We start from the raw sequence: 115,343 nt of genomic DNA, 5'->3' as shown, positions 1-115,343 counted from the left end.
ATTTAGCAAGTTAAGTTAGATAAAAGATTTTCGGTGATTAGCGCAGCCCGGTAGCGCATCTGGTTTGGGACCAGAGGGTCAGAGGTTCGAATCCTCTATCACCGACCACTTTTACATGAAGCCTCTCGAGAAATCGAGAGGCTTTTTTGTTTTAAAAAAAGGTCCTAGGAATAGCTAAGAAAGGTACTAGGTCCAAGGAAACCTAAAGCTAAGACGAACGCTTCGCTGACGGATAACGCAACGTTCGCAAGCTCACTGACGGAAAGGCAGAACCTAGAGCCTCTCATTCCCGCTGTTGTTTTTCCGGCTTTCTCCGGCTTCTCTCGTCTATGCTTCTAAGTTTTTCCGGCAGTTTCGGCTTTTATCGTCTTAGCCTTTCCTTGAACCTAAAATCAAAAAAGGCCTCCTGAGAGACCTTTATCTATTTGCCACTATTCGACTGTGACGGGGGGCGAGATATAGCCCATGTAGGCGTTAGTCTTTAACGGCATGAAACGTTTAAGTTGCGCCTCTTTCTCTATCCCGGTAGCGATCACTTCGATATCTAACCCTTTCGCTACGTTGATGAGTGCTCGGCATAGCTCACTGCTGTGCTCGCTCTCGTCGTAATAAGCAAAAGACTGATCGAGTTTGACGTAACTTGGGCGTAAGTTTTGTAAGTATGACATTGAGCCAAATTGGCGGCCAAAGTGGTCAATACCAAAGTGAGCACCATTGTCTCTAATTATAGCGCAGAGTGCCTGACAGGCTTCAGAGTCGCTATAAACGGCCGCTTCGGGTATATCGAAACAGATCCGTTCTCGTTGTTTTGACGTGCGTAGGAACTTATTGAGCCATTGATGGAACTCTGGGTCGCCTATGCTCTGGAAGGTTAAGTTAATTGCAATTGGCTCGAAGTTTCTCTCGAGTAACTTCTTGCTATGAACAGTTTCAATTAAACACTTATCCAGCAGGCTACCCAGTGAGAGTAGTTCGACGTAGGGCATAAATTGACCCGCATGCACCATCTTTCCGTGGATCTCTAGCTGGCAGTATAGTTCTCTTTGTAGCGTGGATTCTGTTTGATTGAACAAAATGGGCTGCCACTTCAACTTGAATTTCCCTTCGGTGATGGCGTTACTTAAATGCTCACGCCATTGCTCGCGAGTGAATAATTGTTTTTCATTGGTCTCAAACCAATGAAACACTTTATTTTCCTGTAAGGACTTCTGCTGTGCATTATCAGCTTGAGCTAAGATATCGGTAACCGACATCTGGCCGATTCGCTCGGCAATACCAATAGTAAAGTTTTCGTTTGGCTTACAGCCCGCCTTGGAGATCTCCTGATTAATCGTGCGGATCAGGGTTTGTAGGTATTTGCTGGTTTGCTCATGTTCAGAACTTGTGATTAGAAAGGCAAATTCATAAGCGGCAATTCGTGCGATCACAGAAGGTGTTACACCGTCTAAATGTTGCTTCATTTTGTCTGATAGCAACTTGATGGTTTCGTCACGGACTTGATAACCGTATTTACTATGAACTTCTTCTAACCAGTCAAACTTGGCCATCATCAGCGCGCCACTTTTAGGCTCGCTTAGCCAACTGTTTAAACGCCCCATCATGTATTGGCGATTAGGTAGGCCTGATACTTGATCGACGAGATTTTTCTTTCTCAATTCCCCCACTTCTTCATCGAGTGAGTTAAAGATCTGTTTGAGCTGTTCAGACATGCTATTAAAGGCTTGCACTACTGATTTAAGCTCTACAGTTTTAGGCACTTTCATATCGGGGCCAAATTTGCGATTAGCGATCTCTTTGGCGTGTTCGGCGATGTCATGTAGTGGCTTTAAGATCCAAGTGAGGCCGACGCGGGCAAAGATAATCGCAATCAGAAATAGGATAGAAAAGACGATGATTGCGTTGGTCATGGTGCGCCAAAGCTCGTGATAACCAAAGCCAGGGTGAGCGGTTATCTCAAGACGGGCTAACTGGATCCAGCCTGAGGTGATGGTACTCTCGCGCTTAATTGTCTTAAACAGTTCTAGATCGATAAACCACTGTGGAACCCCCTCAATTGTCATCGGGTTTTCCCATACCTGTTGTTTACCATCGACGAGCCAGGTGAGTTTGACTTGTTGATAGTAACCGCCCTCGAAAATAACATTGATCAGTGTTTCAGCACCGACTATGTCGCCTGCTTCGAGATCGGGGACCAGCATAATACCGAGCGAATGGCTGGTATTATTGAGATCGGATTCCATCTGTTTCGTGAGGAAGCTTTGAGTTTCGCTAAACTGCACATAGCTGAAGCTCGCTACAACCAATAAAAACAGCACAAATAGTAGTGTGTATATCTGTCGAAACAGTGTCATCTTGTTTACTACTCCAGTTTTATCTTGGGTTGGTTAAGTCGCTCTACACCCAAGCGATGTTTTAGGTCGTTCCATTTCGCAAGTTTAGATGAGGAACCTGCTAGAACACCTCGTCCTTTTTCTTTGTTTAGCCATAGCTGCCGACCGTTAAAACTATAGACAGGCAACAGATCTTTTCTTTGAGTCGCGGGTTTAATTTGTTTATCAAGATTGTCTAAAACGAGGGGGATTGAAGAGGGCGTTTCATAATAGGCCAGTACCATATGATACTGATTTACGCTGGTTGCTTTAACCATAGTAATGCGTAACTTATCTTCAGAAACACCGAGCTGAAGCAGGGTAAAATACTTGGCGATTGAGAAATCCTCACAGTCACCACCGCTGACTCCAATAAACTCCATGGGCGTTGCCCAATAATTCTTATTTCCCCAAAGTTTCATATCGTCGACAAAATGAAAGAGGTTGAAAAAGTTATTCACCTTCAATATTTTATCGCTATCTTGCAAATCCTTTGCTTCATCTAAAATCTTAAACCAGGCCCTAATCCTTTTACCCGCACGTTCGCCATATTGCGATTCAATGGTTTGGGTTATATGGACAGCATCTAACTTTTGAACTGGTGCAGCATAAAGGCAAGAGACGGACAGGGCCAATACCGTCAACTTGAATTGGCAGACTTTTCGTATTCTTTTAAATTGATAAAGCCTGCCAACCATGGTGCTCCGTTATTACTGCTAGTTAACTTCTTCGTCTACCGTATAGATGTGCCATTTCATGTCAGCTGTGGTGTCATCACCCGTAAGTTCGGCGATAACTCGACGGTTTACCTTGTGCGCTGCTCTGGTATGAGTCGGATCGACTGGACGATCAAAGCTATAACCTACTGCACTAAGCCTATCAGAATCAATACCAAAGCGTTCGGCAAGTAAAGAACTCACTGCATTAGCACGGTTTTGAGATAACACTTGGTTATGCTCATGGCTACCAGTCTTACTACAATGGCCCTCAATCACGGCTTGGGTGTTTGGGTAATCGCGCATAAAGGTTGCGATAACTTCTACCTGCGGATAATACTGAGGATCGATATAGTAAGAGTCGTTGGCAAATAGGACTTTAAGCTCCTGACGCTCATTGATCGGCTTGATCTTACCGCAACCATAATTATCAATCGTTGCACCTAGTGTCGTTTCTGTGCAGCGCTCTCTGGCAACGATAACACCATCATGATCGATATCACTAAGGTCGTTAACTTGCGTAGTAGGTTGATCCATAGTGGTAATGTCACGCATTGAGCAGCCACCAAGAATAGCGAGACTTAATAGAAATATCATGGTCTTCATTGTGGGACTCCTCCTTCGTAGTCTCTTTCACCTTGCCAGACATCGGGTCTGGTCACGCGCAATGAGTTGAGTAACTGACCGGTGGCATTTAACACGCGGTATTGGGCAATGATTTCATCATACTCAGATGCTAAATAGTCTTTTCTGGCTTCAAAAAGCTCATTCTCTGTATCGAGCAGATCCAATAAGCTACGCTGACCTAAGTTAAATTGCTGGCTATAGGCCACTTGGGTGTCTTTGGCTGCAATAACATGTTCTCGGATATACATCTTTTGTGGAGTGAGTAGCTCGTAGGCATTCCAAGCTAAGTTGACACCTTCAACCACCTGCCTGTGAGCGCGTTGGCGGATCTCTTTAGCTTCACCCACTTTATAGGCAGCTTCTTTTTCGCGCGCGAGATCGCGGCCACCGGCGAATAGGTTGTACTTCAAACGCACCATAGCGACGAGGTCATTGTTATGGCCGCCTACGCTATTGCTGGGCAAGATTGAATAACCGTCTTCACCGTCCATATTGTTATTCCAATTACCCTCTAGATCGAGTGAGAGCTTAGGATAGTAGTTTGATTGGGCAGAGTCTTTTTCATTCTCTGCGGCGTTAATATCGCTAGCGGCAGATTTCAGAATGGGATGGTTATCTTGGGCCATCATAATGCTGGTGCTAAGATCTGCTGGTAGCATATCGGCATCAGGTACTGGCACTATCATGTCTTCAGGTTGCTGCTCAACGATACGAACAAACTGAGATTTAGCATCGTAAAAATTGTTACGTGCAGAGATAACGTTAGCGTTAGCGCGCGCTAAGCGACCAGTAACTTGAGATAGGTCGGCTGTAGAGCCTAAGCCTGAATCGGTACGTTGCTTAATTTGTTCATAGATATCTTTATGGCTTTGCAGATTTTTCTCTGCCAAAGTCAGCACTTGCTCGCTACGAATATAGTTGATATAGACTTTTGCAACATCTAAGGCCATATCTTCGGCGGCGGCGAATAGCGCCCATTGCTCGGCGCTAGCTTCGAAGCTATATCTATCGACTTCACTGCTAGTGTAGAAACCATCGAATAACATCTGCTTGATGCTAAAGCCCGCTTCACCGCGTTCAAGCTCAATAACGCCGTCATTGTTTACATCACCTTGGCCAGCGCGCCGACGAGTCGAGGTGCTGTTGGTTTGTTCCCAACCGTAACCAGCACTAATATCAAGCGTTGGCATGTAACCTGCGACCGCTTGATTGACCTGCTCTTCACGCGCTTTAAAGCGGTTAAATGCAATCTTTATCTCTGGATTTGTGTCCAGTGTATGTGCTACTGCCTGTTCAAGCGTTTGGCTGTAAGCCGATGCTGGTATTATCAGCGCGCTGACAGCAAGTGCGAGTGCACTGCGCTTTAGCTGCCGTACTGTGCTGTTATCCATGTATAACCCCTCCTGGTCGTTTTTATATCGGGCTTAACGCTCCCTGAGCGCCGTGTCTTTAGCCCGTAATATTGGATTAAGTATGTACTCTAAAACGGATCTTTGCCCAGTAATCACATCTACTGATGTAAGCATCCCGGGGATGATGGGCATTTCTGTACCGTCGTCTTTTGTTAAGCTGGAGAACTCGGTTCTAACTTTTACAATGTAGAAGCTGTTCCCTTCTTCATCTTGGGTGGTATCTGCACTGATGTGCTCCACTACGCCATTTAAACCACCATAGCGAGTAAAATCATAGGCGGTGACTTTGACTACCGCAGGTAAACCTGGGTGCAAAAAAGCGATGTCTTTTGGAACAATTTTGGTTTCAATCAATAGTTTGTCTTCAGATGGCACGATTTCGATAATGTCGACACCGGGCTGTACCACGCCTCCAAGAGTATTGATATGGACGGTTTTGACTGTGCCGTTAACCGGAGACACAATTTCAGCCTTGCTGACTTTATCTTGGGCGCCGACTTGCGCCTCATTCATGCGTGAAAGTTTAGTTTGCATCTCGTTAAGCTGGGCACGGGTATCGGCCGCATAAATAAGCACTGACTCGCGCCTTTTAAGGATGGCTTCATCCATGGTGGACTTAACTTTTGGGCGCAATAAGCGCAGCGAAGCTAGCTCGCCTTGAATATCGTTGACCACGCGCTGCAGCTTGAGTAACTCGACCTCGGGGACGATGCCTTTATCTGCTAATGGTCGAGTAAGTTCAAGTTCTCGTGATACCAGTTGGAAGCTGGTTGTGAGTGTTCTGATTTTTGAGGCAAGTTCTTGGATCTCTTGGTTACGTTGTTGAATTTGCCTTGCTTGGATTTCGAGTTGATTGCTCAGGTTGTCGAGACGACCAACATACTCCTCACGCTGACGACTGGTCAGTTCAGGTTCGCTGTCTTCTAAGCTTGATGGAAATATCAATGCCTGAGGAGAGATTTTCACCTGCTCGCGCCAGTCGTTAGTGATGGCAGAGATTGTGATACTGTTGAGCTCTGCATTTAAGCGGATCACATTTGCCGATAGACTATTAACCTCTTGCTCTTGCTGAGCAAAGTCTGATTGGAAGCGGGTTGCATCGATGCGAACCAGAGGCTGCCCCTTAGTGACAATTAATCCTTCTTGGACGTACATCTCTTGTAAGACTCCGCCATCTAAACTCTGGATGACTTGCACTTGAGAGGAGGGGATGACCTTGCCCATGCCTGTGGTAACTTGATCTAACTCTGCGAAATAGGCCCAAAGCAAAAAGGTTATGATGAGTGCCGTTAATGCCCAAATGGTTAATCGATGGCTGGCAGGGGCATCGGTCATCATTGCGCCGTAGACGTCATCGACCATCTCTAATTCATGCGTGGTTAAGTGTTTACTCATTTTTTAGCTGCTCCCGCTAATAAACCATCATTTAGCTTCTTGAGTACTTCAGCTTTCGGGCCATCGGCAACAATATGACCACGATCAAGGACAATGATACGATCGACAAGATTGAGTAGGTGCATCTTATGAGTGATGAGCAGTAGGGTTCTGTCTTTACTGACATTATGCATAGCATGGATAAACTGCTTTTCTGCGCGCGCATCGAGACTTGCAGTAGGCTCGTCCATTAATAATACTGGAGGATCATTTAGTGTCGCACGGGCGAGAGCGATGGTTTGTCGTTGACCGCGGGAAAGCTCGCGTCCGCCTTCACCAACCTGCTGATCTAAGCCTTCGGCTTCTAAATTGGTAAATAAATTCACACCGGAGAGTTGCACCGCACGGATCAGTTGATGCTCGGTAACTTGACGAGTGCCAAACAAAATATTGTCGCGTATCGTACCGTGAAACAGGGTGATATCTTGCGGTAGATAACCGAAGTTTCGCCTTAAATCACTTGGGTGGATCTGAGCCGAATCGATACCATCGTAGGTTAAACTGCCTTTGGTGGGCTGAAATAGGCCAACTAAAAGTTTTGCTAGGGTACTCTTACCTGAGCCATTGCGACCGATAATGGCCACTCGCTCACCGGGAGCGATGTTCAGTGACAGAGGGTGCAGCACGGGACGCTCAGATCCTGGATAGTTAAAGCCAATATGATGGGCGGTGATCTGGCCTAATAAGCGTTGACGGCTAACGAGATGGCCCTTGTTTTCAAACTCATCTTCTTGGGTCATCAGCTCATCGAGTTGACGCAGGGCGCTCGCAGTTTGATTACCACGGGTCATCAAGCCTGCAAGTTGCGCCATAGGAGAAATCGCTCGGCTAGATAAAATCACCGCGGCAATAATGCCACCCATAGAAATTTCATTCTCAGATACGCGGTAAACACCCAAAATAACCACAAAAATGACTGACGTTTGCACTACAAATGTCGCCACATTGGTGACGGATGTGGTGATTTTTTTGCACTTCAGTTGCCAGTTGGCGGTATGGCCAATCATCTGTTGCCAGCTCTTTTGCACTAGACCTTCGGCGCCACTGGACTTGATTGATTCAATAGACGCTAACGATTCGATTAAGTGGCCGTGTTTAAGGCCTGAAAACTTATTACTCTCGTCAATTGCGGCCTTGAGCTTTGGCTGCATGATCAAGGTGTAACCTATAATGATGAAGCTACCGATAAGCGGGATAACCGCGAGGTCGCCAGCGACAATATAGATAATCGTTAGGAAGAAGAGGGCGAAGGGCAGATCAACTAACGTGGTTATGGTTGCAGAGGTGAGAATATCGCGAATGCTATCAAACTCACCAAGTTGCTTAGCCATGCCGCCCACGCTAGGAGAACGTTTTTCTAGTGGAATGCCGATGGCCTTAGCAAATAGCCGAGATGAGACAATGATGTCGACCTTCTTGCCTGCCACATCGATAAGGTAGCTTCGAAGCTGGCGCATTATTAGGTCGAATATGTAGGCGATACCAGCACCTATGGCAAGTACCCATAAAGAATCAAATGCCAGATTGGGTACGACTTTATCGTATACGTTCATGATAAAGAGTGGAGAAACCAAGGCAAATAAGTTTACTAGCACCGAGGCTATAAGGGCGTCTCGGTAGATTGGCGCCGAGTCTTTAATGGTCTGCAGTAGCCAGTGGGACTTATTCTCGTGAAGGTGGATATCTAAGCCCATGTCACCACGATATTCTTGCTTAACTAAGAATAGGTAGCCCACATAGAGTGCTTCGAGCTCTTCAATCGAAAGGGTTTCTTCGCCGCCAGTTTCAGGTAGTTGAATAACGGCTTTATCTTGCTCAATATCAAGTTCACGCAGCAGGCAGGCTTTTTTATCTTTTAAAAGCAGAATACAGGGGAGCAGAATTGGAGATATTTCGTTTAATCCCTTGCGTGACAACTTAGCCGCAAGTCCGGCGCGACTAGCAGCTTGAGGCAATAATTCTGGTGTTAATACGTGCCCTTGCATAGGCAAGCCTGCCGCTAGCGAGTCGCTGGAGCATGGGCTACCGAAGTGCTCGGTGAGTAACACTAAACTGTCTAGCAGAGGATCGACCATCACCCGTTGAGAGGCTGAAATCGTCCACTGCTCAGCATTCCTAGAATCTGAAGCAGACACCTTTTCGACTTATCCTTAAGATTTAATTATTTTAATTATTATTTATATTTATTATTAGAAGTATCGAACATAGTGACCTGTTTTGCCACAGGTCACTATGGTGCTTCTCTTGCTATAGCATCACAAACCCATTTGGACTTAATTGTTCCTCCAACGGATCAGGGCCATTAACCGCCTGAGTTACAGGATCTCCTGTTGAGGTACTGACGATGAGTGGTCCCTCTCCGTTACTACCTAATAGACCTGATATAATATCGGCCTCATCACTACCGAATTGACCGATTAGATCGACACCATCGAGTACAATATGTTGGTCAAAACTGCCATTGCCGTCTGTATCAATATTGATGCTGGTTGAACCATTTTCATCAGTAAAGCTTAGATGTTGAGCGAGTTCAGATACTGTATCGCCTTGCAAGATATCGCTTAAATCTAGCTTATCTTCTGCCATGTTAAAGTCGGTAATATGGTCTGTATTGCGGTCAGTGGGATCTGAATTATCGATAGAGTTTCTGTCCCATACGAATGTATCTGCTCCCTCATTACCTGTAAGTTTATCGTCACCTAGGCCACCAATTAAAGTATCGGCGCCCAGACCACCGATTAACTCATCGTTACCACCTTGGCCAAATAGGATGTCGTTACCTTCACCGCCCTCTAAGGTATCGGCTCCATCATCAGTATTACTCTCGCCAAATAGGTGAGTGTTACTGGAGATGAACTCATGTATATCTTGCACAGTGACATTTGTCGGCTGTTGATTTGTCTCTTGTGCTACAAAGGCTTGTAGCGCGCTAAAGCCTTGGCCATCAATACCATCAAATGAAACTAGGTCGCCAAAGATAATATCGTTACCTTCTCCAGCATTGACCTTGTCATCACCTTGAATAAGTTGTTGCTCGGAGCCGAGGATGACGCTGGCTAAATTGCCTACGCTGACTTTTGCCTTAACGACACCATCAGTGTCATAAGGGATTATGTCATCAACATCGATGCTGGTTTTAATACCCACTGCTTCGACGTCAGACAAACCAGCCAACACATCAAATGCTGCATTGGTATCGCCACCTTCGTTGTGTTTACCATCGGTGATGAAGTAGGTGAGGTTATTACCAGCATTGTTTGTCACTAAACTACTATTAAACCAGTCTGCTGCGGCATCAAATGCGTCAATATAATCGGTACGGCCACCACTAGTTATTGCTTTCCAAGCATCATTGCTGTTGTTAATTAGTGCATCAATATCTAGGTCTTGAATATTGACAGAGATACTCGTAATCGCTGATGTGCTAAAGTCAATGACAGCAATATTCACGGTTCCAGAGTGCATGCCAGAGGTGGCAGCTTGTAGAGATTTAAAGACTTCTATCAATTGACTCTTTGCTGTATTAACCGCGCCATTACCCATACTGCCTGAAGAGTCGAGAATAAAGGCGAAATTGTAGTTTTCACCTTGAACGATCTGAATGCCTGTGGTGTCACTGACAATGACATCATGATCTTCAGTGCCTTGTAGAGTGTTATCACCGTCGGTGCCACCCACAAAACCATAGTCTCGAGTTGGCGTGACATCGAAGTAAACTGTAGCTGTGTCGGTTAACCCATCCTCATCTTGTACCGTGTAGTCATAGCTCGCGGAGCCGCTGTAGCCAGTATCAGGGGTGAATACCACATTACCGTCTACATCTAGCTCTACGGTACCATTCTCAGCATTGCCAACGCTGATGATTGACAGTATGTCACCATCTGGGTCGGTATCATTGGCAAGAATTGAATCAGCCGTGAAGGTGAACGGGGTATCTTCAAGAACAACAACACCGTTAGCAATGATCTGATCGCCTAGTGGTGTGTAATCACCAATTTGTTGATTGTTTTGATCGAACACCCCTAGTTCAATATTAAGCTGATATGCCCCGCCTTGATCCCAATAGATAACTTCAATTGAGTGAGCGCCGGGGTCGGTAATATCAAAATAGATGTGTCCGTCATCACCGGGAACGCGGGTGCTTGAAGATTGGTTTCGAGATACTTCAGCCACAACGACACCATCAATAAGCACTGAATATCCATCATCGGCGGTGACTTTTAAGCCATAGGTTCCAGCATCCAATTGTACTGAGCCTTGCATATGCAAAATGGCGTCAGAGCTGTTTCCTGGATCATTACTTAAGCTTGCAGCGTCATCCCCTAGGAAGCTTTGTAGGCTTGTGCCTGTTCCTAAGTTGCCACCACCTTTGGCGTAGTTCAGTGTGGTTGCAGTGAATGTGGCGTCAGCTTCATTGCTATTAATGAAGTCTCTCACTTGTGAAACTGATGATAGGTTTCCGCCATCAGTACTATCATTGTAGCTGTAGTAATGGCTGTTTAATCCAACACCAAAGTAATCGTCGGTCGCTAATGGAGGTTCATTTACGTTAGTGAGATCTATAGCCACAGTTGCAGTATCGGTTAATCCCGTAGAGTCAGTCACTACCACATCTAGAGAGAATGAACCTAAATCGGCATCGTCGATGTCTTGATTTAGGGTTATTTCACCAGAATTGGCATCGATAGTGAATACACCATTGGTAAGCGACCCACCCTCAAAGCTATAGGTTAGGTTATCGTTTTTATCAGGATCGTCCGCAATGACAGTGCCAACAAGCGTGCCATTATTTGAGTCTTCAGGTTTAAAACCAAAGTCATAGGCATCTATATTAGCGGCATCGCCCTCAACATCTGTTCCAGATCTAAACTCTGGCGCTGAATCAACGGGGGTGACATTAATAGTCAGTGTTGCTTCAGCTCCTGTATTAGTGGTGTAAGTGATAACAGGGACTTCACCGTTCCAGTGCTTATTAGGTGTGAAAGTGTACTCACCGTCACTATCTAGGGTCAGCTTACCACCTTTGATATTTATAACGTTTTTACCTGCACTATGCTGTCCAGATTGGCCTGCAACTTTAAAGCTAGTTACAGCTAGAGAAGAGTCAATGTAAGAATCATTGCTGAGAACGTTGCCAAACGTAGTTATACCTTCTTCAGTTACTTTAAAGTCATTAATTGCAGTGGTTGTTGTATCGGGAGTGCCATTAAGATCGAGTGTTGCGGAGTCAGATACACTGCCGTCATTATCGATAACCGTATAATTAAAGCTTTCATCGACAGCACCTATTGCCGGGGTATAACTAATAGAGTCAACGACGAAACCATTATTACTATCGGTATAACTAAGTACTACATATTGGAATGCTGTGTCTGTAGAAATGTTTAGTGTTTGTAGGGCGCCACTATTTGAGTCAGAGGAGAAGACCCCGCTAGCAACAAGGTTTCCGTTTTCATCATATACAGACCATGCTAAATCGCCTTGATTTGCATTTAATTCGTTGACCCCAAACTGCATAGAGGTTGAGCTTGTTTCTAACGATACAAGTAAAGACTCACTACCACTAATATCGTCCTTGCCATTTCCTGAGACGCCAATTCCAGGCTTTGCTTGTCCGCCACTGGCGCGAATGTTAATAAGGGCTTGAGCAGTAGAATCGAGTGCACCTAGATCTAAATTATCACCATTAAATAATCGGTTATCGGTAAAGCCATAAAGATCAAAGACCTCTAAGATTGCATCGGCACCTTCAGAGGCTTGGGCCGATGTATCTAAGGTTGATTCATAGCTATAACTACCATCGGAATTTACGGTTAACTTGCCATATAAACCGTCAACAGTGGCACTGCCATTAACTAAGTTAACCCAAGATCCGTCAGCTCCTTGTATTTGATAAACGGTAGCAGGATCTTCGGATGAGTGATCGACAATGGTGTCATTATCAAGTAGGCCTACAGTTCCTTGAGTCACGACATTAAGGCCTATTTCAAAGGTACCTGTATCATTAATCGCTACGGGACTTGTATCGGTAATATCTATCGTGAATGTTGAAAGAGTACCGTCAGCATTAATGATGCTAAAGCTATCTTGGTCCGATTCATTGTCACCATGGTCTCTAACTGGAGCGGTATAAACATAGTTACCATTAACGATAGAAATTGAACCACCGAGGGCAGTTGTTCCCTCAAAAGTAATTCCGTCAGGTAAGGTTAACAAGTTACTAACTGTACCTTCAGTTACTTGCCCTAAAGCTGTTTCGGTATCATATCGAACAGTCGCAAGATCTTGACTAGAGCCGGACTCATTTCCTGCTTCATCTGTTTGACTGGCTGTTACTTTAATCATTTTTCCATCAGCAGGTGTCGTTTCTGTCCAGCTGATGATGCCGTTAATCGCGTCGTAGCTAAAACCATTAACGGCTAGTCCATCACCGTCTAGGGCTATAATATCAATTCCATTTAGCGCCAAACTTAAGGTTAGCGTAGTAACTGACATCCCATTATTGATGGTTAGCTGTACCGTTCCATTAGATGTGAAGTCTGTTTTATCTATCTGTACTTGAACCTGCACATCGTTATCACCAATCTCTGACTCCGATAACACTTCATTGTCAGGATTGTTATCGTCGATAATTTTAACGACTGGGGCGTTAGCTACAGATATATCAACAGTATGTGTTGATTCGGTGCTAGCACTAAATGGATTGTTGGCGTCATCACTACCCGTGACAGTGGCGGTAAAGCTGGTGTCTAGTGCTAAGTCGCTACCAGCAACCTCGAGACTAAAACCGAGTACGCCATTGCCTAAGTCGATCACCTTGGTGCTGTAGTCAGTACCGTTAATCGTCATCGTGACGCTGTCACCGATGGCAGCATCGCCACCGACAGTCCCCGTTACCGTTACGTCACCTGCAGCTTCTGCAGCATTTAAGATGTCATCGGCAGTGATATTGTCTACCGAAATGGTGGCACTCGCACCGCTATCAACAGTATGTGTTGATTCGGTGGTGGCACTAAATGGATTGTTGGCGTCATCACTACCCGTGACAGTGGCGGTAAAGCTGGTGTCTATTGCTAAGTCGCTACCAGCAACCTCGAGACTAAAACCGAGTACGCCATTGCCTAAGTCGATCACCTTGGTGCTGTAGTCAGTACCGTTAATCGTCATCGTGACGCTGTCACCGATGGCGGCATCGCCACCGACAGTCCCCGTTACCGTTACGTCACCTGCAGCTTCTGCGGCATTTAAGATGTCATCGGCAGTGATATTGTCTACCGAAATGGTGGCACTCGCACCGCTATCAACAGTATGTGTTGATTCGGTGGTGGCACTAAATGGATTGTTGGCGTCATCACTACCCGTGACAGTGGCGGTAAAGCTGGTGTCTATTGCTAAGTCGCTACCAGCAACCTCGAGACTAAAACCGAGTACGCCATTGCCTAAGTCGATCACCTTGGTGCTGTAGTCAGTACCGTTAATCGTCATCGTGACGCTGTCACCGATGGCGGCATCGCCACCGACAGTCCCCGTTACCGTTACGTCACCTGCAGCTTCTGCGGCATTTAAGATGTCATCGGCAGTGATATTGTCTACCGAAATGGTGGCACTCGCACCGCTATCAACAGTATGTGTTGATTCGGTGGTGGCACTAAATGGATTGTTGGCGTCATCACTACCCGTGACAGTGGCGGTAAAGCTGGTGTCTAGTGCTAAGTCGCTACCAGCAACCTCGAGACTAAAACCGAGTACGCCATTGCCTAAGTCGATCACCTTGGTGCTGTAGTCAGTACCGTTAATCGTCATCGTGACGCTGTCACCGATGGCGGCATCGCCACCGACAGTCCCCGTTACCGTTACGTCACCTGCAGCTTCTGCGGCATTTAAGATGTCATCGGCAGTGATATTGTCTACCGAAATGGTGGCACTCGCACCGCTATCAACAGTATGTGTTGATTCGGTGGTGGCACTAAATGGATTGTTGGCGTCATCACTACCCGTGACAGTGGCGGTAAAGCTGGTGTCTAGTGCTAAGTCGCTACCAGCAACCTCGAGACTAAAACCGAGTACGCCATTGCCTAAGTCGATCACCTTGGTGCTGTAGTCAGTACCGTTAATCGTCATCGTGACGCTGTCACCGATGGCGGCATCGCCACCGACAGTCCCCGTTACCGTTACGTCACCTGCAGCTTCTGCGGCATTTAAGATGTCATCGGCAGTGATATTGTCTACCGAAATGGTGGCACTCGCACCGCTATCAACAGTATGTGTTGATTCGGTGGTGGCACTAAATGGATTGTTGGCGTCATCACTACCCGTGACAGTGGCGGTAAAGCTGGTGTCTAGTGCTAAGTCGCTACCAGCAACCTCGAGACTAAAACCGAGTACGCCATTGCCTAAGTCGATCACCTTGGTGCTGTAGTCAGTACCGTTAATCGTCATCGTGACGCTGTCACCGATGGCGGCATCGCCACCGACAGTCCCCGTTACCGTTACGTCACCTGCAGCTTCTGCAGCATTTAAGATGTCATCGGCAGTGATATTGTCTACCGAAATGGTGGCACTCGCACCGCTATCAACAGTATGTGTTGATTCGGTGGTGGCACTAAATGGATTGTTGGCGTCATCACTACCCGTGACAGTGGCGGTAAAGCTGGTGTCTAGTGCTAAGTCGCTACCAGCAACCTCGAGACTAAAACCGAGTACGCCATTGCCTAAGTCGATCACCTTGGTGCTGTAGTCAGTACCGTTAATCGTCATCGTGACGCTGTCACCGATGGCGGCATCGCCACCGACAGTCCCCGTTACCGTTACGTCACCTGCAGCTTCTGCGGCATTTAAGATGTCATCGGCAGTGATATTGTCTACCGAAATGGTGGCACTAGCACCACTATCAACAGTATGTGTTGATTCGGTGGTGGCACTAAATGGATTGTTGGCGTCATCACTACCCGTGACAGTGGCGGTAAAGCTGGTGTCTAGTGCTAAGTCGCTACCAGCAACCTCGAGACTAAAACCGAGTACGCCATTGCCTAAGTCGATCACCTTGGTGCTGTAGTCAGTACCGTTAATCGTCATCGTGACGCTGTCACCGATGGCGGCATCGCCACCGACAGTCCCCGTTACCGTTACGTCACCTGCAGCTTCTGCGGCATTTAAGATGTCATCGGCAGTGATATTGTCTACCGAAATGGTGGCACTCGCACCGCTATCAACAGTATGTGTTGATTCGGTGGTGGCACTAAATGGATTGTTGGCGTCATCACTACCCGTGACAGTGGCGGTAAAGCTGGTGTCTAGTGCTAAGTCGCTACCAGCAACCTCGAGACTAAAACCGAGTACGCCATTGCCTAAGTCGATCACCTTGGTGCTGTAGTCAGTACCGTTAATCGTCATCGTGACGCTGTCACCGATGGCGGCATCGCCACCGACAGTCCCCGTTACCGTTACGTCACCTGCAGCTTCTGCAGCATTTAAGATGTCATCGGCAGTGATATTGTCTACCGAAATGGTGGCACTCGCACCGCTATCAACAGTATGTGTTGATTCGGTGGTGGCACTAAATGGATTGTTGGCGTCATCACTACCCGTGACAGTGGCGGTAAAGCTGGTGTCTAGTGCTAAGTCGCTACCAGCAACCTCGAGACTAAAACCGAGTACGCCATTGCCTAAGTCGATCACCTTGGTGCTGTAGTCAGTACCGTTAATCGTCATCGTGACGCTGTCACCGATGGCGGCATCGCCACCGACAGTCCCCGTTACCGTTACGTCACCTGCAGCTTCTGCGGCATTTAATATGTCATCGGCAGTGATATTGTCTACCGAAATGGTGGCACTCGCACCGCTATCAACAGTATGTGTTGATTCGGTGGTGGCACTAAATGGATTGTTGGCGTCATCACTACCCGTGACAGTGGCGGTAAAGCTGGTGTCTAGTGCTAAGTCGCTACCAGCAACCTCGAGACTAAAACCGAGTACGCCATTGCCTAAGTCGATCACCTTGGTGCTGTAGTCAGTACCGTTAATCGTCATCGTGACGCTGTCACCGATGGCGGCATCGCCACCGACAGTCCCCGTTACCGTTACGTCACCTGCAGCTTCTGCGGCATTTAAGATGTCATCGGCAGTGATATTGTCTACCGAAATGGTGGCACTCGCACCGCTATCAACAGTATGTGTTGATTCGGTGGTGGCACTAAATGGATTGTTGGCGTCATCACTACCCGTGACAGTGGCGGTAAAGCTGGTGTCTAGTGCTAAGTCGCTACCAGCAACCTCGAGACTAAAACCGAGTACGCCATTGCCTAAGTCGATCACCTTGGTGCTGTAGTCAGTACCGTTAATCGTCATCGTGACGCTGTCACCGATGGCGGCATCGCCACCGACAGTCCCCGTTACCGTTACGTCACCTGCAGCTTCTGCGGCATTTAATATGTCATCGGCAGTGATATTGTCTACCGAAATGGTGGCACTCGCACCGCTATCAACAGTATGTGTTGATTCGGTGGTGGCACTAAATGGATTGTTGGCGTCATCACTACCCGTGACAGTGGCGGTAAAGCTGGTGTCTATTGCTAAGTCGCTACCAGCAACCTCGAGACTAAAACCGAGTACGCCATTGCCTAAGTCGATCACCTTGGTGCTGTAGTCAGTACCGTTAATCGTCATCGTGACGCTGTCACCGATGGCGGCATCGCCACCGACAGTCCCCGTTACCGTTACGTCACCTGCAGCTTCTGCGGCATTTAAGATGTCATCGGCAGTGATATTGTCTACCGAAATGGTGGCACTCGCACCGCTATCAACAGTATGTGTTGATTCGGTGGTGGCACTAAATGGATTGTTGGCGTCATCACTACCCGTGACAGTGGCGGTAAAGCTGGTGTCTATTGCTAAGTCGCTACCAGCAACCTCGAGACTAAAACCGAGTACGCCATTGCCTAAGTCGATCACCTTGGTGCTGTAGTCAGTACCGTTAATCGTCATCGTGACGCTGTCACCGATGGCGGCATCGCCACCGACAGTCCCCGTTACCGTTACGTCACCTGCAGCTTCTGCGGCATTTAAGATGTCATCGGCAGTGATATTGTCTACCGAAATGGTGGCACTCGCACCGCTATCAACAGTATGTGTTGATTCGGTGGTGGCACTAAATGGATTGTTGGCGTCATCACTACCCGTGACAGTGGCGGTAAAGCTGGTGTCTAGTGCTAAGTCGCTACCAGCAACCTCGAGACTAAAACCGAGTACGCCATTGCCTAAGTCGATCACCTTGGTGCTGTAGTCAGTACCGTTAATCGTCATCGTGACGCTGTCACCGATGGCAGCATCGCCACCGACAGTCCCCGTTACCGTTACGTCACCTGCAGCTTCTGCAGCATTTAAGATGTCATCGGCAGTGATATTGTCTACCGAAATGGTGGCACTCGCACCGCTATCAACAGTATGTGTTGATTCGGTGGTGGCACTAAATGGATTGTTGGCGTCATCACTACCCGTGACAGTGGCGGTAAAGCTGGTGTCTATTGCTAAGTCGCTACCAGCAACCTCGAGACTAAAACCGAGTACGCCATTGCCTAAGTCGATCACCTTGGTGCTGTAGTCAGTACCGTTAATCGTCATCGTGACGCTGTCACCGATGGCGGCATCGCCACCGACAGTCCCCGTTACCGTTACGTCACCTGCAGCTTCTGCGGCATTTAAGATGTCATCGGCAGTGATATTGTCTACCGAAATGGTGGCACTCGCACCGCTATCAACAGTATGTGTTGATTCGGTGGTGGCACTAAATGGATTGTTGGCGTCATCACTACCCGTGACAGTGGCGGTAAAGCTGGTGTCTATTGCTAAGTCGCTACCAGCAACCTCGAGACTAAAACCGAGTACGCCATTGCCTAAGTCGATCACCTTGGTGCTGTAGTCAGTACCGTTAATCGTCATCGTGACGCTGTCACCGATGGCGGCATCGCCACCGACAGTCCCCGTTACCGTTACGTCACCTGCAGCTTCTGCGGCATTTAAGATGTCATCGGCAGTGATATTGTCTACCGAAATGGTGGCACTCGCACCGCTATCAACAGTATGTGTTGATTCGGTGGTGGCACTAAATGGATTGTTGGCGTCATCACTACCCGTGACAGTGGCGGTAAAGCTGGTGTCTATTGCTAAGTCGCTACCAGCAACCTCGAGACTAAAACCGAGTACGCCATTGCCTAAGTCGATCACCTTGGTGCTGTAGTCAGTACCGTTAATCGTCATCGTGACGCTGTCACCGATGGCGGCATCGCCACCGACAGTCCCCGTTACCGTTACGTCACCTGCAGCTTCTGCGGCATTTAAGATGTCATCGGCAGTGATATTGTCTACCGAAATGCTGGCTTCAGTTTGTGTATCTAGAATCGCAGAATCACTACCTTCTGGTGAAGTGTTCCCGGCTTGATCTGTAACTGTAGCTGTGACAATTATTTCATTCCCTTCCCCAGGGGAAGGTAGAGTCAGATCTACCAAATTTGCATCAATATGATCTTGGCTAAGAATAATATCGACACCATTAACAGTGAGTGTGTCTCCGGCAATAGCGCCTGTGGTGGTTAAGTCGATAGTGATATCTATAGTTGATGTTTCACCAAGTTCATCAAAACTGATTAACGCATCGTTATTCTCATCTGTAGTGATCGTTACTTGCGGTGCTCCATCAATGGCAGGCGTGACTTCAAGTGTTAGTGTGGCACTTTCACCCGTATTAGTGGTGTAGGTGATCACTGGTACCGAGCCGTTCCAGTTGTCATTTGGCGTGAAGGTGTATGAGCCATCTTCATTGATGACTAGGGAGCCGCCCTCTAGCTCGACAGTGGTGCCCGCAGTATAAGTCTCACCATTCACTTCAAAGTTTGCAACGGTAAGGTGGCTGTCGATATCTGAGTCGTTATCAAGCACATTACCAGTTGCTACAGTGTCTTCATCAATAGTGTTGCTGTCGTTAGTTAAGATGCTTGGGTCATCAACCGGGGTGACTTCCAGTGTGAGTGTCGCACTGGAGCCAGTGTCGGTGATGTAGGTGATCACCGGTACGGTGCCATTCCAGTTTTCATTTGGAGTGAAGGTGTATGAGCCATCATCATTGATGCCTAGTGAACCACCCTCTAGCTCGACAGTGGTGCCCGCAGTATAAGTCTCACCATTCACTTCAAAGTTTGCAACGGTAAGGTCGCTGTCGATATCTGAATCATTATCAAGCACATTACCAGTTGCAACAGTGTCTTCATCAACGGTATTGCTGTCATTAGCCAAGATGCTTGGATCATCAACAGGCGTGACTTCAAGTGTTAGTGTGGCACTTTCACCCGTATTAGTGGTGTAGGTGATCACTGGTACCGAGCCGTTCCAGTTGTCATTTGGAGTGAAGGTGTATGAGCCATCTTCATTGATGACTAGGGAGCCGCCCTCTAGCTCGACAGTGCTGCCCGCAGTATAAGTCTCACCATTGACTTCAAAGCTTACAACGCTAAGTGCGTCATCAGCATCCATATCGTTATCAAGCACATTACCAGTTGCTACAGTGTCTTCATCAATAGTGTTGCTGTCGTTAGCTAAGATGCTTGGATCATCAACAGGCGTGACTTCAAGTGTTAGTGTGGCACTTTCACCAGTATTGGTGGTGTAGGTGATCACCGGTACGGTGCCGTTCCAGTTGTCATTTGGCGTGAAGGTGTATGAGCCATCTTCAGTGATGACTAGGGAGCCGCCCTCTAGCTCGACAGTGGTGCCAGCAGTATAAGTCTCACCATTCACTTCAAAGTTTGCAACGGTAAGGTCGCTGTCGATATCTGAATCGTTATCTAAAACATTACCAGTAGCGGTACCATCTTCATCAATCGTGTTGGTGTCATTGATGGTATTCGTTGGGCTATCAAGAGTATTAGTTTCTTCAGTGTCACTAGAGCCTGCTGCTTGGGTGAGTGTTTGTCCTGAAGTGTTAAAACCTGCATCCGCAATGGTTTCAGAACCACTGCGAGCAATTGAAACGTGACTTGAGCCCCCCTGATTACCTGCTTGCTCGCCAGCAGCAGTATCCGGACCTTGAGTTGGGTCTTCACCTGAGGCGATTAATGCTTGGATCTCTTCGATTTCAGTTAGGGTTTCGTCTTCATTAGGGAGAGAGTCTGAAGTCGAGTTTAATGAGGTATTTGAAATTTGATCTGATGTAATTGCACTGCCATCATCCATCATAATTTCGACAAAACTATCCTCTGCTATCGATATGTTAGTTCCTGCAGGAACTAACTCACCTTCACTAAGCTGCTGAACACTACCGTTAATTGTTGCGGTAACAATGCCATTGAGGTTTTGGATATGTCCAGCTTGTGTTGTGATTATCGATTTCATTGTCCTGCTCCCTGCAAAAACAAGTTTGTTAAAACTCAGTCTTAAAAAGTAACCCTTAATCGATCAATGTTATACATATGGGTGCTTTAGGTCAATTTTTTGACGTTTTAAGTTTGTGTTTTGTAGGAGCTGCAGAAAAGTGAAATAGTATAAAATAAGACAAAGGCCACAAGATGTAGTGGCCTTTGTTAATGTGTTAATGATCAAATCGATAAATTAAGACTTTTGATTGATTATTATGGCAGGTTTAATCCGTCGTCGACTTGCTCGTAAGGCGGGATAAACGGTGTGGTATTTGGATCGGTAATTAAAGCTTCATCGGCAATAAGCTCGGCAATGATAATGCTCGCATCTGCTGAGCCATAAATACTCGATAGATCGATACCGTCGAGAATGATCATCACGCTATCAGTACCAACTCCAAGCCCGTCGGCATCGATAGTGATTGTGGTATTGCCTCCGCTGAAGCTGAAAGAGAGGAAGTCTTCTAGATTGCCACTTTCTTCACCTATTAATAGATCCGACAGATCCAAAACATCAATGTCTAGATTGAAGTTGAGTACTGTATCTGTACTACCGTCAGCACTGTCTGACTCCCAAACAAAGAAGTCTCGCTCACCATCGTCACTACCGTTGAGCGCTCCACCATCTAGGCTGTCATTACCTTGTCCGCCAGACAAGTAATCTCTACCGATCCCACCATTTAGGGTATCATCTCCAATTCCCCCTATGACAAAGTCGTTACCTTCACCACCTTGTACATTGTCATTACCCGAGCCTCCAATAAGTTCATCATTACCCGATAGGCCTATTAAGATGTCATTGTCCTCTCTACCGAAAATACGATCATCCAAATTTGCACCCGTTAGCGAGTCGCTATTTGTACTGCCAAAAATAAGGTTATTGATGTTGTCGGTGCCGACGATGGTAATAGAGTCATCTGCTATTTGCTCATGTGTAAACACCGCTTCGACGAATCTTGCCTGAAAGTTACCTCCATTGTTATCAAGGTAGGTTATTTGCCAAGTATCATTAGCCGCGACGGGATTGGCAATAATGTAATCGGCCAAAGAGGTCGTGGTTGGGTCACCGTTACCGTCAAGTAGGAAGATGGCTGAGTAGTCGACTTCAGCCTTCATTAGGCCTGAATCAGCATCATAGCTCCAAGTGATTATTCCGTCCCCATCATTGTCGGGGATCACCTCAAAGATTGCACTGCCAATAGTTAGCCTTGCAGAGACTTCCATTTCTCTTGCAGCACCAGCAGCAGTATTTGCAGCTCGCTCATTTACAGGAACAGGAATAACAATAGGGTTTTGTTGGAAGTCGGTGAATAGTTGCAATGAACCGCTGGCAGGATCGGAGTTAAGAGCGTTAGCAAACAACTCTGTTATGACTAAATCTGCTTCCTGATCATTACCCGAGGTTAGTGGGCTTGAACCATCACCAATTTGTACAGTTTGGTCGGCTAAACCATTAGCTGGTACCGCGTGGATAATAAATTCACCATCGACAGAGTCCATACCCGAATTGATTTGGAATGTGAGGCCTAGGTCTATTTGATAATCCACGTCACCATTGTCGCCCGGAACGTATACCAAGCTCTCTAACTCGGTTGCGCTAAGTACTGGTGGAGCGTTAAAGTCAATCAGCGAGAGCGTATTATCACCATCGGCCATATAATAGACACTACCTAACTCTACATCAGGATCTAAGCCTTGTGTCAGTAAAGTGATCTCTAGATTTGAAACGGTAATAGCGTCATTGATGTCAATATCAGTTGGTTGAGAGATGAGTAATGGGTAGCCACTTAGATACGGATCGGTTATCTCATTGAGAGAGGCTGGTACCCATACCTCTTTGGCAAACTCTCCTTCGATAGTATCGTTCACTCCGCTGATTGTAAGTGTGATCGTTTCGGTATCGGTGGCTCCATAATTGTCTGTCACCGTTACGTCAAAGCTTAAGGTGATAGATTCTGTTGCAGCAAGAAATTGAATTAAGCTATTGGCAACACTGAAGTCCCAATTATTTTGACTTACGCTGAACCCGCTGATTATTTCATCTATTTGTGCCTGAGTTAAAACGGTATTTAAGTCCCCTGCAGACCAGCTTATATCGGTATTATAAAGTGATGACATTGTTCCTGTGCTGTTGTTATCTACATCGGTAAAGCTTAATACTCCCGTATCACTAATCATGTCATTGTTTACGTTTAGATCTTCTGTTACACCACCTAAAGTATCGGCTGTGAGTTCGGGAATGTCGTTAGTGCCGTGAACCGTTACCGTCACCTCTTGAGTGGCGGTCGCACCAAACTCATCGGTCACGGTGACCGTGAAGCTCTCCTCATGCTGCTCACCTGATGCGAGTGCATTGACCAGCGCGCTGTCATTGAGGTTGTAGATCCATTCCCCCGTATCGGTATCGATAGTAAACTCACCATAAGTCCCGGATGCATCACCACTCCAAGTCCAGCTGGCATTGTTATCCAGATCGTCGGCGGTTAAGGTGCCGCCCGTTTGTAAGACGGCCACGGCAGGAGTGTTATTGTTATCGGGATTGTTGTCGAAGTCATCGATCACACCAGCCTCTTTAACGCTTCCGAGTGCATCTTGGGCATTGGAGGTGATAAACGGAATATCGTTAGTGCCGTGAACTGTCACCGTAACCTCTTGAGTGGCGGTCGCACCAAACTCATCGGTCACGGTGACCGTGAAGCTCTCCTCATGCTGTTCACCTGAGGCCAGAGCATTGACCAGCGCACTGTCATTGAGGTTGTAGATCCATTCCCCCGTATCGGTATCGATAGTAAACTCACCATAAGTCCCGGATGCATCACCACTCCAAGTCCAGCTGGCATTGTTATCCAGATCGTCGGCGGTTAAGGTGCCCCCAGTTTGTAAGACGGCCACGGCAGGAGTGTTATTGTTATCGGGATTGTTGTCGGGATAGTTGTCGAAGTCATCGATCACACCAGCTTCTTTAACGCTTCCGAGTGCATCTTGAGCATTGGAGGTGATAAATGGAATATCGTTAGTGCCGTTAACCGTCACTGTGACCTCTTGAGTGGCGGTCGCACCAAACTCATCGGTCACGGTGACCGTGAAGCTCTCCTCATGCTGCTCACCTGATGCGAGTGCATTGACCAGCGCGCTGTCATTGAGGTTGTAGATCCATTCCCCCGTATCGGTATCGATAGTAAACTCACCATAAGTCCCGGATGCATCACCACTCCAAGTCCAGCTGGCATTGTTATCCAGATCGTCGGCGGTTAAGGTGCCGCCAGTTTGTAAGACGGCCACGGCAGGAGTGTTATTGTTATCGGGATTGTTGTCGGGATAGTTGTCGAAGTCATCGATCACACCAGCCTCTTTAACGCTTCCGAGTGCATCTTGGGCATTGGAGGTGATAAACGGAATATCGTTAGTGCCGTGAACCGTCACTGTGACCTCTTGAGTGGCGGTTGCACCAAACTCATCGGTCACGGTGACCGTGAAGCTCTCCTCATGCTGCTCACCTGAGGCCAGAGCATTGACCAGCGCACTGTCATTGAGGTTGTAGATCCATTCCCCCGTATCGGGATCGACAGTAAACTCACCATAAGTCCCGGATGCATTACCACTCCAAGTCCAGCTGGCATTGTTATCCAAGTCGTCGGCGCTTAAGGTGCCGCCCGTTTGTAAGACTGCCACGGCTGGGGTGTTATTGTTATCGGGATTGTTGTCGGGATAGTTGTCGAAGTCATCGAACACACCAGCTTCTTTAACACTTCCGAGTGCATCTTGAGCATTGGAGGTGATAAATGGAATATCGTTAGTGCCGTGAACCGTCACTGTGACCTCTTGAGTGGCGGTTGCACCAAACTCATCGGTCACGGTGACCGTGAAGCTCTCCTCATGCTGCTCACCTGATGCGAGTGCATTGACCAGCGCGCTGTCATTGAGGTTGTAGATCCATTCCCCCGTATCGGTATCGATAGTAAACTCACCATAAGTCCCGGATGCATCGCCGCTCCAAGTCCAGCTGGCATTGTTATCCAGATCGTCGGCGCTTAAGGTGCCGCCAGTTTGTAAGACGGCCACGGCAGGGGTGTTATTGTTATCGGGGTTGTTGTCGGGATTGTTGTCGAAGTCATCGATCACACCAGCCTCTTTAACGCTTCCGAGTGCATCTTGGGCATTGGAGGTGATAAACGGAATATCGTTAGTGCCGTGAACTGTCACCGTAACCTCTTGAGTGGCGGTCGCACCAAACTCATCGGTCACGGTGACCGTGAAGCTCTCCTCATGCTGTTCACCTGAGGCCAGAGCATTGACCAGCGCACTGTCATTGAGGTTGTAGATCCATTCCCCCGTATCGGTATCGATAGTAAACTCACCATAAGTCCCGGATGCATCACCACTCCAAGTCCAGCTGGCATTGTTATCCAGATCGTCGGCGCTTAAGGTGCCCCCAGTTTGTAAGACGGCCACGGCAGGAGTGTTATTGTTATCGGGATTGTTGTCGGGATAGTTGTCGAAGTCATCGATCACACCAGCTTCTTTAACGCTTCCGAGTGCATCTTGAGCATTGGAGGTGATAAATGGAATATCGTTAGTGCCGTTAACCGTCACTGTGACCTCTTGAGTGGCGGTCGCACCAAACTCATCGGTCACGGTGACCGTGAAGCTCTCCTCATGCTGCTCACCTGATGCGAGTGCATTGACCAGCGCGCTGTCATTGAGGTTGTAGATCCATTCCCCCGTATCGGTATCGATAGTAAACTCACCATAAGTCCCGGATGCATCACCACTCCAAGTCCAGCTGGCATTGTTATCCAGATCGTCGGCGGTTAAGGTGCCGCCAGTTTGTAAGACGGCCACGGCAGGAGTGTTATTGTTGTCGGGATAGTTGTCGAAGTCATCGAGCACTCCGGCCTCTTTGACGCTACCGAGCGCATCTTGGGCATTGGAGGTGATAAACGGAATATCGTTAGTGCCGTTAATTGTGATAGTGATCACTTGGGTATCAGATAACCCATACTCATCGGTGACTGTGATGGTAAAGCTTTCAGTTAATTGCTCGCCATAAGCCAAGCTATTCGCTAGCTCATTATCTAAGATGAATGACCACTCACCAGTCGACTCATTAAGGCTGAAAACGCCGTAGGGAGTAACAGGGTTGTCATCTAGTTGCCAGTTGAGTATGGCGCCATTATCTACATCATCGGCCGTTAGCGTACCTGATGCTTGTGCAATACCCGCTGCCTCGATATTGCCACCGATAAGAACACCCGCTTCGATAACATTACCCAAGGCATCTTCAAAGGATGAAGTGATCTCTGGGGCGTCGTTTTCTCCGGTAATCGTGATACTGAGAACTTGAGACACAAAGTCGCCATCACTATCGGTTAGTTGATAGTTGAATGTCTCGATGAGTTGCTCACCGAGAGCGAGTGCTTGTATCTCAGATAGTTGGTTGTTTAATTGGTAACTATAGCTACCGTCTGCAGCAATAATTAATGAGCCATAAACACCCGATATGGCCGTATTGCCTACAATGTCAGCACTCGAGTTAACACTATTACTTATTTGGGTGACAGCGGCCGAGTCGGCACCGAAAGTATCGTTTTGCAGTACATTACCTAGCACACCGTCTAGATTATTCTGACTAATTTCATTGCTGTCATCTAAGCCGCTTGGCGCATCATCAACAATATTTGCAGTGACTAAGGTTGTGGTCTGAACGCCTTGATTATCAGTGAGCTGCAACAAGAAAATCTCGGATAACGTATCTGAGTCTGAATGGTCTAGCGTAGCGACTAAGGTATAGCTGTAGGTTAATACCGAATTGACAGCGTCATAACTACTAATCGTTAAGACACCATATTGGGTGGTGATTGATACAGGTCCTACAAAGTCACCACTAGTAAAAACAGCTATGCCGTTAATGCTAAGAGATTGGATACCCGCTTGAACATTAACGGATACGCTTTCTGCCTGAGACAACGATGTGACTTGAGGTTCTGAGCCTTGCTCTAGATGTTTCTCATGCAAGGTTACAGCTCGTGCAGAGAGTCGAGGGAGGGCAAACTCCGTTAAGAAAACAGGCAACTCATCCACCCGAGTTAGTTCTACTTGCTTAAAGCCTGCGGTGTCATGCCCTGCATTAGCAAGGGTTTCGTCACCTATTCGGCTAACGGCAATATAGCCACCGCCTTCGTTTGCTGTTTGAGCTGTTTCACCTGCAGCGGTATCGGGGAGGCTCTCAGTTGGATCTTCGCCACTTAGGATCTGTTCCTGTAAGGCTGCAATTTCAGGATCGAGCTCCGTTTCTGTTGGCTCGTTCGCCTGAGCAGCATCATTGGTCGCTGGGCTGATGACAACGTTATCCTGAGTGACGGTGCTGCCGTCACTGTATTGCAAGGTAAATGTTACGTCAGCAGAAACTTCATAGCTTTTATTCTGCTCTAGGCTATCACCTTGAACGAGTGTAATAACTTCGCCTTGGCTATTTTTAGTCGTTATATATCCAGAAAGCTCAACAATTGTGGCATTCTGTTTTAGGGTAAAAGTATCCATCATAAAGCACTCTCACTGTCTCATCCGTGAGTGAAATGAAGGATTATCGATGCTTAGTTAATTATTATTTTTGCTCGAGTTAGTATGAATTCTGTACAACGCTAAGCTGTTGTCAAATCGACGTAAGTCAAGTTGATAGCGATGATTTAGTTAGCACTTTAGTTGTACGGGACGAATATATATATTATCAACTGCTTAGAGTATTTCTGAATGGTTGGACGGCATTGCTAAATAAAAAAAGGCCGCGGAAATAGCAGCCTTTAGTAAAAAAAGGTATAAGCGTTATATGAGTTTGGCCGCATTACGTCTGGTTTGCAGCGCTCTATTGAGTTCACCCAAGTGCTCTTGTGCATCGGCTAGAGCATGTAAGCTATTGATGTCATCTTGCAAGTAACAGGCTTTTTGCCACCAGATTTTAGCTTGATGATAGTCGTGATTTTGCTGGTAAAGCTTTGCTAGGCAAATTTGATAATCGACGCTATTTTCATATTGAGGCTCTAACGCCAACAACTGTTTTTTAGCTTCAACATCGGCAGGGGTTAGCACTTGCGATAATGCATTCAACACAGGTGCAGATGGCGATGCTTTTACCTGTTTGAGCAGCATCTTAACGGCTTCGTCTTTACGCTCGAAACGACTCAAACCTATAGCGTATAGTGCTATATATTCAGCTTGCTTTCTCTCGCCGCGGGTTAACCAATGCCAGCACTTTTCTAATTCTTGCTCATTGGCTTTGGCTGCTTGGCTGAGTAAAGCGGTATTGGTTTTGAGTGATAAAGCACTAAAAGCATCATCGTCTAATACGTGTTTCTTATTAACAATTGGGAGTAGTAACTTTAGTGATTGCCAATCCTGTTGTGCCTGATACAGATCTATGGCCAATTTGAGTATTGGTAATTTACTCTTGCTGGTCGGATTGAGTTTATCTAACTCCTCTCTCGCCGCGACTAAGTCGCCTTGCTGCAATAGATAGCGAGTACGTGTGGTGCGTGCCGCTTTTTCGGCTTGCGGTTCGAGTTGCGCCTTAGCCAAGTATTCATCGCGGGCTTGGATGTTGTTCTGATGATGCGCGGCACGAGCGGCGGCGAATAAATTCAGAGCCGGAATTTCACCTTTTTCAGCCCCTTTGGCCATGGCTTTTTCGGCTGCAGGCCAATCTTCTTCTGCTAACGCGAGTGCGCCAAGCAGGGTGTGTTTTCTCGCCGCTTTTTTACGCCACCTTTCAGGAAGATAGCGGCTGCTGAGCACCATATTTAAAAACCAGACGACAACAAACTCAACCAGCTGTAGCAAACTATAGAAGATGATTAGCGCAATAATGGCGAACACGATACTGGTTTCGATCTGATAATCACCGATAGCCAGATATAGATAGCCTTTACTGCCGACAAGAAAGGGGCTGATACAAAGCCCTAATAAAATAATAATAAGGTAGACGAGAGCGCGAACCATTACTGCGCCTCCTCTGTCATTAGGTTGCCATAGGTGACTAACTGATTAAGTAGGTTAGAGGCTTCAAAACGTTCTATATTCGTCGTTTGGATCTTCAATGTTTCTAGTGCATCTAACGTCGCTAACGTATCAATGGTTTGTTGATCTTTAAGATCAAAGTATTGATAGATCCATTTTCTAGCTAGCTTGATGGAGTTACGATAATTAACCTGATCTTGACGATATAGGGCCAGCTGCGCTTGCAGTAGCTTATTCTTGATATTCTCTACTAAATACCACTGTTGATCAGGCTCAAGCAGAGGTGCGGCATCTGTGGTGCGTTTTCTGACGATAACGAAATCATCAATTAATGCCTGCCATGACTTGGCTAAGTTAGACTGCCAATCATCTAGTGAGCCACTGACTTGGGTATCGGCGAGCTCATCAGCTGAGAAATGTGTCTCGGCGCGATTCAAAGGCAGTTTATCTAGACCGTCTATGATGTTATCTAAGGTCAAAACAGTACCCGAGATATCGGTATTCTTAATCGCAGCAACCGCCGCAATATCTTTGGCGAGTGCTTTTCTTAGTGGCATCAGTGAAGGGTCACGCATTGACTTAATACGCTCATCAGCTGCTTTTAACAGACTGGTTGCCGTACTAGGATCTTTTTCTAGCCAGAGTTTTTGCCCCGCAAGTCTAACCAGATATTTGGCTTCTTCGGCGCGCCAATGGTTTGGATTTCGCTGAGCAATGATCGACACGCGCTCTTCAAGCTGAGTTTGCTGGTCAACTGTCTTTTTCAGGGTTGAGTCAACACTAGACTTGAATTGGTTTTGTTGCTGCTCTAAAGAGGTAATCCGCTGATTAGGCGCGACAAGTACGGTTTGTAGCTCCTGCTTGAGTTCTTGCTGTAGTGCTGCTGTTTCAGCTTGCTGAGCTTGAAGCTGTTGGTACAGGTAGTAACCGCCAGCGCTAGAAGCGAAAGTGAGTAGCAATAGTAAAAATAGGGTAAAGATAACGCCCCAAGGTGCAGGCTTGCTTGGAGAAGGTTGCGTTTGCACAGTACTTCCATTAGAGCTGGGGCTTTCATTAGAGCGAGTGCTTTCATTTGCATTAGTTTGCGGTTCTGACTGCGCTTTGATAACAGGCTGTGTTGCAACAGTTGGCTCTGAAGTGTTGGCGTCAGTGTTCTTGGTTTCCATTTTACAGTCCTTGAAAGCTATGATGCTGCAGAAATAGCGAGTATGAACTTAAAATAAGCTGCGAATTACTTTAGAGATAACGTAGCTAGCATAGCATTAGTGTTTGCGGCGGTGGCATTACTAATCTGCACTAGGCCGTACGCTTTTGCTTTTTCATATACTCGAGAGCTTGGCACTATAATATGACAAGTTTGCAGCCAAGCAAATAGCTCTTTTGGTACTGTTTTAACGAGGTTATCGAGTATTTCGCCACTGGTAATGATGATAGTGTCTATACCAAAGCTTTGCCATTGTTGGCAAAGGCATGCTGCATCAAGCGCAGGGCAACCACGTTTATAGACTTCCCAGTAATTCAGTCGTGCTTGGCGTTTAGTCAGCTCGGTTGCCAGGTCTTCTCGTCCGCCTTGACCTCTAACTATCAGAATATTTTTACCATTAACCTGAGTCAGCGTGGGTAAGGTGAGTAGGCCTTCCGTTTGTTGGCAGTCTTCAGGAGCTTTCTCTGCATCAAGGCCTATGTCGCTAAGCGCCGCGTGAGTGGCATCGCCAACCGCAAGATAATGGGCAGATGTAGGCCATTGATTATTGATCGCTTTAGAAGCAAAGCTAACCGCATTGGTGCTGATAAAAATGATGATATCGGCTTGTTTAAGCGTCATATCAATTTGCTGGGCGTCGAGGTTAGAGGTGGGCTGAACATTAAGTAGGGGCGTGATGAAGTAAGAGACGTTGCGCTTTGTCAACGCCTCTGCCATCAACTGATTGCGCCCTTCAGGACGCGTCAGTAAGACTTTCATTTTTGAGGATTACGCGTTCGCGTAAACAGCGTCAAGAATGGTTTTAGCACCCTTGGCGAGTAACTCTTCTGCTAGAGCAACACCTAGCTTTTCGGCATCGGCCTTATTACCAGAAGACGCAGCAGTGATGATTTGGCTACCATCTGGGTTACCCACTAGGCCGCGTAGGCTTAATGTGTCGCCGTCGATTTCGGCGTATGCGCCGATAGGTACCTGACAACCACCTTCAAGACGGGTGTTCATAGCACGTTCTGCTGTAACGCGCATACGAGTTTCAGCGTGCTCAAGTGGAGCCAGTAGCGCTTTAACACGAGCGTCATCAGTACGACATTCAATACCGACAGCGCCTTGGCCGTTTGCAGGTAGTGATTGCTCTGCAGAGATAAAGCTAGCGATTCTTTCTTCTAGTTTTAGACGCTTAAGGCCTGCAGCTGCAAGAATAATGGCATCGTAGTTGCCCGCATCTAGTTTTGCTAGACGAGTCCCCACGTTACCGCGCAGATCCTTGATGACGAGATCTGGGCGAGCAGCACGAATTTGGCACTGACGACGTAGACTAGAGGTGCCAACTACTGCGCCTTGTGGCAGATCTTCAATAGTTTTATAGGTGTTTGATACGAATGCGTCGCGTGGATCTTCACGCTCACAAATCACCTCAAGGCCTAGACCCTCTGGGAATTCAACGGGTACGTCTTTCATTGAGTGAACAGCGATATCGGCTTTGCCTTCTAGCATAGCGACTTCTAACTCTTTAACGAACAAGCCTTTACCACCGACTTTAGCCAGTGGGGTGTCTAAGATGATGTCACCTTTGGTACTCATTGGTAGCAATTCTACTGTGAGGCCTTCATGGATTTTTTCCAGTTCAGCTTTCACAAATTCGGCTTGCCACATGGCAAGAGGGCTCTTACGAGTTGCGATTCGGATCAGATTTTGAGACATGAACGATATTCCATCTTAGAACTTATTTACGTCAATGCTAACATTGCCTGAATATAGATGTAACAATCTGCTGTTGATTCTTTGAAGTCCACCCTGTTCTAAATCGCCTAGAAGCGTGATGTTGATCACATTTGCTTGCTGGTTATGTGTTTGCCATATACATTGGGGATAGTTATTTATTTTCAGTGGGCCAAATGATTTGCAGGACGAGTTTGATAAATTCGAGCGTGCAGCTCAACGGTTAGATGTCATCAGGTACGCTAGAGCGATTGCGCTGCTGTCGCCACTCAAGCGGCACTTACTTCGGCTTATTCCTATTTTTTTGCATTACCACGCCCCTAAACTGCCTGGTTATAACGGCCCTTTAACGCCGTCTGGTATTGTAGATTATCAGTTTTTGGCAGAAACCACGGAAGCCTGTGAAACCCTCGAAATTGATCTATCGAATGCAAAAACTGCAGCTCGCCCCTTAATTGAGGGGATTTACAGCATGGGCAGTACTGCGAGCTTTGGTCAAAATCCGCAGAGCGACATCGATGTATGGTTAATACATAGTGATTTATTGAGTAAGAATGAGTGTGAATTACTCGCTAGCAAAGCTGTATTACTGACCCAGTGGTTCGCAAAGTTTGATTTGGAAGTGAACTTCTACTTGGTGCACCCAGAGCAATTTATTAGAGAGCAGGGCGAACAGGCTGATTTATACAACTGCATGGGGCATGAGCACAGTGGTAGTGCTCAGCATTGGTTACTGCTCGAGGAGTTTTATCGTAGTCAATTTCGTTTGGCGGGTAGGCCTATAGCATGGTGGCCGAATGCTAAAAAGTCTCCAAAGTTACTCACTTTAGGCGATGCTAATACTTTGCCAGCTAGTGAGTATTTTGGCGCTTCGCTTTGGCAGCTCTACAAGGGGGTTGAGAAGCCTCATAAAGCCTTGTTAAAAGTGCTTCTACTAGAAGCGTATGCCAGTGATTACCCCAATACTCAGTTAGTGAGTGAGCGGATTTGGCAACATACATTAAAAGGGGATTTCTCAGCGGCTAATGATGCTTATTATCTGCTGTATGAGTCGATAGAGTCCTATTTAAAGAAGCATGGTGATAATCGGCGTCTAGAGATCACCCGCCGTTGTTTTTACTTAAAGTGTGGCGTCAAATTGAGTCGGCATGATCAGGCGGTCGATTGGCGATACTTTAAGATGCAGAAATTAGTTGCCGATTGGAACTGGTCAGAAAGTTTACTGAAAACTCTAGATCACTGTGAAAATTGGCACTGTGGCCAGTTGCAGTGGTTTAACGAACAGCTCAATGAACTGATGTTGGGCAGTTATCGGACCCTATTGCAGTTTGCTTCAACCCATAGATTAAGTGAGAGCTTACGGATCTCTGAGTTAGGTCTATTAACCCGAAAGCTGCATACTTATTTTAGTGAAGATGCCCACCAGATCATGCGCCTTAATCCGCTGTGGAGTCGTTCGATTCTAGAGCCCCATTTATCTGTCATTTATAGCGAACAAGATAAGTCTTATTATTTGTATCGTTGCTCACCTAACCCGAAAAACTTCCTTGAATATAGTGCGGTGTTCCATTCAAAAAGTAAGGCTAAGTTGTTGGTATGGGCCAGCTTGAATGGTGTTGCTGATAGTAAAACCCATTGGCATGAAGTGAGACAAAGTAAGCGCAAATCGACTTACTTAACTCATGCGGGCAATCGACTCGACGGGCTTATCGTACATCAATCGACGAAAGTATCTAAGATGGCACTCTATCAGCCTTGGCATTTTAGCAAGCTAGTATTTTTATTGAATTTCAATAGCGATCCTACTGAGAGTTGGCAAGGACAAGACATCATGGTCGACTATATGAACAGCAATGTGTTCTCGATTGGTCGACGTCATTTGAATATGGTGGACTCGATTGATGTGATTAGTCTTAACAGCTGGGGAGAGTGGCATTGTCATCATTTTGAGGGCGAGAAAAGTATCTTGGATGCCCTATCGTTTGTAACGCCTGGTATGAAACGAGCCAGCGCTACCGTCTCGGTTGAGGTGATTAGTTGTTCAAGCAAGTTACGATCGCAAACTGAACGTACAGTGCAGAACCTGCTTTACAGAGCGGTACGGCTTAGTCGTCAGGCACAAAGTTCAACAACGTTAGGTTATGCCTTGCAGGTAGGTCGGCTGCGCTATGGTTTGTTTTTTAATAATCGTGGCATGCATTACGAGAATTTAAGTGATGCTAAATCTTTCTATCAACAGTTGTCTCAGCGCAAATTACTTGAGCTTCCCAGACCAACCTTAGGCGATGAACCATTTGCTAAAGTGCCAGCAGTGATCCAAGACTATGCCGCTAAAGGCGCGATTCAGTATTTCTTGCGTCAGAGGGAAGAGGGGTTAGACGTGTTTATTTTAGATGAGAAGAATGAGCTAAACCACTATGTGCAAGAGGGAACCGACGTGGATGCGTTAGTGAACAAGTTAAGCCATTATCACACATTTGAAGACCCTCAACTTGAAAGAGATAATTTCAATCTGCCACAGTTTTTTAAATTAGATCGAGTCAAAGGCGAGCTGGTTGCGCTGCCTTTTGGGGTGACGCAGGAGTCTTCAGAAGTCGACTTTTAATGGTGGAACCTGAAGCTGATGCGGTTGAAAATAAAAGAATGAGAAGCAGGGCTTCTCATTCTTTTATTATATAGAACAAAACTAGATATCCAGTTTTAAACCACTTTGCTTGAAGATAGACTCAACCACGAAAGGCAAAAATTCATTGCCATTGCGCTCATCCATCCACTTTCCGTCAACATAAGCGAAATGGTAACCGCCAAACTGCGTTGCTAACCAAATCTCATGCAGCGGTTCTTGTTTGTTGATAACAATCTTAGATGTGCCATTAAACTCTAATTGCAGCACATTACCTGAGCCATCGACATCTACATCCGCATCTTGCTCATCAATCAGTACTTCTATCGCGTTATCAATTGTTTGAAATATTTCATCAACCAACTGATGAAATTCGAAATCTGTTATAGCCATGCTAATTATTCCTCAGATTTAGTTAGTGCCATCATATTAGCAATCGATAGCCTGATTACCAATCACATTAATTTTGTGGTTAATCAATGTCTAAATAATCCTAGTGGATTCTACTTGTAGTTAATAGTTTGTTTTTCAACGCATTAGTTGTCTTTATGACGATTAAGATTAGAAGCTAGTGGTTTGGGATAAGTTGAATTATTTTATATTGGAAGCGCTTTCTGTGACCAAGTTGTGATTTTTGCTAATTAGCCTAGTCAATATATGGCTAACTGTGCGAGGGAATTATGCAAGAAAGGCCTGATATAAATGCGTTATAGGGTTGACGCATAGCGGGCTGTCTGCAAACATCAGGATTAACAATTTTTGCCGTATAGCAAGCCGTAGTGTTATTGCTACAAGGGTCACCTGATGTTGAAAAAAATGAGACTGTTTTTGCTAGTAGGGCTTGGTAGCCTAGTACTTTTAGGCTGTGGACAAAAAAGCGCGTTATTTAGAGCGCCTCCGCAAGAAGTTAATCAGCAGGCAACTGATAAGCCGGTGCCTGACGCAGAGCATGAGCAAAGCGAGCAAAGTAAAAAGGACTAAAGACATTGGATCATTTTTTATATCAAGCAGATGAGCTTTATGCGGAGCAATGTCAAGTTGCCGAGCTCGCCAAGCAGCATGGAACGCCGCTATATATCTATTCCCGTGCAACCTTAGAACGCCATTGGCACGCCTTTGATAATGCTGTGAGCGATCATCCACACCTTATCTGTTATGCGGTAAAGGCAAACTCAAACATTGCGGTACTTAACGTATTGGCACGTTTAGGTAGTGGCTTTGATATTGTCTCTGGTGGCGAGCTGTCTCGAGTGATTGAGGCGGGCGGCGACCCAGCTAAGGTGGTTTTCTCCGGCGTGGGTAAAACGGTCGAAGAGATGGAGATGGCGCTTAATCTTGGTATTTATTGTTTTAATGTCGAGTCTGCAGCCGAACTTGAACAGCTCAACTTGGTTGCTTTGCGCTTAGGAAAAGTGGCCCCAGTGTCGCTACGAGTGAATCCCGATGTCGATGCGGGCACCCACCCTTATATCTCAACGGGTCTAAAAGAGAATAAATTTGGTATTGCGATGGAAGGGGCTGAGGCTATCTTTACCCGTGCCAATGAATTACCAGGCCTTGAAGTTAAGGGCGTTGATTGCCATATCGGCTCTCAACTTACCGAAATTAAGCCCTTCTTAGATGCGATGGATCGTATGCTCGCGCTAATCGATCGCTTAGCAGAACAAGGCATCGAAATTAAGCATTTTGATGTGGGCGGTGGGCTCGGTGTGACTTATGATGAAGAAGTGCCGCCACAGCCGGACGTCTATGCCGCGGCATTACTTGAGCGATTAGATGGCCGAGATCTTAAATTAATATTTGAGCCTGGCCGCGCTATTGCTGCCAACGCCGGCATTTTCGTTACCCAAGTGCTTTACCTTAAAGAAAACAGCGATAAGCGTTTTGCCTTGGTCGATGGTGCCATGAATGATTTGATCCGCCCATCGCTTTATAGCGCCTGGCAGAAGATTATTCCTGTGATTGAGCGTGCGGGCGAGATGCAAACCTATGACGTTGTTGGACCCGTGTGTGAAACCGGTGATTTCCTAGGTAAAGATCGCGAGCTTAATATACTCGCAGGTGATTATCTTGCCATTCGTTCATCGGGAGCCTACGGCTTTACTATGTCATCTAATTACAATTCTCGTCCACGTGCAGCAGAGCTGATGGTGGATGGTGATAAAGCCTATGTCATTCGAGAGCGAGAAAAATTAGCTCAATTATGGCAAGGTGAGCAGATCCTGCCGTAAACTAGAATAATACTAAGTAGCGGATGCCAACAAAGCATGCGCTACAGATACTTTTTAAGGATGTCCACCTTGATCCAATTCACTAAGATGCATGGGTTAGGCAATGATTTTATGGTCGTCGATGGAGTGACACAGAATGTGTTTTTCTCTCCAGATCAAATTAAGCGCCTAGCCGATCGGAATTTTGGCGTTGGTTTCGATCAGTTATTACTGGTAGAGCCTCCGTACGATCCCGATTTAGATTTTCATTATCGCATCTTTAATGCTGACGGCAGCGAAGTTGAACAGTGTGGCAACGGTGCCCGTTGTTTTGCACGCTTTGTGCGTAATAAAGGTCTGACCCATAAACATAAAATTCGCGTGAGCACCTCTTCTGGTAAAATCACTTTGCGTCTTGAGCGTGACGGTAAAGTCACGGTTAATATGGGCATACCCGTACTCGAGCCGAGCAAAATCCCTTTTACCGCTAAGAAAGTTGAGAAAACCTACCTGCTTTTGGCATCGAGCGGCACCTATCTTTGTGGCGCAGTTTCTATGGGTAATCCTCATTGCGTGATTGAGGTTGACGACGTGGCAGCAGCCGATGTTGATACTATTGGCGCCGAGCTGACCAATCATGAACGCTTTCCAAAAGGTGTGAATGTTGGCTTTATGCAGGTAGTGAATTCAGGGCATATTAAACTCAGAGTTTATGAGCGCGGCGCAGCTGAAACATTAGCTTGTGGTACAGGCGCCTGTGCGGCGGTGGTTGTTGGTATACAGCAAGGTAAACTTGATCGAAATGTGTGTGTGGACTTACCCGGTGGCAGTTTAATGATTAACTGGGACGGCGAGGGTAAGCCTTTGTGGATGACAGGGCCTGCCGAGCATGTTTACGATGGGCAGATCGCACAATGATAGATAACTCGAACAAGACTCCCCCCTTCGATGAAATTCTGATCCGCGAATACTTGCTGGATAATCCAGAATTTTTTAGCCGTTACCCAGAGCTATTGTTAGCCATGCGTATTCCGCATGCGGAGCGCGGCGCGGTGTCATTAGTTGAACGTAAACAAGAGATGTTACGCCAACGAGTGGCTCAGTTAGAAGAGGAGATCACCGCGTTGCTAGCGATGGCATCGCGTAATGAGCAGATCTACATGTTTAACAGTGCATTATCTATGCAGCTACTAAAATGTGAAGATATGGGCGAACTACGCCAAGTCTTGTCTAATGGCCTAAAAGAGCAGTTTCAGTTCAGTCATGTAAGGCTGATCACCGTACATGACATCGATAGTGAGCTATCACAGATCTGGAGTAAACGACTCAGCTCTGGTTACTATTTTGGCCGTCTGACTAATGAAGAGTCGAAGCGTCTATTTGGGGGCGAAGTGGGCTCGGTAGCACTGTCTCGATTGTCTAAGGAATGCGGTCAGGTCATTTTTGCGATTGCCAGCCAAGATCCTATGCACTTTCATCCAGAGATGGATCATCTTCTTCTATCACAGCTTAAACAGTTACTTGATCACCAGCTGACCAAAATCTAATAGCGAGGCTCTATGGCTGACGAAGCGTTATCGGATAATTCAGTTTGGTTGAGCAGTTTTGAGCGTTACCTGCGCACTGAGCGTCAAGTTTCAGCTTATACGGTGCGTAACTACCTGTTTGAGCTAAAGCGAGTCGAAAAGCTATTTAGCGAGACTGAGTCATGGTTGTCACAGCAACATGACTCCCTGCAGGCTATTTTAGCTAAATTGCACCGCAAGGGCTTAAGCCCACGCTCCTTGTCATTAACTCTCTCCTCTTTAAAGCAGTTCTATGAGTTTTTACTTAGAGAGCAACAGTTAAAAATTAATCCGGCTATCAGCCTTACCGCACCCAAGCAGGGCAAGCCTTTGCCTAAGAATATGGATGTCGACTCTGTATCACATCTACTTGATATCGACGCTAACGATCCACTAAGTTTTCGAGATAAAGCCATCATGGAGCTGTTTTACTCCTCGGGGCTGCGTCTTGGAGAACTCGCTGCGCTTAATGCTGCCGATATTCAGTTTTCAGAGGCGCAAGTTAAAGTGCTGGGTAAGGGCAGCAAAGAGCGGATCGTGCCCATTGGTAAGTTGGCATTAGCCGCTATTACCCAGTGGCTAGAGATTAAGCGAGATATCGCCTGTGAAGGCGATGCGTTATTTGTCACAGCAAAGGGTAAGCGTTTGGCGCATAGAAGTATTCAAGCGCGTTTAGCCAAGTGGGGACAAGAGCAAGCCATAGGCATGAAGGTGCACCCGCATAAATTACGCCACTCTTTTGCGACGCATATGCTCGAGTCCAGTGCCGATCTACGTGCGGTGCAGGAGCTGTTAGGTCACGCCAACTTGTCGACTACCCAAGTTTATACCAGTCTAGACTTTCAACATCTTGCCAAGGTATACGACGGTGCACATCCAAGAGCGAGAAAAAGAGGCAACAGCTGATGAAGATCTTTATTCGCCCACAGCCCTTTGAAGCCATTAGCTTCGACTTAGATGATACCCTCTATGATAATCGGCCAATCATTCGAAACGCCGAAGCCGCGCTACAGAAGTTTTTACATCAAGCCTATCCTAAGTCTGCCAAGTGGCAGTTTGCCGATTGGCGCAGGCTTAAATTCGCTCTGTTTAGTGACTCTCCTGAGCTGCGTAATGATACGACCGCCGCGCGATTGGCAATGTTAGAACGTGGTCTACTGCAATTGGGTTATGACGCTCAAACCGCGCAAACAGGCGCACAGGCAGGTCTTGATCACTTCGTGAAGCATCGTAGTCACTTCAAAGTATCGACTGAGGTTATTGAGCTGCTGGCTCAGCTTAAGCAGAAGTATCGCTTAGTTGGGATCACCAATGGTAATGTCGACCATCAAAGGATCGGTTTAGAGGGGGTATTCGAGTTCGTACTGCACCCCGGGCACGGCTATAAGCAAAAGCCATCACCAGAGATGTTTGTATTGGCCGCTGAAAAACTGGGGCTACCTTTGGCAAATATTCTTCATGTTGGTGACAGCGCATCGAGCGATGTCGATGGTGCAAGGGTGGCTGGTTGTCAGACCGTGTGGCTTAACCCGAGCTTTGGGGGAACTGAGAAGTCGAGCGCCAACGGGCTATTACCTCATATTGAGATATCGTCTGTGCAGCAGCTGAGGCAGCTTCTCTAGCTTATGAAAGCGCCATTTAATAAAAAAGCTCACAATCGTGAGCCTTTGTACTTTTTAAAGCCTAGCTTTAAAGCTCTTGTTTAAAAGCAGGCTTTAAGCGGTTAGTGCTAGCGCTTTGGGGAACAAGATATTGTTCTCGATATAAATATGCTGTTTTAGATCCGCTTCAAACTCAGCCAAACTGGCGTAGCAAACGCGCCATGTGGTGCAGGCATGGGCGGGTGGCACAAAGCCGTTCGTGAGCTCACTTATTTTCTCGAAGATCTGCAATGCATCGTCATGCTCATATTGCATGGCATTGATAGGGTTGCCGATATGGCCAAAGCAGTTTTGCATTTCAACTTGGTTGTGCAGGCCTAGAATCGCCGGGAACAATATTCGCTCCTCTTTCATCAGGTGCGGCATTAAGTCTTCGACTAGTGCGTGGATCCAGCCTGCTAATGGTTTTATCTCTGCATGATTCTCACCGTGGGCACGGACCATTTTCTGGCTGTACTCCACTAGTAACGGGGCTTTCTCTCTCACAAAGGTGTGATGAGTCGCTTCGATATAGTTAAGTAAGTCGGGTAAAGGCAGTTGATCTAAACCTTGCTCTTTAGTGCCTTGAGTATCAAGCGCGAGTAGTGCGTCGATGACATTAGCTTCATCGGCATCGAAGCGTTTTATCGCGCGCTCTAATGAAATGCCACCCCCACAGCAAAAATCAATTCCGAACTGACTGAACAGGTGCGCAGTGCGAAAATCGTTAGCGACTAATTCGCCAACGCGAGAGGCAAGTAGACTTTCTTTCGAGTGAGGGGCTTTTGATTGATGCATGGCTGGGCTCCAAATACGATATTACTTTAAATAAATATTTTAAATGCATCTTATAGGTATGTTTCGTTTGGCACAATGATTACCTGAGTAAAATGCTCAAGTAAACACGTTTTCTGTCTTAAACTAACCCTAGCTAGGTAGAAGCTTGGTGGCTAAAGCCAGCAGCAATTGGTGTGGGCTCGTCGTGGTTTCTGAAACTTTTTCCTACAGAGCACTTGCTAAGTTAGGTAAACACATAGTGTTTTCATTTTGATTAATTTAGACTAGCGAACATAAAAGAGTTATTTTGAGTTCAACAAAGTCAGGTATGACCATTAACAGAGTCAAAGGTAGTACGAAGGCATAATGTTTAGCCTAGGTCGTTTTATTCGCGCATTCACCACCTCTCCAGCGACGTTGGGGCGGGTTTTGTTGATCGTGATTTTAACGATGCAATCAATGGTTGCTATGGCTGACGATTGTTCACTGGCTCATGACGACTGTGGCAGCGAGTTAAGCTATTTTGTTGAACATGAAGTTGAGTTGCCTAATGGTGTATCACAATGTGATGAGCCTGCCACGGCAAATCATGTGGAAGATGACTGCACTGAATGCAGCAATAATTGCTGTTCATGCTGCCTGACACTAATGCATCCTGTGACGGTAATGCAAACCTCGACAGTCGCTCCAGACTCTTTCGTCTTTACCTTTAACTCTACCTCTGTAGAAGCGCCTTATTACGCTTTTCTGCGCCCCCCTAAAGCCTTAATCGTTTAATCAAAAGTTTATTTTATTAGCGAGTTCTGCTGTCAGAGCTTGCTTAAGATCTGTTGAGTTTATTTAAAACTATAACTTTTATCAGGTCTTGTATTTTTGTATTAAATCGAGGCTTACACTCAGATGTTTTACAATACTTATGTCGCCAGAATAGGCATTGCTTGCCTATGGCGAGGGCTTTATAGCACGTTCGTTATCGTCGCTCTGCTATTGGCAGGTTCGTTTGTTGCCGAGGCTGCAACACAAAATAATACTCTTTCTTTGACCACGGTTATCCAGCGGGTACAGCAACAGCATCCTGCTCTTAAGGTCTTTGAATTTAGACGGCAGGCACTGGACGGTGCGGCGCATACTCAAGCTCTGACCCCAGGTTATGATCTCGGTTTTGATCTCGATAACGTCGCAGGCTCAGGTGAGTACCAAGGGATTGATAGTGCGGAGTTCAGTATCTCACTGTCGTCAGTAATTGAAATGGGAGATAAGCTCGACGCTCGCTCAGGTGTGGTGAGTGAGCAGCGTGCCTACCTTGAAGCTGAGCACAAAATTGCCGCCCTTAATCTACTTGCCGAAGCCACTCGACGTTATATCGATGTATTGGCTGCGCAATCACAGTTGCAGCTTGCATCAGACTCTTTAAAACTTGCGGAGCAAACGCTTGAGGTGGTGAGTGAGCGAGCCAAGGCTGGAGTCACGCCCGATGCCGAAGTTAAGCGCGCCCGCGCTGCGGTGTTTAGCGCTAGATTGGTAGCAGAAACTCAGCTGCACCAGCTCGATTATGCCAAGCTTGCGCTCAGCATGATGTGGGGCGAGTCACAGGTGAGCTTTGACACGCTTGCTGGCAGTCTATTTGCGTTTTCTGACGATGTGGCATTGGCACCACTATTTGAAAAGGTGAAATACAGTCCTGCCATCGCGGCTTACTTAACCCAAGCACAACTGAAAGAAGCTGAGCTGCGCTTTGCTAAAACCCAATCGACTACCGATATCAAATGGTCTGTAGGGGTAAAGCAGTTACAGCAAACCAATGATATGGCACTGACAGCAGGTTTTAATGTGCCGCTGTTTAACGGTGAACGTAATACCGGTGCTGTTATGTCAGCTCAAGCGGCTAAACAAGAAGTGCTAGCCAACAGAGAGGTTGCGCTACTAGAGCTTTACGGTCAGTTATACCGTGCGTATACCAGTCGTAAACAAGCCATTGTGACCGTAAATCGTTTACAAGCCAGTGTGATTCCTACCTTAACCTTAGCCCTAGAAGATACCAAAATCGCTTATGAGCAAGGGTTATACAGTTACCTCGATTATTTAACCGCTAGAGAAGAGCTGCTTTTTGCACGCCGAGCGTTAATTGATGCGGCGGCCTCTGCGCTGCGTTATGGCGTCGATATCGAGCAACTGATTGCTGAACCTTTGCCTGCTTCTCAACACTCCTTCTTTAATGATTTTCAAGGACAGCCAAAATGAACACTAACGTATTAAACAAACTTTCTCTGGTTCATATTGCTGTTGCTGCAGCATTGATATTTAGCAGCGCTGTTAACGCCTCACCAGAGCACAGCCATGAGCTGGTAAATAGCCATGAGACTGAACACAGCCATGAGCCTAAGCACAGTCACGAAGATGCGCATCAAGTTGAGCAAGCTGCACATTCAGATAAGCACTTGGATGCGGCTCGTAAGGATGAGCACGAAGATGAACACGGTCATGATGATTCTCATAATGGCGGCCATGAAGATGGTCATAACGATTCTCATGACGACGGTCATGAAGATGAACACGGTGATGAGCATGGTCATGACGAACATGAAGAGGGCCAGGTTCACATTAGCGCCGAGCAAATAGTGGCGTCAGGCATAGTGACGGGGCAGGTTCAAGCTGGCGATATTGAGCTAACACTAACCGTTTATGGCCGCGCAATAGTTCCAGAGACTGCAAGCAGTGAGATTCGGGCGCGCTTTGCAGGCCTGATCACCGCGGTAAAGTTTAATGTTGGCGATCGCGTTGAAGCTGGACAAGTTGTTGCTGAAGTGGAATCAAACTCCAGTTTAAAGCGTTACTCAATTAAAGCACCTATCTCGGGTGTGGTGGTGAGTCGCAGCGCCAATGTTGGCCAGCTAGCCAGCGATAATGTGCTGCTTAGCATCATCGATGACAGCCTGCTGTGGGCGCAGTATCAGATCTTCCCCGGTCAACTGAGTAGCGTTGCCGTGGGGCAGCCATTAACTATAGGTTCTGAGCAGCTGCAAACAGCATCAACAATTCAGCGCCTTCTCAACGCGCCAAACGGCGAAGTTTATAAGTTAGCGCGTGCGCCACTGGACAATAAAGAGGGTCAATGGGCGGTTGGGTCATTGCTTTCAGGCAAGGTGACACTGAGTACACAAGCGGTAGCGCTAGTGATTGATAACCGAGCTCTGCAGGTATCTGAAGGTCAACAAGTGGTATTTATTCGTAATGGTGAAGGCTTTGAAAAGCGCGCCGTAAAGTTAGGTCGAAGCGATAGCCAAATGAGTGAAGTGCTGTCGGGTCTAGAAGCGGGTGAAGAATACGCGGTGAATAATAGTTTTCTACTGAAAGCCGATCTTGAGAAATCAAGCGCCGCGCACGTCCACTAAAGGAGACACAGATGATTGAATCAGTTTTGCGTCTCGCGATAAATAGACGCTGGATGATGATGTTCTTAGCCATGCTGCTAGTGGCAGTCGGGCTATGGAGTTATCAAAAGTTACCCATTGATGCCGTACCTGATATTACCAATGTGCAGGTGCAAATTAGCACGCGCGCCGAGGGGTATTCGCCGCAGGAAACCGAGCAAAGAATTACCTACCCGATTGAAAATGCACTGATGGGGATCCCGCAGCTCTCCTATACGCGCTCATTGTCGCGTTATGGATTATCGCAAGTGACGGTCGTGTTTGATGAAGGTACCGACCTTTACTTTGCGCGTAACCTTATTAGCGAGCGCTTAAACGGTATTAAAGGCAAGTTACCCGCTGAGATTGAGCCCGAAATGGGGCCTATATCAACGGGACTTGGTGAGATCTTCATGTACACCATCGAAGCGCTACCAGATGCGAAACAAGCAGATGGGCGTGAGTTTGATGCCACCGCACTGAGAGAGATCCAAGATTGGATTATTAAGCCTCAGTTAGCTCAGGTACCGGGTGTAACTGAAATCAATACCATAGGCGGTTATGATAAGGAGTATCACATAACCCCATTGCCTGAACAGATGTTGGCCTATGGTGTCTCCTTTGCCGATATCAAAGTTGCACTGCTAAACAGCAACAGCAATCGTGGTGCCGGTTACATCGAGCGAGAGGGACAGCAACTGACGGTGCGTTCAGCCGCGCAGTTAAAGACCATGAGCGACATTGAGCAGGTGGTGGTTAAGCATATCGACAATGCGCCTATTTTTATTACCGATATTGCCGAGGTTGGCATAGGTAAGGCGTTAAGAACGGGCGCAGCGACTCGTGATGGCAAAGAAACGGTACTCGGTAGTGCCATGATGCTAGTAGGTGAAAACTCACGTCAGGTGTCGTTAGCGGTTGCAGCCAAGCTTGAAGATGTTAAGGCCTCTTTGCCCGATGGCATTAAAGTGGAAGCCGTGTACGACAGAACCACCTTGGTCGATAAAGCCGTATACACGGTGCAGAAAAACCTCGTGGAAGGCGCGCTACTGGTGATTGTGGTGCTGTTTATTTTGCTGGGTAATGCTAGAGCGGCGCTGATCACCGCCGCGGTTATTCCGCTGGCGATGTTGGCAACAATGACAGGCATGGTGCAAGCGGGCGTTTCGGCTAACTTGATGAGCCTTGGCGCATTAGATTTTGGTCTGATCGTCGACGGTGCGGTGATTATTGTCGAAAACGCCATTCGCAGGTTAGGTCAGGCACAAGTGCAAAATGGCGGTCATGTGCTCGGGCGTAAGCAGCGTCTGCAACTGGTATTTGAAGCCACTAACGAGGTGATCCGCCCCAGCTTATTTGGCGTGCTGATCATCACCGTGGTGTATATCCCGCTGTTTAGCCTCACAGGCGTGGAAGGCAAGATGTTCCACCCAATGGCAGCCACTGTTGTGATGGCACTGCTAGCTGCTTTGGTGTTGTCGTTAACATTGGTTCCTGCTGCGGTTGCGTTGTTTATGACAGGCAAAATCAGCGACAAAGAGAGCCGTGTTATTACAGCGACTAAGTCACTGTATAAGCCGCTATTAATCGCTGCAATGAAACTGCGTTGGCTAGTGCTAAGCGCTGCCGTTGCCTTGGTGGCGTTTTCTATTTGGCTGGCAACGACGCTGGGCTCAGAGTTTATTCCACAGCTCAATGAAGAAGATATCTTGCTGCAAGCTATCCGAATTCCGGGGACAGGTTTAGAGCAGTCAGTTGATATGCAGGTCTTGTTAGAAGAGCGCATTAAACACTTCCCACAAGTGCTGAACGTATTCTCTAAGATTGGCACCCCTGAGGTGGCGAACGATCCTATGCCGCCAAATATTGCCGATACCTTTATTATGCTTAAGCCGCGCAGTGAGTGGCCCAACCCTAAGATGAGCCACGATGCGTTAGCGGCCGATATTGTTACTGCGGTTTCAGGTCAGCCGGGTAATAACTTTGAGCTCACTCAACCGATTGAGATGCGTTTTAATGAGCTTATATCGGGTGTGCGTGCCGATCTGGGGATTAAGGTTGTTGGTGATGACTTGCAGCAGTTATTAACCTCGGCTAATGCTATTCACGAAGTGTTAGAGCAAATCGATGGCGTCGCGGATCTACAAGTTGAGCAGGTGACAGGCTTGCCTATGTTATCAATTCAGCCAGATCGTATGGCGTTAGCACGTTATGGTTTAACCGTTAACGAGCTACAAGACTTTGTGGCTACCGCGATTGGCGGCGAAGAGGCTGGATTGATTTTTGAAGGTGACCGCCGCTTTAAGATGGTGATCCGTTTACCTGAAACCATCCGTAAAGATGTTGAGCACTTGCAAGAACTGCCCATTGTGTTGCCCTCTGGTGAGTATGTGCCTTTGTCTGAGGTCGCGAGTCTAGACATTGCACCGTCACCGAATCAGATCAGCCGAGAAAACGGTAAGCGCCGTATTGTGGTGACTGCAAACGTACGTGGCCGTGACTTAGGCTCGTTCGTCAGTGAGGCTAAGCTGAGGATCAACCAGCAGGTCGATATCCCTGCTGGTTACTGGTTGGAATATGGTGGTACTTTTGAGCAACTTGAGTCGGCTAGTCAACGTCTATCAATCGTGGTTCCGCTAACCCTTGCATTGATTTTAGGCTTGCTCGTCATGGCCTTTAGCTCGGTAAAAGATGCGCTAATTATCTTTACTGGTATTCCGCTGGCATTAACGGGTGGAGTGATCTCTCTTTGGCTTAGAGATATGCCGTTATCTATCTCTGCGGGTGTGGGCTTTATTGCACTCTCTGGCGTGGCGGTGTTGAACGGTTTAGTGTTGCTGAGCTTTATTCGTCAGCTCTATCAAGAGAAAGGCGAGTTAATGTCAGCCATTATTGATGGCGCGCTAATTAGACTGCGCCCAGTACTGATGACGGCATTAGTGGCAGGCCTTGGCTTTGTGCCGATGGCGCTTAATATTGGCACTGGTGCAGAGGTACAGCGACCCATCGCTACCGTGGTGATTGGCGGCATTATTTCGTCCACACTACTGACGCTATTTGTGCTACCGATCCTTTATCGCATGGCGCACCAACGTAGTGAGAATAAGCGTCGTGAGAATAAGCAAGCGAATGCAACTAATACATTAAAAGTTGAGGGTTGAGCAAAACCCGGTTTAATCAGTTGAGCTTTATTGTTTTATAGAAAAAGCCCTGCATTGCAGGGCTTTTTGTTAACGTTCTTTTTTATAAGAAGTTCTTAATAGAAGTTTGATAAGAAGCTTTATATGTAATTGAAGCGGAGTTACTGGCTTTGAGTCATGATCCAGTGACTCAACAGGCGGACGCCGTGGCCAGTGCCACCTATTGGTGTTATACCAACATCTTTGGAAGTGAGTGCGCTACCAGCAATATCGAGGTGTGCCCATTTAGTATCGCCACTAAATTGCTTTAAGAATACTGCCGCGGTGCTGGCACCTGGTCCACCGTAACCCGCATTTTTAAGGTCGGCTATGGGGCTTTTGAGTAGATCTTCATAGGCTAGCGGTAAGCGCCACAGCTTCTCATCGACGGCTTGACCAGAAAAGGTCAGTTCATCGACTAAAGTATCGTCGTCACTAAATACTGCCGTATAGCGATTACCTACGGCGCGCACCTTTGAACCCGTCAGTGTGGCGACATCGACCATCACCTGTGGCTGATAAAACTCTCTGGCATACCACATGGCATCCGCTAGGATTAATCGGCCTTCAGCGTCGGTATTGAGCACCTCAACGCTTAATCCTTCAGCTGTCATCAGTACATCGCCAGGTGCCAGCGCAGTTTCTGATACCATGTTGGCGGCCATTGGCATGACTGCGACTAGGTTTACATCGGCTTTTTGTAGTGCCATCGCTTTAACTGCGCCAAGTACCGCAGCAGCGCCTGCCATATCGGACTTCATGCGTGAGATAGAGTCGCCAGAGGCTTTGATGTTATAGCCGCCAGAATCGAAGGTAACGCCTTTGCCAACCAGTGCGATAGGGGCGTCATCATTACCCTGCCAATGCGCAATCACTAAGCGTGCGCCCTCTATAGAGCCGCGGCCAACAGCGTGGAGCGCGCCCATACCGAGTTTTTCAATCTGCTTCGGCTCTAGCACGGTCACTTTTACACCCAGTTTCTTAAGCTCTTTGGTGGCGTTAGCAAAATCGACAGGTGTCATCTCTGATGGTGTTTCAGAGACGAGATCGCGCGCTAAGAATACCCCTTGTTCAATGGCTGCCAATTGTTGGTACTGCTTATTGGTCGCTTCTGAGTTGCTAACCGTTATCGTGTAGTTCTTCTCGGCTGGTTTCTTCTGTGATAGGTACTTATCAAACTTGTAGGCACGTAGGTTGATGCCATGAGCCAGCTGCGCGGCAAAGCTAACGTTGCTGGTGGCATCAGTGATCCCTGATGTCAGCAGTTGAATATTGTTTGCTGGGCTACCATTTAAATGCGCAGTGATACTTGCCCCGAGCTTGTTCACTTCGCCTGCAGTGAGTTCAGACGCCTCACCGACTCCAACAATGACTAATCGTTTGGTGTCGATCCCTGTGGGCATCAGGATCTCAACGATTTGTTTCTTTTCGCCAGTGAACTCTTGCAGTGCTAATGCATTGCTAATTTGCTGCTTTGATTGTTTATCTAGTTTGCTAAGGGCGCTTGAGGTTTCTCCGCCTGCTTGGAAGACGACTAAAGTATCGATATTGTTAGCTGGCTTTTCAACAAAAGAAAAAGTTTCAGCATGCGCTGAGTAGCTGGTAAGTAAGCCTAAGCTTAATGCAGTGTTTAGCAGGGTTTTCTTGGTTAGCATAATGTCCTCTATCGGGATTTAGTTCTACGATCAGGTTTTGCCAAACGATTCGCAGTTTTTATTGTTGTATTTGTCGTTATTGTTTTAGTCGCACTTTTTGCGTTATTCGCGCAGGGCTGTGCAATTTATCACTTTTTGAATTAACAACTAAGTTAAAACTTGTTATGAATTGTCACAAGATTTGCGAGTCTACAAGGTGAAAATTAGCCGAAGCTGAAAGAGAGTAAAGTGTTGAGAGTTATTTCGATTATATTTACAGGCAAGCTGATTAATGATTGGTTATAAGAAGAGTAGGGGAAGCGAGAGATCGCGGGTACATATGGGGGTACATATAAGCAAAAACGGGTTTTTTGTCGCCAAAAAACCCGTTTTTATACAACATGTTAAGACGTTAGTCTTAGTTCATGCCGTACTTCTTTAATTTCTTACGCAGAGTACCACGGTTGATACCTAGCATGTTGGCAGCGCGAGTCTGGTTGCCACGAGTGTGTTGCATGATGATATCTAGCAGAGGTGCTTCAACTTCGCTTAACACCATTTCATATACTTCTTCAGCTTCTTGCCCATCCATTTGAGCGAAGAAGTTAGTGACAGCACGTTTTACCGCATCACGTAATAATTGTGGCTTAATTGCGCCACTAGCGGTTTCGATTTTGCCAACAGTAAGTTGGTGAACTTCAGTGTGAGTAGTCTGATCAAACATTCGTATTCTGCTCTTTATTAATATGCAACAAATTCATCAAAATAGCGTTCCACCATGGAACATTGTTCTTCAACGGTTTCGAGTCGATTAAACTCGCTTCGAAAAGCGCGTTGTGATTCTTGGTCTAAGTACCAGCCAACATGCTTTCTTGCGAAGCGGATGCCCTTATAATCGCCATACAAGTTGTATAGCAGTTTAAGGTGTTCAAGCATCACTTGACGCTTTTCATCCATCTCAACGGGCGCTAGCTTATTACCTGTATCCAGGTAATGTTGGATTTCCCTAAATATCCAAGGTCGTCCTTGAGCTCCTCGTCCAATCATCAGGGCATCCACACCAGTATAATCCAGCACAAAACGTGCTTTCTCTGGGGTTAAAATGTCTCCATTAGCGACAACGGGTATCGAGATCTGTTTTTTAATTGCTTTAATTGTGTCGTACTCGGCATCGCCTTTGTACATGCACTGCCTTGTTCTGCCGTGAACGGCTAACGAGGCTATACCGCAATCTTCTGCAATCTGGGCGATATGAACACCATTCCTGTGCTCTGGAGCCCATCCCGTTCGAATTTTTAGCGTCACAGGCACATCAACTGCTGCCACCACCGCACGTAGAATCGCTTCTACCTGAGCTGGATCTTGCAATAAAGCCGACCCTGCGAGCTTCTTATTCACTTTCTTTGCTGGACAGCCCATATTGATATCAATGATCTGTGCCCCTTGCTGTACATTGACAACAGCGGCATTGGCCATTAACTCTGGATCTGCACCCGCAATCTGAACCGAACGTATTCCGTCTTCACCTGCGTGTGTCATACGCAAGCGGCTTTTATCGGTATCCCAAACATCAGGATTCGATGAAAGCATCTCCGACACGGCTAAGGCTGCGCCATAACGTAAGCAGAGATTTCTAAAGGGTTGGTCTGTGACACCTGCCATTGGGGCCACGATCAACTGATTTTTCAGGCGATAGGGTCCAATCTGCATTTATCAAAACACCTTGCTCGTCAAAGGGGCGCTATAGTACGCCTTTTTCAAGCCTGTGAAAAGGTCAATAAATGACCTGAGGGCAACTTTTTTGCTTGACTTTTGTTTAGTGAGAAGTCAGTGGCGGCGCAGAAAGCGCCGCGCATTACTGCTATTTACGCACACCTGTCAAGCGGCTCCAATCGTCTTTGTGAGCGGGCTCGTCCATATCAAACCACTGGCTATAAAAGGCTGAAACTTCTTCAGCTTGTTCTTGCAGTAGGCCTGAAAGTGCCAATAGTCCACCAGGTTTAACTTTTTCAGCAATTAATGGTGCAAGCTCGCGAAGTGGGCCTGCAAGAATGTTTGCCACTAGGATATCGGCAAGTAGATCTGCTGGTTGATCTTCAGGTAAGTACAGCTCAAGCTTATCTTGCACGCCATTACGCTCAGCATTTGCTTTTGAGGCTTCGATGGCTTGATAGTCGATATCGATACCGGTTACGCGTTCTGCGCCAAGTTTTAGTGCTGCTACGGCTAAAATGCCTGAACCACAGCCGAAATCGATCACATCTTTATTGCTGTAATCTAGGCCGTCTAACCATTCTAGGCACAGTGCTGTGGTTGGATGGGTACCCGTACCAAAGGCCAGGCCCGGATCTAAGATAACGTTAACAGCGGTTGGATCGGGGATTTCACGCCAGCTTGGGCAGATCCAAAGGCGATCACCAAACTTAATCGGATGGAAGTTATCCATCCATTCACGTTCCCAATCTTTATCTTCGACTTGTTCAATCTTATAACTGAAGTTTTCGCCTAGGCAAGGAAGTTGCTTTAAACGCTCAACCACAGGGGATAAATCAAAGTTGGCTTCAAACAACGCGATGATAACCGTGTGATTCCACAGTGGGGTCTCGCCCAGAGTCGGTTCATAAATCGGGCTGTCTTTACCATCTTCGAAGGTAATAGAGAGTGAACCTTCTTCCATCAGTTGATCGCTAATCGCGTCGGCATGTGGGCCGTCAGTGTCAATTCTAAGTTGGATCCAAGGCATGAATATTCTCGTTAACTAGATATATGCGCCTATTGTAAACCATGGCAGGTTTGAGTGTGAATGTTAGATGTTAAATCATCGAATTAATGTATAACTATGGCATTTGCTGTCGCTTTTATATTCGATAGAGTATTTCGTGTTTGCGATTGTTTTGTTTGAATTGTTTTTGCAAGATACTGAAATTTATTGGGTAAATGGTATTACCAGTGTTCTTTTTGGTGGTGGCTGTTTGTGATCTACGTCTAATAGTGAGTCTAAATGTAGTGACACTGATCACGAAAGAAATCCCTGTATCATTTTGCTGACATAGATCTTGTTAGAGTGTAAATCCCACTATTAGGCATAAGACAAACAAGACAAGAATAATGTTAGCATCCTACGTAAGCGGTACCGGACATCCTGCATCGGCAAAAGCAGATAAAATACAAAGCATTACAGGAGTGATGATGGGCTGCTTCCTACTGGCTCACCTGCACTTCGAATCGAGTATCCTACTCGGAAAAGATGCTTTTTATACGGTCGTGCAATTTTTAGAAGGTGGTATGTTTAGCCCAACAGGTCACGGTTTTCCGATTGTGACTAAAGTCTTCTCGGTGTTTATGTTAGCCGTAGTGATGCTGCATGCTGCCGTTGCTTTACGTCGTTTTCCCGCTCAGCTTGGCCAATGGCGTGCGTTAAGACGTCATATGACAGTGATTAATCACAAAGATAGTCATGCTTGGTTTTGGCAATTATCGACCGGTTTTGTACTGTTCTTTTTAGTGCCTGTTCACCTTTTTACCATGATCGCCAACCCTGAAATTGGTCCAAATCTATCGGCTGAGCGTGTTTATCATCAAAATGCTTGGTTGTTATACGTACTATTGCTACCCGCTGTAGTTATTCACGCCATGATTGGTCTTTACCGCGCTGCGGTTAAGTGGGGCTTCACCCATAAGCGCACAGGTCTGCGTAAATTGGCTAAGGTGCTGATCATTTATCTTATTGTTATCGGTTTGCTTAGCCTGGGTTCTTACATTTTGATCGGTAGTGAGCTCACTCTCCCTGTAGAGGCTTATCGACCAAGTTAAGCGCTGCCTATTAGTGGGGGAGCAAACTGAATTCGTTGATTAATCTTCACTTACCTAATCGAATTTTTGTTGATCTATCTCACGGTTAAATACCTATTATTGCGCGACATTGTAACCAAATGGTTAACGGGCTGGGTATTTATCAAGGATGGGCAGCGAATGAAAAAAATAACAGATCGCGGTAATTGGAGTGGAAGGTTGGACTTGAGCCAGAGTATCTCTGGTGGCGTGTTGGCAATATTTTTATGGACACACTTAATTTTGGTCTCCTCTATCCTCTTGGGAGAAGAGGCCATGACTTGGGTGGCTAAAACCATGGAGCTGAGCTTCTTGAGCGCAGATGGACATGGATACCCCTGGGTCGTGTCGATTATAGTCCTATTGATTGCGGCCATTGTATTGGTGCATGTCTTGGTGGCTATCCATAAGTTACCGTTTAGTCTGCGTCAGCAAAAGGCGTTAAGACAGCAGCTTAGCCTAGTTAATCACGGTGATACACGTTTATGGGTATGGCAGGCGATAACGGGCGTGGTGATTTTACTATTACTACCCGTGCATTTATGGCTGATAGGGTCAGCGCCCGAGACGATTGGCCCCCATGGCAGTGCTGATAGAATTTGGCAGCAGGGGGCGTGGCTGTTGTATCTGCCGTTGTTACTCTGTGTTGAGCTTCATGCCGCGATTGGTGTTTACCGCCTAGCGGTGAAATGGGGCGTAGCGAGAGACATAAATACCCGCGAAAGACTGAAAAAAATAAAAACTATCATCAGTGTGGTTTTCATTGTTGTGGGCCTGGCGTCACTACTGGCGTTCTTGCCTTACGCCAATGTGTAAACTGCTGATAATAAAAAAACATAAACTGACTCTGCACCCTACTTTAAGGAGCACGTGTGAAACTGATATATACCGATTCATTAGTGATCGGCGCCGGACTTGCTGGATTACGAGTAGCTATCGCATCTAAAGAGCGTGGCCTAGATACTGTTGTATTGTCATTAATTCCTGCTAAACGCTCGCACTCTGCGGCGGCGCAAGGTGGTATGCAAGCGAGTTTGGGCAATACCGTAAAAGGCATGGGAGATGATGAGGATGTCCATTTCCAAGATACGGTAAAAGGTTCTGACTGGGGCTGCGATCAAGATGTGGCGCGTATGTTTGCTCATTGTGCGCCGAAAGCCGTGCGTGAACTAGCGAACTGGGGCGTACCTTGGACGCGTGTAACCGCTGGCCCACGTCAAGTAGTCGTGAATGCAGAGAAGGTCACCATTGAGGAAGCCGAGAGTGCTCATGGTCTTATCAACGCCCGAGACTTTGGTGGCACTAAGAAGTGGCGTACTTGCTACACGGCAGATGGTACCGGTCACTCGTTACTTTACGCGGTAGATAACAAAGCCATTTCGATGGATATTCCTGTGCATGAGCGCATGGAAGCGTTATCACTTATTCATGACGGTACACGCTGTCACGGTGTGGTGGCTCGTTGCCTGATCACTGGCGAGCTGCATGCCTATGTGGCTAAGTCGACCACCATAGCAACCGGCGGCTATGGTCGTATTTATGAAGTGTCTACCAATGCGATTATTTGTGAAGGCGTTGGTCAAGCGTTGGCACTCGAAACTGGCGTTGCTAAGCTCGGTAACATGGAAGCGGTGCAGTTCCACCCAACGGCGATTGTTCCAGTCGGTATTTTGACGACCGAGGGTTGTCGTGGTGATGGTGGTTTATTGCGTGACAAAGACGGTCACCGTTTTATGCCAGATTACGAGCCAGAGAAGAAAGAGCTGGCCTCACGTGATGTGGTATCACGCCGTATGACCGAACATATGCGTAAAGGCAAAGGTGTCGATAGCCCCTATGGTCCACACTTATGGCTGGATATCACCTTGCTTGGACGTAAGCATGTTGAAACTAACCTACGAGAAGTGAAAGAGATCTGTGAGAACTTCTTAGGTATCGATCCGGCTAAAGATTGGATCCCGGTAAGACCGACTCAGCATTACTCTATGGGTGGTATTCGTACCGATAAGACAGGACAAAGCCCACAACTTAAAGGTCTGTTCAGTGTTGGTGAGGCCGCCTGTTGGGATATGCATGGCTTTAACCGTCTTGGTGGTAACTCGCTAGCCGAAACGGTTGTTGGTGGCATGATTATCGGTAAGTATGTGGCCGATTTCTGTCAGGACAATACCTTAGAGATCAACACTGGGCTTGTTGAGACGTTTGTCGACAAGGTGCGCAGTGAAATTGATGAACTAGTCGAAGGTCAAGGCACTGAGAGTCCATTTGTTATCCGTAAAGAGATGGAGCGGATCATGATGGATTACGTCGGTATTTTCCGTAACGGTCCAGAGCTAGAAAAAGCGGTGGCTGAGCTGCAAGAGTTACTTAAGCGCTCACGTGTTATCGGCCTTAAATGTAAGAAGCGTCATGCGAACCCTGAGCTGGTAGAAGCATTGCGTGTTAAACGTATGATTAAAGTTGCATTGACTGTTGCGTCAGGCGCAGCAGCACGTACAGAGAGCCGTGGTGCCCATGCCCGAGAAGACTTCCCGCAGCGTAACGATAAAGATTGGTTAAACCGCACCTTATCGAGCTGGCCTGATGAGAATAGTTTGTCACCTGAGCTTGAGTATGAGCAACTAGATGTGATGAAGATGGAGCTGCCTCCGGGTTATCGCGGTTACGGTATCGATAATGCGATTGCCCACCCAGATACGGCCAAGCGTGAGCAGGAGATCAGTGAGATCTTAGCTCAGCTAGGGACTGATGCCGACAGGCATCAGCAGCAAAATGCATTAATGCCGTTTGATGTGCCAGAATCATTAAAACCAAAGAATGAACGCTTGAGTGAGATGCTTGAAAACTTGAGCGCAGGAGAGATCGCTAAATGAGCCAAGAAACGGCAAAGGGCCGTACCTTAACTTTCAATATTTTTAGATATGATCCGCAGGTACCGGGCGACAAACCTAAGATGGTGAAATACCAGCTTGAAGAGGCGCCTGGCATGACGGTGTTTATTGCACTGAATCGTTTGCGCGAGGAGCAAGACACCTCATTGCAGTTTGACTTCGTTTGCCGTGCAGGGATCTGCGGTAGCTGCGCCATGGTGATCAACGGTTTTCCTACCTTGGCTTGTCGTACACTGACCGCTAAGTACCCTAAAGGTGAAATCAACCTAATGCCATTACCTGGGTTTGAGCTAATAGGCGATCTATCGGTGAATACGGGTAAGTTTATGCGTGAACTTGCTGAGCGTCTAAAGCTCTGGTTACACCCAATTAGTGATGACATCGATGTGCATCGTTTAGAAGCACCAATGGATCCAGCCGAAGCCGCTAAGCTGTATGAGCTAGAACGCTGCGTTGAATGTGGTGTGTGCGTTTCTGCCTGTGCGACTAAGCAGATGCGTGACACCTTTGTGGGCGCTGTGGGTATGATGAAGTTGGCACGTTTTGAACTCGATAGCCGAGATGGACGTGAGCTTGAAGATTTTTATCACGTGATTGGTAATCAAGATGGAGTGTTTGGTTGTATGACGCTACTGGGTTGCCAAGATAACTGCCCTAAAGACTTACCGCACATGCAGCAGATTGCGTATCTACGTCGTAAGATGGCTGTGACATTAGTCTAGTTCATACCAGATTATAATGATGTTATAACGTTTAAAGCCTGCTTTCGCAGGCTTTTTTAATGGGTGACGTTTAGCGCAGTATTATCTACAATTTGCTTTAAATTAAAGCTTATTTGCAAATGGAATATTGATAATGCAACTTAACGATCTCAGACTTTTTGTGCGGGTAGCCGATTGCGGTAGTTTGACTTCGGCAGCTGTTGAGTTAGATATTTCCTCTGCGGTAGCGAGTGCAGGACTCAAACGATTAGAGAAGGAGTTAGGCACAACCTTATTTATTCGCAGTACGCGAAGCTTAAGATTAACCGATGCGGGTGAACGATATCTTATTCATTGTCGTCGTGCTTTATCCGATTTAGAGGTGGGTCAGCGAGCGATAGAAAGCACTCAGGCGAGTATTTCAGGCTTAGTGAGTCTGTCTGTGCCCTCTGACGTCGGTCGCAATGTCTTGCTCCCCTGGCTCGATGCGTTTCTACTTGAATACCCTGAGCTAAAGTTGCGTCTACATATAGGCGATAACTTGTCGGATTTTTATCGTGACAAGATAGATGTGGCGCTACGCTCAGGCAAACCTAAAGACTCAGCGCTGGTAGCTTTTAAGATCTGTAACTCTCGTCGTGTACTCTGTGCCTCGCCGGACTACATTAAGCGCTTTGGTGAGGTAAGCTCATTGGAGCAGTTGTCACAGCATAATTGTTTGTTTTTTATGCTAGATGAGCGTACCCATGATCAATGGGTTTTCAATAAAAATGGTCAACAGTATAAAGTAAGAGTGAGTGCTAACCGTACCTGTAATGATGCCGATATAGCGCGGCGTTGGGCGGTTGCAGGCCAGGGGCTGGTATTTAAGTCTTGGTTAGATCTAACCGATGATATCGAGTCGGGTCGTTTAGTGCCTTTGCTTAATGATTATCAAGGGGAAGAGGCGGATCTGTACTTAGTTTGTCCGGGCCGGGAGCATGTGACTCCAGTGATCTTGTTGCTTAGAGATATGCTCAGAGAGCGTTGTAAGCAGCGTTTAAATGGAGTTAAAAGGCTTATGGATTAGTGCCTAACGAATGTTAGCTATAAATAACAGATACAAAAAAACCGCACGAATGCGGTTTTTTTAGTTTATACCAACCTAGGGTCAGTATAGTAAAAGCTCATTAGCTCTTAGCGCGTTTCATCGCAGTGAAGAACTCATCGTTAGTCTTGGTCATTGCCAATTTATCGATAAGGAATTCCATGCCTGTCACTTCATCCATTGGATTAAGGATCTTACGTAGGATCCACATCTTCTGTAGCTCATCCGGAGTCGTTAGTTTCTCTTCGCGACGTGTACCAGAGCGGTTGAAGTCGATTGCAGGGAAAACGCGCTTCTCAGCGGCTTTACGAGAAAGGTGTAACTCTTGGTTACCCGTACCTTTAAATTCTTCGTAAATCACTTCATCCATCTTAGAGCCTGTATCAACAAGCGCTGTAGCGATAATGGTTAAGCTGCCGCCATGTTCGATGTTACGAGCCGCACCAAAGAAACGCTTAGGACGGTGTAGAGCGTTGGCATCAACACCACCAGTAAGTACCTTGCCAGATGAAGGGATTACTGTGTTGTATGCACGTGCTAGACGAGTAATAGAGTCAAGTAAGATAACAACATCTTTCTTGTGCTCTACAAGGCGTTTAGCCTTTTCGATTACCATTTCTGCAACCTGTACGTGACGGCTTGCTGGCTCATCAAAGGTAGAAGCAATAACTTCACCTTTAACCATGCGTTGCATCTCGGTAACTTCTTCAGGACGTTCGTCGATAAGCAGTACCATCAACACCACTTCAGGGTTGTTGTTAGTGATGCTTTGCGCCATGTTCTGTAGTAATAGGGTTTTACCCGCTTTTGGTGGTGCAACGATTAGACCACGTTGACCTTTACCAATTGGAGAACATAAATCCAAAATACGTGAAGTGATATCTTCAGTTGAACCGTTACCACGCTCCATACGCATACGTTCTTCTGCATGCAAAGGCGTTAGGTTTTCAAAAAGGATTTTGTTGCGAGAGTTTTCAGGCTTGTCGAAGTTAACTTCGGTCACTTTTAGAAGGGCAAAATAACGCTCACCTTCTTTTGGTGGACGAATTTTACCAAAAATCGTGTCACCAGTACGCATGTTAAAGCGTCGAATCTGACTTGGTGATACGTAGATATCATCTGGGCCCGCTAAGTATGAACCGTCAGAGCTACGAAGGAAGCCGAAGCCGTCTTGTAAAATCTCTAAAACGCCACCACCGAAAATATCTTCACCGCTTTTAGCGTGGGCCTTAAGGATAGAGAAAATAATGTCTTGCTTACGAGCACGAGCCATATTTTCTAGCTTCATGTCTTGAGCAAGCTGGACTAAATCTGATATTGAGGTGTCTTTTAATTCTGATAAATTCATCGTGGTGGGTCTTGTTTTGTACGTGGCAATGCCATCTACGATCAAAGGTTTTGTAGCTTATTGAATATTGATCGGATAGCGAGAAGTGGGTTAATTAGAATGATTCTGGTTATTAAAGTAGCACTAACAGGGCGGGGCGTCTAGAAGTTTAGCTTAACCCGACACATTTTCTTGTTGAAGCTGTGCCGGGAGTCACTTATATACCGCCTAACGCTAAGATTAAACGGTACTTTGAGTGATTAAAGCTGAGCGTCAATAAACTCTTTAAGTTGAGTTTTTGATAGCGCGCCAACTTTTGTTGCCGCTAGCTCACCCGCTTTGAATAGCAGTAGCGTTGGGATACCACGTACGCCGTACTTAGCTGGTGAAACGTTGTTTTGGTCAACATTCAATTTAGCGATTGTGATCTTACCTTCGTATTCTTCAGCAACGTCGTCTAAGATAGGGGCGATCATCTTACATGGACCACACCATTCAGCCCAGAAATCAACCAGAACTGGTAGTTCAGAGTTAATTACGTCATTTTCAAAGCTATCGTCGCTTAGGTATACAATCTTGTCGCTCATGGTGTTCTCCAGTTTGGTTGCCATTGCTGGTTTGTTAATGGCTTAACCTGTATATTGGGTCGGTAAAATAGCTTTTCAAGCTAAAAGTTACGTAAATATTAATGTCGGCACTCTTTAGTACATTAAAACGCTTTAGACAAGACGCTGATTTACAGGCATAGTTAGCCTACGTCAACGACGTTTAACGCCTAGAAGCGTTTAAAATTGTCCTAAGAGAACGGTAAATACACGCTTAAATTTCATCGCATCGTATTAAATAGAGGGAATGATGATTCCGTCACTGATGCCTAAAATAGCGTGATAGACGTTTCTCCGAGTGTGCACCAATTTTCCGTGATAAAATTCTATCGCTATTTCAAACGATCGAGTTTTTTATTGCAACCTTTTACAGGTAAGCCTGCGCTATGAGCGATACACATTTATCTACACAGAAGTTTGCTGACTTTCCTCTACATAAAGAGGTTCATCAGGCACTTAACGAAGCAGGATTTGAGTTTTGTACTCCAATTCAAGCTTTATCGTTACCCATTTTATTAGAAAAAAAAGATATAGCGGGTCAGGCACAAACAGGTACGGGTAAAACACTGGCCTTTTTAGTTGCCACGTTTAACCACCTCCTATCGACGCCAATCCCTGCCGAACGTCAACTAAATCAGCCTCGCGCTATTATTATGGCGCCAACTCGAGAATTAGCGATTCAAATTGCTAAAGATGCGAATCTACTGGCTAAGCATACTGGCCTTAAGGTCGGTATCGTTTACGGCGGTGAAGGCTACGAAGTTCAGCGCAAAGTATTAGATAAAGGCGTTGATATACTGATTGGTACCACTGGCCGCATTATCGATTATGTGCGTCAAGGCGTGATCAATGTTAGCTGTATTCAAGCCGTTGTACTTGATGAAGCTGATCGCATGTTCGATCTTGGCTTTATTAAGGACATTCGTTTCTTGTTTAGACGTATGCCTGATGCTAAATCACGTTTGAATATGTTGTTCTCTGCAACGCTTTCAATGAAAGTGCAAGAACTTGCTTATGACCACATGAATGAGCCAGAGAAAGTTGAGATTGCGCCAAACGAGAAAACATCAAAGAACATTAAAGAGGAAATCTTCTATCCATCGATGGAGGAGAAGATGCCTTTGCTATTGTCTTTGCTTGAAGAAGACTGGCCAGAAAAAGCCATCGTATTTTCTAATACCAAACACAGCTGTGAAAAAGTATGGTCATGGCTTGAAGGTGACGGCCATCGCGCAGGCTTGCTAACAGGCGATGTACCGCAGAAGAAGCGTTTACGTATTCTGGAGCAATTCACTAAAGGTGAAATTGATATCTTAGTGGCAACCGATGTTGCGGCGCGTGGCTTACATATCGCAGATGTGTCTCATGTGTACAACTACGATCTACCTGACGACTGTGAAGATTACGTACACCGTATTGGTCGTACTGGTCGTGCTGGTCAAAAAGGGATCTCGGTCAGCTTTGCATGTGAAGAATACGCATTGAACTTACCTGCTATCGAGTCTTATATTCAACACTCGATCCCAGTGACGTCATACGACAGTGATGCGCTGCTTGATGATATTCCACCACCAGTGCGAATTCATCGTAAGCCAAGCACTCATACTCGCAATACCCGAGACCGTGGTGCAAGTCGTCCACAAGGTGGTCAGCGCAGTGGCCCGCGTCGTCACGACAGAACGCGTAGACATTCATAGGCGATAACGCTTAATGACAACACCTCTTTATGCAGCCATTACGTTAGGCTCAAATAGTTTTAATATGTTGGTTGCTCAAACAGCGGTTCAACAGCCTAAAGTTATTGCGAAGTACAAACGTAAAGTCCGCTTGGCCGAAGGCATTCAAGCCGATGGTTCGCTGAGTGAAGAGGTGTTATTACGGGGGTTAGACTGTTTGGCGATGTTTGCCAATATGCTAGAAAAAGAAGGGGTTTCTTTCGAAAATGTTGCAGTCATCGCAACGGCAACATTAAGAAGTATCTCTAACTCGGATGACTTCTGTCGTCGAGCCTTACCCATATTGGGGCACCCAATCGAGATTATCTCAGGCATGCGCGAAGCAGAGCTGATTTATCAAGGTATGGTGGCGACAACTGCAGGCGAAGGGCGTCGGCTTGTTATCGATATTGGTGGTGCTAGTACCGAGTTTATTATCGGTGATGGCAACAATGTTCTACTAAAAACCAGCTTGCCCATGGGCTGCGTCACTTTTAATGAGGCATTTTTTAGCAGCTTTCCACTTCAACACTTAGATTTTGACGATGCTAAAGCTAAGGTGAAAGAAATACTGGGTCAACACTTAACCGAGCTTAAAACCTTAGGTTGGCATTGTGTTGTTGGAGCTTCTGGTAGTGTGCAGTCAGTTGTGGAACTACTAAATCATCGCAATCAGTCTTCTACTATTACCCTAGATGTTTTACTGAGTTTAAAACAAGAAGTCTTAGCGCAAAAGAACCCATCTATGCTCGCAATTTTCGGCTTGAATCATGAAAGGGCGCCTACATTTTGCGCCGGAGTGTCGATTCTTCTCGCTCTATTTGAGCTACTTGAAATTGAAAAGTTATCTCTTTCTGGTGGCGCCCTGCGTGAAGGAGTATTGCAGACATTAGCGAGTAACCTTTAACTTATTAATATCATTTTTACTTTATATTCAACTCTTAATATCTCTTTCTATTATTTATATTCAATTCTATTGTGCCGTATTCGAGTGTCAATTAACTCAATACTTGCCGCTATAATGACCCTGCTTTAGCTGCTCCTAACAATTAAAGTGATATTTCTCTTGTTTATTTCAGGGTTTTTCTCTGCCTTTGTGTGAACTTGTGGTTCTGTTCACTGCTCCTGCTGGTTTTGGTAAACGTTAAAGCTGTAGTGTGTGTTGCTCTCTAGATCTTCTACTTCATAAAAACCTTAAATACTCTCAATTTAACAGCTTTCTGGATAATGTAGATTGTATAAAGTATGCGCAATATGTTAATGTTTTTTTGCGCTTGGCTGTTCTGTACCCAATCTTATTAAAAAATATTCTGACTAAGCGCTTACTCAAAGAAAGTTTAAGGGAGATAAATTATGTCTGGAAGTAACGCTTTGAAGCGATTTTCGCCGAAAAAAACGCTAGCTGCTTTAGCCGTCGGTTCGGTGCTGTTTATGTCTGCGCCTGCAGCGATGGCAGCCGATGGTTTAGGTGTTATGCAAGGTCGAATTACCACAGAAGCTGGCTCAAATCTTAGTAATGCAAAAGTAATTATTAAACATGAATCAAAAGGTATTGTGAGAGAAACGACTACTGGTGCAAACGGTAGCTTCTCTCTTAAAGGTCTGCCGATTGGTAAATATACAGTAACCATCTCTAAAGACGGTTATTACCAAGTAAGAGAGCAACACATCGCAGTGACTATGGGTAATGCACTGACTTTCGATGTTGCTCTTGATTTAGAGGGTTCTGGTGTAGAGCGTATTGCTGTTAGTGGCGCAAGAATTAGCAGAGTAGATACTTCTAGTACTACAGCATCACAAGTTATCTCTATGAGTGAACTTAACCAATTACCCGTTGAATTAGATGCCACTGCAATTGCCTTACTTACTCCTGGCTCTGTAGCTGGTGATGATGGTTTTGGCGGTGTTTCGATTGGCGGTTCATCAGTTGCAGAAAACGGATACTATCTAAACGGACTAAATATAACAGATTTACGTAAAGGTATGGGCGATATCGATCTTCCATGGGAAGCTATTGCGCAAACTGAAGTACAAACTGGTGGTGTATCGGCTGAATATGGTCGTTTTATCGGTGGTGTTGTAAGTCTAGTGTCAAAGTCGGGTGACAATGAGTGGCAGTTTGGTGCAAAAGCTGAAATTGCACCAGATTCGTTAGCTGAACCGTCACTAAGAATGAAAGATGATGGCACTATTGAAGAGGCGAAAGACGGTTATTGGCAAGAAACTGAATATAATATTTGGGCTTCAGGTGCAATAATTGAAGACAAGCTATTTTTCTACGGTTTATGGAACCCGTTTGAAGAGGAAACCACTGGGTACGGTGAAAACCAGATTAACGATAATGAGTGGAAGACTAACCGTTGGTTTACCAAAGTTGATTGGTTTATCCATGAGGATCACTCTTTAGGCGTAATGGCTTTCAGTAATGAAGGCGATTACACAGGAAATGAATACCAGCGTGATGATAACGGCGGTCGTGGTGATGAGATTGGCCTGACAGAGTCCACATACGGCGGAATTGGTTGGAATGCCTTATATACTGGTTATCTAACAGACGACATTACTTTAACTGCTATGTATGGTGAGATCACCCAATCTACTAAGGATAACTCTGGCACGTTAGATCAATCTACCTATTGGGATCTTCGTTCCGGTTCATGGGAACGTTTAGGTGACTGGGTTGGTTATGGCTCTTCAGAAACAGAAGACAAACGAATCACTTACCGTATCGATTTAGACTGGGTTATTGGCGATCATACATTACGTGCTGGCTATGATTATGAGCGTTTAGAAATTGCTGATATCTATACACCACACGGTGATGGTTGGTATGAGTATTTTGCTGCAGGTCCTGATAATTCATACGGACTTGCTGAAGGTACTGAGTATGCTGATTTGCGTATTTGGGGTAAAAATAGCGAAACAGAAAACGTTCATACTGCACTATATGTTTCTGATACTTGGGAAGTGACAGATACTGTGACGATTAATGCTGGTGTTCGTTATAGCGAGTTTAGTAACACTACTGGTTCTGGTGACAAGTATGTCGACCTAGATGGCCAATTTGCGCCACGCTTAGGTGCTACATGGGATGTACTTGGGGATGGTGCGAGTAAGTTATACGCTTCATATGGGCGTTATTTCCAGCCTGTATCTCCAAACACAAACTTACGTATGGCATCTGCTGCGTATGATTCACATATCGTAAGTCATCTTGATGGTGTTAATGCAGATGGTTCTCCAATACTAGGAGATGAAATTAGTCGTCGTGTTGTTGCCGATGGTTCAGTACCTGATGCTGATCAGCTGTTTAATAACAAAGCTGGCTCAATGTATTCAGATGAGTTTGCAATTGGTTATCAGCAACAGGTTAATGATGATTGGGCTGTAGGTGTCCGTGGTGTGTATCGCGATCTTAAGCAATCTATTGAAGATGTATCATTTAACTACGGTATGAACCAATGGATTTTAGAAAACTATGATGCAAATACATGGCATGCTGGTAATGGTGAAACAAGCGCCGAAGATTACTTTGTTGGTGGTTGGTTCCCAACACTAACAAACCCAGGGATTGGTACAGAGATCTATTATGATGTAGATGGTGATGGTGTTAAAGAGACTGTAAATGTAAATGCCGATCAAATGGGCTTTCCAGAAGCTGAGCGTACATATAAGGCTATCGAGCTAAGCTTTAGCGGTAATGTGACAGACGACTTTACACTGAATGGTTCTTATACCTGGTCTAAGAGTGAAGGTAATACAGAAGGTCTAGTTCGCTCTGATAATGAGCAGGCTGATCCAGGTTGGACAACATCTTTTGACTACCCAGAACTTATGGATAATGGTGATGGTTACCTTCCAAACGATCGCCGCCACAATTTCAAGTTGTATGGTGTTTATAACGTTACTGATGATTTCAGCGTTGGTTTTAACTCGTACCTACAATCTGGTCGTCCAATTAATGCCTTTGGTGTTCACCCTGAAGACCAAGGTTATTGTGTTCAGGCTGTGGCGATTGATGGGACTTGTTATGGTCGTGATTGGTACGGTGCATCATCTTTCTATGCCGACGGTGAAGCTGCACCTCGTGGCAGCATGGGACGAACTGATTGGATTTATAACATTGACCTAAATATGTCTTACACAATGGACTTTAATGAAGCAGGCCGCCTGAACTTCAAGTTAAACGTATTCAACTTGTTTAACTTCGATGGAGTTACTGGAGTGGATGAGCAATATGAGTTTGACAGTGGTGCTAAGAACATTCGCTATGGTTACGCTGATAGTTTCCAGACTCCGCGTTATGTTAGAGCATCGGTTCGTTACGATTTCTAATATAGAAGTTACTAGCTAATATAAGAGTATAAAAGGCCGCATTTGCGGCCTTTTAATTTTATTAGCAACAAGGCTACTTTAAGATATTTGCCAAATCTGCTTCTAGTGTCACTTCTGGTCTTTCTATGATGCGACCTATCTCTTTATTGCCTTGTTCAACAATAAAGGTAGGGATACGGCTAAACTCATAGTTAGCAGCCAAACCCTGTGGATCTTCTTTTGCTCGATCAACACCTATATAAGTCACTTTAATGTTTGGGTTATTGATCTCTTCAATAATACGAATAAAGCGTGGCGTCTCCCGGTGACAGTCTGGGCACCATGTACCGATGATAACGACGACCTCAGTTGGCTTATCGACCTTTTTGAGCTTTGCAATAACAGCTGCATCAGCCTTATAATTTGCATACTCATCGGTAAACCAGTCAAATTCATTAAGCTCTTGATGTGTTACAGCACCAGTTAAAATCACTTCTTGTTTCTCCTCACTGCAAGTCGCTAGAAAGCCGTCTTGTTTATCTTCAAATGCGCAGCCGCTACTCGCCATACTTTGACTACTGAAAAATAACAATGTGGTTGCGAGTAATGCTTTAACGTTGTTGTGCATGATAATACCTCAGCCAAGAAGAATAGGTTTTAGTTTATTCAAACACGTCCTAACAAATGGTTGAAGCTAACAATTACCGCATTGTTATAGGGATCACTCTAAAATCAATAAATGCATCTTTAATGTCAGATTTACGGGTAAAGCCTTAAGAGTAAGTTAAACAGAGCTGATTTGAAGCTTAATACTTCAGAAAGCAAATGCTAAATCCTAACAAAGTTGTTGCTACTTATTGGATGGCTGTAGTTGAGTTAGGTAAAGAGAGGTTCCTTCTTCTATATAGTAGAGTTAGAGCTCTACGTTTTAAAGGATAAGCGCAAGCATCCCGAAAGATTTTGACTATATATAGCAGTACTTTCTTTAGTGCTCGCGTAACGCATACTGATTTAGAGCTAAATTGCTTTCTCGTACATGCTACTCAGGAAGTGTAAAGCGTAGGAAAACAGGAAAGCGACGTCAAACCGATGATGAAAATTTGAAAATGTTTAGAATTATGCGTGCATCTGCAAAATACTGTACTAGACTGATTATCCCGGAGCGCAAAATATCGACTTAAACCAAGTTTTGTGGATAACTCTGGGGGTATTTAGTGAGTATGGTGTGCTTAATATAGCCTTTTGAAAAAACATCACTTTTCTTTCAAAAAGCGCTTGCGCTCGGATCAAAACTCCCTATAATGCGCATCCACTGACACGGCACAGCAGGCCAACTACCCAGCGTAAACGCTAGATAGTACGGGACTTGCAGCGCAATCAGTCACTCCTTTCTTTTTATGAAAAAGAATAGAGTGAGAGTTAAAACTCCACGGAGATTTGATTCAGGTGACAATCGCTTTAGAGGCTTCGGATGATGTGACTTGTATAAAGAATCATCGCTTGAAAAACTTCTTAAAATAAGCGCTTGACGCCGCCACTGGAGAGTGTAGAATACGCCTCCTCAAGCCAACGACCTAGCGTCTTAGGCTGCTAACTGAAAGACTTGTTCTTAATAGGATTAGCACGCTCTTTAACAATATGACAAGCAAATCTGTGTGGACACTCACAGAGATTAAGTTATTCGAAATTGCCTCTCACGAGGCAATCAAAAATTACTTAATGAATGAGTGTTCATAGCAATATGTAATACAGAATTCGTTGAGCCGCTGATTTAGCCTTACTTGTAAGGTGGAAGAAGCAAAAAAAACTTTAATTGAAGAGTTTGATCATGGCTCAGATTGAACGCTGGCGGCAGGCCTAACACATGCAAGTCGAGCGGTAACACAAGGGAGCTTGCTCCTGAGGTGACGAGCGGCGGACGGGTGAGTAATGCCTAGGTATCTGCCCAGTCGAGGGGGATAACAGTTGGAAACGACTGCTAATACCGCATACGCCCTACGGGGGAAAGGAGGGGACCTTCGGGCCTTCCGCGATTGGATGAACCTAGGTGGGATTAGCTAGTTGGTGGGGTAATGGCTCACCAAGGCGACGATCCCTAGCTGGTCTGAGAGGATGATCAGCCACACTGGAACTGAGACACGGTCCAGACTCCTACGGGAGGCAGCAGTGGGGAATATTGCACAATGGGCGAAAGCCTGATGCAGCCATGCCGCGTGTGTGAAGAAGGCCTTCGGGTTGTAAAGCACTTTCAGCGAGGAGGAAAGCTCAAGCGTTAATAGCGTTTGGGTGTGACGTTACTCGCAGAAGAAGCACCGGCTAACTTCGTGCCAGCAGCCGCGGTAATACGAGGGGTGCAAGCGTTAATCGGAATTACTGGGCGTAAAGCGTACGCAGGCGGTTTGTTAAGCAAGATGTGAAAGCCCCGGGCTCAACCTGGGAACTGCATTTTGAACTGGCAAACTAGAGTCTTGTAGAGGGGGGTAGAATTTCAGGTGTAGCGGTGAAATGCGTAGAGATCTGAAGGAATACCGGTGGCGAAGGCGGCCCCCTGGACAAAGACTGACGCTCAGGTACGAAAGCGTGGGGAGCAAACAGGATTAGATACCCTGGTAGTCCACGCCGTAAACGATGTCTACTCGGAGTTTGGTGTCTTGAACACTGGGCTCTCAAGCTAACGCATTAAGTAGACCGCCTGGGGAGTACGGCCGCAAGGTTAAAACTCAAATGAATTGACGGGGGCCCGCACAAGCGGTGGAGCATGTGGTTTAATTCGATGCAACGCGAAGAACCTTACCTACTCTTGACATCCAGAGAATTCGCTAGAGATAGCTTAGTGCCTTCGGGAACTCTGAGACAGGTGCTGCATGGCTGTCGTCAGCTCGTGTTGTGAAATGTTGGGTTAAGTCCCGCAACGAGCGCAACCCTTATCCTTATTTGCCAGCACGTAATGGTGGGAACTTTAGGGAGACTGCCGGTGATAAACCGGAGGAAGGTGGGGACGACGTCAAGTCATCATGGCCCTTACGAGTAGGGCTACACACGTGCTACAATGGTCGGTACAGAGGGTTGCGAAGCCGCGAGGTGGAGCTAATCTCACAAAGCCGGTCGTAGTCCGGATCGGAGTCTGCAACTCGACTCCGTGAAGTCGGAATCGCTAGTAATCGTGGATCAGAATGCCACGGTGAATACGTTCCCGGGCCTTGTACACACCGCCCGTCACACCATGGGAGTGGGCTGCACCAGAAGTAGATAGCTTAACCCTTCGGGGAGGGCGTTTACCACGGTGTGGTTCATGACTGGGGTGAAGTCGTAACAAGGTAGCCCTAGGGGAACCTGGGGCTGGATCACCTCCTTACCTATACGACTAACTTAATCATTGTTGAGTGTTCACACAGATTGCTTGTTTGTCTCTACTTTGTAGAGATGAGCGACAAAATATCCTGCCTTAGTTGCAGTTGATATCGTTCTTTAAAAATTTGGAAAGCTGATAGTGTTAATCTGAAAGGGATAATGACTACGATTTATCGTGTTGTTATTTATAGGATTAGCGCGAAATTAAAAAATTGAGTTCTAAAAACACTTAACATTAAGTGTCTTAGCTTGTTGTTTAACATTAACTTGTTGAGCAATAAGATAAAAATTCTAATTTTGGCGAAAGTAGAAACCATTAGTTACAGTACGGCTGTGTTGAGCTTACCCGCTCAAGGCAACGAGTATTTCTCATAGAGACTTATTTGGGTTGTATGGTTAAGTGACTAAGCGTATATGGTGGATGCCTTGGCAGTCAGAGGCGATGAAGGACGTAGTAACTTGCGAAAAGCGTTGGCGAGCTAGTAACAAGCATTTGAGCTAACGATGTCCGAATGGGGAAACCCACATGCATAAGCATGTATCACTACATGAATACATAGTGTAGTGAGGCGAACCCGGGGAACTGAAACATCTAAGTACCCGGAGGAAAAGAAATCAACCGAGATTCCCCTAGTAGCGGCGAGCGAACGGGGATTAGCCCTTAAGCGTAGAGGGTGTTAGTGGAATGTGTTGGAAAGCACAGCGGCACAGGGTGATAGCCCCGTACATGAAAACTAACTTTACGTGAAAACGAGTAGGACGGGACACGTGACATCCTGTTTGAACATGGGGGGACCATCCTCCAAGGCTAAATACTCCTGACTGACCGATAGTGAACCAGTACCGTGAGGGAAAGGCGAAAAGAACCCCTGTGAGGGGAGTGAAATAGAACCTGAAACCGTATACGTACAAGCAGTGGGAGCGGTTCTTGAGACCGTGACTGCGTACCTTTTGTATAATGGGTCAGCGACTTACATTTTGTAGCAAGGTTAAGCGAATAGCGGAGCCGTAGGGAAACCGAGTGTTAACTGCGCGTTTAGTTGCAAGGTGTAGACCCGAAACCCGGTGATCTAGCCATGGGCAGGTTGAAGATTGAGTAACATCAATTGGAGGACCGAACACACGTATGTTGAAAAATGCGGTGATGACTTGTGGCTGGGGGTGAAAGGCCAATCAAACCGGGAGATATCTGGTTCTCCTCGAAAGCTATTTAGGTAGCGCCTCGTACGAATACCATTGGGGGTAGAGCACTGTTAAGGCTAGGGGGTCATCCCGACTTACCAACCCTTTGCAAACTCCGAATACCAATGAGTACTATACGGGAGACACACGGCGGGTGCTAACGTCCGTCGTGAAAAGGGAAACAACCCAGACCATCAGCTAAGGTCCCAAAGTTATTGCTAAGTGGGAAACGATGTGGGAAGGCTTAGACAGCTAGGATGTTGGCTTAGAAGCAGCCATCATTTAAAGAAAGCGTAATAGCTCACTAGTCGAGTCGGCCTGCGCGGAAGATTTAACGGGGCTAAGCAATACACCGAAGCTATGGGTACTAGTGCTTGCACTAGTGCGGTAGAGGAGCGTTCTGTAAGCCGTTGAAGGTGAAGGGGTAACCCACGCTGGAGGTATCAGAAGTGCGAATGCTGACATGAGTAACGATAAAGGGGGTGAAAAACCCCCTCGCCGAAAGACCAAGGGTTCCTGTCCAACGTTAATCGGGGCAGGGTGAGTCGACCCCTAAGGCGAGGCCGAAAGGCGTAGTCGATGGGAAACGGGTTAATATTCCCGTACTTCTGCTAACTGCGATGGAGAGACGGAGAAGGCTAGGCTAGCGCGGCGTTGGTTGTCCGCGTTTAAGGTTGTAGGCTGTACACTTAGGCAAATCCGGGTGTACTTAAGGCTGAGAACTGATGACGAGTCACTAAGGTGATGAAGTAGTTGATGCCATGCTTCCAGGAAAATCTTCTAAGCTTCAGGTTAGCAGGAATCGTACCCCAAACCGACACAGGTGGTCGGGTAGAGAATACTAAGGCGCTTGAGAGAACTCGGCTGAAGGAACTAGGCAAAATGGTACCGTAACTTCGGGAGAAGGTACGCTCTTAGTGGTGATGGGACTTGCTCCCTAAGCTGCCGAGAGTCGCAGATACCAGGTGGCTGCAACTGTTTATCAAAAACACAGTACTGTGCAAACTCGCAAGAGGAAGTATACGGTATGACGCCTGCCCGGTGCCGGAAGGTTAATTGATTGGGTTATCTTCGGAGAAGCTCATGATCGAAGCCCCGGTAAACGGCGGCCGTAACTATAACGGTCCTAAGGTAGCGAAATTCCTTGTCGGGTAAGTTCCGACCTGCACGAATGGCGTAATGATGGCCACGCTGTCTCCAGCCGAGACTCAGTGAAGTTGAAATTGCGGTGAAGATGCCGTATACCCGCGGCTAGACGGAAAGACCCCGTGAACCTTTACTATAGCTTGGCACTGAACATTGAACCTACATGTGTAGGATAGGTGGGAGACTTTGAAGCTTCGTCGCTAGATGGAGTGGAGTCAATCTTGAAATACCACCCTTGTAGTTTTGATGTTCTAACCGCGGCCCCTGAATCGGGGTTCGGGACAGTGCCTGGTGGGTAGTTTGACTGGGGCGGTCTCCTCCCAAAGAGTAACGGAGGAGCACGAAGGTTGGCTAAGTACGGTCGGACATCGTACGGTTAGTGCAATGGCATAAGCCAGCTTAACTGCGAGACATACACGTCGAGCAGGTACGAAAGTAGGTCATAGTGATCCGGTGGTTCTGTATGGAAGGGCCATCGCTCAACGGATAAAAGGTACTCCGGGGATAACAGGCTGATACCGCCCAAGAGTTCATATCGACGGCGGTGTTTGGCACCTCGATGTCGGCTCATCACATCCTGGGGCTGAAGTCGGTCCCAAGGGTATGGCTGTTCGCCATTTAAAGTGGTACGCGAGCTGGGTTCAGAACGTCGTGAGACAGTTCGGTCCCTATCTGCCGTGGGCGTTGGATGATTGAAGGAAGCTGCTCCTAGTACGAGAGGACCGGAGTGGACGAACCGCTGGTGTTCGGGTTGTCATGCCAATGGCATTGCCCGGTAGCTACGTTCGGAATCGATAACCGCTGAAAGCATCTAAGCGGGAAGCGAGTCCTAAGATGAGTCATCCCTAGGAATTTAATTCCTCTAAAGAGCCGTTCGAGACTAGGACGTTGATAGGCAAGGTGTGTAAGCGTTGTGAGGCGTTGAGCTAACTTGTACTAATGACTCGTGAGGCTTAACCATACAACCCTAATGGGTTTTGTATGAGACTGATGTTTCAACAGACACCAGAGTTAGAATTTAAGCACTTAATGTAGTGTGAACTCAAAAATAATTTCAATTACTTGCGCTAGCGAGTAACAGCTTTTCAAATTTACCGAATTTGTCTGGAAACCATAGAGCTGTGGCACCACCTGAATCCATTCCGAACTCAGAAGTGAAACACAGTATCGCCGATGGTAGTGTGGGGTCTCCCCATGTGAGAGTAGGTCATTTCCAGGCGCTAAATTATTCTCGAAAGAGAAATATTAAGCCGCAGTTGAATACGTAAGACGGAATAATATAGAGTTTTGCTGATATGGCTCAGTCGGTAGAGCGCATCCTTGGTAAGGATGAGGTCCCCAGTTCGATTCTGGGTATCAGCACCATTTTTATAGTAAAGAATTTGTCTGGAAACCATAGAGTTGTGGCACCACCTGAATCCATTCCGAACTCAGAAGTGAAACACAATATCGCCGATGGTAGTGTGGGGTCTCCCCATGTGAGAGTAGGTCATTTCCAGGCGCTAAATACAAGAAAGCCCGCTACGATGTAGCGGGCTTTTTTACGTTTGGAATTTGTCATTTCCAGGTGCACTCTAAATTTAACTGTGAAGAAGCCACCCCTCTTTATGTGATAAGAGTAGGTGGCTTTTTGTACAGGAAGTGCTTATCCTTGAATGCCATGGATGGCATAGGAGAGGATTTGCGTTTGGGCGTTTGTAAAATAATGTACGTTAACTTATCTCAATGTAGCTATCCGTTAAGGTGACTTATTCACTTAAGTAGGCATAAATGCCTACCTCGAGGTCAACCCGCCGCATAGCGGGTTCTCCAGCTTAGTAACAAGTTACTCGCGCTACAGAGCCCTTGAATGCGTTGCATCCAGAACAGGGCTTCTTCGCCCCCATATGTTCGCTGCGCGAACCGATTCGGTTATTTCCAGACGCACTCCAAGTTTAACTGTGAAGAAACTAGCCCTCTTTATATGAGAAGAGTAGGTGGCTTTTTTGTACAGGAAGTACTTATCCTTGAACGCCAAGGATTGTGTAAGAGAGGGTTTGTACAGGAAGTACTTATCATTGAATGCCATGGGTGGCGTAGGAGAGGATTTGCGTTTGGGCGTTTATAAAATCTTTAACGCATACCTGCTTAGTTTGTCATTATTCTTAAAGGTGGCTTATCCACTTAAGTAGGCATAAATGCCATTTTGGTTTATAAAATAGTCGACGTCGGTCGAATAAATGCTCCTACGTAATTGCTCCCTCGGTACTCCAATAAAAGCTCTCGGCATCTGTTTATGACAATAGTTTCTCCAATATCCATCCATCGTTAAAGAAGACTTACTACACCTTTGAGAGAGTCATAGAAGAGTCTAGTCCCTAAGGGGAGTAGGGTATAATTTTGTTTATGTTCGACGACCAGTGTTGAGAGTATGTCACTATGGCGGAAGTATATAGCTAGAAGCGCTGGTATCTTCTTATCAGCGTTAATTGGCTTTGGAATGGTATTAGAGCAGCTGACGAAAATAAAAAGCCAGAGCGGGGCTCTGGCTTTTTAGGTTATGAGGTTCGAAGTAAGACTAGTCTATTTGTCTTCTTTTAACCACTGAGCTGCACGTTTAGCAAAGTAAGTTAGAATGCCGTCTGCTCCTGCGCGCTTAAAGCAAAGCAATGATTCCATTACGATAGCTTTCTCGGCTAACCAACCATTTTGAATTGCTGCCATGTGCATAGCGTATTCACCACTTACCTGATATGCAAAGGTCGGGACCGCAAGCTCAGTCTTAACGCGGTGTACTATGTCTAGGTATGGCATGCCAGGTTTAACCATAACCATATCAGCGCCTTCTTGGATATCTAAAGCCACTTCATGTAGTGCCTCATCGCTGTTAGCTGGATCCATCTGGTAGCTGTGCTTATTGCCACCTTTTAAGTTACCCGCTGAGCCTACTGCGTCACGGAAAGGACCATAGTAGTTAGAAGAGTATTTAGCCGAATATGCCATGATTTGAGTATTCACATGGCCAGCTTCTTCAAGCGCCTTGCGAATAGCACCAATACGACCATCCATCATATCTGAAGGAGCAACAATATCTGCACCCGCTTCAGCATGAGACAATGCCTGTTTAACTAAGATCTCAGTGGTGACGTCATTCATGATGTAGCCGGTTTCATCGATGATACCGTCTTGACCATGTGTAGTGAACGGATCTAGTGCAACGTCCGTCATCACACCTAGTTGAGGAAATGCTTCCTTCAATGCACGTACGGCACGCTGGGCTAATGCATCGGCATTGTAGGCCTCTTCAGCCATTAATGTTTTTTTCTCAGCTGGAGTTACTGGGAATAATGCGATTAGCGGGATGCCAAGCTCTACTAGCTCTTCAGCTTCTTTAAGTAGTAGATCAATTGAAAGGCGTTCTACACCTGGCATAGAAGCTATTTGTTCTGTGCGGTTGTTACCTTCTAAGACAAACATAGGGTAGATCAAGTCATTGACGGTTAGCTGATTCTCAGCCATTAGACGACGACTAAATTCATGTTTACGCATACGGCGCATTCTACGTTGTGGGTAGGCACTAGTAATAATATTCACATTTGGCTCCAGACTATGGTGATATTAATCTTGATCAGGGCTGTATAGCTTTACTTGATTACGCCCGTCATTCTTTGCTTGATAAAGTGCTTTATCTGCTTGTTCTAATAATAAAGTTGTGTGTTCTTCTGAGGTGATAATTTCACTACTCACCCCAATACTCACTGTCAGGCGGATTCTGTTACCACCCCAACAAATAGGTAGTTTACTGATAACTTTTCTTATTGTCTCAGCTACTTGCTGCGCACCTATCTTATCAGTGTTGGGTAATATAATAGCAAACTCCTCACCCCCAAAACGTGATACTAGATCGGTTGGTCGCTTTAAAATTTGTTTTAATTGGTCAGCGATTACACGTAGTGCTTGGTCACCAGCGAGGTGCCCATAGGAATCATTGATGAGTTTGAAGCGATCGATATCCAGCATCAAAATTGAAAGGGGGGCCTGTTGTCGTCGGCTAATTCGTCCTTCGGCTAGAATCCGTCTATCGAATGATGCACGATTTTTAACGCCTGTAAGGCTGTCGATCCTTGTCTGTTCGGTGAGCTTTTGATTTGCTTCATTAAGTTCTCTTAGGGCGATCTCCAGCTCTAAGGTTCTTTCTTGAACCATTTTCGCCAACTTTTCACTACTTCTTGCTTCAATGTGAAGTGCCTCTTCTTTGGTCTCTTCAGCTTTCTTCGCCTGGAGCAATGCATCTTGTTGTATCTGCAACTTTGCTAGACGTTCATCGTTGTAGCGAATCGCCAGCAAGGCTGCCATAAAAATCACTTCGATGCTCAGCCCTAGTATAAAGGGGGTTTTAGCTTGCAGATCCCAGTGAAGTAATCCTAGATAGATTGCGCCAGACAATAATGCGCCTAGCATCATGCCAGCCCATCCGATGGCAAAAAGCTTGGCTAATTTATTACCTTTGAAAGCTTGGGCTAGAGACATGTACATTAACATTATGCAGGACAACATTACGGCATAAATATTGAGGTTTAATGCGGTTGAGTAGTCGAGTGGCAGTCCAATAAAAAGCAGCAATACTGACATGGCTGCGCTTACTCTGCAGAGCCTAAGCATGGCTTGATTGTGATATTTAAGGCGCATGACTTTTTCAGAAAACAAGAAGGCAAACATCATCGAAAGGCTCAGCAGTGCAGGCAAAGCAAATTCTTGCATGCGTGGCCATTCTGGCCAGATAAACCTAAATGCGAGTCCATGTAGGCTAGCCACAAAAAGAGTAATGGATAGGACGTAGCCTGCATAATAGCTATAGCTGAATGAGTGTGATGTCACGGCAATTAATAAGCTAAATATGCCTATAGCCATCAATATGCCAATTTGAAAACCATACAAGATAGAGTGTCGCTCAGCATCTTGGTAGTAGGCATCGCTAGTCCACAAGGTTATCGGTAAATTTGATGTTCCGGAGGTCTCTACTCGTAAGTAGAAGTGATGTGTATCTTGTTGCTTGCTGTTAAATGAGTACAGCAATTGGGTACTTAAAATAGGTCTTTTGCTGAAAGGAAAACTATCGCCAGCCTGAAATTGGTTGAGCAGTGTTGAGCCGTTAAAGTGGTAGAACTCAATGTAATCAAGATGTGGATTGGCGAATGATAAGATTAGCGCCCTTGGATCACTCGCCTGATGAGCTAACGAAAATCTAACCCAATAGGCACTTTTAGCAATCCCTCTCATCGCCTTCGGGTTGTACTCTCGCCATTTAAGAGGCGAAGATGCCACTATCTGCTCTAGGTTAGAAGCATCATCGAACTGAGCAATGTATAAATTCGATGTGAGTGGAATTTCATCCGCTGTATGCTCTTCAATAAAGAGGGGTTCTTGAGCCGCAGTAAGGCCAGTAAAGAATAGCAGTGCTATAACCAACAGTTGGTACAGAATCCGCATTAACACTCTAAACCAAAAAACGTACGGCTATTTTTATAGGTTACAGCTGAAAAATCATTAATGTTCTGTTGTCTGAGATCGGCAATATACTGAGCGATATACGGTAAATATTTTGGCTCATTTTTACTGGATTTGGGCTTTGGACGCATACTTCTGGGTAAGAGGTAAGGGCTGTCAGTTTCAATTAACAGGCGATCATCAGGAATATAAGAAACGATTGAGGCGAGCTCTTGCCCTCTACGTTCATCGCAGACCCAGCCCGTGATCCCAAGATAAATGTCTTGTTCTAGGTAAGCGTCGAGCGACTGTTTGTTTCCGGTAAAGCAATGTAATAGGGCTGCGGGCAGCTGTGGACGGTACTCTTTTAAGATTGCTAGAAAATCCTCATGAGCATCACGCTCATGCATAAGAACAGGCATCTTTAGCTCAACGGCTAGAGCAAGTTGTTCAGCAAAGGCTTTGCGTTGCATGTCTCGAGGGGAGAAGTCTCGATTATAATCTAAACCACATTCACCTATGGCTAGGACGCAAGGAGATTGGGTTAAACAGCGTATCCGAGCTACACTATCAGTCTTCCATTCGCTTGCATGATGAGGATGAACGCCTGCTGTACTATAGAGCTGTCCCGGAAACTGCTCGCAGAGGTTAATCGCTTGCTGACTCTCTTCTAGATGGCTACCAATAACGACCATAGAAGTGACCGACTGCGCTGCAGCGTCTTCAACGACACGGTGAATATCTTTTTCGAGCGAGCTGCCAATCAAGTTAACAGCTATATCCATATACTTGGGCATTACTTTAAGCGCTTTACTCTAATGGTGGTGTTGCGATCATCTAAACCTAGCATGAAGGATCCAAGTGCCGCTTTTTCAATATAGACGGTTTGGTCAGCCTTTAATCTAAATGAGCGACTGTCGGTTTGCTTCCAGACTTGACCATTACTAAATTGGATTTTTAGTGCACGGTAGGAATCTTTAGAAACCTTACTCACATTTAAGTAAATCTTACTGATCTCCTCGTCTTGGCTCTTTTTCACTTTACCAAACTCATCTTGAGGCTTGTTCGTCGTAGAGACTACCGCTGCGCTAGATGCGGCAACCGTAACAGTTTCAGCCGTAGGGAGCGATTTGGTGACAGTGCTATTTGACTGAGTGGCTTGAGATAGATCGTCATAACAAATTAAGCGTTCGAGTTTATCTTCTATAGTGGCGCATTTGGCTAACTGCGTTTCAATGGATGCATATGCAGTGCTGGAGAGCATTAAAGACGCTGTAGTGAGTAATAATAGCTGTGCTTTCATTAAAAATAACTTCCTTTTATCCCTATAGATAGACTCACACTGATTTTACATTTTATTCGGATAATTGAAACACAAATGTGGTGGGATGGTGGAGGAGGCTGAAAACAAAAAAGGTATTATCTACGTTGATTTACCAACGAGATAATACCTTTTTATAAGATTAACCAGAAAACTTATTGAGACTCAGATTCTTTCTGTTCGTCTCCATTCTCATTTTCGTCATCTTCATTGCCTTTACTGTAGAAACGCGCAACAAGCAGACCACCTTCAAACAGGATTAGCATAGGAATCGCTAACATAGTTTGAGAGATGATGTCTGGAGGCGTTAGCAACATACCAATGACAAATGCACCGACCACAATATATGGTCGTTTCTCTTTTAGATCATCAGGTGTTGTTACGCCAGCCCAACATAGCAGAATAACGGCTATAGGGATTTCGAACGCTAAACCAAATGCAAAGAACAGTTTTAGAATAAAATTCAAATAACTGCTGATGTCAGTAGCAACTTCCACGCCTTCCGGAGCTGCGCTAGTAAAGAATCCAAAGACTACAGGGAAAACAATATAATAGGCGAATGCAATACCTAGATAGAACAGAAACGTACTGCTCGCTAGTAGAGGCATAACCAAGCGTTTTTCATGCTTGTATAGACCCGGCGCAACAAATGACCACACTTGATAAAGGACATAAGGTACTGCGACGAAAAACGACAGAACTAACGTCAATTTAAAGGGGGCAAAGAATGGCGCTGCAACATCGGTTGCAATCATACTGCTAGATTCTGGCAGTGCGTGCATCAATGGGGTGGCCATAAAATGGTAAATATCGTTGGCCCAATATACCAAGCAAATAAACACCAAAAGAACACTGCCAATTGCTTTTAGTAACTTGGTTCGTAACTCAAGCAAATGGCTGATTAGTGGCTGCTGTTGTGACATGGACTACCCGTTAGGTTTGTCTGAATTAGCATTCGTTGCCGTACTTGTCTCTGAAGTTGGCATTTCTTTGGCTGGTACATCCTTCGCCGCAGGAACGTCTTCTACTTGATAAGGACGATTAACGGATTGAGCCGCTTCTTTTAATTGATTGATTGAATCCTGTAACTCTGGAGAAAGGTTTTTTAAACCCTGACTCTCTGCATTTTTCAAATCAGAGTGCAGTTGCTCAATTTTAAGCTCTTGCTCTAATTCGTCTTTTACCGAGTTAGCCATTTTTTTCATGGCGCGGATCCAGCTAGAAACTGAGCGCACAGCGGTTGGGAGTCTTTCTGGGCCAAGTACGACTAGGCCCACGATCCCAATCAGCAGCAACTCCATAAAGCCGATACCGTCGAACATAGTCGATTACGCCTGTTCTTTGCCTTTAGACTCAGCCTTTTTTTCGGCTGTCTCTGCAACAGGTGCAGTTTCTGCAACTTTTGCTGTTTCTGTCACTTTTGCCGCGTCTGCAGCTGGTTTGTCGGCTGCGTTATCTTCTAAAGCTTTCTTATCTTCTTCAGAAGTCATGGCGTTCTTAAAGCCTTTAACAGCACCGCCTAAATCGCCGCCTAGTGAGCGTAACTTCTTAGTTCCAAACAATAATACGACAATTAAAGCAATGATAAGAAGTTGCCAAATACTAATGCCACCCATGGATGAATCCTCTTAATTAGATACTGGTTCTATTATGAACCTTTGGTTAATTAGGTCTAGCTAAATTTTGCGATTCTTTGGTCTCGATCGCCACCCAAGCACCCATAGAGCGATGCCCGTGCCAATACTGCCATAAGAGGGCCATAGTGTAGCGTCTTGGTTTATCAAAATAGTGCCGCAGATCACTAAAATAGCCGATGTAATCAAAAGATAGTTACTTTTATGGGCTTTTTGTTGATGTTTGAGATATCGATCTAACAAATTATTTTGATTTTTAGATAGGTTGCGACCCATTTTTAGGTTGTCGTAGATAAGCTCTGGTAATTCAGGTAAATGTTCAGCCCAATAGGGCAGTTTCTGTTTAACTTTTGCCGCCATCACCTTGGGGCCAACTTGTTCCGCCATCCACTGCTCAAGAAATGGTTTAGCTGTTTGCCACAAATCGAGTTGTGGATAGAGCTGACGTCCTAATCCTTCAATATAAAGGAGTGTTTTTTCGAGTAAAACTAGTTGTGGCTGCACTACCATGTCGAATCGACGGGCAGTTCTAAATAACTCTAGTAGGACATGACCAAATGAGATCTCATCGAGAGGCTTATTAAACATCGGCTCGCAAACCACTTTCACTGCTTGTTCAAACGCAGCCACATCAGTGTCTGGAGAGACCCAGCCTGACTCTATATAGAGCTGAGCAATGCGTCGGTAGTCACGGTTGAAGAAAGCGAGGAAGTTTTCGGCTAAGTAGCGCTTATCCTCTTCGGTAAGCGTGCCCATAATGCCGCAATCCAAGCCAATATATAAAGGGTCATTAGGATGTTCACGGCTAACAAAAATGTTGCCAGGATGCATGTCTGCATGGAAGAAGTTATCACGGAAAACCTGAGTAAAAAATAGCTCAACTCCGCGCTCAGCCAGCAGCTTAAGATTAGTTCCCTGAGCTTCTAGTGCCACTTTATCTGATACGGGGATGCCGTCGATACGCTCCATCACGATAAGGCGAGTAAAGCACAACTCTTCATACATGTAAGGGATGTAGAGTGCATTCGAGTCGATAAAATTGTTACGTAGCTTGATAGCATTGAGAGCTTCAAGTTTGAGGTTGAGCTCGCCTTCAATCGTGGTACGGTAATCTTCAACCACTTCAGCAGGACGTAAGCGATTGTTAGTGCCTAACAGGGTTTCAAGAAAGTCAGCGGCTTGTGACATCAGCAGTAGGTCAGCATGCACCTTCTGCTCAACATCTGGGCGTAATATTTTTAGCACCACAGCGGCGCCATTTGACTTAAGTGTCGCGGTATGGACTTGTGAGATAGAGGCTGATGCTAGAGGTATATCATCAAAGTCATTAAAATAGCTTTCGATAGGTGCGTTTAGTTCAGTTTCGATTGAGGCGCGAGCAATAGCGGAGTCAAAAGGCGGCACCCTGTCTTGCAGCATCGCCAGCTCTTCGGCCCACTCATCAGATAAGAGATCTCGACGAGTTGACAGCATCTGGCCGAATTTGATGTAAACGGGACCAAGCTCCTGCATCGCTAATTTTAAGCGTTCGCCTCCGACTTTATCTTTGTGCTGATTTCGCAGCCAGAAGAAGCTGTACCTAAACAGTTTGAAATACCAAGGCGTTAACTTAGAGGGAATTAAATCATCCAGTCCGTAGTGCAATGCTGTACGAATAACGTGATAAGCGCGCCTGATATTTTTTGCTGTCATGGTTTGGTTTTTACCCTATTGATAAGCTGATCTATCCGTGTTGCTGTCGCCTCAACATCGGCGGCTAAGTCGTCGATTTTATCCGTTAAATAGATAAATTCGAGCTTATGGGGAGCGAGTCTATATTCTTCGATGGTGAGCTGGCCAAGGTGTGAGCGGGTCTTACGTAGTACGCTAGTGACATCTTGCTTGGCTTGCGTGAGGCTCTGTTGAATAAAATGGGTCGGAGCATCGCCAATGTAGCGTGAAAGGGGCTCAGATAAGTCGACTTCAACCTGTTGCATATAATGGCTGAATGTCTGTAATAGGCTTAAGTCACCTTCAAGGCTGAGCCTATCTTGCTTAATCAACTCGGTAAGATTTGCGCCTTCACTCAGCTGATAAAGTGTAGTGACATCGGCATTCACTTTAGTCGTGACTTCACCTTCATAGCGAGAGAACACTAGGATCTCTTTAGCAAACAAAAAGTAAAGCGGCCAACTGAGCTGTGAGAGTTGAATGCATAACACTTTGCCTTGAAGGCTACGCAATTTAGCGTAGTCTTCAGGAGATTGTGAGATCAGTTTGTTTAAACTGACCTCTATCGCGGTGCAGGCCAATAATGACAAGTCACGAGACATAGTGAGTCCTATCAGAATTTGTAACCCTTATGTAAGGCAACAATACCGTCAGTCATATTGGTGTAGTTGACTTGCTCAAAGCCTGCATCTTCCATCATCTGCTTTAAAGTATCTTGGTCTGGATGCATACGGATTGATTCTGCAAGATACTCGTAGCTGTCAGCATCTTTGGTGATCAAAGAACCCATTTTAGGCAATACTTTGAAGCTATATAAATCGTACACTTTGCGCATGATATCGTGCTGAGGTTTGGAGAACTCAAGTACTAGCAGTTTTCCGCCTGGTTTTAATACACGTAGCATTGATGCAATAGCTGCATCTTTATCGGTCACATTGCGTAGGCCAAAGGCGATAGTGATAATATCAAAGTGGTTGTCAGGAAAAGGCAGAGCCTCGGCATTTGCTTGAACGTAGTTGACGTTACCTACAATGCCTTTATCGCGTAACTTTTCACGACCGACTTTAAGCATTGAGTCGTTAATGTCGGCTAACGTAACTTGGCCGGTATCGCCGATAATGCGGGAGAACTTAGCGGTTAAATCACCTGTACCACCGGCAAGATCTAATACCTTCATACCTGGACGAGCACCTGCACTTTCGATAGTGAAGCGTTTCCACATACGGTGGATACCGAAAGACATAACGTCATTCATAATGTCGTATTTTGCCGCGACAGAATGGAATACGCCAGCAACCAAGTCGGCTTTCTTTTCAGCTTCAATCGTTTTGTAACCGAAGTGAGTGCTGTTTGAAGTGTCCTCTGACATCTATCTGTTCCTATAACGTTAGCAATTAAATTGGTGCGATTGTAAGCCATCGGAGCAGATTGCTGAATCTTTCATCTATCACTCTGTGACGAATGTTAGCTATCTGCTTTACGATAATAAGAAAATGAGTGGTTACGCGGGCTATCGCAAAATTGACTGCGCATTACAACACACTATTTGTAATTGTTGAATAATTATTAATGCTCATAGTGCATTTATGCGCCCACTGATGTAGGAGTAGATGAGTTCACTGATGCTTTGACCTGTTTCGCGGTGGCCTGCAGGCGCTCCAGAAACATGACAGCTTGGCGCAGCTTCAGCTAGGTGTAGATAAGCTGCAGGACAATGTTTAGCGATATAACTGACATAGAATAAAGCATCTAATAGCGGCACGCCTGCTGCTGTTGAGGCACTGCTTGGCATGTTCGTTATGGCATCCAAATCGAGTTCAATCGCAACAGGAAGCTGAGTATTATTCAGAGATTTCGCGATACTTTTGAGAGCGGTTTCTAGGCTAAGCTCACGTCGCACCCAGATCTGCTGCATACTATGCCAGTGGCCGCCAAAGGCTTTTAGCTGCTCGAGTGTCGTTTCGCTATTTTTAAGCTCGTGTAAACCCAGCACATGATAGTAGCCCAATGCACCTGAGGCCGCAGCATAGCTAAAACCATTACCGCTATGCCTACCTTCTTTGGGCCTAAAGTCTGAGTGTGGGTCCATATTCACCGCAGCGACTGGACGCTTGAAGGCACCTTTTGCTGCCATTAACAATCCATAGGCATTGTTATGCCCGCCTCCGATGACGATAGGTTCAAGTCCCGCACAAAATACCTTGGTTAGTAGCTGAATAACCCGCTGGTCTAGTTGTTCGACATTGTTTCTTAATGAGTTTGCATTGGCGCTAGCTGGTAGTTGTAGATCTTGAGTATCGATTTGACCTAGCACTAGACATTGCTCGCCAGTTAAGAATCGATTCGATTGTAAATTGAGGAACTGTCCCATGGCGCTATCAAATGCGTCGGTAGCGCCTCCTCGTCCCAGATTGGCGCGTGGGCCGATATCTTCTCCTATACCTATAATTGCAAAACGAACACCGTTCGATTTTGCTTGCACGAGATTTGTTGTTAAATTCAGTGAGGGGTCGGCTAGTTTAACGGCTTGCCCGAGCTTGGTCTCACCTTCACGAGTATTTAGTAGGCTAGAGAGCTTAATGGTGCTGAAGAGGTTTAAATACTGCATCTGTTATTCTTATTGTGAACTCATCATATGACCCCTAGTTTAAGCGCTTAAATTCTGGCTGCAAGCTTGTGTTACAAGCGGAAATAAAAAAGCCAGTCACATAGGACTGGCTCTTAATTAGTAAGCTTTATAATGGCTATACTTAGTCGATATCTAGTGGCTCTGGCGACAGAATGATACCCGTATTGTCAGCATAGACATGATCACCAGGTAAGAAAGTTACACCGCCGAAGTTTACTGGGATCTCTAATTCGCCCACTGCATTGCTGTCAGCACCTACAGGGATTGAGGCTAATGCTTGAATACCGATGTCTAAATCTTCTAGTGCATCAACATCACGTACAGTACCGTAAACGATGATACCTTCCCAGTTGTTCGCTACAGCAGCTTCTGCAATTCTTGCATCGAGAAGTGCACGGCGAAGTGATCCACCACCATCAATTAATAGTACTTTACCTTCTCCATCTTCCTGAACTGCATCAATGATAAGACCATTATCTTCAAAACATTTAATGGTGCTAATCGAGCCGCCAAAAGAGTTACAACCCCCGAAATTACTGAACATGGGTTCGACAACATCAACAACATCGATATAAGTGTCACAAAGTTCTGAGGTGTTGTATTCCATAAGAACACTCCTGATAGATAGAGATGCTCAGAAGTCCGAGCAAACAAGTAATTGCACTCAGTATATAAGGGATTCTTAAAAAGAAAAGTGTTATCAATCACGCAATTGTCTATTAAGACAGCATTCAACATCTTTGTAGTAATATTTCTTCACGTAGGTTAATAAAAGCGCTAAATCATGATTTAAGTCATTATATGACGTTTTTTAGTTACCATTTATATCTTTTTTTGTTAGCATGTTGTCAGATAATTTGACTTAAACTTTAATTTACCCGCTTTAGGGGCAAGGATCCCCCGGCTAGCTTAAGGAAGGCATAGGGCCTAAAAAAGGTGCCTTATGGAAGCTGTTAATACTATTGAGATCATCGGTTATGCCGCATCAGTGATGGTAGCGATTTCACTTATGATGAAAGACATTATTTGGTTGAGATGTCTTAACTTTACAGGATGTTCGCTATTTGTGATTTACGGTGCATCTATTGAAGCATGGCCTGTGGCCGGTATGAATGCATTCGTGGCCTGTATCAATGTTTACCACTTACTAAAAATTTATCGCAACCGTCATAGCGGCGAACTCGCACCTGAATAATCCCCATCATCGTCTTAATCATGGTTAGCCTTAAAATTAAGTGCTAGCCTGATTAATGCTTACACTGCTCCCTTCTGCTTGATACTAGAGCTGAGTTGCTTGCATTTGGGCGATTCCTACTGACATCTCATACCAATCATGTCTCAACCTTTATTTTCCTCGTTTTGAGTCGGCATATCGATCCTGCAATAACCAATATGAGCAAAACCTCCCCTCAATAGCTGAGCCTACCACAATGGGTATGATGATAATCTCTGAGTTATCACGCACTGGCAGTCGAGTGAAATTAGACTAATACTTAATATAAGATTTTTTAATAACTGATTACTTCTACAAGATAAAACGGATGCCTGAGAGTGACCTCAGCCCTTGAGATTGACTCATACTCTCGAGGTAAAAAATAGGGAAGCAAAACATGCAAGCGAGACAGGTTAATAGCATAAGCGATGCCATCGCTATCGTCGAAGAGCGTGGATTAAGCCACGTTAAAGTAGGCCTATTTGACAATGATGGCATCATGCGCGGCAAGTATATGTCCAAATTGAAGTTTTTTGCTTCGCTAGAGAAGGGTTTTTCCTTTTGCGATGTGGTGTTGGGCTGGGATGTTAAAGATCAGCTCTATGATAATGCCCGCTATACGGGCTGGCACACAGGTTACCCCGATGCTCCCGTGAGGATCTTGCCCCACACCTGTCGCGAGGTAATAGGTGAAGAGGGGATGCTACTATTTATCGCCGAATTTGCCGAAGAGGCTGAAGCGATTTGTCCCCGTGGCACCTTAAGGCGAGTGATTGAAAAAGCCGAACAGATGGGCTTTAACGCCTTTGCCGCGCTCGAATATGAGTTCTTCCTATTTAATGAAACGCCTCACTCTATTCGTGAAAAAAACTACCGCAACTTAGAGACCATTACACCCGACTGGTTTGGTTATTCGATGATCCGAAATTCGGTACACGCCGATTTATATCAAGCAATTTTAGCCATGTCTGAGTTAATGGATTTTCCAATCGAAGGGATCCACTCTGAGACTGGCCCGGGCGTGATTGAAGCGGCTATTGCGGTTGATTGTGCGGAAGCGGCGGCAGATAAAGGTGCATTGTTTAAGACCTTTATGAAGGTGTTGGCACAGCAACGTGACTTAATAGCGACGTTTATGGCGAAGTGGTCGGCTGATTATCCGGGGCAGAGTGGCCATATACACCTATCTTTGCAAAACAAAGATGGCAGCTCCGCCTTTTTCGACCCCAGTAAGCTCCATAATATGAGTCAAATCCAGCGCCATTTCATTGCCGGTCAGCAACAATTGATGCCAGAGTTTCTGTGTATGATAGCGCCAACCATCAATAGTTATTCTCGCATGATCCCAGGGTTCTGGGCTCCCACCGATGCCACCTGGGGAGTTGAAAACAGAACGACTGCACTGAGAGTGATCCCGGGGACGGCTCAATCTCAGCGGGTGGAGTATCGTCTAGGCGCTGCCGATGCCAACCCTTACTTAGCACTCGCGGCTGCTTTGGCCAGCGGCTTATACGGCATCGAGCATCAATTAACACCTCAAGCTCAGGTCAAAGGGAATGCCTATGAACAAACCCATGACGAATCGCTCGCGCTGCCTTGCACCCTATGGGACGCTGCGCAGCGTTTTAGGGGCTCAAAAGCGGCGAAGCAGTGTTTCGGAGAGCCGTTTGTGGAGCACTTTGCCATCAGCCGAGAATGGGAAGAACGGGAGTTTAGAAAGCATGTCAGCGATTGGGAGATGCAGCGTTACTTCGAAATTATCTAATTCGATTTAATCTGCTAGCTAACGCAGATGATATAGCAAGGAGTGGCGTTATTTATGGAATTCTCACAGCAAGATACCATATCACCCATCGATGGCCGAGTGTATGTGAGCCGATCTCTGGCAAGCGAACAGCAGGCTTATGCCTGTCTAACAAAGGCCGCAAATGCTTTTAACGGTGGCACGGCAAGCTGGAAGAATGTCCCTCTGGCTGAGCGTAAAGCCCTATGTCAGCAGGCCATTGAACTACTGTGCAGCCAAAAAGATGAGATAGCCCAAGAGCTGAGTTGGATGATGGGACGACCCATCCGCTATTGTGCCAGTGAGCTGGTGGGTGTGGCTGAGCGCAGTGAGTACATGATAGGTATTTGTGAGGAGGCCTTAGCGACACTCAGGCTAGAAGATAAACCTGGCTTTACTCGGTTTATTAAACGCGAGCCTCTGGGGGTGGTTTTGGTTATTGCCCCCTGGAACTATCCCTATTTAACCGCCATTAATGCCATTATTCCCGCCTTACTTGCAGGTAATTGTGTGATATTGAAGCACTCAGCGCAGACCCCTTTATGTGCTGAGCGGCTTTATCAAGCCTTTCGGGGAGCCGGATTGCCTGAAGGTGTATTCCAATATTTGCACTTGAGTCATGTTAATACAGTGAAACTGATCCGGCATAAGCTGATTAATTATTTGGCATTTACCGGTTCTGTCGATGGGGGAAGCAAGGTCGAAGTGGCTGCGGCAGGTCGTTTTATTGGTGTTGGTTTAGAGTTGGGTGGCAAAGATCCTGCCTATGTCCGCGCCGATGCCAACATCGATAGCGCGGTGGCAGCCTTGGTCGATGGCGCATTTTTTAACTCTGGACAGTCATGCTGCGCCGTCGAGCGAATTTATGTTCATGCCAATGTATATGATCAATTTGTGGCTAAAGCGGTGGCATTGACCCTGCAATATCGGTTGGGACGCTCAGATGAACTCGATACCACCCTAGGGCCTTTGGTGCGCAGCTCTGCAGCCGATTTTGTTCGCGAGCAAATTGCTGAGGCCATCGAGCAGGGCGCGAAGGCGCATATTGATGAAGCGTTATTTCCCTTAAGCCAAAAAGGTACGACTTACCTTGCCCCGCAAATAATGACACGGGTCGACCACACTATGCGGGTCATGACACAAGAGTCATTTGGACCTGTGGTGGGAGTGATGAAGGTCAGCGATGATAATCAGGCTATTGCGTTGATGAATGACAGTGATTTTGGCCTAACGGCCAGTATCTTCACTCAAGATATAGAGGCTGGGTTAGCACTGGGGGAGCGTGTTGAAACTGGCACTCTTTTTCTCAATCGCTGTGACTATCTCGATCCTGCCTTGGCATGGACAGGCATCAAGCAATCTGGGCGAGGCTGTAGTTTATCTCAGTTAGGTTTTGAGCAGCTGACTCGGCCCAAGTCATTTCATATCAAACATAATTAAATTCACTGCCGTTGGGTGCATTGCGGCAATACCTTAGGAGCCATCAATGGAATTACAGGCAAATTGGCATTTCCCCACTGCTATTACCGTCGGTGATGGTTGCCTAAACCTGCTTGGCGAGCGTTGTAAGGCGCTGCAGATGACGAAGGTATTGCTGGTAAGCGATCCCTGTTTGGCGACTATGCCTATGGTGAGTGAGGCGATGCAATACTGCACTCTGGCAGGATTAAGCGTTGAGTTATTTTGTGATATTCGGACTAACCCGACAGATGAAGATGTTCTTGCTGGAGTGCAGGTCTTTAACCAAGGCCGCTTTGATGGTGTCGTAGCTTTAGGTGGTGGCTCGAGTATCGATGCCGCAAAAGCCATTGCCATGATAGCGAAGCAATCTATTTCACTGTGGGAGGCCGAAGACTGTGGCAATAACTGGACTCGCATCGATGCAAGTTTAATAATCCCTGTTGTTGCAGTGCCGACCACCGCAGGTACTGGCTCTGAAGTTGGGCGGGCCGCGGTGATCACCGATACTAAGGGCGCCCATGCTATTAAGCGGATTATATTTCACCCGCAAATGCTGCCCGCAAGTGTGCTGCTCGACCCTCGATTGACCACTGGTTTGCCGGCAAATATGACTGCTGCCACGGGTTTCGATGCTTTATCGCATAATCTCGAAGCCTACTGCGCGCCATCTTATCATCCGATGGCGGAGGGCATTGCGCTGGAGGGGATCCGCTTGATTCAAACCTATCTGCCTTTGGCTGTTGCCAAAGGTGACGATATTGAGGCTAGAACTCAGATGTTGGTGGCCTCTACGATGGGGGCGACCAGTTTTCAGCGTGGACTCGGTGGCATGCATGCTATCGCGCATACATTAGGTGCGCTGTATAACCAACATCACGGCTTACTCAATGCCATATTAATGCCCTATGTTTTACAGCGAAATCGTCACGCGATTGAGGCGCGGATCATCCGCCTAGCCCGTTATTTAGCACTTGAAGACTCAAGCTTTGATGGTTTTTTAAATTGGATATTGCAGCTGCGAGAGCAGTTGGTGATACCGCACTCCTTGGCGGAAATTGGGCTAGATTTGCGGGATAAACGTCTTATCGGTGAGATGTCGGCAAAAGATGCTGCGGCCAAGGGAAATCCGATAGCCTTGACTCAAGCTCAGTATTCACAACTGTTTGAGCAAGCGGTTTTAGGTGAGTTGAATTAAGTTTGTTGCTGTTTGAACTTAAGTTATAAAACTCAGACGGATTCGATTCTAGCTTACTGCAGGAGAGGCGAATGATATTGGGTATATTACAATGTGATGATGTCAGGCCTGAATTGCAGGCTAAGTATGGCAACTATCCGCAGATGTTTATCTCTTTATTCGAGTCCGTGGGCGTTACGATCCAGTTCAAGGTTTATAGGGTCATTGATGGGCAATACCCAGAATCAATCGATAGATGTGATGCCTATATCACGACTGGCAGCCGTTTTGGGGTGAACGATGATGCGGACTGGATACGGCGGTTTGAACAGTTTGTCGTTGAGCTATATCTGGCGAATAAAAGATTTATCGGGATCTGTTTTGGGCACCAAATGATGGCAAAGGCCTTGGGCGGACAGATTAAGCCGTCTGAAAAAGGGTGGGGGATAGGTGTCAATAAGGCGCAAATCGTCCTGCCGCAAGCTTGGATGAGTGCTGATCTTAATGAAATATCGCTAGTGGTCAGCCATCAAGAGCAAGTGGTTAAATTACCCGAAGATGCAGTCATACTGGCCGGGAGTGAGTTTTGTCCCTTTTATATGATGCAAATCAAGCAACATTTCCTTGGCATTCAAGGTCACCCTGAGTTTAGCAAAGAGTATGTGCGTGCATTAATGGATGCCCGGCGAGATTGCATTCCAGCTCAGCAAATTACAGCAGGAATAGAATCGCTGTCGATGCCAGTTGACGCAGCCTTAGTGTCGCGTTGGTTGGTTAATTTTCTCATTCAAACTCGCGCAGGAGGCCATTTGTGAATAAGGTCCCAGCCATTACCTATGACAGTAAAAAGCGTATAATCAATCTAAATTAAAGCCTCAATCTAAATCGATAACACTATGCAGCTAAAACCACTCGCAAAAGGGCGCTTTCATTCTTTATGGGAGCAAGAGCATGATGCTATTGAGCAGGTTATGCGGGAGTGCATTACCGAAACAAAAACTGTAGCGGCGCAGTACAAGTTGATGCAGCAAGGTCAACAGGTTAATGCGTTAATTCTCGTTCCTCGAGGGCGGATCTCTATGGGGTATACCGCTAGAAATGGCCGCAGCTTTCAACTGGGAACCATGACCTGTGATTCGCAGTTATTCGGCGAGATGGAGTTCTTTACCGATTATCTATGTCAACTCGATATCATCGCCGAAGAGTCGTTAGAGATCTCAATTATTAATGGCGACAGGCTGCAACAAGCATTGCTCAATACGCCACAGTTTGCGCTGTTTTTTGCCAGTGCAATTGCCATCGATTATCAAGATACGGTGGATATTTTTACTCGTAGAATGCTCTACCCGATAGCCTATAACATCGCCTATGACCTTTATCATCAGTATTTAAAAGACCAGCCTGTAGAAGGCTTTACTAAATGCTATTTGGAGGCGGAGCGCTTTGCGACAACGGACCGAGTTTATCGTCGTGCGGTAAAAAAACTCGAAGATCTTAATCTGATTAAGCGAGAAAGAGAGGGGCTGGTTATTTGTGATCTTGCGGGATTGAAAGCCTTTATCGAATAGCTCCAAACCCGTGTTCAGGCTTGGAGCTATCGAGCATGTTAACTGAGCTTTAGCTTTTAGGCTGCTTGCTGAGTTAATACCACTTTTTGGCGATTAGATAACACTAGCATCACGAGGATTAACCCATAGATCACCGGAATGGCATACATCACTGTTTGCAGGCCAATAATGCTTTCAAATAGTGAGCTAATTGCTGGGCTAAACATCGCGCCGGCACTACCACTGATTAAGATGTAAGACACATTTCGGCTGCTGGCATTTTTCACAAATGATACACCATAAGCGATAAAGGCGTTATATAGCGCGGCACAGGCAAAGCCATAGCCATAGGTTAAGTAGCCAATCCAGCTTAAGTTATCTGTGGTGACGATAAGACTGGTAATGACTAATGCCAGTGAAATAATGCCCATAATAAAGTGCTGAATTTTAACTCTCGATACAATCACGGTTGATACTAACGCACCCACTAATGCCGCTGACCAGTATTGAGTGATGATATTACCCGCCTCTTCAAATGGGATGTCGAATTTAGTCTTAACGAACATCGGCGCCCAAGTCAGGAAGGTGTAAAGCGCTAACATACCTAGAAATAAGCCTAAACCGCCGCTGATAATACCAAGATTCCACTCTGACTGATCTTTGCTTTCTTCAGTCTTACCCTTGGTTTCACAAAGCTCGAAGTTAGTCGCTAGTGCAATCGCCGCCGTTGCAAGTGCAACAATACCTACGGCTAGATAACTGTAGCTCCAAGAAAGTGCATTACTTAGTGCGTAGGTCGTGATCAGTGGGAACACCACACCTGCCACGTTAAAGGTGGCATCTTGTACCACTAGCATGGTGCTTTGAATTTTGTCCTTCCACACAGACACTACAATAGTACCCGCGATACAAAGGCCCACACCGCCACAAAGGCCTATCACGGTCATTGCCACCATGACGACGCTAAGCGAGCCAGTAAAGTGCAGGGCTGCGGCGCTCAGTGCAATACTGACATAACTGAGTAGCGTTATACGTTTTACACCAATCTTTTCAATTAAGAAAAATGCGGCAATGGTACCTGCTAGCGCGCCGCCATTAAGCAGTGAGAAGATAGAAGCGACTTCATTGACGTTAGCTGAGAACTTATCGCTAATCGGTTCAATGAGCATACCGAACTGAGTTGCAAAGCCTGCCATCACGAAGTTGGCTAAAAAGCTGAGCAAGGTTAAGGATATTTTGTTTTTCATCATCTGTTCCTAATTTTGCTGTATCACCAGCTAAAAACTAATCACTAAAACTAATCATTAAAGCTAAGCCGCTGGAAGTTAGGCTTCGAGCGGCTTATTTGAGTCTTATTGACAGGCTGTTTCTAGTGCCAGCTCAATCATCTGATTGAAGGTTAGTTGACGGGCCTCGGCAGTGGTCTCTTCGCCAGTTAAGCAGTGGTCTGAAACCGTGAGAATTGCGAGAGACTCAAAACCTTTGTGATGAGCAAGACCATATAGACCAGCCACTTCCATATCCACACCTAATACACCAAAACGCTCAAGCGCTGGGATCATGTCTTCATCTGGGTCGTAGTACATGTCACCACTAAATACGTTACCCACTTTGACGTTGATCTGCTTTTGCTGTGCGATCATATAGGCTTTATGTAGTAGGTCGAAGGTCGCCGAGGTGGCCATCTGGTAGCCACTGCTACGCTTGGCGTTAGTGGGTGAATCGGTACCTGCAGCTTGGGCCAGAATGACGTCGTTAATTTTAACGTGTTGCTGAGTCGCTCCAAGGCTACCAACTCGAATAATGCGTTTTACACCAAAGTCAGCGACGAGCTCATGGGCGTATAACACCATAGATGGAATACCCATTCCGTGGCCCATTACTGAGATGCGCTGGCCTTTATAGAAGCCGGTGTAACCGAGCATGTTACGAATGTTGGTGACTTCCACCGCGTCTTCTAAAAAGTTCTCAGCGATATATTTGGCGCGAAGTGGATCGCCCGGCATGATGATTGTTTCAGCGAAATCGCCTGCTTTGCCATTGATATGTGCAGTCATGAGTTGTCCTCTTTTTTGATTGCAGCAGATAGTAAGCCTCAAGGCGCTATGCATAGAGGACATTAGTCCGCATCGGCTGAAAGATGCGCGTTTTTTGTTTTTTCTTACAGAAAAATGGCGATATAAACCGCATTTTTGTGATTTAAGCGAGTAACAGAAATCGAAGGCAAGGATGCAGATCACCTAAATGGCTTTAGGCGATCTTGTTAAATCGTATAAGTAATCTTAGTAAGGCTTACTTGTGATACTTCACGGTCATATCGATTAATGGCTCACGACTGGCTTTTGCCGCGCGTAGACGGGCAAGGTACTTTTCCCACAGATCCACTTGATGGGTCGCGAGATCGTGTAAGACCTTCCAAGAAAACAGGCCGGTATTATGGCCATCATCAAAGACGATTTTTACCGCGTAGTTACCTACGGGGTCGATGGCGGTGATATTGACGTTTTTCTTGTGGGTTACCAGTACTGGATTGCCGTGGCCATGCACTTCAGCCGAAGGCGAGTAAACCCTTAGCATTTCACAGCTCAACTGATGAACCTCACCGTTATCAAAGGTCATCTCAAGCTGGCGAGATTTGCGTTTTAGCTTTAACGCCGAAACATTGGGTGTGTTGTTATCTTGAGTCATCTATTAACCAGAATGATTTAGAGCGTATTAAAAACAGAATAGCGGTTAAGTCATTAACCGCTATCACTCATTTTGTTATTGCTGCTGCTATTATTACTTAGATGCGTTCTCTAAGTTTAGCTTAAAGAATATAGCGACTTAAGTCTTCGTCTTGCACCAAGTTATCTAAGCTTGCTTTCACATAAGCCGCATCGATAACCGTAACAGAGCCTGACTTGTCAGAAGCCTCAAAAGAAAGCTCTTCCATTAAGCGCTCCATAACAGTGTGTAGACGACGGGCACCGATATTTTCTGTGCGCTCGTTCACTTGCCATGCCGCTTCAGCAATACTATCAATACCATCTTCGGTAAATTCAATCGTAACGCCTTCTGTACCCATCAAAGCAATATACTGCTCAGTCAAAGATGCGTGTGGTTCGGTTAAAATACGCTTAAAATCACCCGCAGACAGAGCATCTAACTCAACACGAATGGGTAGACGACCCTGAAGCTCAGGGATCAAATCCGAAGGCTTAGACATCTGGAAAGCACCAGAGGCGATAAACAAGATATGATCTGTTTTTACCATGCCGTGCTTAGTGTTAACCGTACAACCTTCAACGAGAGGAAGTAGATCGCGTTGCACACCTTCACGAGAAACGTCTGGGCCTGATGATTCACCGCGCTTACAGATCTTGTCGATCTCATCTAGGAACACGATGCCGTGTTGCTCAACCAGTTCAATCGCTTGCTCTTTAAGATCTTCTTGGTTAATAAGCTTAGACGCTTCCTCTTCAATCAATAGCTTGTAAGCTTCTTTGATTGGCATCTTGCGACGCTTGCTAGCACCTGGTCCCATATTTTGGAACATGCTTTGTAGCTGATTGGTCATCTCTTCCATACCAGGAGGAGACATTATCTCAATACCAGCTTGCGGTGCAGAAACATCGATCTCAATTTCTTTATCGTCTAGCTGACCTTCACGTAGTTTTTTACGGAAAATTTGGCGAGTTGCACTGCCATCTGATTTTTCGCTGTCCCAATCTTCTTTAGGCTTAGGCAGCAAGGCATCTAAAATGCGCTCTTCGGCAGCTTCTTCAGCGCGGAACTTACATTTTTTGATCTGCTCTTCGCGGGTCAGCTTGATAGCTGAGTCGGTTAGATCGCGAATGATCTGCTCGACTTCTTTACCGACATAGCCGACTTCGGTGAACTTAGTCGCTTCAACCTTAATGAATGGCGCTTTGGCTAGGCGGGCTAGGCGACGAGCGATCTCGGTTTTACCGACACCGGTTGGACCAATCATTAGAATGTTCTTTGGCGTGACTTCTTGACGAAGATCGGCTGCAAGCTGCATACGGCGCCAGCGGTTACGTAGGGCAATAGCCACCGAACGTTTGGCTTTTTGCTGACCAATAATGTGGCTATCTAGCTCATGAACAATTTCACGTGGTGTCATCTCAGACATAAACTTTCCTCATGCTTTGCAGCATTTTTCGTATAAACGACATCGTCGCTTAGTACTTTTAATTTGATGCTTGGTACTTAGCGTTTTCGCTTAGTACTTTAATTCTTCAATAGTCTTAAACTGGTTGGTGAATACGCAGATATCACCAGCAATGGTCAGCGATTTTTCAGCGATCTCAAGGGCACTTAAGTCTGTGTTTTCAAGTAATGCAGTAGCCGCTGATTGGGCAAAGGCGCCGCCGGAGCCAATCGCAATTAGATCGTTTTCAGGCTGAACAACATCACCGTTACCTGTGATGATCAATGAAGACTCTGCATCTGCTACGGCAAGTAGGGCTTCTAGCTTGCGCAGAACTTTATCTGAGCGCCAGTCTTTAGCCATCTCGACAGCGGCACGCATTAGGTGACCTTGATGCATTTCGAGTTTAGCTTCGAAACGCTCGAATAGGGTGAATGCATCGGCTGTACCGCCAGCAAAGCCCGCAAGTACCTTATTGTGGTACAAACGACGAACTTTTCTAGCATTGCCTTTCATAACGGTGTTACCGAGAGAAACTTGGCCATCACCTGCGATAACAACTTGGTTATTTCGGCGTACTGATACGATTGTGGTCACAATAAATCCTCTTCTCTAGCCAGAGGCGTTATGCCTGCTGGTTGACGATAATAAAGATATGGGGATGTTGATTGGAATATCAAGGGTGAAGCGAATGGCAGGCATAAAAAAAACGCTGCACAGGGCAGCGTTTTTAGTTCTGATTCAGGTTAACTTTCCCAGAACCAAATCTGGCAACCGTTAGTGCCTGAGTTTTGTAACACGTGACGCTGTCTTTCTGCATCACGTTTCTTGTCATAAGGGCCCAGTACCACTTTGTACCACATACCGCTGCTACCTTTGACTTTACGGACCTGAGCTTCTAATCCTTGGAAAGCGATAATCGCTTTTAGCTCGTTAGCCTGTGACTCTTTTCTAAATGAGCCACATTGCATCTGATACGGACGCTTAGGCTTATCTGAAGTCTCAGGAAGGTCCACTTCGACCTTCTTATTTTCTAACTCTTCAAGATAGGTCCATTCCTCTTTCGGTGCGGGAGGAAGGGCATCAGGATCTTTCTTTACTGGCTTCTTCTTTGGCTGTTCGACAACCACAGGCGTGGTTGCCGGTTCGTCATTGCTGCTTAAAATCCACAGTAAATAGCCAAAGCCGCCAACGCCTACAAGCGTGATAAGCAACAGCAAAATAGGAAAGCGCTTAGGGGCACTTCCTTTTGAGCTCTTTTTGCGAGCGCTGTTCTTACCTTTTCGAGCAGGCTTACGGTTTGCATAATCACGATTTGTCATGAGCTAAAGGTTACATCCGTTCTAACGTTTCTAGACCAAGAAGATTCAGGCCTTGCTTCAATGTCTTAGCGGTTAGCTGAGACAATAGTAGGCGGCTTTTCTTCGACTCTTCTGTTTCAGCGGCCAATACAGGGCAGGCTTCGTAGAAACTTGAAAAGGCGCCAGCCAGTTCAAATAGGTAGCCACAAAGTGCATGAGGCTGACCTTTGCCAACCATGCGTGTCATCACTTCACCAAATTGAGCCAGCTTAGTCCCTAAGTCTTTCTCTTTTTCGTGCTCTAGAATAATGGTTGCATCGCTTAAGTCAACGTCTTGAGCGCGCTTGAAAATACCGGCTACACGTGTGTATGCGTAGAGTAGGTAAGGTGCGGTGTTGCCTTCAAAGCTCAGCATCTGCTCGAAGCTAAAGATGTAGTCGCTTGCACGATTCTTTGATAGGTCGGCATACTTAACCGATGCGATACCGACAACGCGAGCAATTTCAGCCAGCTCTGCTTCATCCATATCTGGGTTCTTGCTGCGAACCAAGTCAAGTGCGCGAGTATCGGCTTCTTTTAACAGGTCGATAAGTTTCACTACGCCGCCAGAACGGGTCTTGAATGGACGACCGTCTTCACCGTTCATGGTGCCAAAGCCCATGTGCTCGAAGCTCATCTCTTCGCGAACAAACTTAGCCGTTTTCGCCAGCTTAAATACTTGCTGGAAGTGAAGTGCTTGACGCAGGTCAACAAAGTAAAGTGCTCTGTCAGCATTTAAGACGTTAGAGCGGTAGCGCATTGCTGCCAAATCGCTGGTGGCATAGAGGTAACCGCCATCGGCTTTTTGGATAATAACCGGTAGTGGCTCGCCTTCTTTGTTTTTAAATTCGTCTTGGAACACGACTTTCGCGCCGTTACTTTCTGACAGTAAACCTTGAGCATCTAAGTCTGCAACAACTTGGGCAAGGTCACTGTTATAAGCGCTTTCGCCGCGAACGTCTGCGCGAGTTAGGCTCACACCTAAACGCTCGTACAATTCATGACAATGGCTTAGCGAGATATCGTTAAATTCGCGCCATAGTTTGTTGCAGTACTCATCACCCGACTGCAGTTCAACGACAAGCTTACGAGCGCGAGTCGCAAACTCTGCAGATTCATCGAAGCGTACTTTAGCAGCGCGGTAGAAGTTCTCTAGATCAGACAGTTCCATTTTGGCTTGCTCGCCGTTGGCTGCACGAAGCTCTTCCATATAGGCAAGCAACATACCGAACTGAGTTCCCCAGTCACCCACATGGTTTTGACGAATAACCTTGTGGCCCATAAATTCTAATGCGCGCACCACACTGTCACCAATAATGGTTGAGCGTAGGTGGCCCACGTGCATCTCTTTAGCAAGGTTTGGCGAAGAGTAATCGACAACAACCGTTTGCGGTGTTGGTAATTCAAGGCCTAGGTGATCGCTGTTCAATGCGACCATTAACTGGTTTGCTAGGGCGTTATCATCGATAAAGAAGTTGATAAAACCAGGGCCTGCAATTTCAACTTTTTCAACATGAGCAGATTCAGGCAAGTTATCAATTAATAACTGAGCGATTTCACGTGGGTTCTTGCCAGCCGCTTTGGTTAGCATCATTGCCAAGTTAGTTGCAAAATCACCGTGGCTCTTATCTTTCGTTCGGTCGACTTGAATGCGAGCTTCAAAATCAGCAGGAACAATCCCTTGTTGTTTAAGGGCATTTAAAGATTCAGCGAGTAAAGATTGAGTATGTGATTTCATTGGCGTTTAATCGACACTTACATAAAGAAAAATAATTAGGGGTAACCGACTATTTTAGCCGCTAGTGGCGGTGAATTACTATCCTCTAGCGAACTTTTTCTGCTTTGAAGCCGATAAAGTCGATTTAAAGCAGATCTTGTGGATCGCGATCTATGCTCCAGCGGCACTTTTTCGCTAAGGGAAGTTGCTCAATTTGTGGCAATGCCCGCTCGAACTCCGCCTGTAGTCTGTTACGGTTTTTTGTTTGGAACAAAAGCTGGCGGCGGTACTTACCGGCTTTTCTGTCGAGTGGTGCTGGCATTGGGCCAATCACTTCACACTCTTCATCCTGTGGCAGTAGGGCACCAATTTGACTTAACAGGTTGTCTGCATCAATGGCCTGATGAGCTTCGGCCCTAATTAAGATCATGTGCCACGCTGGTGGCAGCAATGCTTGAGTGCGTTCAAACAGCTGGTTACGAGCAAACTCGCCATAACCTTTATGCATTAACTCGCGTAGCATGGCGTTGTCGCTTTGATGCGTCTGTAGCAATACCGTTCCGGGCTTAGTTGCACGACCCGCGCGGCCCGATACCTGAGTATAGAGCTGACCAAAACGCTCTGGTGCTCTAAAGTCGGCGCTAAACAGTGCACCATCGACGTCTAATAAACCGACTAAGGTAACGTCAGGAAAATGATGCCCCTTTGCCAGCATTTGGGTGCCGACTAAAATTTTATATTCACCTTTGTGGATCGCATTGAGGTGTCCCTCGAGAGAGCCCTTATTACGGGTGGTATCTCTATCTATTCGCACTACAGGATGATTAGGAAACTCTTTTTCTAAAAATGATGCCAGTTGCTCTGTGCCTACGCCTTGTCCTGCAAGCATGGTACTGCCGCAACTGTGGCACTGCTTAGGGATCGCGTACTGGTTACTGCAGTGGTGACAGCGAATTTCGCCTAGGGCCTGATGCACCGTAAAGAAGGCATCACAGCGGTCACATTCATGCAGGTGGCCACACTCATGGCAGATAAGCGCAGGGGCAAAGCCGCGGCGGTTCAAAAACAGGATAACCTGATTGCCCGCATCGAGGTGAATACGCATTTCGTTGAGTAGCGCATGAGACATACCAGAGCGCAGTGGCTGATTACGAATATCGATAATGCCTTGCCGAACTTTCTCCGCTGCGCCTGCACGTTTACTTAAATGCAGATGTTGATAACGACCGCTGAGGGCATTTTGTAGCGTTTCAAGTGACGGAGTGGCCGTACCTAAAATTACTGGAATCTTCTCAAGATGGCCACGCATCACGGCTAGGTCGCGGGCGTGATAGCCAACTCCCTCTTGTTGCTTAAAGCTAGAGTCATGCTCTTCATCTAAGATGATCACTCCAGGGTAAAGCATCGGGGTAAATAGTGCTGAGCGGGTGCCAATGATGATGGCAGCTTCGGCCGATCTTGCCTGACGCCAAGCATCGAGTCTCTGGTTGTCGGTAAGCCCTGAGTGGATCACCGCCACTTTGACGTTGAATCGGCGCCTAAAGCGGTTAATCGTTTGCGGTGTTAGGCCAATTTCAGGGACTAATACCAGTGCTTGCTTGCCTTGCTTTAAGACCGTTTCGAGCATGGCTAAGTAGACTTCAGTCTTACCGGAGCCCGTGACGCCTTCGAGCAAGGTGCAGTGGTAACCTGATTGCTGGGTCAGTGTCGCGACTGCAATGGCTTGCTCTGGGTTGAGTCTATGAGGTTCTTCTGTCATCTCAAGCTCGGTGCGCCAACTTAAGTCGGCCGCAAGTGTACGAGTTTTTTTCTCGATCCAGCCTTTATCATCTAACGCTTTAATTGCGGCTTTACTGAGCTCTAAGCTGGTAATGTCACTGAGTTCTAAATCGCGATCGCGTAAGCTGTGTAGTAGTTTTCGCTGTGCAGGCGCGCGATTGAGCTGATTGATATCAGCCTCTTTGCCTGCATCGGTTAGCGTCCAGTATGTGACGCTCGATTCTTTGACTTCGGCGCCTTTACGCAGCGCCACAGGAATGGCTTGCGACAGCATCTGCCCTAGACTGCAGAAGTAATATCTTGCAGCCCAAGCGGTTAATTTATAGAGTGAATCAGGTAGTAATGGCTCATTATCAAGAATCGCCACAATCGGTTTTATCTGCTTAGGGGTAAGCGTACAGCTGTCACTGACAGCGGTGATTAGTCCTATGAGTTGTTGACGACCAAAAGGAACCTGAACACGCATGCCTTTTTGAGGCGTAATGGTGATATGTTCAGGCACTTGGTAGCTAAAGTTTTGTCGCATTGGAACGGGGAGTGCGACCTCAACAAACAAAGGCATAGGGTTACGGTTTCGAAAGGATACTGGCTTTAAGTGTACCGAGGCTATTTACTGAGAGCTAGCGAGAATTGATTTTATTCGCCTTGTGCGAGCTAATCGTGATTGGCAGGAGACAGATATAAAGTGACGGTTATACTCTATTTTATAAACCGTTTTATAAACCAAGGCTTTTAAGATTAAGATTGTGTGCGGCAATAATTGTATCTGTTTAATGTCTTGCTACTTAAGTCGATAGACTAGAGCCGTACTATCTACGATTAGAAAATAATTAACGAGATGGTTAACTTAGATTAGGAAGGATCTTAATGAAGAGAGTCATATTGGCGCTAGCAGGCTTTATGATGTTAACTACGGCCCATGCGCAGGTGTCCCATGTCAGCATTAATGAGCGACAGTTTGATTTTGGCCAGCATCCGAGTCTCAAGCTCAATATCGTTTCATCTCACAATAGTCTGAAAAAGGTTCAGTTCTCAATTCGACAGGGCAGCGGCGAAGAGCGTCTCATTACTAAACCTTTGACGAGCTTTATGGTGCAAGTGATGGGTATCGAGGATGTGGTCGATAAAGATGCCGTATTAATCGTGAAAGAGTACCGGGTTAATCGCTGGTATCAAGTTAAAGTATTGAGTTTGTTTAATGGCAAGGTGAACAACGCTGATATAGATAGCCGCTATATTGCCAGTCGCTCGACGGCGGTGAAAAAAGTAGGACAAACTGAAACCAACATGTTGGCTGCTTCAAGCGGGATAAGGGTCAGTGGGGCCGATGTTATTGTCAGTCGTCTAGATGATTGCCAAATAGGGTTCGATGGTAAAGAGACTCTATGGCGTATTGGTAATCGCCAAGCTAATCGCTGGGGGATCAGCCCTTATGGAGCGATGTTAGCGATTTTTGAACGTAACCCTAAGGCATTTAATCAGCAGAATATTAATGGGCTTAAGTCGCAAGCGCAGTTGGAATGCCCGTCGATGGTGACACTAGAAAAGTATGCCGATGCTATGGCTGCTGAGAAGCGATTTAATGCGATGAAATAATGACTTAAGCCTGCTCGGTAGGCCGCAATAGAATAGGCTTTTAAGCATTTTTAGAGATTATTGATTAATCGTACATTGTGGCGCTTGAATCTACAAATGAGATCCTGTAGTATTCGGCGCCTAAATAATTTTATTTTAACTGCATGTGGTGTCCGACTTCGGGTTGGAAGAGCGACATGGCCTTTTACTGAGGTAATTCCAATGAAAGCAGGCATTCATCCTGATTATGCAGAAATCACTGCAACTTGTACTTGTGGTAACGTTATCAAGATTAACTCTACTGTAGGTAAAGATTTACACCTAGACGTATGTGGTGCATGTCACCCATTCTACACTGGTACCCAGAAAGTTATGGATACTGGCGGACGTATCGACAAGTTCAACAAGCGCTTTGGTGCACTTGGCAAGAAGTAATTACTTCTGCAATGAATTTAAAAAAGGCGCCTTCTGGCGCCTTTTTGCTATCTAACGTGCAGATACAGGCTTCATAAGGGAATAACCAATCCATCTCCACCCGCCTTGAAGTAGTTTGCCAAAAGCGTTCTGAGTCGATCACTTTCTTATACTGATTGGTATTATTTGAGCTGTTTGAATAGCTATCGGTTATGGGCTCGTGTTACTTTCAATTTTAGATCTGTCGTCATTTTAGGCATTGTAAGGATTGATAGGGAGAGCCGTGACATGGGGCTAATTAGAATACTGGCGTTCCTGCTGCTATCTTTACAAGCTATCGCTGTGCAAGCAAGCCAATGCATACCAACTCAGTTTGATGAAACCGTTACCTTAGATTATGTCAATGATGGCGATACCATTACCTTAACCGATGGCCGTTTAGTGCGACTTATTGGTATCGACTCCCCAGAAATTGATTTTCAATTTCCTGAGCTCTCCCAATCTTATGCTACGCCTGCCAAAAAATACCTCTCAGAAGTAGTTAAACCTGGTCAGTCACTGTTACTTGCTTTTGATAAGCAGCGTTTAGGTCCGTATGGACGAACGCTGGCCTATGTCTACACTGAAAAGCTAGAGCATCTGCAAGAGATGATGTTATCCCATGGGTTTGCCAAGGCGCGAGTCTACCAAAATGACTATTTTTGGCAGTGTTTAAGCAAAATAGAGCGGACTGCACGCGAGAGAAAAGTAGGCTTGTGGAGCGATAAATCTTATCAGCCTTTGACCACAGATAGCCTGACTCGTGATGACAGTAATAAATGGCGAGAGGTAAGAGGAGTTGTTACGGGTTATGAAAGAAAAGGTCAAAATTTCGAGCTGAATATCGACAATAACTTGGTCGTGATGATGTCTCAGCAAGATATTGGTAAGTTTAGTAACATTTTGACGCTAAAACTGCTTGAAAGTCGCGTGATTGTTCGAGGTAAGCTGTATTTTTCTTACGGCAAATATCGCCTAAATGCGACGCATCCGTCGCAGATAACCATGGAAAATACCCCTTAGGAATAATATATAGCGATAAAGTTAAAAAATGAGAAGAAGCTATTTGAAATGAACTGAGATTCAAGTATCTTAGCGGCTATCAACTAACTGTTTTTTGTTCAAATAAAATGCCTTGAAAATGTATCTTTATTGAGCAGCAAGATTAACCTTTTAGTTGTCGACCTTTCGCTCAGGATATTATTAGTCGCACTCAGGATTAGAAAAATGGCAGATCTTCGTCAACAAGCCCTCGATTATCATGAATTCCCCGTTCCAGGCAAAACAGCAGTTTGCCTAACTAAACCCGCAGAAACTAGCATGGACCTCGCACTGGCTTATAGCCCCGGCGTGGCAGAGCCTGTACGTGAAATTGCGGCGAATCCAGACAATGCTTACCGTTATACAGGTAAAGGCAACACTGTTGCAGTTATCTCTAACGGTACCGCAATTTTAGGTCTAGGTAACTTAGGCCCGTTGGCATCTAAGCCTGTTATGGAAGGCAAGGCTTTGCTTTTCAAACACTTTGCAAATATTGATGCTACTGATATTGAAGTAAAGCACAGAACATCTGAAGAGTTCATCAACACCGTTGAAGCGATTGCTGATACATTTGGTGGTATCAACCTTGAAGATATCAAGGCGCCAGAGTGTTTTGAAATTGAAAAGGCACTGATTGAGCTTTGTAATGTGCCTGTATTCCACGATGATCAGCATGGCACTGCAATCGTAACTGCTGCGGGTATGATTAATGCGCTTGAAATTCAGGGCAAATCTATCGAAGAAGCCGTATTTGTTTGTATGGGTGCCGGTGCAGCCGCGATCGCCTGTATGACGATGATTGTAAATTGCGGTGCTCAACGCGAAAACGTCTACATGTTGGATAGAAAAGGCGTTATCCATACTCGTCGTGAAGACATTAACGAGTATAAAGCGCTATTTGCTAATAATACTGACAAGCGTACGCTGCAAGATGTGATTAAAGGTGCTGACGTATTCTTAGGTCTTTCTGGGCCTGACGTTTTAGGCGCCGAAGATGTTGCAATGATGGCTGATAAGCCAGTGATTTTTGCCTGTTCTAACCCAGATCCTGAAATTAAACCTGAACTTGCTCATGATGTTCGCAAAGATTTAATCATGGGTACGGGCCGTAGCGACTACCCTAACCAAGTTAACAACGTGCTTTGTTTCCCATTCATTTTCCGTGGCGCACTCGATGTGCGTGCTTCACGGATCAATGATGAGATGAAGATTGCGGCTGTACACGCGATTGCAGCTTTGGCGAAAGAGCCTGTACCAGCAGCTGTACTCGCTGCATATCCAAATGTTGACTCATTAGAATTTGGCCCCGATTACGTGCTCCCTAAGCCAACTGATGCACGTCTTCTACCTAATGTGGCTAAAGCCGTGGCATTGGCTGCGATTGAATCAGGCGTTGCGGTAATTAAAGAGCTTCCTGAAGGCTATATGGAGTCTTAAGGACTCTGCTTATCAGAAAAAAAGGGACCCAAGGGTCCCTTTTTTGTTGCCGAGCGTTTTTCGGTTACTGTATAACTGAATGTTATTAAGCTAAGGCTGGCTTTATCATTATTCTCTACTGTGGCGGTGAAGAGTATGATGATTTAGGTGTAATAAAAAAGATCCTGCAGGAAGCGGACTGATGAAACTGACTCGAATTCTGACTAAAAAATTGACTAGCTTTTGGCTTATGTCACTCGCAGGTGTCGCATTCATCTGCTTTTTGACCGCTATGGTCAGCTTTTTTCAACTTACCTATACCTTTCAGCAACAAAAAGTCACTGAATTAGAAAACCTTATTGAGCAGCAGCTTTCGCAACAAAGTAGTGGCCAGCTTGACGCTTGGTTACCGCCATTGCTTAAAGGATATCGAGCTCATTCTTTTACGTTATCTAAAGGTAATCAATCTCTTTTTGAGTATCAGTCTCCGGTTCCTCAGGGAAGTGGCGTTAATTATAAGAGTCAACTTGCTGGTGGAAAGTTATTGATGACGCTGACTTTACCGCAACCTTTTAGTCAGGGGGATATTGGTTGGCATGAGGTCTTGATTATCATAATTGGTTGCGCCGCCGTATTCTTGTTTGTCCGTTTCGGTTTTCGTTGGTTCTCGATGCATCTTGAGGGCATCGAGCACTTAGCACAACGCTCAAGCCTTATCCTATCGGGTAAGTATGATAAGGCGTTGGCAGAAAAGGGGCATGGCAAACCTAGGTTAATCAACCGTGCGCTAACCCATCTGTTGCTAGAGCTAGATGATGCCCATAAAGAGCGTGCTCGTTTCGATCAATTTATTCGCTCGAATACATTTCTAGACGCAGGTACAGGGATAGGCAATCGACTGTTTTTGAAAAACCGACTCGATGCTCTCAGTAACCATTTAGGCATGATGACGCCGGGTGTGCTGTATCTATTTGAAATGGAAGATTTGGATTTATTCAGTAAAGAGCTTACTGAGCAAGAAGTTGATGAGCTGTTATCACAGCTGATAAGTACCATAAATCAAATCCTGGCCAACAAGGCAAACTGTATATTTTCGAGGCGATCATATAATCAGTTTGCGGTAGTGGTGCCACAAATTTCACAACTAGAAGCGGACCAACTTGCCGCTAAGTTACTGCGTTTAAGCCTTAATCAGATTAATACCTTGGTTCAGCTGCCTGATGACTTTATGCATTTAGGCGGGGCATATTTTAAAGTTGGTGATGATAAAGATGCATTAGTTGAAGAAGCTGAACTCGCGTTGCGTTCAGCTCAGTTCCAAGGGGGAAGTAGCTGGTTTATGTATGATAAGGGCTCTGTTGATGGTGAACTGTCAAAAGGCTCTGTGCGTTGGCGAAGTTTTCTTGAGAATGTGTTGGTTAGCAAAAGAGTATTCCTTTTTTCGCAGCCAGTCGTTGACAGTGACTCCCACGCTCATCACCAAGAGGTGACCTGTCGCTTGCGAGATACGCAGGGAAACCTTGTTAGAGCAACCTTGTTTTTGCCTATGGCGATAAAGTGCGGCCTAACACCACAGATAGAACGGCAAGTCATCGAGATGGTGATGTTTGATCTGTTGCCAAAACATAAAGATAACAGCCTAAAATTTAGTATTAACCTGAGCTTAGATACCTTAACTAGCCGTGCCTTTGTACGCTGGTTGAAAACCACGCTACTTGAATATCGTCATTTAGCCCCAAGGCTTATCTTTGAGGTGAATGAAGATATTTTAGTCAACCATCAGAAACAGCTTATAGCGCCGTTGGATATGATCAATAAAATGGGCGCGAGTATCTGTGTCGATCGTGTTGGTCAACAAGTCGTGAGTACCGAATATATTCACCATTATCCTATCTCGCTAATCAAACTTCATCGTTCTATTGTTAATCAAATCCATCTGCGAGCAGAGAACCAACTGTTTGTTCGAAGCCTGATTGCAGGTCTATACCGCACCGATGTACAGGTGTGTGCAGAGGGAGTGGAAGTATTCGAAGAATGGCAAACATTACAGATTTTAGGCGTTAGTGCTGGCCAAGGGAGCTTCTTTAGCGAACCGATCGAAGAGGTATAGTTTGTTCTGGTTTTGTTGGTGATTGTTGCGGATTATTCCTAAAATGAGGTTTTATCTATATTAATCAGGGATAACTCGCTACACTGATGGCATAATAAGATTGTTGCGCTATTTGGATAAGATCTAACAGTATTTAATATACTAATTTACGTGTACACAATAATTTTTCAATCTCAGTGGGATTGGATTTTTGATAATTTTTAAGGCATGGATTAATGAACGAAAGCCTGTTGGATAAAATCCAGTTTTGGCGCAAAGCTGCACCAACTTTAGAGTTAGGTGTTTATATTTGCGCCGATAAAGTCTCGGTCTTTCAAGCGTCTACCGCTCAGGTCGACGCTAAAGTTATATCATTTTCTTTCAATCACCACGACTGGGAAGAAGCGTTTTCTCAAGTGACTAAAGAATTTGGCTATGCAAAAATCCAAATTGTATTAGCCTCCGAATTCTATCAACTGTTGTTGGTTGATAAGCCGAACGTACCAGTAGAAGAGCTCAAGGCAGCACTGCTTTGGTCTGTAAAAGATATCGTGACCCAGCCTGTCACAAACATTCAGCTGGATTACTTTGAATCATCAAAACAAACCACCAATAAAGTCAATGTGGTTGTTACTGAAAAGTCCTTACTCTTAGCATTATTATTAGCAGCCAAAAATGCAGGCTTAGTCACCATAGGTGTCTCCATTGAAGAGATGGCAGTGAGTAATCTATTTGATGATAACCAAGCGCGGTTGGTGCTAAGCCACCGTGAAGGGCAGGAGTTATTATTGACAGTCGTTAGAGCTGGCGAAGTTTTTATGCAGCGTCGAGTAAGAGGCTTCCTACAAATTGATAAGATTTCAGCTGAAGATTTAGCTTATGGCGTTGCCGACAACTTAAGTTTAGAGATCCAGCGCTCGATGGATTACTTCGAGAGTCAGTTGCGTGAAGCCCCTGTATCTTCGATAGAGTTATTGATGGATGGTGAACGTGTACAGCTAGCGAATTTAATTAGTGCCAATTTTGATCAAAGCGTTACGCCTCATAACGGCGCATCGGTTGAAGTTGTATTTGCCGAGTTAGCACTAGCTGAAATTGCGCGAGGTGAAGTGCAATGAAATTAAGAGTCAATCTTTATTCTGATTCACTATTTCCGCCAGAGCTGCGGTTATCTTTTTTAAAGTTAAGCCAAGTCATGCTCATCGTTGTGGTCGTATTATTGTTATCGAGCGTGGCGGTGTTCGCATTGAACTCTAGCCTTGAATCTGACAAGACACAGCTTATGCAAGATAAGCAGCGCCTCGATTCAGATAAAAAAGATCTCGAGGCAGCATTAGCTAAGCGGGGACCAAGTAAAGCATTGGTCGCTGAGGTGGAGTTGAAAGCCCAGCAGCTGGAACTTAAGCAAAAGTTATTCGGCAAACTGAGTCAGCAAGAAGTGCTCACTAGCTATGGCTATTCACCACTAATGACCGATCTTGCTAGCGTTGCTGATTCGAGTATTTGGTTAAACCGTATTCAGGTTAATGAGAAAAGTTATATTTTCGAAGGTTTTACCTCTAGCCCTGAAAGTGTGCCGTTATGGATTGAACGCTTAAAAACAACCACGACTCTCAAAGGTCATGCTTTTGCAACTATGACGATGAATCTCGGTGAAAACCAGCCGCTTGCCTTTAAGTTGACAAGCGATGCGACTCCTACCGGTAAGGAGTTGATTAAATGAAGCAGCAGTGGAATAAGTTAGCCGAAAAATTTGACGCCTTAAGTCAGCGTGAAAGAGTCTTGGTTGCAGCCGCAGCGCTGATCGTTGCTGGTTTACTGTTTTATCTACCGCTCGAGTCGGCTTTGAAGCAGCACGGTAAACTCAATGAGCAGATCCGAGTTGTTGAAAGTGAAAATAGGATCTCTGAACAGCAAATACAGCTTTATGAGGACAGTCTTCGAAAAGATCCTGATGAAGATTATCGTCAGCGTTTAAATAATATTAACCAGCAGAATAAATCGATTGATGAACAGCTCTCTTATCAGATGGTGGATATGGTGCCAGCTGATCATATGCCGACCCTGCTGGCTGGTCTGCTTTCTAAGATAAAAGGGATCAAGCTGAAATCCTTTACTTCAATTGCGCCAACTCCGTTATTGGAGGTCGGTGAAGATAAGAAGGTTAATCTATATAGCCACGGTATCCGTCTCGAATTTGTCGGTGATTACTTTGCGGTAATGCGGTTTGTGGAAGCCGTCGAAAATATGCCAAATAAGCTTTACTGGCGCAGTATGGACTATCAAGTTGATACATACCCTAAGGCCACGGTTTCATTAGAGCTTTATACCTTGAGTATTAATAAGGACTTTATCAGTGTTGCCAAAAAAGACTAGTGCGCTATTGATTGCTTTCTTGTGCAGTACTTTAGGTTTTAACCTTAACGCTGCAACGCTAAGAGATCCGACGAGGCCTGGTAATTTTTCAGGAAATACCACCTCGGTGAAGGCCTCAACAAATACCAGTATGGTGCTCAATAGTATCGTGCAGAAAGGTAGCTCAGCTTACGTCGTAATAAATAATCAAATTTTCACATTAGGTGGAAAAGTAAATGGTGTCAAAATCGTGCATATAGGTAAAGACACAGTGTCGTTAGCGGACGGTCGTAAGTTGACTTTGTTTCCAGCTGTAACAGATCTTAAGGGACAATAATTAAAATGCGCTCAATAATCTATATCACCCCTTTGCTGTCATTGTTCTTAGTGGCTTGCCAAACTGTCGACAGGCCTAATCCTGTAGCCTCTAAAGAGGCGTTAGCTGAGTCTATCGCCGCAGATAAAGCCGCAAATGCGACGCCGCCGCCAGCCGTCATGCCTGAAGATGTTCAGCGAGAGTTGTCATCCGATAACTTGTTGCAAGGTTTTGCACCAGCGAGACCGACTGAGCGACGTTTCGATGTATCCGCTAACAATGTCGATGCTAAAGTCTTTTTCCCTAGCCTGGCACAAGGCACTCCGTTAAGTGTTGCGGTGCACCCTGATGTAACGGGCAAAATTTCATTGTCTTTAAAAAGCGTTACGTTGAAAGAAGCCTTACAAGTCGTTGAAGATATCTACGGTTATGAAGTCAGCCGAGAAGGGCGCATATTACGTATTTTTCCTGCGGGGATGCGCACCGAAACCTTTTCGTTAAATTATCTGTACATGGAGCGCCAAGGTCTGTCTTTGACTTCGGTGAGTTCAGGTCGCATTTCAGATAATGACTCAAACTCTAATAGCAACAGCAATAGTAGCGGCAACAGCAATAGTAATTTCAATAACTCGTCTAATAGTGACTCTGGCTCTAGTAACAGTTCAAGTGATCAAACTAACGGTACCTTTATTCGCTCTGAGACGAAATCCGATTTTTGGGGTGAGTTAAAAGAGACCTTAGTCTCAATCATGGGTAATACCGGTGGTGGTCGCCAAGTGGTGGTAACGCCGCAAGCGGGTTTAGTCACAGTTAGAGCCTATCCAAATGAGATCCGCCAGATCCGTAACTTTATAAAGACAGCTGAAAGTCATCTGCAGCGCCAAGTCATCTTGGAAGCCAAAGTACTCGAAGTGACTTTGTCTGATGGCTATCAGCAAGGGATCCACTGGGAAAGTGTACTCGGTCATGCAGGCAGTACCGATATCACCTTTGGTACCAGCCCTACGACAGGTCTTAGCGATCAAATCTCTAGCGTGTTAGGGGGAGTGACATCGATTAAGCTGGAAGGATCAGACTTTAGCACCATGATTAGTCTGCTTGATACTCAAGGTGACGTTGATGTGTTATCAAGCCCACGAGTAACCGCATCTAATAACCAGAAAGCGGTTATTAAGGTCGGTACCGATGAGTACTTTGTGACTAACGTATCTTCTACAACAGTGGCAAGTAATACCCCAATAACCACTCCTGATGTGGAATTGACGCCATTCTTCTCTGGTATCGCACTTGATGTTACGCCGCAAATTGATGAGCAAGGCAATGTGCTGCTGCATATTCACCCCTCTGTGATTGATATTAAAGAGCAAACTAAGATTATTAAGATCTCTGGTAGTACATTGGAGTTACCTTTGGCGCAGAGTGAGATCCGCGAATCAGATACCGTGATCAAGGCCGCTAGCGGTGATGTTGTGGTGATTGGCGGTTTGATGAAGAGTGAAAATACTGAGATTGTCTCTAAAGTCCCATTACTTGGTGATATCCCATTCCTAGGAGAAGCTTTCACTAACCGTGCAAACTCAACCGTTAAGACAGAGTTAGTTATTTTGCTTAAACCAATAGTTGTCGGTGCTAACACTTGGGAAAACGAGTTGAAGCGTTCTCAAGAGCTACTTGATCGTTGGTATCCTGAGGAGCAATAAGCTTGTATCTGCAGCATTTTGGGTTAACAGAAACCCCGTTTTCTCTTACACCGAACACGGGATTTTTCTTTGGCCTCGCACCGCATGTAGAAGCTCTACAGGTGCTGCAAATGGCGTTACAAACGGGTGAAGGCTTTATAAAAGTAACTGGTGAAGTGGGAACCGGTAAGACGCTCATCTGCCGTAAATTGATGAATGATCTGCCTGAGCGTTTTCATTGTGCCTACCTGCCTAATCCGTACCTCACCCCCGACGAATTGCGCTGGGCTGTGGCGATGGAGCTTGGCTTGAAACATTCAAGCCAAATTGATCAGCAACAATTAACGGGCCTCATTCAGCAGCAACTCCTGGCATTAAGTGCACACGGCCACTCGATTATTTTAGTGCTCGATGAGGCGCAGGCTCTGCCCGATGAGAGTCTCGAAGCGCTGCGTCTGTTTACTAACTTAGAAACCGAAAGTCGTAAGTTGCTTCAGGTAGTATTATTTGCCCAACCAGAGCTCGATGAGCGTTTGGCGCAAAATAAATTTAGGCAACTTAGACAAAGGATCACCTTTAGCTATTGCTTACGTTCATTAACACTCGATGAATCATCAGCTTATATTCAACACCGGCTAACTGTCGCGGGTAGTGAAAATGGACGTTTGTTCAGCGAGCAGTACGCTAAGCGTATCGCAAAGGCGGCCAGAGGAATTCCGAGGTTAATTAATGTGTTGTCCCATAAAGCGCTGTTGGTTGCTTTCGGGGAAGGTAGTCAGAAAATTGAGCGACATCATGTTGATGCTGCGATAGCGGATACAAGTGATGCTATGACGAGTCAAGCTTTAGTCGTTAAATGGGCTATCGCCATCACTGTGATAGCAGGCATTTCAGTCAGCGTACTTTATTGGTTTAAAGGAGGCGTAATATGAGCGTAATCAACAAAATGCTCAAAGATCTAGATAAGCGCCAACAGCCCCATGGGTTGGAAAGTATGGCTACACCGCAAATAGCGCACAAAGCTAACGCGATGTCGAAGCGCCCCTTGGTGCTAACGAGTCTATTGTCATTAGTCATCGGAGGCTTGGTGGTCTTTTTGGCTACAGGTTTGTTGCAGCCCAATGCTGAGGCTGATTCACAGGCTAATCAAATGAGTGCCCAGTCGTCCACATCAACGAGTGACGTGAAGAAACTGCTTGAGAGTTCAAAGAGCGATGGCACATTAGTGAAGACTAAAGCTGAGGTGTCAGTTGAGCCTAAACTCGGTGTTACAGTATTAACCCCGTCTCAAAAAGCGCCAACGATACAAACGTCGACGATAGCGGCCTCTACAGTATCAGAAGCCACTAAGACTAAATCGTCAGTACCAACAGAGGCGACTACGCAGGTTATTGGCAGGAGTGAGCCTACGGTTAAGCAAGCTGATGTTGTTAAGTCTGCAAGCTCATTACAAGCTAACACGAGGCCTGATGAGCAGAATAAACGACAAACCATTCAAAATCGCTCGAGCTCAGATAAAACACAGCATGCAGTAGCCAATGAGGCCGCGGCGTCGACCGTGAAGATGAGTGTTGCACCAGCCAGTAAACGTTCGAGCGAGCTGTATAGTAGCGGTAATATGGCGGTCAAAGAGGTGAAGTTGTCCCCAGAACAGCTCGCCCAGAAACAGATGATGTTGGCAACTGATGCACAGCAGCAAGGGCTGCATAGTGATGCATTAACCTATTATGAAGCGGCGCTCGCGTATAACCCTGCACTGCACCAAGCCAGAAGGCTGGCGGCTGCTTTATATTACGGTCAAAATAAATTAGCTCAAGCAGCCAAGCTACTAGAGCAAGGCCAGTTACTATTCCCACAAGAGTATGAGTTTTCGTTGTTACTCGCTCGAGTTCAGCAGGCGGCAGGCCAAAACGAACAAGCTCTTAAGAGCTTAGCGATGATCCCCGATGCCAGTGAATTAGCGATTAAAAAATGGCACCAGCAAAGTGATTTAGCTCAAAAGCAGCAGGATTACCCCGTGGCGGAGCAAAGCTTTCGTCAGCTAGCTAAGCATGAGCCATATCAAGGACGCTGGTGGATGGGTTTAGGTTATGCGTTAGATGCCCAGCAAAAATATACCGAGGCGAAATTGGCGTATAACCAAGCTTTGTCACAAGGTAATTTGTCTGCACAGGCTAAAGTTTACGTCGATAATCGATTGCTGCAGTTAGGAGCGTACTAGTGAAACCCAAGTTAAAAATGCGATTAGGTGATCTGCTTGTTCAAGAGCACATCATCACCGAAGATCAATTACAACAAGCATTGAGTGAACAGCGTAATACGGGAAAGAAACTTGGGCGCACCCTAATTGACTTGTCATGTATCACAGAACAGCAATTACTGCAGTTCTTGTCGCATCAGCTCAACATTCCTTTCATCGATATTAGTAAACGTGCCATCGCTACAGAAGTGGTTAGTCTGCTTCCAGAGGTACAGGCTCGTCGTTATCGTGCCCTAGTGGTTGAAGACAACGGCGACAGTGTGCTGGTTGCAATGAGCGATCCTGCCGATCTTCAGGCGATGGATCATCTTGAGCTGCAGTTGGCTCCTAAGAGTATTTCTATTGCCGTTGTGACTGAAGAGCAGTTATTGCACGCGTTTGATAACCTCTATCGACGTACCGACGAGATAGCTGAAATTGCAGGTAGGCTTGAAGAGGAATATGCCGCCGATGATCTGTTTGATCTCGGGAGCCTGACCGACGGTGATAGCGACAACGAAACCACCGTTGTTAAGCTACTGCAGTCCATCTTTGAAGATGCGATACAGATGCGAGCCTCAGATATTCATATTGAGCCCGGTGAAAAGGCGTTGCGAATTCGCCAGCGTATCGATGGCCAGTTACACGAAAATATTTTGCCCGAAGTCAGTATCGCTGCAGCGTTAGTATTGCGCTTAAAGTTGATGGCAGGCTTGGATATTTCAGAGAAACGTTTACCACAAGATGGCCGTTTTCACATGGAAATTAAAGGCCATAAGATTGACGTGCGTATGTCGACGATGCCTATTTACCATGGCGAATCAGTGGTGATGCGTTTGCTGGACCAATCCGCAGGACTGCTTACCTTGAACGAAACGGGTATGCCGCCACAAATGCTGGCTAGGATCCGCCGCCAGATCAAGCGTCCTCACGGTATGTTACTGGTAACTGGGCCAACGGGTAGCGGTAAAACCACCACGCTTTACGGTGTACTCAGTGAGCTCAATACCGCAGATCGCAAGATCATTACAGTTGAAGACCCTGTTGAGTATCAGTTACCTCGTATTAACCAGGTACAAGTTAACCATAAGATCGGTCTCGACTTTTCTAATGTGTTAAGAACCACCTTACGTCAAGATCCGGACATTATCATGGTCGGTGAGATGCGTGACCAAGAGACGGTAGAAATCGGTCTTCGAGGCGCATTAACCGGTCACTTCGTACTGTCTACTTTACATACAAACGATGCGGTGACCAGTGCGCTACGTCTGTTAGACATGGGGGCGGCGAGTTACTTGGTTGCTAGTGCGCTTAGGGTCATTATTGCCCAGCGACTGGTACGCCGAGTATGTCAAAATTGTGCGATTGACTACTATCTCAATCCACAGGATAAAGTCTGGTTATCCAGCGTGAGCCAGCTCGATTACTCACAAGCAACATTTAAGATCGGTACTGGCTGCCAAAGCTGTAATGGCAGTGGTTACCGCGGACGTATTGGTGTGTTTGAGATGTTAGAGCTTGATGAGCCCATGATTGAGGCTATGCGAGGTGGAAACCCGCAAGACTTTACCCGCGCCGCTTATCAGAGTCCAAACTTTACTCCGCTTGCAAAGTCGGCCCTGAAATATTTAGCGCAGGGCATGACGACCATCGAAGAGGTCGCCAAGTTGGTTGAAGATGTCAGCGATAATTCATTAGATTTGGGTGAGGCTTAGGCATGCCTACATATCAGTACCGCGGTCGAAGCGCTCAAGGCGAGCAGATAAAGGGGCAAGTCGATGCGAGCTCAGAGAGCGCGGCTGCCGATCAACTGATGTCGCGAGGGGTGATCCCGCTAGAGCTTGTATTAGCCAAGGAGGTGAAAGAGTTCAGCCTTAAGGCCCTGTTCAAAGGTAAGGTCGCATTAGAGGAGTTACAGATTTTTACACGGCAGATGTACTCGCTTACTCGATCTGGTATTCCAATTTTAAGAGCGATAGCCGGTCTTTCTGAGACCACACATTCGGTACGCATGAAAGAAGCGCTCGATGATATTTCAGCTCAACTGACCTCTGGTCGCCCCCTCTCATCGGCGATGAATCAGCATCCTGATGTATTTGATGCTCTTTTTGTCTCTATGGTTCATGTGGGAGAGAACACAGGTAAGCTTGAAGATGCGTTTATTCAGTT

General features: G+C 45.9%; 80 protein-coding genes, 2 tRNA genes and 4 rRNA genes (1 of these 86 cut by a window edge). 45 read left to right on the top strand and 41 right to left on the bottom strand.

What is annotated here, in order from left to right; all coding sequences use genetic code 11:
* The first annotated feature begins 31 nt into the window (after positions 1 to 31).
* Positions 32 to 108: transfer RNA gene (locus SHAL_RS20290), tRNA-Pro, on the top strand.
* Between the two features lie 323 nt (positions 109 to 431).
* Here the strand turns inward: SHAL_RS20290 and SHAL_RS20285 are convergent.
* The 12 genes from SHAL_RS20285 to hemC form a co-directional block, all read right to left on the bottom strand.
* A complete protein-coding gene (locus SHAL_RS20285; protein WP_012278985.1) occupies positions 432 to 2,351 on the bottom strand; it encodes a bifunctional diguanylate cyclase/phosphodiesterase in 1,920 nt (639 codons plus the stop codon).
* A gap of 8 nt (positions 2,352 to 2,359) precedes the next feature.
* Positions 2,360 to 3,067, bottom strand: coding sequence for a transglutaminase-like cysteine peptidase (locus SHAL_RS20280; protein WP_012278984.1), 708 nt, complete (start codon positions 3,065 to 3,067; stop codon positions 2,360 to 2,362).
* 18 nt (positions 3,068 to 3,085) lie between these two features.
* The gene (locus SHAL_RS20275; protein ID WP_012278983.1) at positions 3,086 to 3,691 is read right to left on the bottom strand and encodes an OmpA family protein; all 606 of its coding nucleotides are present in this window, start codon (positions 3,689 to 3,691) and stop codon (positions 3,086 to 3,088) included.
* Positions 3,688 to 5,103 (bottom strand): TolC family outer membrane protein, encoded by a 1,416-nt coding sequence (locus tag SHAL_RS20270; RefSeq protein ID WP_012278982.1) that lies wholly within the window; start codon positions 5,101 to 5,103, stop codon positions 3,688 to 3,690. The genes SHAL_RS20275 and SHAL_RS20270 overlap by 4 nt, the downstream gene beginning before the upstream one ends.
* A gap of 33 nt (positions 5,104 to 5,136) precedes the next feature.
* Complete coding sequence (locus tag SHAL_RS20265; protein ID WP_012278981.1) at positions 5,137 to 6,519, bottom strand: HlyD family type I secretion periplasmic adaptor subunit; 1,383 nt, start codon at positions 6,517 to 6,519, stop codon at positions 5,137 to 5,139.
* Positions 6,516 to 8,633: a type I secretion system permease/ATPase gene (locus SHAL_RS20260; RefSeq protein ID WP_086020062.1), complete on the bottom strand. Its 2,118-nt coding sequence runs from the start codon at positions 8,631 to 8,633 to the stop codon at positions 6,516 to 6,518. The genes SHAL_RS20265 and SHAL_RS20260 overlap by 4 nt, the downstream gene beginning before the upstream one ends.
* A 172-nt stretch (positions 8,634 to 8,805) precedes the next feature.
* Positions 8,806 to 20,940 carry an Ig-like domain-containing protein gene (locus SHAL_RS23155; protein WP_012278979.1) on the bottom strand — a complete coding sequence of 4,045 codons (12,135 nt, stop codon included), beginning with the start codon at positions 20,938 to 20,940 and terminating at the stop codon, positions 8,806 to 8,808.
* A 236-nt stretch (positions 20,941 to 21,176) separates the two neighbouring features.
* The gene (locus SHAL_RS20250; protein WP_012278978.1) at positions 21,177 to 27,506 is read right to left on the bottom strand and encodes a retention module-containing protein; all 6,330 of its coding nucleotides are present in this window, start codon (positions 27,504 to 27,506) and stop codon (positions 21,177 to 21,179) included.
* Positions 27,507 to 27,785: 279 nt separating this feature from the next.
* Complete coding sequence (locus SHAL_RS20245) at positions 27,786 to 28,955, bottom strand: heme biosynthesis HemY N-terminal domain-containing protein (RefSeq protein WP_012278977.1); 1,170 nt, start codon at positions 28,953 to 28,955, stop codon at positions 27,786 to 27,788.
* Complete coding sequence (locus SHAL_RS20240; protein ID WP_012278976.1) at positions 28,955 to 30,139, bottom strand: uroporphyrinogen-III C-methyltransferase; 1,185 nt, start codon at positions 30,137 to 30,139, stop codon at positions 28,955 to 28,957. The genes SHAL_RS20245 and SHAL_RS20240 overlap by 1 nt, the downstream gene beginning before the upstream one ends.
* A 65-nt stretch (positions 30,140 to 30,204) precedes the next feature.
* The gene (locus tag SHAL_RS20235) at positions 30,205 to 30,936 is read right to left on the bottom strand and encodes a uroporphyrinogen-III synthase (RefSeq protein ID WP_012278975.1); all 732 of its coding nucleotides are present in this window, start codon (positions 30,934 to 30,936) and stop codon (positions 30,205 to 30,207) included.
* 9 nt (positions 30,937 to 30,945) lie between these two features.
* The gene (hemC, locus tag SHAL_RS20230; RefSeq protein ID WP_012278974.1) at positions 30,946 to 31,878 is read right to left on the bottom strand and encodes a hydroxymethylbilane synthase; all 933 of its coding nucleotides are present in this window, start codon (positions 31,876 to 31,878) and stop codon (positions 30,946 to 30,948) included.
* A 199-nt stretch (positions 31,879 to 32,077) separates the two neighbouring features.
* Between hemC and SHAL_RS20225 the strand changes: the two genes are divergently transcribed.
* The gene (locus SHAL_RS20225) at positions 32,078 to 34,501 is read left to right on the top strand and encodes a class I adenylate cyclase (RefSeq protein ID WP_012278973.1); all 2,424 of its coding nucleotides are present in this window, start codon (positions 32,078 to 32,080) and stop codon (positions 34,499 to 34,501) included.
* Between the two features lie 81 nt (positions 34,502 to 34,582).
* Here the strand turns inward: SHAL_RS20225 and cyaY are convergent, their stop codons facing one another.
* On the bottom strand, positions 34,583 to 34,912 hold the full coding sequence (gene cyaY, locus SHAL_RS20220) for an iron donor protein CyaY (RefSeq protein ID WP_012278972.1): 330 nt from the start codon (positions 34,910 to 34,912) through the stop codon (positions 34,583 to 34,585).
* Positions 34,913 to 35,323: 411 nt separating this feature from the next.
* Here cyaY and SHAL_RS23350 point away from each other — a divergent pair, with 411 nt between their 5' ends.
* The 6 genes from SHAL_RS23350 (at position 35,324) to SHAL_RS20195 (ending at position 39,916) form a co-directional block, all read left to right on the top strand.
* Positions 35,324 to 35,500 carry a hypothetical protein gene (locus SHAL_RS23350; RefSeq protein ID WP_012278971.1) on the top strand — a complete coding sequence of 59 codons (177 nt, stop codon included), beginning with the start codon at positions 35,324 to 35,326 and terminating at the stop codon, positions 35,498 to 35,500.
* Between the two features lie 5 nt (positions 35,501 to 35,505).
* Positions 35,506 to 36,750: a diaminopimelate decarboxylase gene (gene lysA / locus SHAL_RS20215; protein WP_012278970.1), complete on the top strand. Its 1,245-nt coding sequence runs from the start codon at positions 35,506 to 35,508 to the stop codon at positions 36,748 to 36,750.
* A gap of 69 nt (positions 36,751 to 36,819) precedes the next feature.
* Positions 36,820 to 37,647 (top strand): diaminopimelate epimerase, encoded by an 828-nt coding sequence (gene dapF / locus SHAL_RS20210; RefSeq protein ID WP_041416143.1) that lies wholly within the window; start codon positions 36,820 to 36,822, stop codon positions 37,645 to 37,647.
* On the top strand, positions 37,644 to 38,276 hold the full coding sequence (locus tag SHAL_RS20205; protein ID WP_012278968.1) for a DUF484 family protein: 633 nt from the start codon (positions 37,644 to 37,646) through the stop codon (positions 38,274 to 38,276). Before dapF ends, SHAL_RS20205 begins: the two co-directional genes overlap by 4 nt.
* Before the next feature lie 12 nt (positions 38,277 to 38,288).
* Positions 38,289 to 39,200 carry a tyrosine recombinase XerC gene (gene xerC / locus SHAL_RS20200; protein ID WP_012278967.1) on the top strand — a complete coding sequence of 304 codons (912 nt, stop codon included), beginning with the start codon at positions 38,289 to 38,291 and terminating at the stop codon, positions 39,198 to 39,200.
* Positions 39,200 to 39,916, top strand: a complete 717-nt coding sequence (locus tag SHAL_RS20195; protein WP_012278966.1) for an HAD-IA family hydrolase — start codon at positions 39,200 to 39,202, stop codon at positions 39,914 to 39,916. Before xerC ends, SHAL_RS20195 begins: the two co-directional genes overlap by 1 nt.
* Before the next feature lie 93 nt (positions 39,917 to 40,009).
* Here SHAL_RS20195 and ric read toward each other — a convergent pair whose 3' ends face one another.
* Entirely contained in the window at positions 40,010 to 40,732 is a 723-nt protein-coding gene (ric, locus tag SHAL_RS20190; RefSeq protein WP_012278965.1) for an iron-sulfur cluster repair di-iron protein, read from the bottom strand.
* 345 nt (positions 40,733 to 41,077) lie between these two features.
* Between ric and SHAL_RS20185 the strand changes: the two genes are divergently transcribed.
* From SHAL_RS20185 to SHAL_RS20170, 4 genes are all read left to right on the top strand, one after another.
* On the top strand, positions 41,078 to 41,488 hold the full coding sequence (locus SHAL_RS20185; protein WP_012278964.1) for a hypothetical protein: 411 nt from the start codon (positions 41,078 to 41,080) through the stop codon (positions 41,486 to 41,488).
* Positions 41,489 to 41,611: 123 nt separating this feature from the next.
* Positions 41,612 to 42,952 (top strand): TolC family protein, encoded by a 1,341-nt coding sequence (locus tag SHAL_RS20180; protein WP_012278963.1) that lies wholly within the window; start codon positions 41,612 to 41,614, stop codon positions 42,950 to 42,952.
* Positions 42,949 to 44,103 (top strand): efflux RND transporter periplasmic adaptor subunit, encoded by a 1,155-nt coding sequence (locus tag SHAL_RS20175; protein ID WP_012278962.1) that lies wholly within the window; start codon positions 42,949 to 42,951, stop codon positions 44,101 to 44,103. Before SHAL_RS20180 ends, SHAL_RS20175 begins: the two co-directional genes overlap by 4 nt.
* 11 nt (positions 44,104 to 44,114) lie before the next feature.
* Entirely contained in the window at positions 44,115 to 47,282 is a 3,168-nt protein-coding gene (locus tag SHAL_RS20170; protein WP_012278961.1) for an efflux RND transporter permease subunit, read from the top strand.
* 140 nt (positions 47,283 to 47,422) lie between these two features.
* On the opposite strand, the gene SHAL_RS20165 is transcribed toward SHAL_RS20170, so the two are convergent.
* From SHAL_RS20165 to prmA, 4 genes are all read right to left on the bottom strand, one after another.
* Positions 47,423 to 48,955, bottom strand: a complete 1,533-nt coding sequence (locus SHAL_RS20165; protein ID WP_012278960.1) for a leucyl aminopeptidase — start codon at positions 48,953 to 48,955, stop codon at positions 47,423 to 47,425.
* A gap of 397 nt (positions 48,956 to 49,352) precedes the next feature.
* Positions 49,353 to 49,658 carry a DNA-binding transcriptional regulator Fis gene (gene fis, locus SHAL_RS20160; protein ID WP_012278959.1) on the bottom strand — a complete coding sequence of 102 codons (306 nt, stop codon included), beginning with the start codon at positions 49,656 to 49,658 and terminating at the stop codon, positions 49,353 to 49,355.
* A gap of 17 nt (positions 49,659 to 49,675) precedes the next feature.
* Entirely contained in the window at positions 49,676 to 50,644 is a 969-nt protein-coding gene (gene dusB, locus SHAL_RS20155; protein ID WP_012278958.1) for a tRNA dihydrouridine synthase DusB, read from the bottom strand.
* 151 nt (positions 50,645 to 50,795) lie between these two features.
* Positions 50,796 to 51,677: a 50S ribosomal protein L11 methyltransferase gene (gene prmA, locus SHAL_RS20150; RefSeq protein WP_012278957.1), complete on the bottom strand. Its 882-nt coding sequence runs from the start codon at positions 51,675 to 51,677 to the stop codon at positions 50,796 to 50,798.
* Between the two features lie 335 nt (positions 51,678 to 52,012).
* Here prmA and SHAL_RS20145 point away from each other — a divergent pair, with 335 nt between their 5' ends.
* The 5 genes from SHAL_RS20145 to SHAL_RS20125 all read left to right on the top strand — a co-directional run bounded on the left by SHAL_RS20145 (position 52,013) and on the right by SHAL_RS20125 (position 57,426).
* Positions 52,013 to 52,747, top strand: coding sequence for a fumarate reductase cytochrome b subunit (locus tag SHAL_RS20145; protein WP_223296301.1), 735 nt, complete (start codon positions 52,013 to 52,015; stop codon positions 52,745 to 52,747).
* A gap of 159 nt (positions 52,748 to 52,906) precedes the next feature.
* Complete coding sequence (locus tag SHAL_RS20140; protein WP_012278955.1) at positions 52,907 to 53,581, top strand: fumarate reductase cytochrome b subunit; 675 nt, start codon at positions 52,907 to 52,909, stop codon at positions 53,579 to 53,581.
* 56 nt (positions 53,582 to 53,637) lie between these two features.
* On the top strand, positions 53,638 to 55,638 hold the full coding sequence (locus tag SHAL_RS20135; RefSeq protein ID WP_012278954.1) for a fumarate reductase flavoprotein subunit: 2,001 nt from the start codon (positions 53,638 to 53,640) through the stop codon (positions 55,636 to 55,638).
* Positions 55,635 to 56,378 (top strand): fumarate reductase iron-sulfur subunit, encoded by a 744-nt coding sequence (locus tag SHAL_RS20130; protein WP_012278953.1) that lies wholly within the window; start codon positions 55,635 to 55,637, stop codon positions 56,376 to 56,378. Before SHAL_RS20135 ends, SHAL_RS20130 begins: the two co-directional genes overlap by 4 nt.
* 133 nt (positions 56,379 to 56,511) lie before the next feature.
* The gene (locus tag SHAL_RS20125) at positions 56,512 to 57,426 is read left to right on the top strand and encodes a LysR family transcriptional regulator (RefSeq protein WP_012278952.1); all 915 of its coding nucleotides are present in this window, start codon (positions 56,512 to 56,514) and stop codon (positions 57,424 to 57,426) included.
* 100 nt (positions 57,427 to 57,526) lie between these two features.
* On the opposite strand, the gene rho is transcribed toward SHAL_RS20125, so the two are convergent.
* Positions 57,527 to 58,792, bottom strand: coding sequence for a transcription termination factor Rho (gene rho, locus SHAL_RS20120; protein WP_012278951.1), 1,266 nt, complete (start codon positions 58,790 to 58,792; stop codon positions 57,527 to 57,529).
* 239 nt (positions 58,793 to 59,031) lie between these two features.
* Positions 59,032 to 59,358 carry a thioredoxin TrxA gene (gene trxA, locus SHAL_RS20115; RefSeq protein ID WP_012278950.1) on the bottom strand — a complete coding sequence of 109 codons (327 nt, stop codon included), beginning with the start codon at positions 59,356 to 59,358 and terminating at the stop codon, positions 59,032 to 59,034.
* A gap of 404 nt (positions 59,359 to 59,762) precedes the next feature.
* Between trxA and rhlB the strand changes: the two genes are divergently transcribed.
* From rhlB to SHAL_RS20100, 3 genes are all read left to right on the top strand, one after another.
* Positions 59,763 to 61,073, top strand: coding sequence for an ATP-dependent RNA helicase RhlB (gene rhlB, locus SHAL_RS20110; protein ID WP_012278949.1), 1,311 nt, complete (start codon positions 59,763 to 59,765; stop codon positions 61,071 to 61,073).
* A gap of 13 nt (positions 61,074 to 61,086) precedes the next feature.
* Positions 61,087 to 61,998, top strand: coding sequence for a Ppx/GppA phosphatase family protein (locus SHAL_RS20105; protein WP_012278948.1), 912 nt, complete (start codon positions 61,087 to 61,089; stop codon positions 61,996 to 61,998).
* Between the two features lie 446 nt (positions 61,999 to 62,444).
* On the top strand, positions 62,445 to 65,426 hold the full coding sequence (locus SHAL_RS20100; protein ID WP_012278947.1) for a TonB-dependent receptor: 2,982 nt from the start codon (positions 62,445 to 62,447) through the stop codon (positions 65,424 to 65,426).
* 73 nt (positions 65,427 to 65,499) lie between these two features.
* Here SHAL_RS20100 and SHAL_RS20095 read toward each other — a convergent pair whose 3' ends face one another.
* Entirely contained in the window at positions 65,500 to 66,033 is a 534-nt protein-coding gene (locus SHAL_RS20095) for a thioredoxin family protein (protein WP_012278946.1), read from the bottom strand.
* 1,182 nt (positions 66,034 to 67,215) lie between these two features.
* Between SHAL_RS20095 and SHAL_RS20090 the strand changes: the two genes are divergently transcribed.
* The 5 genes from SHAL_RS20090 (at position 67,216) to rrf (SHAL_RS20070) (ending at position 72,585) form a co-directional block, all read left to right on the top strand.
* Positions 67,216 to 68,760: ribosomal RNA gene (locus tag SHAL_RS20090) — 16S ribosomal RNA — on the top strand.
* A gap of 390 nt (positions 68,761 to 69,150) precedes the next feature.
* Positions 69,151 to 72,045, top strand: a 23S ribosomal RNA gene (locus SHAL_RS20085).
* Between the two features lie 142 nt (positions 72,046 to 72,187).
* Positions 72,188 to 72,303: ribosomal RNA gene (rrf, locus tag SHAL_RS20080) — 5S ribosomal RNA — on the top strand.
* A 70-nt stretch (positions 72,304 to 72,373) separates the two neighbouring features.
* Positions 72,374 to 72,449, top strand: a tRNA-Thr gene (locus SHAL_RS20075).
* Between the two features lie 20 nt (positions 72,450 to 72,469).
* Positions 72,470 to 72,585: ribosomal RNA gene (gene rrf / locus SHAL_RS20070) — 5S ribosomal RNA — on the top strand.
* Together the 16S, 23S and 5S rRNA genes with 1 tRNA gene alongside form the textbook arrangement of a ribosomal RNA operon.
* Before the next feature lie 1,061 nt (positions 72,586 to 73,646).
* Here the strand turns inward: rrf (SHAL_RS20070) and hemB are convergent.
* The 12 genes from hemB to rraA form a co-directional block, all read right to left on the bottom strand.
* The gene (gene hemB, locus SHAL_RS20065) at positions 73,647 to 74,657 is read right to left on the bottom strand and encodes a porphobilinogen synthase (RefSeq protein WP_012278945.1); all 1,011 of its coding nucleotides are present in this window, start codon (positions 74,655 to 74,657) and stop codon (positions 73,647 to 73,649) included.
* Positions 74,658 to 74,681: 24 nt separating this feature from the next.
* A complete protein-coding gene (locus SHAL_RS20060; RefSeq protein ID WP_012278944.1) occupies positions 74,682 to 76,553 on the bottom strand; it encodes a sensor domain-containing diguanylate cyclase in 1,872 nt (623 codons plus the stop codon).
* The gene (locus tag SHAL_RS20055) at positions 76,553 to 77,347 is read right to left on the bottom strand and encodes a TatD family hydrolase (protein ID WP_012278943.1); all 795 of its coding nucleotides are present in this window, start codon (positions 77,345 to 77,347) and stop codon (positions 76,553 to 76,555) included. Before SHAL_RS20055 ends, SHAL_RS20060 begins: the two co-directional genes overlap by 1 nt.
* The gene (locus SHAL_RS20050; RefSeq protein WP_012278942.1) at positions 77,347 to 77,853 is read right to left on the bottom strand and encodes a hypothetical protein; all 507 of its coding nucleotides are present in this window, start codon (positions 77,851 to 77,853) and stop codon (positions 77,347 to 77,349) included. Before SHAL_RS20050 ends, SHAL_RS20055 begins: the two co-directional genes overlap by 1 nt.
* 173 nt (positions 77,854 to 78,026) lie before the next feature.
* Positions 78,027 to 78,794, bottom strand: coding sequence for a twin-arginine translocase subunit TatC (gene tatC, locus SHAL_RS20045; RefSeq protein ID WP_012278941.1), 768 nt, complete (start codon positions 78,792 to 78,794; stop codon positions 78,027 to 78,029).
* 3 nt (positions 78,795 to 78,797) lie between these two features.
* The gene (gene tatB, locus SHAL_RS20040; protein WP_012278940.1) at positions 78,798 to 79,193 is read right to left on the bottom strand and encodes a Sec-independent protein translocase protein TatB; all 396 of its coding nucleotides are present in this window, start codon (positions 79,191 to 79,193) and stop codon (positions 78,798 to 78,800) included.
* Positions 79,194 to 79,199: 6 nt separating this feature from the next.
* Positions 79,200 to 79,487, bottom strand: coding sequence for a Sec-independent protein translocase subunit TatA (tatA, locus tag SHAL_RS20035; RefSeq protein ID WP_012278939.1), 288 nt, complete (start codon positions 79,485 to 79,487; stop codon positions 79,200 to 79,202).
* 60 nt (positions 79,488 to 79,547) lie between these two features.
* Complete coding sequence (ubiB, locus tag SHAL_RS20030) at positions 79,548 to 81,197, bottom strand: ubiquinone biosynthesis regulatory protein kinase UbiB (protein ID WP_012278938.1); 1,650 nt, start codon at positions 81,195 to 81,197, stop codon at positions 79,548 to 79,550.
* Positions 81,194 to 81,817 (bottom strand): ubiquinone biosynthesis accessory factor UbiJ, encoded by a 624-nt coding sequence (locus tag SHAL_RS20025; protein WP_012278937.1) that lies wholly within the window; start codon positions 81,815 to 81,817, stop codon positions 81,194 to 81,196. Before SHAL_RS20025 ends, ubiB begins: the two co-directional genes overlap by 4 nt.
* An 11-nt stretch (positions 81,818 to 81,828) precedes the next feature.
* Positions 81,829 to 82,584, bottom strand: coding sequence for a bifunctional demethylmenaquinone methyltransferase/2-methoxy-6-polyprenyl-1,4-benzoquinol methylase UbiE (gene ubiE / locus SHAL_RS20020; RefSeq protein ID WP_012278936.1), 756 nt, complete (start codon positions 82,582 to 82,584; stop codon positions 81,829 to 81,831).
* Positions 82,585 to 82,788: 204 nt separating this feature from the next.
* Positions 82,789 to 83,823: a formimidoylglutamase gene (locus SHAL_RS20015; RefSeq protein ID WP_012278935.1), complete on the bottom strand. Its 1,035-nt coding sequence runs from the start codon at positions 83,821 to 83,823 to the stop codon at positions 82,789 to 82,791.
* Positions 83,824 to 83,965: 142 nt separating this feature from the next.
* The gene (gene rraA, locus SHAL_RS20010; RefSeq protein WP_012278934.1) at positions 83,966 to 84,451 is read right to left on the bottom strand and encodes a ribonuclease E activity regulator RraA; all 486 of its coding nucleotides are present in this window, start codon (positions 84,449 to 84,451) and stop codon (positions 83,966 to 83,968) included.
* Between the two features lie 336 nt (positions 84,452 to 84,787).
* Between rraA and SHAL_RS20005 the strand changes: the two genes are divergently transcribed.
* The 6 genes from SHAL_RS20005 to SHAL_RS19980 all read left to right on the top strand — a co-directional run bounded on the left by SHAL_RS20005 (position 84,788) and on the right by SHAL_RS19980 (position 91,043).
* The gene (locus SHAL_RS20005) at positions 84,788 to 85,039 is read left to right on the top strand and encodes a YgjV family protein (RefSeq protein ID WP_012278933.1); all 252 of its coding nucleotides are present in this window, start codon (positions 84,788 to 84,790) and stop codon (positions 85,037 to 85,039) included.
* 415 nt (positions 85,040 to 85,454) lie between these two features.
* Entirely contained in the window at positions 85,455 to 86,822 is a 1,368-nt protein-coding gene (locus SHAL_RS20000) for a glutamine synthetase family protein (RefSeq protein ID WP_012278932.1), read from the top strand.
* Positions 86,823 to 86,876: 54 nt separating this feature from the next.
* Positions 86,877 to 88,280 (top strand): aldehyde dehydrogenase family protein, encoded by a 1,404-nt coding sequence (locus SHAL_RS19995; protein WP_012278931.1) that lies wholly within the window; start codon positions 86,877 to 86,879, stop codon positions 88,278 to 88,280.
* Positions 88,281 to 88,326: 46 nt separating this feature from the next.
* Entirely contained in the window at positions 88,327 to 89,496 is a 1,170-nt protein-coding gene (locus SHAL_RS19990) for an iron-containing alcohol dehydrogenase (protein WP_012278930.1), read from the top strand.
* 71 nt (positions 89,497 to 89,567) lie between these two features.
* Complete coding sequence (locus SHAL_RS19985; RefSeq protein ID WP_012278929.1) at positions 89,568 to 90,290, top strand: GMP synthase; 723 nt, start codon at positions 89,568 to 89,570, stop codon at positions 90,288 to 90,290.
* An 81-nt stretch (positions 90,291 to 90,371) separates the two neighbouring features.
* Positions 90,372 to 91,043, top strand: a complete 672-nt coding sequence (locus SHAL_RS19980; protein WP_012278928.1) for a Crp/Fnr family transcriptional regulator — start codon at positions 90,372 to 90,374, stop codon at positions 91,041 to 91,043.
* A 56-nt stretch (positions 91,044 to 91,099) separates the two neighbouring features.
* Here the strand turns inward: SHAL_RS19980 and tsgA are convergent, their stop codons facing one another.
* From tsgA to priA, 8 genes are all read right to left on the bottom strand, one after another.
* Complete coding sequence (gene tsgA / locus SHAL_RS19975; RefSeq protein ID WP_086020043.1) at positions 91,100 to 92,269, bottom strand: MFS transporter TsgA; 1,170 nt, start codon at positions 92,267 to 92,269, stop codon at positions 91,100 to 91,102.
* A 105-nt stretch (positions 92,270 to 92,374) separates the two neighbouring features.
* A complete protein-coding gene (deoD, locus tag SHAL_RS19970) occupies positions 92,375 to 93,079 on the bottom strand; it encodes a purine-nucleoside phosphorylase (RefSeq protein WP_012278926.1) in 705 nt (234 codons plus the stop codon).
* A 235-nt stretch (positions 93,080 to 93,314) separates the two neighbouring features.
* Positions 93,315 to 93,710 carry a gamma-butyrobetaine hydroxylase family protein gene (locus SHAL_RS19965; RefSeq protein ID WP_012278925.1) on the bottom strand — a complete coding sequence of 132 codons (396 nt, stop codon included), beginning with the start codon at positions 93,708 to 93,710 and terminating at the stop codon, positions 93,315 to 93,317.
* Positions 93,711 to 93,831: 121 nt separating this feature from the next.
* Complete coding sequence (gene hslU / locus SHAL_RS19960) at positions 93,832 to 95,157, bottom strand: ATP-dependent protease ATPase subunit HslU (RefSeq protein WP_012278924.1); 1,326 nt, start codon at positions 95,155 to 95,157, stop codon at positions 93,832 to 93,834.
* Positions 95,158 to 95,247: 90 nt separating this feature from the next.
* Positions 95,248 to 95,772: an ATP-dependent protease subunit HslV gene (gene hslV / locus SHAL_RS19955; RefSeq protein WP_012278923.1), complete on the bottom strand. Its 525-nt coding sequence runs from the start codon at positions 95,770 to 95,772 to the stop codon at positions 95,248 to 95,250.
* Between the two features lie 149 nt (positions 95,773 to 95,921).
* Positions 95,922 to 96,497 carry an SPOR domain-containing protein gene (locus tag SHAL_RS19950; protein ID WP_012278922.1) on the bottom strand — a complete coding sequence of 192 codons (576 nt, stop codon included), beginning with the start codon at positions 96,495 to 96,497 and terminating at the stop codon, positions 95,922 to 95,924.
* Between the two features lie 10 nt (positions 96,498 to 96,507).
* Positions 96,508 to 98,253 carry an arginine--tRNA ligase gene (argS, locus tag SHAL_RS19945; RefSeq protein ID WP_012278921.1) on the bottom strand — a complete coding sequence of 582 codons (1,746 nt, stop codon included), beginning with the start codon at positions 98,251 to 98,253 and terminating at the stop codon, positions 96,508 to 96,510.
* 124 nt (positions 98,254 to 98,377) lie between these two features.
* The gene (gene priA, locus SHAL_RS19940) at positions 98,378 to 100,573 is read right to left on the bottom strand and encodes a primosomal protein N' (RefSeq protein ID WP_012278920.1); all 2,196 of its coding nucleotides are present in this window, start codon (positions 100,571 to 100,573) and stop codon (positions 98,378 to 98,380) included.
* 305 nt (positions 100,574 to 100,878) lie between these two features.
* Here priA and SHAL_RS19935 point away from each other — a divergent pair, with 305 nt between their 5' ends.
* From SHAL_RS19935 to SHAL_RS19870, 14 genes are all read left to right on the top strand, one after another.
* Complete coding sequence (locus SHAL_RS19935) at positions 100,879 to 101,607, top strand: FimV/HubP family polar landmark protein (protein ID WP_012278919.1); 729 nt, start codon at positions 100,879 to 100,881, stop codon at positions 101,605 to 101,607.
* Between the two features lie 201 nt (positions 101,608 to 101,808).
* Positions 101,809 to 102,021 (top strand): 50S ribosomal protein L31, encoded by a 213-nt coding sequence (gene rpmE, locus SHAL_RS19930; protein ID WP_012156969.1) that lies wholly within the window; start codon positions 101,809 to 101,811, stop codon positions 102,019 to 102,021.
* 267 nt (positions 102,022 to 102,288) lie between these two features.
* Positions 102,289 to 103,062 carry a thermonuclease family protein gene (locus SHAL_RS19925; protein ID WP_012278918.1) on the top strand — a complete coding sequence of 258 codons (774 nt, stop codon included), beginning with the start codon at positions 102,289 to 102,291 and terminating at the stop codon, positions 103,060 to 103,062.
* Positions 103,063 to 103,266: 204 nt separating this feature from the next.
* Positions 103,267 to 104,517: a malic enzyme-like NAD(P)-binding protein gene (locus SHAL_RS19920; RefSeq protein WP_012278917.1), complete on the top strand. Its 1,251-nt coding sequence runs from the start codon at positions 103,267 to 103,269 to the stop codon at positions 104,515 to 104,517.
* 181 nt (positions 104,518 to 104,698) lie between these two features.
* Positions 104,699 to 106,606 (top strand): RNase E specificity factor CsrD, encoded by a 1,908-nt coding sequence (gene csrD / locus SHAL_RS19915; RefSeq protein WP_012278916.1) that lies wholly within the window; start codon positions 104,699 to 104,701, stop codon positions 106,604 to 106,606.
* A 215-nt stretch (positions 106,607 to 106,821) separates the two neighbouring features.
* Positions 106,822 to 107,703 (top strand): hypothetical protein, encoded by an 882-nt coding sequence (locus SHAL_RS19910; protein ID WP_012278915.1) that lies wholly within the window; start codon positions 106,822 to 106,824, stop codon positions 107,701 to 107,703.
* Positions 107,700 to 108,308 carry a PilN domain-containing protein gene (locus tag SHAL_RS19905; protein ID WP_012278914.1) on the top strand — a complete coding sequence of 203 codons (609 nt, stop codon included), beginning with the start codon at positions 107,700 to 107,702 and terminating at the stop codon, positions 108,306 to 108,308. Before SHAL_RS19910 ends, SHAL_RS19905 begins: the two co-directional genes overlap by 4 nt.
* Positions 108,305 to 108,961 carry a type IV pilus inner membrane component PilO gene (locus SHAL_RS19900; RefSeq protein ID WP_012278913.1) on the top strand — a complete coding sequence of 219 codons (657 nt, stop codon included), beginning with the start codon at positions 108,305 to 108,307 and terminating at the stop codon, positions 108,959 to 108,961. Before SHAL_RS19905 ends, SHAL_RS19900 begins: the two co-directional genes overlap by 4 nt.
* Positions 108,942 to 109,277 (top strand): hypothetical protein, encoded by a 336-nt coding sequence (locus SHAL_RS19895; protein ID WP_012278912.1) that lies wholly within the window; start codon positions 108,942 to 108,944, stop codon positions 109,275 to 109,277. Before SHAL_RS19900 ends, SHAL_RS19895 begins: the two co-directional genes overlap by 20 nt.
* A gap of 5 nt (positions 109,278 to 109,282) precedes the next feature.
* A complete protein-coding gene (gene mshL, locus SHAL_RS19890) occupies positions 109,283 to 110,956 on the top strand; it encodes a pilus (MSHA type) biogenesis protein MshL (RefSeq protein WP_012278911.1) in 1,674 nt (557 codons plus the stop codon).
* Positions 110,957 to 110,958: 2 nt separating this feature from the next.
* Entirely contained in the window at positions 110,959 to 111,867 is a 909-nt protein-coding gene (locus SHAL_RS19885) for an ExeA family protein (protein ID WP_012278910.1), read from the top strand.
* Positions 111,864 to 113,156 (top strand): tetratricopeptide repeat protein, encoded by a 1,293-nt coding sequence (locus SHAL_RS19880; RefSeq protein WP_012278909.1) that lies wholly within the window; start codon positions 111,864 to 111,866, stop codon positions 113,154 to 113,156. The genes SHAL_RS19885 and SHAL_RS19880 overlap by 4 nt, the downstream gene beginning before the upstream one ends.
* Positions 113,156 to 114,889 (top strand): GspE/PulE family protein, encoded by a 1,734-nt coding sequence (locus SHAL_RS19875; protein WP_012278908.1) that lies wholly within the window; start codon positions 113,156 to 113,158, stop codon positions 114,887 to 114,889. The genes SHAL_RS19880 and SHAL_RS19875 overlap by 1 nt, the downstream gene beginning before the upstream one ends.
* A 2-nt stretch (positions 114,890 to 114,891) precedes the next feature.
* A protein-coding gene (locus SHAL_RS19870) for a type II secretion system F family protein (RefSeq protein WP_012278907.1) crosses the window boundary here: on the top strand, positions 114,892 to 115,343 show its 5' portion. It continues 769 nt past the right edge of the window; only the first 452 of its 1,221 coding nucleotides appear in the window; the start codon lies at positions 114,892 to 114,894; its stop codon lies off the right edge, out of view.

Origin of the sequence: Shewanella halifaxensis HAW-EB4 (assembly GCF_000019185.1) — a bacterium.
GTDB classification, from domain to species: Bacteria; Pseudomonadota; Gammaproteobacteria; order Enterobacterales; family Shewanellaceae; genus Shewanella; species Shewanella halifaxensis.
The sequence above is the reverse complement of the archived record's forward strand: the minus strand, read 5'-3'. Positions and strand labels throughout refer to the sequence as shown.

Excerpts from the sequence above, each read along its gene's own strand:
- mshL (WP_012278911.1), top strand. The coding sequence starts at position 109,283 with ATGCGCTCAATAATCTATATCACCCCTTTGCTGTCATTGTTCTTAGTG.
- fis (WP_012278959.1), bottom strand. The coding sequence starts at position 49,658 with ATGTTTGATCAGACTACTCACACTGAAGTTCACCAACTTACTGTTGGC.
- rpmE (WP_012156969.1), top strand. The coding sequence starts at position 101,809 with ATGAAAGCAGGCATTCATCCTGATTATGCAGAAATCACTGCAACTTGT.
- SHAL_RS20105 (WP_012278948.1), top strand. The coding sequence starts at position 61,087 with ATGACAACACCTCTTTATGCAGCCATTACGTTAGGCTCAAATAGTTTT.
- SHAL_RS20265 (WP_012278981.1), bottom strand. The coding sequence starts at position 6,519 with ATGAGTAAACACTTAACCACGCATGAATTAGAGATGGTCGATGACGTC.
- priA (WP_012278920.1), bottom strand. The coding sequence starts at position 100,573 with ATGCCTTTGTTTGTTGAGGTCGCACTCCCCGTTCCAATGCGACAAAAC.
- csrD (WP_012278916.1), top strand. The coding sequence starts at position 104,699 with ATGAAACTGACTCGAATTCTGACTAAAAAATTGACTAGCTTTTGGCTT.
- SHAL_RS19920 (WP_012278917.1), top strand. The coding sequence starts at position 103,267 with ATGGCAGATCTTCGTCAACAAGCCCTCGATTATCATGAATTCCCCGTT.
- SHAL_RS20100 (WP_012278947.1), top strand. The coding sequence starts at position 62,445 with ATGTCTGGAAGTAACGCTTTGAAGCGATTTTCGCCGAAAAAAACGCTA.
- SHAL_RS20005 (WP_012278933.1), top strand. The coding sequence starts at position 84,788 with ATGGAAGCTGTTAATACTATTGAGATCATCGGTTATGCCGCATCAGTG.
- dusB (WP_012278958.1), bottom strand. The coding sequence starts at position 50,644 with ATGCAGATTGGACCCTATCGCCTGAAAAATCAGTTGATCGTGGCCCCA.
- SHAL_RS19925 (WP_012278918.1), top strand. The coding sequence starts at position 102,289 with ATGGGGCTAATTAGAATACTGGCGTTCCTGCTGCTATCTTTACAAGCT.
- SHAL_RS20270 (WP_012278982.1), bottom strand. The coding sequence starts at position 5,103 with ATGGATAACAGCACAGTACGGCAGCTAAAGCGCAGTGCACTCGCACTT.
- ubiE (WP_012278936.1), bottom strand. The coding sequence starts at position 82,584 with ATGTCAGAGGACACTTCAAACAGCACTCACTTCGGTTACAAAACGATT.
- SHAL_RS20095 (WP_012278946.1), bottom strand. The coding sequence starts at position 66,033 with ATGCACAACAACGTTAAAGCATTACTCGCAACCACATTGTTATTTTTC.
- SHAL_RS20235 (WP_012278975.1), bottom strand. The coding sequence starts at position 30,936 with ATGAAAGTCTTACTGACGCGTCCTGAAGGGCGCAATCAGTTGATGGCA.
- SHAL_RS20015 (WP_012278935.1), bottom strand. The coding sequence starts at position 83,823 with ATGCAGTATTTAAACCTCTTCAGCACCATTAAGCTCTCTAGCCTACTA.
- SHAL_RS19965 (WP_012278925.1), bottom strand. The coding sequence starts at position 93,710 with ATGACTCAAGATAACAACACACCCAATGTTTCGGCGTTAAAGCTAAAA.
- SHAL_RS20060 (WP_012278944.1), bottom strand. The coding sequence starts at position 76,553 with ATGCGGATTCTGTACCAACTGTTGGTTATAGCACTGCTATTCTTTACT.
- rho (WP_012278951.1), bottom strand. The coding sequence starts at position 58,792 with ATGAATTTATCAGAATTAAAAGACACCTCAATATCAGATTTAGTCCAG.
- tatC (WP_012278941.1), bottom strand. The coding sequence starts at position 78,794 with ATGTCACAACAGCAGCCACTAATCAGCCATTTGCTTGAGTTACGAACC.
- SHAL_RS20180 (WP_012278963.1), top strand. The coding sequence starts at position 41,612 with ATGTTTTACAATACTTATGTCGCCAGAATAGGCATTGCTTGCCTATGG.
- SHAL_RS19910 (WP_012278915.1), top strand. The coding sequence starts at position 106,822 with ATGAACGAAAGCCTGTTGGATAAAATCCAGTTTTGGCGCAAAGCTGCA.
- SHAL_RS20025 (WP_012278937.1), bottom strand. The coding sequence starts at position 81,817 with ATGTCTCGTGACTTGTCATTATTGGCCTGCACCGCGATAGAGGTCAGT.
- SHAL_RS19950 (WP_012278922.1), bottom strand. The coding sequence starts at position 96,497 with ATGACAAATCGTGATTATGCAAACCGTAAGCCTGCTCGAAAAGGTAAG.
- SHAL_RS20195 (WP_012278966.1), top strand. The coding sequence starts at position 39,200 with ATGAAGATCTTTATTCGCCCACAGCCCTTTGAAGCCATTAGCTTCGAC.
- SHAL_RS20205 (WP_012278968.1), top strand. The coding sequence starts at position 37,644 with ATGATAGATAACTCGAACAAGACTCCCCCCTTCGATGAAATTCTGATC.
- SHAL_RS20285 (WP_012278985.1), bottom strand. The coding sequence starts at position 2,351 with ATGACACTGTTTCGACAGATATACACACTACTATTTGTGCTGTTTTTA.
- tsgA (WP_086020043.1), bottom strand. The coding sequence starts at position 92,269 with ATGAAAAACAAAATATCCTTAACCTTGCTCAGCTTTTTAGCCAACTTC.
- SHAL_RS20125 (WP_012278952.1), top strand. The coding sequence starts at position 56,512 with ATGCAACTTAACGATCTCAGACTTTTTGTGCGGGTAGCCGATTGCGGT.
- SHAL_RS20250 (WP_012278978.1), bottom strand. The coding sequence starts at position 27,506 with ATGATGGATACTTTTACCCTAAAACAGAATGCCACAATTGTTGAGCTT.
- SHAL_RS20165 (WP_012278960.1), bottom strand. The coding sequence starts at position 48,955 with ATGCTAACCAAGAAAACCCTGCTAAACACTGCATTAAGCTTAGGCTTA.
- xerC (WP_012278967.1), top strand. The coding sequence starts at position 38,289 with ATGGCTGACGAAGCGTTATCGGATAATTCAGTTTGGTTGAGCAGTTTT.
- SHAL_RS20260 (WP_086020062.1), bottom strand. The coding sequence starts at position 8,633 with ATGGTCGATCCTCTGCTAGACAGTTTAGTGTTACTCACCGAGCACTTC.
- SHAL_RS20050 (WP_012278942.1), bottom strand. The coding sequence starts at position 77,853 with ATGAAAGCACAGCTATTATTACTCACTACAGCGTCTTTAATGCTCTCC.
- tatA (WP_012278939.1), bottom strand. The coding sequence starts at position 79,487 with ATGGGTGGCATTAGTATTTGGCAACTTCTTATCATTGCTTTAATTGTC.
- SHAL_RS19905 (WP_012278914.1), top strand. The coding sequence starts at position 107,700 with ATGAAATTAAGAGTCAATCTTTATTCTGATTCACTATTTCCGCCAGAG.
- SHAL_RS20170 (WP_012278961.1), top strand. The coding sequence starts at position 44,115 with ATGATTGAATCAGTTTTGCGTCTCGCGATAAATAGACGCTGGATGATG.
- hemC (WP_012278974.1), bottom strand. The coding sequence starts at position 31,878 with ATGTCTCAAAATCTGATCCGAATCGCAACTCGTAAGAGCCCTCTTGCC.
- SHAL_RS19935 (WP_012278919.1), top strand. The coding sequence starts at position 100,879 with ATGAAGAGAGTCATATTGGCGCTAGCAGGCTTTATGATGTTAACTACG.
- SHAL_RS20055 (WP_012278943.1), bottom strand. The coding sequence starts at position 77,347 with ATGCCCAAGTATATGGATATAGCTGTTAACTTGATTGGCAGCTCGCTC.
- SHAL_RS20275 (WP_012278983.1), bottom strand. The coding sequence starts at position 3,691 with ATGAAGACCATGATATTTCTATTAAGTCTCGCTATTCTTGGTGGCTGC.
- SHAL_RS20240 (WP_012278976.1), bottom strand. The coding sequence starts at position 30,139 with ATGGAAACCAAGAACACTGACGCCAACACTTCAGAGCCAACTGTTGCA.
- trxA (WP_012278950.1), bottom strand. The coding sequence starts at position 59,358 with ATGAGCGACAAGATTGTATACCTAAGCGACGATAGCTTTGAAAATGAC.
- SHAL_RS20245 (WP_012278977.1), bottom strand. The coding sequence starts at position 28,955 with ATGGTTCGCGCTCTCGTCTACCTTATTATTATTTTATTAGGGCTTTGT.
- hslU (WP_012278924.1), bottom strand. The coding sequence starts at position 95,157 with ATGTCTGAGATGACACCACGTGAAATTGTTCATGAGCTAGATAGCCAC.
- ubiB (WP_012278938.1), bottom strand. The coding sequence starts at position 81,197 with ATGACAGCAAAAAATATCAGGCGCGCTTATCACGTTATTCGTACAGCA.
- SHAL_RS20185 (WP_012278964.1), top strand. The coding sequence starts at position 41,078 with ATGTTTAGCCTAGGTCGTTTTATTCGCGCATTCACCACCTCTCCAGCG.
- SHAL_RS20000 (WP_012278932.1), top strand. The coding sequence starts at position 85,455 with ATGCAAGCGAGACAGGTTAATAGCATAAGCGATGCCATCGCTATCGTC.
- SHAL_RS23350 (WP_012278971.1), top strand. The coding sequence starts at position 35,324 with ATGTTGAAAAAAATGAGACTGTTTTTGCTAGTAGGGCTTGGTAGCCTA.
- SHAL_RS20175 (WP_012278962.1), top strand. The coding sequence starts at position 42,949 with ATGAACACTAACGTATTAAACAAACTTTCTCTGGTTCATATTGCTGTT.
- SHAL_RS23155 (WP_012278979.1), bottom strand. The coding sequence starts at position 20,940 with ATGAAATCGATAATCACAACACAAGCTGGACATATCCAAAACCTCAAT.
- SHAL_RS19990 (WP_012278930.1), top strand. The coding sequence starts at position 88,327 with ATGGAATTACAGGCAAATTGGCATTTCCCCACTGCTATTACCGTCGGT.
- SHAL_RS20280 (WP_012278984.1), bottom strand. The coding sequence starts at position 3,067 with ATGGTTGGCAGGCTTTATCAATTTAAAAGAATACGAAAAGTCTGCCAA.
- deoD (WP_012278926.1), bottom strand. The coding sequence starts at position 93,079 with ATGACTGCACATATCAATGGCAAAGCAGGCGATTTCGCTGAAACAATC.
- rhlB (WP_012278949.1), top strand. The coding sequence starts at position 59,763 with ATGAGCGATACACATTTATCTACACAGAAGTTTGCTGACTTTCCTCTA.
- SHAL_RS19995 (WP_012278931.1), top strand. The coding sequence starts at position 86,877 with ATGGAATTCTCACAGCAAGATACCATATCACCCATCGATGGCCGAGTG.
- SHAL_RS19880 (WP_012278909.1), top strand. The coding sequence starts at position 111,864 with ATGAGCGTAATCAACAAAATGCTCAAAGATCTAGATAAGCGCCAACAG.
- tatB (WP_012278940.1), bottom strand. The coding sequence starts at position 79,193 with ATGTTCGACGGTATCGGCTTTATGGAGTTGCTGCTGATTGGGATCGTG.
- argS (WP_012278921.1), bottom strand. The coding sequence starts at position 98,253 with ATGAAATCACATACTCAATCTTTACTCGCTGAATCTTTAAATGCCCTT.
- SHAL_RS20130 (WP_012278953.1), top strand. The coding sequence starts at position 55,635 with ATGAGCCAAGAAACGGCAAAGGGCCGTACCTTAACTTTCAATATTTTT.
- SHAL_RS19900 (WP_012278913.1), top strand. The coding sequence starts at position 108,305 with ATGAAGCAGCAGTGGAATAAGTTAGCCGAAAAATTTGACGCCTTAAGT.
- cyaY (WP_012278972.1), bottom strand. The coding sequence starts at position 34,912 with ATGGCTATAACAGATTTCGAATTTCATCAGTTGGTTGATGAAATATTT.
- ric (WP_012278965.1), bottom strand. The coding sequence starts at position 40,732 with ATGCATCAATCAAAAGCCCCTCACTCGAAAGAAAGTCTACTTGCCTCT.
- rraA (WP_012278934.1), bottom strand. The coding sequence starts at position 84,451 with ATGGAATACAACACCTCAGAACTTTGTGACACTTATATCGATGTTGTT.
- SHAL_RS19985 (WP_012278929.1), top strand. The coding sequence starts at position 89,568 with ATGATATTGGGTATATTACAATGTGATGATGTCAGGCCTGAATTGCAG.
- SHAL_RS19980 (WP_012278928.1), top strand. The coding sequence starts at position 90,372 with ATGCAGCTAAAACCACTCGCAAAAGGGCGCTTTCATTCTTTATGGGAG.
- prmA (WP_012278957.1), bottom strand. The coding sequence starts at position 51,677 with ATGCCTTGGATCCAACTTAGAATTGACACTGACGGCCCACATGCCGAC.
- SHAL_RS20140 (WP_012278955.1), top strand. The coding sequence starts at position 52,907 with ATGAAAAAAATAACAGATCGCGGTAATTGGAGTGGAAGGTTGGACTTG.